General features: G+C 64.4%; 102 protein-coding genes and 1 riboswitch (2 of these 103 cut by a window edge). Of the genes, 78 read left to right on the forward strand and 24 right to left on the reverse strand.

The window, feature by feature from the left end:
• From Q0D52_RS00820 to Q0D52_RS00830, 3 genes are all read right to left on the reverse strand, one after another.
• Nucleotides 1-179, reverse strand: partial view of a riboflavin synthase gene (locus tag Q0D52_RS00820; protein WP_294379545.1) — the start only. It extends 502 nt beyond the left edge of the window; 179 of the gene's 681 nt are visible here — the first part of the coding sequence; its start codon is at nucleotides 177-179; the stop codon falls past the left edge of the window.
• The gene (gene ribD / locus Q0D52_RS00825) at nucleotides 161-1,522 is read right to left on the reverse strand and encodes a bifunctional diaminohydroxyphosphoribosylaminopyrimidine deaminase/5-amino-6-(5-phosphoribosylamino)uracil reductase RibD (protein ID WP_294379547.1); all 1,362 of its coding nucleotides are present in this window, start codon (nucleotides 1,520-1,522) and stop codon (nucleotides 161-163) included. The genes Q0D52_RS00820 and ribD overlap by 19 nt, the downstream gene beginning before the upstream one ends.
• 177 nt (nucleotides 1,523-1,699) lie before the next feature.
• A riboswitch (FMN riboswitch) is annotated at nucleotides 1,700-1,890 on the reverse strand.
• A 172-nt stretch (nucleotides 1,891-2,062) separates the two neighbouring features.
• Nucleotides 2,063-3,403 carry a coproporphyrinogen III oxidase family protein gene (locus Q0D52_RS00830; RefSeq protein WP_294379549.1) on the reverse strand — a complete coding sequence of 447 codons (1,341 nt, stop codon included), beginning with the start codon at nucleotides 3,401-3,403 and terminating at the stop codon, nucleotides 2,063-2,065.
• Nucleotides 3,404-3,662: 259 nt separating this feature from the next.
• On the opposite strand from Q0D52_RS00830, the gene Q0D52_RS00835 reads away from it, so the two are divergent.
• Nucleotides 3,663-5,174: a sodium:alanine symporter family protein gene (locus Q0D52_RS00835; RefSeq protein ID WP_294379551.1), complete on the forward strand. Its 1,512-nt coding sequence runs from the start codon at nucleotides 3,663-3,665 to the stop codon at nucleotides 5,172-5,174.
• A 245-nt stretch (nucleotides 5,175-5,419) separates the two neighbouring features.
• On the opposite strand, the gene Q0D52_RS00840 is transcribed toward Q0D52_RS00835, so the two are convergent.
• Complete coding sequence (locus Q0D52_RS00840) at nucleotides 5,420-6,343, reverse strand: DUF2797 domain-containing protein (protein WP_294379553.1); 924 nt, start codon at nucleotides 6,341-6,343, stop codon at nucleotides 5,420-5,422.
• A gap of 287 nt (nucleotides 6,344-6,630) precedes the next feature.
• On the opposite strand from Q0D52_RS00840, the gene hisZ reads away from it, so the two are divergent.
• From hisZ to Q0D52_RS00905, 13 genes are all read left to right on the forward strand, one after another.
• Nucleotides 6,631-8,343 carry an ATP phosphoribosyltransferase regulatory subunit gene (gene hisZ, locus Q0D52_RS00845; protein ID WP_294379555.1) on the forward strand — a complete coding sequence of 571 codons (1,713 nt, stop codon included), beginning with the start codon at nucleotides 6,631-6,633 and terminating at the stop codon, nucleotides 8,341-8,343.
• 157 nt (nucleotides 8,344-8,500) lie between these two features.
• A complete protein-coding gene (gene hisD, locus Q0D52_RS00850) occupies nucleotides 8,501-9,823 on the forward strand; it encodes a histidinol dehydrogenase (protein WP_294379557.1) in 1,323 nt (440 codons plus the stop codon).
• Entirely contained in the window at nucleotides 9,816-10,880 is a 1,065-nt protein-coding gene (hisC, locus tag Q0D52_RS00855) for a histidinol-phosphate transaminase (RefSeq protein ID WP_294379559.1), read from the forward strand. Before hisD ends, hisC begins: the two co-directional genes overlap by 8 nt.
• A gap of 463 nt (nucleotides 10,881-11,343) precedes the next feature.
• Entirely contained in the window at nucleotides 11,344-11,937 is a 594-nt protein-coding gene (hisB, locus tag Q0D52_RS00860; protein WP_294360808.1) for an imidazoleglycerol-phosphate dehydratase HisB, read from the forward strand.
• A gap of 76 nt (nucleotides 11,938-12,013) precedes the next feature.
• Nucleotides 12,014-12,676 (forward strand): imidazole glycerol phosphate synthase subunit HisH, encoded by a 663-nt coding sequence (gene hisH, locus Q0D52_RS00865; RefSeq protein WP_294379561.1) that lies wholly within the window; start codon nucleotides 12,014-12,016, stop codon nucleotides 12,674-12,676.
• A 9-nt stretch (nucleotides 12,677-12,685) separates the two neighbouring features.
• Nucleotides 12,686-13,429, forward strand: coding sequence for a 1-(5-phosphoribosyl)-5-[(5-phosphoribosylamino)methylideneamino]imidazole-4-carboxamide isomerase (hisA, locus tag Q0D52_RS00870; RefSeq protein ID WP_294379563.1), 744 nt, complete (start codon nucleotides 12,686-12,688; stop codon nucleotides 13,427-13,429).
• A gap of 144 nt (nucleotides 13,430-13,573) precedes the next feature.
• The gene (hisF, locus tag Q0D52_RS00875) at nucleotides 13,574-14,338 is read left to right on the forward strand and encodes an imidazole glycerol phosphate synthase subunit HisF (RefSeq protein ID WP_294379565.1); all 765 of its coding nucleotides are present in this window, start codon (nucleotides 13,574-13,576) and stop codon (nucleotides 14,336-14,338) included.
• A gap of 12 nt (nucleotides 14,339-14,350) precedes the next feature.
• The gene (gene hisI / locus Q0D52_RS00880; RefSeq protein WP_294379567.1) at nucleotides 14,351-14,683 is read left to right on the forward strand and encodes a phosphoribosyl-AMP cyclohydrolase; all 333 of its coding nucleotides are present in this window, start codon (nucleotides 14,351-14,353) and stop codon (nucleotides 14,681-14,683) included.
• A gap of 281 nt (nucleotides 14,684-14,964) precedes the next feature.
• Entirely contained in the window at nucleotides 14,965-15,651 is a 687-nt protein-coding gene (fsa, locus tag Q0D52_RS00885; protein WP_118349845.1) for a fructose-6-phosphate aldolase, read from the forward strand.
• Nucleotides 15,648-17,789, forward strand: a complete 2,142-nt coding sequence (gene rho, locus Q0D52_RS00890) for a transcription termination factor Rho (RefSeq protein ID WP_294379568.1) — start codon at nucleotides 15,648-15,650, stop codon at nucleotides 17,787-17,789. Before fsa ends, rho begins: the two co-directional genes overlap by 4 nt.
• Before the next feature lie 15 nt (nucleotides 17,790-17,804).
• Nucleotides 17,805-19,832, forward strand: a complete 2,028-nt coding sequence (locus Q0D52_RS00895; RefSeq protein WP_294379569.1) for a class I tRNA ligase family protein — start codon at nucleotides 17,805-17,807, stop codon at nucleotides 19,830-19,832.
• Nucleotides 19,833-19,922: 90 nt separating this feature from the next.
• On the forward strand, nucleotides 19,923-20,402 hold the full coding sequence (gene rnhA / locus Q0D52_RS00900; protein ID WP_294360787.1) for a ribonuclease HI: 480 nt from the start codon (nucleotides 19,923-19,925) through the stop codon (nucleotides 20,400-20,402).
• A gap of 201 nt (nucleotides 20,403-20,603) precedes the next feature.
• The gene (locus Q0D52_RS00905) at nucleotides 20,604-21,833 is read left to right on the forward strand and encodes a C40 family peptidase (RefSeq protein ID WP_294379570.1); all 1,230 of its coding nucleotides are present in this window, start codon (nucleotides 20,604-20,606) and stop codon (nucleotides 21,831-21,833) included.
• Nucleotides 21,834-22,145: 312 nt separating this feature from the next.
• Here Q0D52_RS00905 and yihA read toward each other — a convergent pair whose 3' ends face one another.
• Nucleotides 22,146-22,730 (reverse strand): ribosome biogenesis GTP-binding protein YihA/YsxC, encoded by a 585-nt coding sequence (gene yihA / locus Q0D52_RS00910; RefSeq protein ID WP_294360782.1) that lies wholly within the window; start codon nucleotides 22,728-22,730, stop codon nucleotides 22,146-22,148.
• Between the two features lie 246 nt (nucleotides 22,731-22,976).
• Here yihA and Q0D52_RS00915 point away from each other — a divergent pair, with 246 nt between their 5' ends.
• The 45 genes from Q0D52_RS00915 to Q0D52_RS01135 all read left to right on the forward strand — a co-directional run bounded on the left by Q0D52_RS00915 (nucleotide 22,977) and on the right by Q0D52_RS01135 (nucleotide 61,450).
• Nucleotides 22,977-23,228, forward strand: coding sequence for a DUF6110 family protein (locus tag Q0D52_RS00915; RefSeq protein WP_294360779.1), 252 nt, complete (start codon nucleotides 22,977-22,979; stop codon nucleotides 23,226-23,228).
• Between the two features lie 15 nt (nucleotides 23,229-23,243).
• Nucleotides 23,244-25,325, forward strand: coding sequence for a heavy metal translocating P-type ATPase (locus Q0D52_RS00920; protein WP_294379571.1), 2,082 nt, complete (start codon nucleotides 23,244-23,246; stop codon nucleotides 25,323-25,325).
• 248 nt (nucleotides 25,326-25,573) lie between these two features.
• Nucleotides 25,574-26,338: a 30S ribosomal protein S2 gene (gene rpsB / locus Q0D52_RS00925; RefSeq protein ID WP_294379572.1), complete on the forward strand. Its 765-nt coding sequence runs from the start codon at nucleotides 25,574-25,576 to the stop codon at nucleotides 26,336-26,338.
• 121 nt (nucleotides 26,339-26,459) lie between these two features.
• Nucleotides 26,460-27,326: a translation elongation factor Ts gene (tsf, locus tag Q0D52_RS00930; RefSeq protein WP_294379573.1), complete on the forward strand. Its 867-nt coding sequence runs from the start codon at nucleotides 26,460-26,462 to the stop codon at nucleotides 27,324-27,326.
• A 270-nt stretch (nucleotides 27,327-27,596) separates the two neighbouring features.
• The gene (gene murA, locus Q0D52_RS00935; RefSeq protein WP_294379574.1) at nucleotides 27,597-28,883 is read left to right on the forward strand and encodes a UDP-N-acetylglucosamine 1-carboxyvinyltransferase; all 1,287 of its coding nucleotides are present in this window, start codon (nucleotides 27,597-27,599) and stop codon (nucleotides 28,881-28,883) included.
• A gap of 15 nt (nucleotides 28,884-28,898) precedes the next feature.
• Nucleotides 28,899-30,377 (forward strand): LCP family protein, encoded by a 1,479-nt coding sequence (locus tag Q0D52_RS00940; RefSeq protein ID WP_294379575.1) that lies wholly within the window; start codon nucleotides 28,899-28,901, stop codon nucleotides 30,375-30,377.
• Between the two features lie 87 nt (nucleotides 30,378-30,464).
• Nucleotides 30,465-30,698 (forward strand): NifU family protein, encoded by a 234-nt coding sequence (locus tag Q0D52_RS00945; protein WP_114620220.1) that lies wholly within the window; start codon nucleotides 30,465-30,467, stop codon nucleotides 30,696-30,698.
• Nucleotides 30,699-30,742: 44 nt separating this feature from the next.
• The gene (locus Q0D52_RS00950; protein ID WP_294360760.1) at nucleotides 30,743-31,039 is read left to right on the forward strand and encodes a hypothetical protein; all 297 of its coding nucleotides are present in this window, start codon (nucleotides 30,743-30,745) and stop codon (nucleotides 31,037-31,039) included.
• Nucleotides 31,040-31,049: 10 nt separating this feature from the next.
• Nucleotides 31,050-31,274, forward strand: a complete 225-nt coding sequence (locus tag Q0D52_RS00955; RefSeq protein WP_294360757.1) for a hypothetical protein — start codon at nucleotides 31,050-31,052, stop codon at nucleotides 31,272-31,274.
• 45 nt (nucleotides 31,275-31,319) lie between these two features.
• Nucleotides 31,320-32,153, forward strand: coding sequence for a prolipoprotein diacylglyceryl transferase (gene lgt / locus Q0D52_RS00960; protein ID WP_294379576.1), 834 nt, complete (start codon nucleotides 31,320-31,322; stop codon nucleotides 32,151-32,153).
• Between the two features lie 147 nt (nucleotides 32,154-32,300).
• Nucleotides 32,301-32,681, forward strand: coding sequence for a desulfoferrodoxin family protein (locus tag Q0D52_RS00965; RefSeq protein ID WP_294379577.1), 381 nt, complete (start codon nucleotides 32,301-32,303; stop codon nucleotides 32,679-32,681).
• A gap of 421 nt (nucleotides 32,682-33,102) precedes the next feature.
• Nucleotides 33,103-34,071: a phosphate ABC transporter substrate-binding protein gene (locus Q0D52_RS00970; RefSeq protein WP_294379578.1), complete on the forward strand. Its 969-nt coding sequence runs from the start codon at nucleotides 33,103-33,105 to the stop codon at nucleotides 34,069-34,071.
• A gap of 70 nt (nucleotides 34,072-34,141) precedes the next feature.
• Nucleotides 34,142-35,863 (forward strand): phosphate ABC transporter permease subunit PstC, encoded by a 1,722-nt coding sequence (gene pstC / locus Q0D52_RS00975; RefSeq protein WP_294379579.1) that lies wholly within the window; start codon nucleotides 34,142-34,144, stop codon nucleotides 35,861-35,863.
• Nucleotides 35,848-36,615 carry an ATP-binding cassette domain-containing protein gene (locus tag Q0D52_RS00980; RefSeq protein ID WP_294379581.1) on the forward strand — a complete coding sequence of 256 codons (768 nt, stop codon included), beginning with the start codon at nucleotides 35,848-35,850 and terminating at the stop codon, nucleotides 36,613-36,615. Before pstC ends, Q0D52_RS00980 begins: the two co-directional genes overlap by 16 nt.
• A gap of 171 nt (nucleotides 36,616-36,786) precedes the next feature.
• A complete protein-coding gene (gene pyk, locus Q0D52_RS00985) occupies nucleotides 36,787-38,277 on the forward strand; it encodes a pyruvate kinase (protein WP_294379583.1) in 1,491 nt (496 codons plus the stop codon).
• Entirely contained in the window at nucleotides 38,277-39,749 is a 1,473-nt protein-coding gene (rhaB, locus tag Q0D52_RS00990; protein ID WP_294379585.1) for a rhamnulokinase, read from the forward strand. Before pyk ends, rhaB begins: the two co-directional genes overlap by 1 nt.
• 102 nt (nucleotides 39,750-39,851) lie before the next feature.
• Nucleotides 39,852-41,111 carry an L-rhamnose isomerase gene (locus Q0D52_RS00995; protein ID WP_294379587.1) on the forward strand — a complete coding sequence of 420 codons (1,260 nt, stop codon included), beginning with the start codon at nucleotides 39,852-39,854 and terminating at the stop codon, nucleotides 41,109-41,111.
• A gap of 106 nt (nucleotides 41,112-41,217) precedes the next feature.
• On the forward strand, nucleotides 41,218-42,156 hold the full coding sequence (gene rhaD, locus Q0D52_RS01000) for a rhamnulose-1-phosphate aldolase (protein WP_294379589.1): 939 nt from the start codon (nucleotides 41,218-41,220) through the stop codon (nucleotides 42,154-42,156).
• Nucleotides 42,157-42,198: 42 nt separating this feature from the next.
• On the forward strand, nucleotides 42,199-43,566 hold the full coding sequence (locus Q0D52_RS01005; RefSeq protein WP_294379591.1) for an MFS transporter: 1,368 nt from the start codon (nucleotides 42,199-42,201) through the stop codon (nucleotides 43,564-43,566).
• A gap of 229 nt (nucleotides 43,567-43,795) precedes the next feature.
• Complete coding sequence (rhaM, locus tag Q0D52_RS01010) at nucleotides 43,796-44,137, forward strand: L-rhamnose mutarotase (protein ID WP_042432867.1); 342 nt, start codon at nucleotides 43,796-43,798, stop codon at nucleotides 44,135-44,137.
• A 332-nt stretch (nucleotides 44,138-44,469) separates the two neighbouring features.
• On the forward strand, nucleotides 44,470-45,300 hold the full coding sequence (rplB, locus tag Q0D52_RS01015) for a 50S ribosomal protein L2 (RefSeq protein WP_042433633.1): 831 nt from the start codon (nucleotides 44,470-44,472) through the stop codon (nucleotides 45,298-45,300).
• A gap of 22 nt (nucleotides 45,301-45,322) precedes the next feature.
• Complete coding sequence (gene rpsS / locus Q0D52_RS01020) at nucleotides 45,323-45,595, forward strand: 30S ribosomal protein S19 (protein ID WP_281624042.1); 273 nt, start codon at nucleotides 45,323-45,325, stop codon at nucleotides 45,593-45,595.
• A gap of 13 nt (nucleotides 45,596-45,608) precedes the next feature.
• Nucleotides 45,609-45,950: a 50S ribosomal protein L22 gene (gene rplV, locus Q0D52_RS01025; RefSeq protein ID WP_294360684.1), complete on the forward strand. Its 342-nt coding sequence runs from the start codon at nucleotides 45,609-45,611 to the stop codon at nucleotides 45,948-45,950.
• 5 nt (nucleotides 45,951-45,955) lie between these two features.
• Complete coding sequence (rpsC, locus tag Q0D52_RS01030) at nucleotides 45,956-46,669, forward strand: 30S ribosomal protein S3 (protein ID WP_294360679.1); 714 nt, start codon at nucleotides 45,956-45,958, stop codon at nucleotides 46,667-46,669.
• Nucleotides 46,669-47,091: a 50S ribosomal protein L16 gene (rplP, locus tag Q0D52_RS01035; RefSeq protein ID WP_042432877.1), complete on the forward strand. Its 423-nt coding sequence runs from the start codon at nucleotides 46,669-46,671 to the stop codon at nucleotides 47,089-47,091. Before rpsC ends, rplP begins: the two co-directional genes overlap by 1 nt.
• Nucleotides 47,092-47,286, forward strand: a complete 195-nt coding sequence (gene rpmC, locus Q0D52_RS01040; protein WP_009306348.1) for a 50S ribosomal protein L29 — start codon at nucleotides 47,092-47,094, stop codon at nucleotides 47,284-47,286.
• A 16-nt stretch (nucleotides 47,287-47,302) separates the two neighbouring features.
• Complete coding sequence (gene rpsQ, locus Q0D52_RS01045) at nucleotides 47,303-47,563, forward strand: 30S ribosomal protein S17 (RefSeq protein ID WP_294360677.1); 261 nt, start codon at nucleotides 47,303-47,305, stop codon at nucleotides 47,561-47,563.
• A gap of 50 nt (nucleotides 47,564-47,613) precedes the next feature.
• Entirely contained in the window at nucleotides 47,614-47,982 is a 369-nt protein-coding gene (rplN, locus tag Q0D52_RS01050) for a 50S ribosomal protein L14 (RefSeq protein ID WP_042432884.1), read from the forward strand.
• A gap of 24 nt (nucleotides 47,983-48,006) precedes the next feature.
• Entirely contained in the window at nucleotides 48,007-48,321 is a 315-nt protein-coding gene (gene rplX, locus Q0D52_RS01055) for a 50S ribosomal protein L24 (RefSeq protein WP_294360889.1), read from the forward strand.
• A 116-nt stretch (nucleotides 48,322-48,437) separates the two neighbouring features.
• On the forward strand, nucleotides 48,438-48,989 hold the full coding sequence (gene rplE / locus Q0D52_RS01060; protein ID WP_294360674.1) for a 50S ribosomal protein L5: 552 nt from the start codon (nucleotides 48,438-48,440) through the stop codon (nucleotides 48,987-48,989).
• A 99-nt stretch (nucleotides 48,990-49,088) separates the two neighbouring features.
• Nucleotides 49,089-49,274, forward strand: a complete 186-nt coding sequence (locus Q0D52_RS01065) for a type Z 30S ribosomal protein S14 (RefSeq protein ID WP_042432893.1) — start codon at nucleotides 49,089-49,091, stop codon at nucleotides 49,272-49,274.
• A 109-nt stretch (nucleotides 49,275-49,383) separates the two neighbouring features.
• Complete coding sequence (gene rpsH / locus Q0D52_RS01070) at nucleotides 49,384-49,782, forward strand: 30S ribosomal protein S8 (protein WP_042432896.1); 399 nt, start codon at nucleotides 49,384-49,386, stop codon at nucleotides 49,780-49,782.
• Nucleotides 49,783-49,801: 19 nt separating this feature from the next.
• On the forward strand, nucleotides 49,802-50,341 hold the full coding sequence (rplF, locus tag Q0D52_RS01075) for a 50S ribosomal protein L6 (protein WP_294161402.1): 540 nt from the start codon (nucleotides 49,802-49,804) through the stop codon (nucleotides 50,339-50,341).
• Between the two features lie 32 nt (nucleotides 50,342-50,373).
• Nucleotides 50,374-50,742, forward strand: coding sequence for a 50S ribosomal protein L18 (rplR, locus tag Q0D52_RS01080; RefSeq protein ID WP_042432903.1), 369 nt, complete (start codon nucleotides 50,374-50,376; stop codon nucleotides 50,740-50,742).
• A gap of 14 nt (nucleotides 50,743-50,756) precedes the next feature.
• A complete protein-coding gene (gene rpsE / locus Q0D52_RS01085; RefSeq protein ID WP_042432906.1) occupies nucleotides 50,757-51,278 on the forward strand; it encodes a 30S ribosomal protein S5 in 522 nt (173 codons plus the stop codon).
• Between the two features lie 3 nt (nucleotides 51,279-51,281).
• A complete protein-coding gene (gene rpmD / locus Q0D52_RS01090) occupies nucleotides 51,282-51,473 on the forward strand; it encodes a 50S ribosomal protein L30 (protein WP_042432910.1) in 192 nt (63 codons plus the stop codon).
• 161 nt (nucleotides 51,474-51,634) lie between these two features.
• On the forward strand, nucleotides 51,635-52,084 hold the full coding sequence (gene rplO / locus Q0D52_RS01095) for a 50S ribosomal protein L15 (protein ID WP_118349607.1): 450 nt from the start codon (nucleotides 51,635-51,637) through the stop codon (nucleotides 52,082-52,084).
• Nucleotides 52,078-53,358: a preprotein translocase subunit SecY gene (gene secY / locus Q0D52_RS01100; RefSeq protein WP_294360671.1), complete on the forward strand. Its 1,281-nt coding sequence runs from the start codon at nucleotides 52,078-52,080 to the stop codon at nucleotides 53,356-53,358. The genes rplO and secY overlap by 7 nt, the downstream gene beginning before the upstream one ends.
• A 97-nt stretch (nucleotides 53,359-53,455) precedes the next feature.
• Nucleotides 53,456-54,082 carry an adenylate kinase gene (locus Q0D52_RS01105; RefSeq protein ID WP_114620232.1) on the forward strand — a complete coding sequence of 209 codons (627 nt, stop codon included), beginning with the start codon at nucleotides 53,456-53,458 and terminating at the stop codon, nucleotides 54,080-54,082.
• A gap of 85 nt (nucleotides 54,083-54,167) precedes the next feature.
• A complete protein-coding gene (locus tag Q0D52_RS01110; RefSeq protein ID WP_294379593.1) occupies nucleotides 54,168-56,345 on the forward strand; it encodes a hypothetical protein in 2,178 nt (725 codons plus the stop codon).
• Between the two features lie 85 nt (nucleotides 56,346-56,430).
• Nucleotides 56,431-57,156, forward strand: coding sequence for a glucosamine-6-phosphate deaminase (nagB, locus tag Q0D52_RS01115; RefSeq protein ID WP_294379595.1), 726 nt, complete (start codon nucleotides 56,431-56,433; stop codon nucleotides 57,154-57,156).
• 88 nt (nucleotides 57,157-57,244) lie between these two features.
• Entirely contained in the window at nucleotides 57,245-58,387 is a 1,143-nt protein-coding gene (gene nagA, locus Q0D52_RS01120) for an N-acetylglucosamine-6-phosphate deacetylase (protein WP_294379597.1), read from the forward strand.
• Between the two features lie 181 nt (nucleotides 58,388-58,568).
• Entirely contained in the window at nucleotides 58,569-59,513 is a 945-nt protein-coding gene (locus Q0D52_RS01125) for a dihydrodipicolinate synthase family protein (RefSeq protein WP_294360660.1), read from the forward strand.
• A 116-nt stretch (nucleotides 59,514-59,629) separates the two neighbouring features.
• Complete coding sequence (locus tag Q0D52_RS01130) at nucleotides 59,630-60,685, forward strand: ROK family protein (protein ID WP_294379599.1); 1,056 nt, start codon at nucleotides 59,630-59,632, stop codon at nucleotides 60,683-60,685.
• A gap of 84 nt (nucleotides 60,686-60,769) precedes the next feature.
• Nucleotides 60,770-61,450, forward strand: a complete 681-nt coding sequence (locus tag Q0D52_RS01135; protein ID WP_294360656.1) for an N-acetylmannosamine-6-phosphate 2-epimerase — start codon at nucleotides 60,770-60,772, stop codon at nucleotides 61,448-61,450.
• 52 nt (nucleotides 61,451-61,502) lie between these two features.
• Here Q0D52_RS01135 and Q0D52_RS01140 read toward each other — a convergent pair whose 3' ends face one another.
• The 5 genes from Q0D52_RS01140 to Q0D52_RS01160 form a co-directional block, all read right to left on the reverse strand.
• A complete protein-coding gene (locus Q0D52_RS01140) occupies nucleotides 61,503-62,351 on the reverse strand; it encodes an ABC transporter ATP-binding protein (RefSeq protein ID WP_294360654.1) in 849 nt (282 codons plus the stop codon).
• The gene (locus Q0D52_RS01145; RefSeq protein ID WP_042432938.1) at nucleotides 62,351-64,372 is read right to left on the reverse strand and encodes a dipeptide/oligopeptide/nickel ABC transporter permease/ATP-binding protein; all 2,022 of its coding nucleotides are present in this window, start codon (nucleotides 64,370-64,372) and stop codon (nucleotides 62,351-62,353) included. The genes Q0D52_RS01140 and Q0D52_RS01145 overlap by 1 nt, the downstream gene beginning before the upstream one ends.
• 3 nt (nucleotides 64,373-64,375) lie before the next feature.
• The gene (locus tag Q0D52_RS01150) at nucleotides 64,376-65,332 is read right to left on the reverse strand and encodes an ABC transporter permease (protein ID WP_294360649.1); all 957 of its coding nucleotides are present in this window, start codon (nucleotides 65,330-65,332) and stop codon (nucleotides 64,376-64,378) included.
• Nucleotides 65,333-65,474: 142 nt separating this feature from the next.
• Nucleotides 65,475-66,377, reverse strand: a complete 903-nt coding sequence (locus tag Q0D52_RS01155; RefSeq protein WP_294379601.1) for an SGNH/GDSL hydrolase family protein — start codon at nucleotides 66,375-66,377, stop codon at nucleotides 65,475-65,477.
• Between the two features lie 134 nt (nucleotides 66,378-66,511).
• Nucleotides 66,512-68,125 carry an ABC transporter substrate-binding protein gene (locus Q0D52_RS01160; RefSeq protein WP_294379602.1) on the reverse strand — a complete coding sequence of 538 codons (1,614 nt, stop codon included), beginning with the start codon at nucleotides 68,123-68,125 and terminating at the stop codon, nucleotides 66,512-66,514.
• A 422-nt stretch (nucleotides 68,126-68,547) separates the two neighbouring features.
• Here Q0D52_RS01160 and nifJ point away from each other — a divergent pair, with 422 nt between their 5' ends.
• The 4 genes from nifJ to Q0D52_RS01180 all read left to right on the forward strand — a co-directional run bounded on the left by nifJ (nucleotide 68,548) and on the right by Q0D52_RS01180 (nucleotide 79,331).
• Nucleotides 68,548-72,081: a pyruvate:ferredoxin (flavodoxin) oxidoreductase gene (nifJ, locus tag Q0D52_RS01165; RefSeq protein WP_294379605.1), complete on the forward strand. Its 3,534-nt coding sequence runs from the start codon at nucleotides 68,548-68,550 to the stop codon at nucleotides 72,079-72,081.
• Nucleotides 72,082-72,446: 365 nt separating this feature from the next.
• Entirely contained in the window at nucleotides 72,447-75,344 is a 2,898-nt protein-coding gene (locus Q0D52_RS01170) for a PD-(D/E)XK nuclease family protein (protein ID WP_294379607.1), read from the forward strand.
• 2 nt (nucleotides 75,345-75,346) lie between these two features.
• Complete coding sequence (locus Q0D52_RS01175; protein WP_294379610.1) at nucleotides 75,347-78,970, forward strand: exodeoxyribonuclease V subunit beta; 3,624 nt, start codon at nucleotides 75,347-75,349, stop codon at nucleotides 78,968-78,970.
• A 19-nt stretch (nucleotides 78,971-78,989) separates the two neighbouring features.
• Nucleotides 78,990-79,331 carry an ArsC family transcriptional regulator gene (locus Q0D52_RS01180; protein ID WP_294379612.1) on the forward strand — a complete coding sequence of 114 codons (342 nt, stop codon included), beginning with the start codon at nucleotides 78,990-78,992 and terminating at the stop codon, nucleotides 79,329-79,331.
• Between the two features lie 128 nt (nucleotides 79,332-79,459).
• On the opposite strand, the gene Q0D52_RS01185 is transcribed toward Q0D52_RS01180, so the two are convergent.
• The 3 genes from Q0D52_RS01185 to Q0D52_RS01195 all read right to left on the reverse strand — a co-directional run bounded on the left by Q0D52_RS01185 (nucleotide 79,460) and on the right by Q0D52_RS01195 (nucleotide 81,233).
• Complete coding sequence (locus tag Q0D52_RS01185; RefSeq protein WP_294379613.1) at nucleotides 79,460-80,149, reverse strand: phosphatase PAP2 family protein; 690 nt, start codon at nucleotides 80,147-80,149, stop codon at nucleotides 79,460-79,462.
• A gap of 146 nt (nucleotides 80,150-80,295) precedes the next feature.
• Nucleotides 80,296-80,811 carry an NUDIX domain-containing protein gene (locus Q0D52_RS01190; RefSeq protein ID WP_294379616.1) on the reverse strand — a complete coding sequence of 172 codons (516 nt, stop codon included), beginning with the start codon at nucleotides 80,809-80,811 and terminating at the stop codon, nucleotides 80,296-80,298.
• A gap of 110 nt (nucleotides 80,812-80,921) precedes the next feature.
• Nucleotides 80,922-81,233 carry a YbjQ family protein gene (locus Q0D52_RS01195; RefSeq protein WP_294360628.1) on the reverse strand — a complete coding sequence of 104 codons (312 nt, stop codon included), beginning with the start codon at nucleotides 81,231-81,233 and terminating at the stop codon, nucleotides 80,922-80,924.
• Nucleotides 81,234-81,518: 285 nt separating this feature from the next.
• On the opposite strand from Q0D52_RS01195, the gene Q0D52_RS01200 reads away from it, so the two are divergent.
• Nucleotides 81,519-82,340, forward strand: coding sequence for a peptidoglycan recognition family protein (locus Q0D52_RS01200; protein WP_294379618.1), 822 nt, complete (start codon nucleotides 81,519-81,521; stop codon nucleotides 82,338-82,340).
• Between the two features lie 51 nt (nucleotides 82,341-82,391).
• Complete coding sequence (locus tag Q0D52_RS01205) at nucleotides 82,392-83,915, forward strand: YARHG domain-containing protein (protein WP_294379619.1); 1,524 nt, start codon at nucleotides 82,392-82,394, stop codon at nucleotides 83,913-83,915.
• A 90-nt stretch (nucleotides 83,916-84,005) separates the two neighbouring features.
• On the opposite strand, the gene Q0D52_RS01210 is transcribed toward Q0D52_RS01205, so the two are convergent.
• Nucleotides 84,006-84,644 carry a TatD family nuclease-associated radical SAM protein gene (locus tag Q0D52_RS01210; protein WP_294379620.1) on the reverse strand — a complete coding sequence of 213 codons (639 nt, stop codon included), beginning with the start codon at nucleotides 84,642-84,644 and terminating at the stop codon, nucleotides 84,006-84,008.
• Nucleotides 84,645-84,771: 127 nt separating this feature from the next.
• Nucleotides 84,772-85,632 carry a pyridoxamine kinase gene (locus Q0D52_RS01215; protein ID WP_294379622.1) on the reverse strand — a complete coding sequence of 287 codons (861 nt, stop codon included), beginning with the start codon at nucleotides 85,630-85,632 and terminating at the stop codon, nucleotides 84,772-84,774.
• Nucleotides 85,633-86,039: 407 nt separating this feature from the next.
• Between Q0D52_RS01215 and Q0D52_RS01220 the strand changes: the two genes are divergently transcribed.
• A complete protein-coding gene (locus Q0D52_RS01220) occupies nucleotides 86,040-87,482 on the forward strand; it encodes a sodium-dependent transporter (protein ID WP_294379624.1) in 1,443 nt (480 codons plus the stop codon).
• A 98-nt stretch (nucleotides 87,483-87,580) separates the two neighbouring features.
• Here the strand turns inward: Q0D52_RS01220 and Q0D52_RS01225 are convergent, their stop codons facing one another.
• The gene (locus Q0D52_RS01225; protein ID WP_294379626.1) at nucleotides 87,581-88,936 is read right to left on the reverse strand and encodes a hypothetical protein; all 1,356 of its coding nucleotides are present in this window, start codon (nucleotides 88,934-88,936) and stop codon (nucleotides 87,581-87,583) included.
• 254 nt (nucleotides 88,937-89,190) lie between these two features.
• On the opposite strand from Q0D52_RS01225, the gene Q0D52_RS01230 reads away from it, so the two are divergent.
• Nucleotides 89,191-90,102, forward strand: a complete 912-nt coding sequence (locus Q0D52_RS01230) for a LysR family transcriptional regulator (protein ID WP_294379628.1) — start codon at nucleotides 89,191-89,193, stop codon at nucleotides 90,100-90,102.
• A gap of 5 nt (nucleotides 90,103-90,107) precedes the next feature.
• Here the strand turns inward: Q0D52_RS01230 and Q0D52_RS01235 are convergent, their stop codons facing one another.
• From Q0D52_RS01235 to Q0D52_RS01245, 3 genes are all read right to left on the reverse strand, one after another.
• A complete protein-coding gene (locus Q0D52_RS01235) occupies nucleotides 90,108-90,806 on the reverse strand; it encodes a class I SAM-dependent methyltransferase (RefSeq protein ID WP_294379630.1) in 699 nt (232 codons plus the stop codon).
• A 176-nt stretch (nucleotides 90,807-90,982) separates the two neighbouring features.
• Nucleotides 90,983-91,699: a 5'-methylthioadenosine/adenosylhomocysteine nucleosidase gene (locus Q0D52_RS01240; RefSeq protein WP_294379632.1), complete on the reverse strand. Its 717-nt coding sequence runs from the start codon at nucleotides 91,697-91,699 to the stop codon at nucleotides 90,983-90,985.
• A 33-nt stretch (nucleotides 91,700-91,732) separates the two neighbouring features.
• Nucleotides 91,733-92,227, reverse strand: coding sequence for an S-ribosylhomocysteine lyase (locus Q0D52_RS01245; protein ID WP_294379634.1), 495 nt, complete (start codon nucleotides 92,225-92,227; stop codon nucleotides 91,733-91,735).
• 245 nt (nucleotides 92,228-92,472) lie between these two features.
• On the opposite strand from Q0D52_RS01245, the gene Q0D52_RS01250 reads away from it, so the two are divergent.
• The 5 genes from Q0D52_RS01250 to Q0D52_RS01270 all read left to right on the forward strand — a co-directional run bounded on the left by Q0D52_RS01250 (nucleotide 92,473) and on the right by Q0D52_RS01270 (nucleotide 98,436).
• Complete coding sequence (locus Q0D52_RS01250) at nucleotides 92,473-94,428, forward strand: fructose-1,6-bisphosphatase (RefSeq protein ID WP_294379635.1); 1,956 nt, start codon at nucleotides 92,473-92,475, stop codon at nucleotides 94,426-94,428.
• Nucleotides 94,429-94,648: 220 nt separating this feature from the next.
• Nucleotides 94,649-95,698 carry an inorganic phosphate transporter gene (locus Q0D52_RS01255; protein WP_294379637.1) on the forward strand — a complete coding sequence of 350 codons (1,050 nt, stop codon included), beginning with the start codon at nucleotides 94,649-94,651 and terminating at the stop codon, nucleotides 95,696-95,698.
• A gap of 268 nt (nucleotides 95,699-95,966) precedes the next feature.
• Entirely contained in the window at nucleotides 95,967-96,497 is a 531-nt protein-coding gene (locus Q0D52_RS01260; RefSeq protein WP_294379638.1) for a hypothetical protein, read from the forward strand.
• Between the two features lie 147 nt (nucleotides 96,498-96,644).
• Nucleotides 96,645-98,021 (forward strand): chloride channel protein, encoded by a 1,377-nt coding sequence (locus tag Q0D52_RS01265; protein ID WP_294379640.1) that lies wholly within the window; start codon nucleotides 96,645-96,647, stop codon nucleotides 98,019-98,021.
• Entirely contained in the window at nucleotides 98,014-98,436 is a 423-nt protein-coding gene (locus Q0D52_RS01270; RefSeq protein WP_294379642.1) for a potassium channel family protein, read from the forward strand. The genes Q0D52_RS01265 and Q0D52_RS01270 overlap by 8 nt, the downstream gene beginning before the upstream one ends.
• Before the next feature lie 3 nt (nucleotides 98,437-98,439).
• Here Q0D52_RS01270 and Q0D52_RS01275 read toward each other — a convergent pair whose 3' ends face one another.
• Nucleotides 98,440-99,828, reverse strand: a complete 1,389-nt coding sequence (locus Q0D52_RS01275) for a DHA2 family efflux MFS transporter permease subunit (RefSeq protein WP_294379643.1) — start codon at nucleotides 99,826-99,828, stop codon at nucleotides 98,440-98,442.
• A 307-nt stretch (nucleotides 99,829-100,135) separates the two neighbouring features.
• On the opposite strand from Q0D52_RS01275, the gene ung reads away from it, so the two are divergent.
• Nucleotides 100,136-100,867 carry a uracil-DNA glycosylase gene (gene ung, locus Q0D52_RS01280; protein ID WP_294379645.1) on the forward strand — a complete coding sequence of 244 codons (732 nt, stop codon included), beginning with the start codon at nucleotides 100,136-100,138 and terminating at the stop codon, nucleotides 100,865-100,867.
• An 18-nt stretch (nucleotides 100,868-100,885) separates the two neighbouring features.
• Here ung and Q0D52_RS01285 read toward each other — a convergent pair whose 3' ends face one another.
• From Q0D52_RS01285 to Q0D52_RS01295, 3 genes are all read right to left on the reverse strand, one after another.
• Nucleotides 100,886-104,023, reverse strand: coding sequence for an ATP-binding protein (locus tag Q0D52_RS01285; protein ID WP_294379647.1), 3,138 nt, complete (start codon nucleotides 104,021-104,023; stop codon nucleotides 100,886-100,888).
• A 216-nt stretch (nucleotides 104,024-104,239) separates the two neighbouring features.
• The gene (locus Q0D52_RS01290) at nucleotides 104,240-105,358 is read right to left on the reverse strand and encodes a 5-methyltetrahydropteroyltriglutamate--homocysteine S-methyltransferase (RefSeq protein WP_294379649.1); all 1,119 of its coding nucleotides are present in this window, start codon (nucleotides 105,356-105,358) and stop codon (nucleotides 104,240-104,242) included.
• 251 nt (nucleotides 105,359-105,609) lie between these two features.
• Nucleotides 105,610-106,533 (reverse strand): LysR family transcriptional regulator, encoded by a 924-nt coding sequence (locus tag Q0D52_RS01295; protein ID WP_294379650.1) that lies wholly within the window; start codon nucleotides 106,531-106,533, stop codon nucleotides 105,610-105,612.
• Nucleotides 106,534-106,856: 323 nt separating this feature from the next.
• Here Q0D52_RS01295 and Q0D52_RS01300 point away from each other — a divergent pair, with 323 nt between their 5' ends.
• Nucleotides 106,857-107,834, forward strand: coding sequence for a diaminopimelate dehydrogenase (locus Q0D52_RS01300; protein ID WP_294379651.1), 978 nt, complete (start codon nucleotides 106,857-106,859; stop codon nucleotides 107,832-107,834).
• A 227-nt stretch (nucleotides 107,835-108,061) separates the two neighbouring features.
• A complete protein-coding gene (locus tag Q0D52_RS01305) occupies nucleotides 108,062-109,549 on the forward strand; it encodes a nucleobase:cation symporter-2 family protein (protein WP_294379653.1) in 1,488 nt (495 codons plus the stop codon).
• Between the two features lie 210 nt (nucleotides 109,550-109,759).
• Here Q0D52_RS01305 and Q0D52_RS01310 read toward each other — a convergent pair whose 3' ends face one another.
• Nucleotides 109,760-110,401: a nucleotidyltransferase family protein gene (locus Q0D52_RS01310; protein ID WP_294379655.1), complete on the reverse strand. Its 642-nt coding sequence runs from the start codon at nucleotides 110,399-110,401 to the stop codon at nucleotides 109,760-109,762.
• Nucleotides 110,402-110,518: 117 nt separating this feature from the next.
• Here Q0D52_RS01310 and Q0D52_RS01315 point away from each other — a divergent pair, with 117 nt between their 5' ends.
• The 3 genes in view from Q0D52_RS01315 to Q0D52_RS01325 are tightly spaced (each overlapping or abutting the next) and all read left to right on the forward strand, a layout consistent with a single transcriptional unit that may run on beyond the window.
• Entirely contained in the window at nucleotides 110,519-111,319 is an 801-nt protein-coding gene (locus Q0D52_RS01315; RefSeq protein WP_294379658.1) for an FAD binding domain-containing protein, read from the forward strand.
• Nucleotides 111,320-111,793 (forward strand): 2Fe-2S iron-sulfur cluster-binding protein, encoded by a 474-nt coding sequence (locus Q0D52_RS01320; RefSeq protein ID WP_294360574.1) that lies wholly within the window; start codon nucleotides 111,320-111,322, stop codon nucleotides 111,791-111,793.
• Nucleotides 111,786-113,657, forward strand: the 5' portion of a protein-coding gene (locus tag Q0D52_RS01325; RefSeq protein WP_294379660.1) for a molybdopterin cofactor-binding domain-containing protein. Its footprint extends 429 nt past the window's final position; the window shows 1,872 of its 2,301 coding nt (coding positions 1-1,872); the start codon lies at nucleotides 111,786-111,788; its stop codon lies off the right edge, out of view. Before Q0D52_RS01320 ends, Q0D52_RS01325 begins: the two co-directional genes overlap by 8 nt.

The raw sequence follows: 113,657 nt of genomic DNA on the forward strand, positions 1-113,657 counted from the left end.
GCGGCGAAGCCGTTGGGCAGCAGTTCGGTGGCGGTGAGGCACACGCCGTTGACGGCGATGCTGTCGCCTATGCGCGTGCCCTCGAGCACGCGGGACGCCTTGATGGCCAGCCGGCCCGCGCGTCCGGCCGCGGGGACGCTTGTCACGCGTCCCGTCTCCTCTACAATGCCGGTGAACATGATCCGCCTCCTTGCGTCGTGGCCGCCGCGCCGAGCGCATTTCGCGAAGCGGGGGTGTGATCGGCCACGCGGGCCGCGCTCGCTGCCGCGAACGTGATCTTCAGGTCGTCGCCGAGCGCATGAGCCCTCGGGCAGCCCAGCGCCGTGGCTTCGGCCATCTTCGCGGCACCTGCGCCTGCGACGGGTCCTGGCGCATCGGCGCCGCCGACCACCTTCGGGGCGACATAGACCACGACCTCGTCTACCGCACCCTCGTCGAAGAAGGCGCCGTGGATGCCCGACCCGCCCTCGACGAGCAGCGAGTCGATGCCCTTCTCGCCCAGCGCGCGCAGCAGGGGCCGTACCGCAACGCGGCCCACGGCGTCTTGCGGCACGCGCAGCACCTCCACGCCCTGCGCCTGCAGGCGTTGCGCCTTCGTGCCGGCATCGGTTGCGGGGTCGTCCACGTCGGCGCAGGTGGCAACCGCAAGCGGGGCTTCGCCTTGCGCGCATGAGCGCACGAGCGCGCAGTCCTCGGGAATGCGCAGGTGGGAATCGAGCACCACGCGCAGCGGTTGGTTGCCGGGCTCGTCCTGGCGGCGACAGGTGAGCAGCGGATCGTCGGCGAGCACCGTGTTGATGCCCACGGCGATGGCGGCCAGGCGATGACGCAGCTCGTGGGTGTCGCGGCGCGATTCGGGGCCGCTCACCCAGCGTGCATCGCCCGATGCGCAGGCGATCTTGCCGTCGGCGCTCATGGCCCATTTCGCCACCACGTACGGGGTTTTGCGGCTGATGAAGCGGAAGAAGATGGGGTTGAGCTCATCGCATTCGGCGCGTAGCGCGTCCTCGTCCACGCGGATGCCGGCTTCGCGTAGCTGGGCCGACCCCTTGCCCGCAACCAGCGGATTCGGGTCGCGGCTGCCCACCACCACGCGTGCAACGCCGGCGGCGATGAGCGCCTCGGTGCACGGGGGCTGCTTGCCGGTGTGGCAGCACGGCTCGAGCGTCACGTAGGCCGTCGCTCCGCGCGCATGGCCGCGGGCGGGGTCGGCGGCATCGGCGTCGGTGCGCTCCGCTTCCGCCACGCCATCGGCGGCGCGACGTGCGCAGTCTGCAAGCGCGTTGCGCTCTGCGTGCGCCTGCCCGCAGCGTTCGTGCCAGCCTTCGCCGATGATGCGGCCGTCGCGCACGAGCACGCAGCCCACCAGCGGGTTCGGGTTCGTCCAACCCCAACCGCGCCAGGCCAGCTCGATGGCGCGGCGCATGAAGCGGGCCTCGTCGGCGTCGAGCGGGGCCGCCGGTTCGGCGTCCTGCATCCTGGCTGCTGCGTGCTCGCATCGTTGTTCGGGTATGCCTGCCATGGGGCGCCCTTTCTCTTGTGGCCGCCCTGCGGGGTCCAGGCATGAAAAAACGCCCGCAGGGAATCTGCGGGCGTTGATAAGCGACGAATGGGATGCAGTTGGCAAGAAGCGCCGCCATGCATCCGAGGTGCTGCGGAATGCCGCAACAGGCACTGGCCACAGGCCGCGTGCGTTCGTGCTCCTGTTCTTCCATCCGGACTGTAACCGTTGGTCCTGGATTCTCACCAGATCAGCCTGAGCGGGTTGCGGCTGCGGCCATGGGGCCGGCTGCTTGCAACCTGCCAGGGTCGCGGACTTCGCCGTGCCGCTTCTTGCAGCGTCTCGACGTTACCGCCAGTGAGGGATTTCACCTCGCCCTGAACAGATATCTTGCTTGGGAGTATAGGAGTGCCTTCTGCACGCCACAAGGGGACACTTTTCACGATTTGATGCAATTTTCAGATGAGTAGACGCAAAAAATGCCGACAAGCCAGCGTTTCAGCGCGAAAAAAGGCGGCATCTTGCGCGATGCCGCCCATCTAATGCATGGTGAAGCCTGTGCTAGTCGAGGCAGGCGCTGCAGTTCGTCTCATCGCCGAACAGCAGGTTGCGCTCCTCGCCGTCAAGCGCATCGCGCGCCTGATCGCGCAGGTTGTTCATGCCCGAGAGGAACTGACGGTACAGGATGAGCGTCAGGTAGCGCCCCATGGTGGTCAGCGTCAGTTCGTTGCGGGTGTCGGTGGCGAAAGCGCCATGCGCGCGGAAGAACGCCATCTCCGCCGGCAGCAGGCGCTCGATGCTGCAGCCGAACTGCTTTTTGAAGTCGTTCTTGTCCAGGTGCAGCTGGTAGAGATGCAGCAGGAAATAGTAGCGGGCCAGGTCGCGCTTGCTCATGACGCACTTGCCCATGATGGACATGTGACCGGCCTCGATGGCCTCGTTGTACTCGTTCAGGCTGAACGTGTTCACGTACAGCGCGCCGTTAAGGTGCGTGATCGAGCCGCTGCCGATGCCGGGGTATTCGTTGTAGGCCACCTGCAGCTCCTCGGCGTACAGATTGTGGTCATGGGCGCCCTGCTCGTTTAAGCGGTTGAAGGTCCAGATGGTGTCGCGGCTGAAGAAGGGATGCTCGCCGCCGCACAGCACCTCGTCGAGGATCTGGTAGTAGCGGAACTCGCGGTTGTAATCCATCTTGCCCAGCGACTTCTCCATCTTGCGCGTGGTGGCGTTCGAGACGTACAGCGGGCTGAACGTGGTTTGGCGCGCGCCGCAGGTCACGATCTTCTCAAGGTCGTCGAGCAGGATGTCCTCCGTTTGGTTGGGGAAGTTGAAGATCATGTCCACGTTCACGCTGTCGAAGTAGGGCGCTGCCTGCCCGATGCGCTCGAAGATCTCCTCGCCGCTGCCGTACTTCTTGTAGCGGTCCATCTGCTTGAGCAGGTCGTTGTTGAAGCTTTGCACGCCCACGGACAGGCGCTGCACGCGGCCCTTCATCTCGGAAAGCCACGGCTCGGCCAAGTGGTTCGGGTTCGTTTCCACGCCCACTTCCTTGATATGGAAGTTGTCGCGCGCAAGGTCGATGGTCTCGCACAGCTCGTCGAGCAGGATGGTGGGAGTGCCGCCGCCGAAGTACAGCGTCTCGAAATCCCAACCGCGCTCCTTGAGCATCATCATCTCGCGGCGTAGGTTCTTGAAGTACGTGCGCGCGATGTCCTCGTGGAACACGTAGCGGTTGAAGCTGCAATACGGGCACAGGACCTGGCAAAACGGCACGTGCAGGTACAGCATGTACCTGGTGCCCGGCTTGGGGTCGGGAAAGAAGTGCTCGTCGGTGGGCTGAAGGTCGAGATGTCGCTTGGTCATCCCCTTGACAAGATTCGTGAGAAATCGTTCTGAAAGCATGTGCGCCCCTTACGCATCGTTGCCCAGTATTCGGTAAGTGACCATGATAGCCCTTTGAGCGGTTGCGAGTCGGACAAGGTGAAAAAGCACAACGAGGAACACAAACGCTAGGGAATAAAGCGAAGGCGTTGCAGCTTCCAGGAGCCGCGAATGTTACCAATTTGTTTCGAAATGCGGTATAGTGGCGTTTCCGTGAATTCTTGTGCGTTCGCACAAATCCAGGGAATAGGTTCCGTATCGGGAAAAGGGGAAAGCCATCATGGATTTCAACGCATGGCTTGTCGATGTCACGGGTGAGATCGACGGCTTCATGTACACGTACATCTTGCTCATCCTACTGGTCGCAGTGGGCGTGTACTTCACTATCCGCACCAAGGGCGTGCAGATCCGCTTCATCAAGGACATGTTCAAGCAGCTGACCGAGAAGAAGCACGTGCAGGGCGAGCGCTCCATCTCGTCGTTCCAGGCGCTCATGGTTTCCACGGCCAGCCGCGTGGGCACGGGCAACATCGCCGGCGTGGCGACGGCCATCGCCACGGGCGGCCCGGGCGCCGTGTTCTGGATGTGGCTTATGGCGCTGGTGGGCGCGGCGTCGGCCTTCGTCGAGTCCACGCTCGCCCAGATCTGGAAGGTGCGCGGCACCGACGGCGAGTTCCGCGGCGGCCCGGCCTACTATATCCATCAAGCGCTCGGCAGCCGTAAGCTCGGCGTGCTGTTCAGCGTGCTGCTCATCCTGTGCTTCGCGTTCGGCTTCAACGGCCTGCAGGCGTTCAACGCATGCAGCGCGCTTGAGTACTACATCCCCGACTACGCCACCAACGGCGTGGCCGTGGCGGCCGGTTTGGGCCTGGTGGTGTTCACTGCCGGCGTCATCTTCGGCGGCTCGAAGCGCATCAGCGTGATCACGTCCATCATCGTGCCGGTCATGGCCATCGCCTACATCGCCATCGCGCTGTGGACCACCATCGCCAACATCACCTGGCTGCCCGCCGTGTTCGGCCTGATGTTCGAGAGCGCCTTCGACTTCCAGTCCATCTTCGGCGGCTTCGCCGGCTCGGTGGTCATGCTCGGCATCAAGCGCGGCCTGTACTCCAATGAGGCCGGCATGGGCTCGGCGCCTAACGCCGCCGCTACCGCCAGCGTTTCCCACCCGGTCAAGCAGGGCCTCGTGCAAAGCCTGTCGGTCTACATCGACACGCTCGTCATCTGCACCTGCTCGGCCATGATGGTGCTGGTGTTCTACGTACAGGATCCCGCTGCGGCCGAGGGCCTCAACGGCATGCCGCTCGTGCAGATGGCCGTGAACAACTCCGTGGGCCCCGTGGGCATCCACTTCATCACGTTCGCCATCTTCATGTTCGCCTACTCCAGCCTCATCGGCAACTACTTCTACGCCGAGAGCAACTTCCGTTTCATCAAGAACGACTCCAAGGCGGCGCTGATCATCTTCCGTCTGGCGTGCCTGGCGGTCATCTTCTACGGCGCGGTGAACAGCTTCGACCTGGCTTGGAACCTGGCCGACATCTTCATGGGCCTCATGGCCATGATGAACCTCATCGCCATCCTGCTTTTGGGCAAGTGGGCGCTTGCGGCGCTGAAGGACTACTCCGAGCAGCGCGCCGCCGGCAAGGACCCGGTGTTCGTGGCCGACAACGTCCCGGGCATGCCGCAGACCGACTGCTGGCACCTCGACGAGGTGAAGGACTTCGGCGACGGCCCTGTGAAGGAGTACTTCGAGGACGCCATGGACGCCGACGTCAACGAAGCGTAAAGCCAGCGGCTGCTGCTGCGTGCTCGGCCGTTAAGGGGCCGCACGCGAAAGGTGCTGCTCGCGAAGGCTTTTTCGCGTGAGGTAGACTTGCGAACGAAGCGCCGCCCGGAAATCCGGGCGGCGCTTCTTGCGTTTCGGACAGGTGTCGGCCTTGATGCGTCCCCGAGCGCGTCTGCGATGCGCCACCGGGGTGAGTTGACCGCGAAGCTCTGAGGGCTAGCGATGCCGCCAGGTGGGCGGGACTGCTAGAACAGCGAGATTTGCTGGGGCTCGCTGGCGTATTCGCAGGCGATCTCGTCGTCCAGAAACTCGATCTCGTAGGACTCCCAATCTTTGATCGGCGCGATGAAGTTCGTCCCGTCCTGCCAAAACACCAGGTTCGCGCCGATCATGCCCGCGCACACGCCGCCGCACACGTCTGCGAAGCCATCGCCTTCGGGCAGCTGCATGGTGTGCGCATCGGGCGAGGGACCGCCGAAGTAGTAGGGCGAGAGGTCGAGCGCGTCTTCGGGCGCGAAACCCGCTTGCGCCACCGCATCGACGCTTTCGAGCCTGTCGGCAGCCGTGTTCAGCTCGTGGCATGCCGCATCGAAGCTGTAAGCCGCGTCGGCCAGCAGCTTCGCCTTGAGCGACGCCCGCATGGTCTCGGCAACGCCTTCCTGCGCGCACAACGCCGCTTCAAGTGCACGGGCGTCGTCTGCGCAGGTGAAGCGCCCGACAACGCGCGCCGCGCGGGCACCTTGCTCGAGCAGGCGCTCGATACCGCGCGTCTCGCTCGAGATGCCCGCTTTCACATAGCCCGGCGCGAAATACGCCAGGTACACGTAGTGCGGCGTTTGGTTGTACTCGCGCTGTTGCGGCGAGATGTAGCTGCTGAAGTAAAACGACGGGTTGAAGCCGGTCGCCTCGATGCAGGCTGGGCACATATCCTCCTTGCCGTCGGGCAGCAGCTCCGCGTTCAGCGGGCACGTGCTCCGTTCGTGCGTTCGAAGGTCGATGCGGCCGATGCATCGCCGGCGCGGCAGCCTTCGCAGCGAGAACGTGCGTCCGAGCACGGGCACATAGCCGACCGTGCTCTCGTCGGTGTCGTTGATTACAAGGTAGGGCCCATCGATGCTGAAACCGTAGCCGGCAAGGACGACGGTATGGTCTGCGAACAGGTTCGGCATTGCGGTGCTTTCTGTAACGGCGTTCTTGTTTGTTTCGCCCGCGATGCGTTCATCCCGCGTGGCGAGTGGGACCATTATGACGTTTTGCGCATGGAATGAGCCGTTTTCCGGACCGTTTGCCCGCTTCTGCAAAAAATCGGTCAAGTTTCTTGCTTTATCACTCTACTGTGCTAAAGTATCGGACAGCACTTGGGAATACTGCTGCGGAAGCGTCCCGCGCTCGCGGCGATTCCCTCATCTGCAACCGAACACGGGCCGATGCCCGCAACCGCACGATGAAAGGCAGGATGAACCAGATGAACTTTGTGACGCCTTCGGGTTTCCGCGACGTGCTCACCGACGAGGCGGTGCTGCGCGAGCAGGCGGCCCAAGCGGTGCAGGCCAACATGGCCGCCAAGGGCTATCTCCCGGTGGAAACGCCCACGCTCGAGGTGATGGACGTGCTGCAGGCCGGCGGCAGGCTGCCTGGCACCCCGTTCAAGCTTTTCGACGCCCGCGGCGACCTTCTGGCCATGCGCCCCGACGTCACGCTGCAGATCGCCCGCATGTGCGCCACGCGCCTTGCCGGCCAGCCCGGGCCGTTCCGCTTCCGCTACATGCAGCGGGTGTTCCGCGAGGCCGAGGGCCAGACGCGCGCCGAGCCGCGCGAGACCACGCAGATGGGCGTCGAGCTCATCGGCCAGGCAGGCGCGGCGGCCGACGCCGAGGTGGTGGGCCTGCTGGCCGAATCGCTCAAGCTTGCCGGCGTGGCCGACTTCAAGATCGCGCTGGCATCGGTGTCGGTGCTGCGCGCGCTGCTGGCAACCTGCGGCGCCGAGCCGCAGTGGCGCCAGGCGGTGCTCGACGCGTACCATACCTCGAACTTCGTCACGCTCGATGAGCTGACCGCAGGCGAGGGCGCGCAGGGCGTCCCGCCGGTGTTCGCCCAGGCCATCGGCAGGCTCGCCCGCATCCGCGGCGGTCGCGGCGCCATCGCCGAGGTGCGCGAGCTGGTGGCGCCGCTTGGCTGCGAGACGGGCCTCGACGGCCTTGAGCAGGCGTTCGACTTGCTGGAGGACGCGGGCCTGGCGGACAGCATCCAGGTGGACTTCTCCGTCATGAGCAGCTTCGACTACTACACCGGCATCGTGTTCGAGGCCTACGCGCCGGGGCTGGGAAGCCCGCTGGGCAGCGGCGGCCGCTACGACAACACCATCGGGGCATACGGCGAAAGCCGCCCTGCCGCCGGCTTCGCGTTCTTCCTCGAACGCGCTATGGCCGCCGCTACGGCCGCCGATGAGCGTGCCGCATCCGGCACCGGCCAGCGCCCGCTGCGCATCGCCGTGCCGAAAGGCTCGCTCAACGCCGACTCCATCGCGTGCCTGGCGGCGTGCGGCATGGACGTCACGGGGCTGGACAACCCCGGCCGCCAGCTCATCATCCGCAACCCGGGCGTGGAGTACATCATCGTGCGCCCCTCGGATGCCCCGGCGTTCGTGGAGCTCGGCGCGGCCGATTGCGGCATCTGCGGCGAGGATTCGCTCCTCGAGGCGCAGCCTGAAGTGGTGGAGCTGGCCGATCTGAAGTTCGGTGCCTGCCGCTTCGTGGTGGCCGAGCCCGCAGGAGCCGCCGAGCAGACCGCCGAGCATTATCGCCGCCTGGGCTCCATCCGCATCGCCACGAAGTATCCCAACATCACGCGCGCCCATTACGCGAAAACGGGCACCCAGGTCGAGATCGTGAAACTGCACGGAAACATTGAGCTGGCACCATTGACTGGATTGGCCGAGCGCATCGTCGACATCACAGCCACGGGCACCACGTTGCGCGAGAACAACCTGGTCATCGTGGAGGACGTGCTGTCGTCGACGGCCCGTTTCTTCGCCAACGGCGCCTCGCTGCGCACCGATGCGCGCATCGTGGAGCTCGCTGACGCCATGCGCGCCGGCGCCGAAGCGGGCAAGTGGGAGGCCACGGTCATCGCCGGCGGCGTGCAGTCACCCGAGCCAGCAGCGGAATAACGGCTGGTCAGGGCTTCGCGCCCGCAGGCGCCCAGGGGGTCGGGCGCCGCAACGTCAAGGCAGCGGAAACGCCTGCTCGCAGGCGCGGCCGCGACAAGGTATCATCGTGAAAGAGGCCGGAGGGGTCATCCGGCGTGTACATGGAAAGAAGGACAACATGCGTCGCGTCATCCTGAACAAAGGCGAGCAATTCTCCAACAAGCACCTCAAGCGCACGGGCGCGTTCAACGCCCGCGCCATGGAGGCGGCAACGAGCATCATCGAGCAGGTTCGCGAACAGGGCGATACGGCCCTGCGCGAGCTGACCGAGCGCTTCGACGGCGTGGCCATCGAGAACTTCCGCGTGCCGGCAGAGGCCATCGAGGCCGCCGCGGCGAAGGTCGATCCCAAAACCGAGGAGGCGCTCAAGAAGGCCGCCAAGCAGATCCGCGAGTTCCACGAGCGCCAGGTCAAGCAGAGCTGGTTCTCCGTGCGAGAGGACGGCGCCCTGGTCGGTGCGAAGGTCACCCCGCTTGAAAGCGTGGGCATCTACGTGCCCGGCGGCCGCGCGCTGTACCCGTCCACGGTGCTCATGAACGCCCTGCCCGCCGCGGTGGCCGGCGTCGAGCGCATCGTGTGCGTCACGCCGCCCACCAAGGACGGCAGCATCGACCCGGTGGTGCTCGAGGCGTGCCGCCTGGCAGGCGTCACCGAGATCTACACGGTTGGCGGCGCGCAGGCGGTGGCGGCGCTGGCATACGGCACCGAGACCATCGAACCGGTGTGCAAGATTACGGGCCCGGGCAACGCGTTCGTGGCAGCGGCGAAGAAGATCGTCTCCGGCGATGTGGGGATCGACATGATCGCCGGCCCCTCCGAGGTGTGCGTCGTGGCGGATGAGACCGCCGATCCCGCCATGGTGGCCATCGACCTCATGGCCCAGGCCGAGCACGACCCGCTGGCAAGCTGCTACCTGGTCACGTTCGACGAGAGCTACGCTGATAAGGTAGAAGCCGCCATCGAGGGCCACATGAAGGCCTCCACGCGCGCCGAGATCACCACCGCCTCGCTGGCCGATCAGGGCCTCGTGGTCATCTGCGACTCCATGGAGCAGGCCATCCAGTCCGTCAACGTCATCGCCCCCGAGCACCTGGAGCTGCACTTCGACGGCGCGTTCGAGCAGCTCGGCGCCATCCGCAACGCCGGCGCCATCTTCGTGGGCGAGTGGACCCCCGAGGCCGTGGGCGACTACGTGGCCGGCCCCAACCACACGCTTCCCACCGGCGGTACCGCGCGCTACGCCTCGCCGCTTTCCACCGACGAGTTCGTCAAGCACTCCAGCGTCATCCAGTATTCCGCGAAGTCGCTGGCAAACGACGCCGACGCCGTCATCGCCATCGCCCGTCACGAGGGCCTGTGGGCGCATGCCCGCAGCGTCGAGCTGCGCAAGGCGCTCGTGGAGACCGGCGACATCTACGGTTTGGACGGCGCCGATGAATAGCGTCCGCGCATCCGCCCCGCAGCTGGCCGACATCACGCCCTACGACCCGAAGTACCTTCCGGCGCGCGCGTACCTGTCGGCCAACGAGAACCCCTGCGACGTGGAAACGGAGGTTCGCAACGAGATCAAGCGCGAGATCAACAAGGTTGCCTTCAACCGTTATCCCGACCCCTTGGCCAACGAGCTGCGCGACATGATCGCCGAGGCCAACGGCCTTGACCGCGATTGCGTGCTCGTGGGCAACGGCGGCGACGAGCTGCTGTTCGACACGGCGCTGGCTTGGGGCGGGCCGGGGCGCAAGTTCCTCAACATGCCGCCCACGTTCTCGGTATACCGGAACAACGCCGAGCTCACCAACACCGAGGTGGTCGACATCCCGCGCCGCGCCGATTACACCATCGACGAGGAGGCGGTGCTGTCCCGCGTGGCGCGCGGCGACATCGATTACGTCATCGTCACCAGCCCGAACAATCCCACGGGCGACCTGGCCGACGAGCGCTTCATCCTGCGTCTGCTCGACGCAACCGACGCGCTCGTCATGGTCGACGAGGCGTACTTCGAGTTCTCGCGCGGCACGGTGCGCCCCTACCTGGCGCAGCACAAGAACCTCGTCATCCTGCGCACGTTCTCCAAGGCGTTCTCGCTTGCCGGCGTGCGTGTGGGTTATCTGCTGGGAAACCCCGAGGTCATCCGCGAGTTCTTGAAGGTGCGCCAGCCGTATTCGGTGGATGCGGTGTCGCAGGCCATCGCGCGCGTGGTGTTCCGCAACCGCGCGAAGTTCGAGCGCGGCATCATGCAGATCGTCTCGGAGCGCGGGCGCGTGTTCCGCGAGCTCTCGCAGATGCCGGGCGTCACGGCGTACCCTTCGAACGCCAACTACATCCTGTTCCGCACAGAAGGCGCGGGCGAGGTGTGGCAGCAGCTCTACGACCACGGCATCCTCGTGCGCGACTTCAGCCGCGCGCCCATGCTGCAGGATTGCCTGCGCGTCTCCATCGGCAGCCCCCAGGAGAACGACGAGTTCCTAACCGCGCTGCGGGAGATCCTGTCGAAGTAAGGTTCGGGGACGTAGCGCTAACTGTCCGGAGTCGCTGCGTCGGCGCGAGGCCGTGCGGAGTTGATCGCGTCGAGGCGGAGTCGAGGATTCTGTGGCACGCGAGGTCTTGACGGGGCATGGGCGGGGTCGCGGCGCCCTGCGCGCCGTGGAAAAACGAGGCCGCGCACGCCCTGTGGACCGCACTGCGTCTTCTGGGCGGTTTTGCAGAAAATGGGGGCCGATTTGCCCTTCGGTTCCCGTCATCTGGGCGGTTTTCGCGGCGTGATGCCGGCAACGCGCGATAAAACCCCAGGTCAGTTTTGCGGCATCCCGGCAAAACAGGCTTACGCGCCTGCAAAACCGCCCAGAACTTCAATCGGGCGCTAGCGGGCGTGGACGGGCGCCCCGGGACCGGACACCTCGGGGGACGTAGCGCTAACTGTCCGGAATCGCTGCGCACACGACGAAGGAAAGGCGAACAGCAATGAGCGAACGCGTTGCGCATATCTCGCGCACTACGAAGGAAACCGACATCGACCTGTCCGTCGACCTTGACGGCACGGGCGCCACGGACGTGGAGACGGGCATCGGGTTTTTCGACCACATGCTCACCGCGTTCGGGCGTCACGGCCTGTTCGACCTGCAGGTTCGCTGCAAGGGCGACCTTGAGGTGGACGGCCATCACTCGGTGGAGGATACGGGCATCGTCATGGGACAGGCGTTCGCGCAAGCGCTCGGCGACAAGCGCGGCATCCGCCGCTTCGGCGACATCGCCATGCCCATGGACGAGGCGCTCATCATGGCGGCCGTGGACATCTCGGGGCGCGGTCAGCTGTACTGGGACGCCGATGTCCCCGCGGTGATGGTGGGCGCCTTCGATGCCACGTTGGCGAAGGAGTTCTTCATCGCCTTCGCCGCCAACGCCGGCGTAACGCTGCACATCCGCCAGCTGGCCGGCGAGAACACGCATCACGTTATCGAGGGCATGTTCAAGGCGGTGGCGCGCGCCATGCGCCAGGCCTGCGAGCCCGACCCCCGCATGGGCGACGCGCTGCCGTCCACGAAGGGGATGCTGTAAGCCCCCCGTTCGAGCTTCATTCAGGGGCACCGCCCTCATTGACTTTTATTGGACTTGCGAGATGTAAGAGACGCCTATGATCGCTGTTGTTGACTACAAGAAGGGCAATCTGCTGTCCGTCGAGCGCGGTTTGCTCGCGGCGGGCGCCGATGCCCGCATCACCGACGATGCCGCCGAGATAGCCGCCGCCGATGCCATCGTCTTGCCGGGCGTGGGCGCGTTCGCCGACGCCGCGGCAACCATGGACGAGCTCGGCCAGACCGAGGTCATCCGCCGCCGCATCGCGGAGGGGGTGCCGTTTTTGGGCATCTGCCTGGGCGAGCACCTGCTGTTCGAGGAGGGCGTGGAAGGCGCCGGCGCTGACGGCAACCCGCGTGGTCTGGGCGTGCTGCCCGGATGCGTTGGGCGCATGCCGCGCCAGGACGCCGAAGGCCGCGCGTACAAGGTCCCGCACGTGGGCTGGAACACCGTTGATTTTCCCGCCGGCGCGCCGGAGAACCCGCTGTTCGCGGGCGTCCCCTCGGGCACGTACTTCTACTTCACCCATAGCTTCATCGCGCCTGACGGGCCGTTCGCCATCGCACATACCACGCACAGCGTGACGTTCCCGTGCGCCGTGCAGAAGGGCAACGCGTTCGGCGTGCAGTTCCACCCCGAGAAAAGCTCGGACGCCGGCGCGGCCGTGCTGCGCAACTTCGTGGAAATCGCCAAGGCGGCATTGCCCGCCTTGCAAGGTTAGGAGGCCGCCATGTACCTGCTCCCCGCAATCGATATCCTGGGCGGCAAGGCCGTTCGCCTGGCGAAGGGCGATTACAACCAGGTGACCGTGTACAACGACGACCCCGTAGCGCAGGCGCGCGCCTTCGAGCAGGCCGGCGCCCAGTGGGTGCACGTGGTCGATCTGGACGGCGCGCGCAGCGGCGTCCCGGAGAACATCGCCATCGTTGAGCGTATCGTGCGCGAGACGTCGCTTTCCGTCGAGATCGGCGGCGGCATCCGCAGCCTGGAGACGCTCAAGCGCCTGGCGGACGCCGGCGCGGCGCGCATGGTGCTCGGCACCGCGCTCGTCAACGACCCCGAGCTCGCGCGCGCGGCGGTGGCCGCGGTGGGCGGCGACCGCCTGACCGCCGGCATCGACGCGAAGGGCGGGGAAGTGGCTGTCTCCGGTTGGATCGAGGGCTCGGGCGTGGCCGCCGCCGATCTGGCGCGCGCGATGGGCGCCGCCGGGTTCAAGCATATCGTGTACACCGACATCGCGCGCGACGGCATGCAGACCGGCATCGACGTGCAGGCCTACGTCGACATGGCGGACGCGTTCGGCAACCCCGTCATCGCCAGCGGCGGCGTGGCAAGCCTTGCCGACATCGAGCGCCTGGCGCCGGTGGCGGAAAGCATCGAAGGCGTCATCACCGGCCGCGCCGTGTACGAGGGCACGCTCGATGTGGCCGAGGGCGTCGCCCTTTGCGCCAGCCTGACCGCCGCGCGATCCTAATGCCGTAAAGGCGCCGAGCGCCGTTCGTTTAGCGGCGAAGCCGGGCGTTGCGCTCGCCTGCGGCAACGTTCCCCGGCCCCGCAACGCGGCCGCCGGCGCCTTCCCGTCGATTTCCCTTTCCCCGAGCCGTTGAGGAGCAGATATATGTTGGCAAAACGCGTGATCCCCTGCATGGACGTGAAGGACGGCCGTGTGGTGAAGGGGGTCAACTTCGTGAACCTGCGCGATGCGGGCGACCCGATCGAGCTGGCGCAGCGCTACGATGAGCAGCGCGCCGACGAGGTGATCTTCCTTGACATCACCGCCACCAGCGACAAACGCGAGACCACGGTCGACCTTGCAAGCCGCGCCAGCGCGCAGCTGCACCTGCCGTATTGCGTGGGCGGCGGCTTCCGCAGCGTCGCCGACATCCGCCGCATGATAGCCGCCGGCGCCGACAAGGTGTCGGTCAACAGCGCGGCGGTGGACAACCCGCAGCTTATCTCCGACGCCGCCGCGGCGTTCGGCACGCAGGCCATCCTGTGCGCCATCGACGCGAAGCAGGTGGCCGGCAATCCCAACAAGTGGGAGGTCTACGTGCACGGCGGCCGCACCGCAACCGGCATCGACGCCGTGGAATGGGCGGTCGAGGCGGCTCGCCGCGGTGCGGGCGAGATCTTGCTGACCAGCATGGACCGCGACGGCAGCAAGGACGGCTTCGACTGCGCGCTCACTCGTGCAGTGGCGCGCGCGGTGGACATCCCCGTCATCGCAAGCGGCGGCGTGGGCAAGCTCGAGCACTTCGCCGAGGGCATCATCGACGGCGAGGCCGACGCGGTGTTGGCCGCCAGCGTCTTCCACTTCGGCGAGTTCACGGTATCCCAGGTCAAGGAGTACATGCGCAGCCAGGGCATCCCTGTGCGCCTATAGAAAGGATCATCCATGCAAACCGAGCTTCCCGAGCTGAGATACAACGCCGACGGGCTGATCCCGTGCATCGTGCAGGACGCGGAAACGCGCGAGGTGCTCATGATGGCGTGGATGAACACCGAGAGCCTGGCGCTTACGCTCGAGCGCGGCGAGACGGTGTTTTGGAGCCGCAGCCGCCAGGAGCTGTGGCACAAAGGCGCCACCAGCGGCAACACGCAGAAGATCGTCGAGCTCCGCTACGATTGCGACGCCGACACGCTTCTGGCCCTCGTGCATCCGGCGGGCCCCGCGTGCCACACCGGCGCCACCAGCTGCTTCTTCCGCACGCTGGCCGAGTTCGAGTAGGCGCTTCGCTGCCATCGCGCCCTGCTGAAAACCGAACATGCGAAAGCTTGAAGGCCGGGTCATCCCGGCTTTCGCGCGTTTTGCGCGCCATCTCGCCCGGTCGTGCGCTTCGGGTGGTTATCCGCTGCGCCGCGCTTGCGCGCACCCGGCGCCTGCGTTATCCTGCCCCTAGCTTTATTTTCTCGAAGGAAACCCTTCCCATCATCAAGTTCCCGCTTCTTTTCCACGCTCTATCTATGCGCAAAGCGGGTAACAGCCCGTATATATAAGGAGGAATAAGGGTGAAGTTCTTTTTGGACACGGCAGATCTAGCCGAAATCGAAGAAGCCGCTAGCTGGGGCGCGCTGGCAGGCGTCACCACCAACCCGTCGCTGTACGCCAAGATCGGCGGCAAGCTGGATGACTTCCATAATCATATGAAGCGCATCTGCGACATCGTCGGCCCGGACTGCCCGGTTTCCGCCGAATCCGTCGCCATGACGCGCGACGAGATCGTCGCCGACGGCCGCAAGCTGGCCGAGATCGCCCCGAACATCGTGGTGAAGATCCCCACCATGGTCGAGGGCCTGGCCGCCACCCATACGCTGGCCGCCGAGGGCATCCCGGTGAACATGACGCTGTGCTTCAGCGTGCCGCAGGCGCTGCTGGCCGCACGCGCCGGCGCCCGCTACATCAGCCCGTTCATCGGCCGTTTCGATGACATCTCCGAGGACGGCCTCGAGCAGGTCGGCAACATCGTCACCGCCATCAACAACTACGACTTCACGGCCAACACCGCCAACGGCGAGCAGATCGAGATCATCGCCGCCTCCGTGCGCAGCGCCAATCACGTCACGCAGTGCGCGCTCATGGGCGCCGACATCGCCACCGTCCCGTTCGGCGTGCTGAAGAAGATGGTGCAGCATCCGCTGACCGACCGCGGCCTGGATTCCTTCATGAAGGACTGGGAGAAGGTAGCTAACGCATGAGCGACGAGCAGAATGTAGCGGAGGCGCCGCAGGAGGGCGCCTCCGCGGCCGAAGCGGCGCCGGCTGCTCCCAAGCGCCGCCCGGGCCGTCCGCGCAAAAGCGCCGCCTCGTCGGGCAAGGCCTCTTCCGAAGCTTCTCCCGACGTCGCGCCCGCTTCCCCGGCCGATGGGGCCGATAGCGCCCCGAAAACGCCGGCCAGGCGCCGCCCGGGCCGCCCTCGCAAGAAGGCCGCGCCCGCCCAAGAGGCCGAAGCCGCCCCTGCCGCAAAGGCAGCCCCCTCCGCAAGGCCCGCTTCCGCCGCGAAGGCGAAAAAGGCGAAGGAAACCCCCATCGAACCCGAAGCCGCCGCGCCCAAGGCGCAGGCTGCCGAAAGCGCCCAGGCCGCCGAGGTCGTCGCCGGCACGCCGGCAAGACGCCGTCCGGGCCGTTCGCATAAGAAGATCGCCACCGCGCCCGTCGCCGCCCATGCGGCACTCGTGCAGGATGCGTCCGAGAAGCAGCAGGCTCCCGAATCCGCCGAAGCCGCACAGGCGCCCGCCGAGGCGGCCGGTTCCGAGCAGCAGGCGCCCGCCCAGGACATGGCCCCGGGCCGCGCCGCACGCGCCGCGCGCACGCCGCGCAAATCGGTGCGTGCCCAAGGCGCCAACCGCGAAGGCCGCGCCGAGCAGCATGAGGGCCGCGGCAAGTCCGAAGCCCGCGAAGGCGCCGAGCGCTCCGAGGGCCGCAACTCCGGCAACGCCGGCGCGGATCGCCATCAGCGCAACGACCGTAACGGTCGCAAGAACGGCAACGACCGCAACGACCGCCACCAGCGTCACCAGCGCAACAACAACCGTGAGGTAGTCCCCAGCGTCAACAAAGAGGACCTGGCCAAGCTCAAGGTGGCCGAGCTGCGCGCGAAGGCCGCCGAGCTCGATGTCGACGTGGCGGGCTTGAAGAAGGCCGAGCTCATCGACGCCGTATACGATGCGTCCTTGAAGGCCGAGGGCTTCATCGAGGTCGAGGGCGTCCTCGACATCATGCAGGACGGTTACGGCTTCCTGCGCACCAATGGCTATCTGCCCAGCGAGCAGGATTGCTACGTGGGGCTTTCCACCATCCGTCGCAACGGCCTGCGCAAGGGCGACAAGATCACCGGCACCACGCGCCCGGCGCGCCCCAACGAGAAGTACGCGGCAGTGCAGAAGGTGGCCACCGTCAACGGCAAGCCCGTCGAGGAGCTGGGCCGTCGCGTGCGCTTCGGCGACCTCACGCCGGTCTATCCCGATGAGTGCCTGACCATGGAGCATGGTCACTCCACCATCACGGCGCGCGTCATCGACCTGGTCAGCCCCATCGGCAAGGGCCAGCGCGGTCTGATCGTCAGCCCGCCGAAAGCCGGCAAGACCACCATCTTGAAGGACATCGCCGCGGCCATCAGCGCCAACAACCCCGAGGTGCATCTCATGTGCCTTTTGGTAGATGAGCGCCCCGAGGAAGTCACCGACATGCAGCGCTCCATCAAGGGCGAGGTCATCTCCTCCACCTTCGACATGCCCACCGAAAACCACATCCAGGTTTCCGAGCTGGTCATCGAGCGTGCAAAACGCCTGGTGGAGGACGGCAAGGACGTTGTGGTGCTGCTCGACAGCCTCACGCGCCTGGCGCGCGCCTACAACCTGGCGCAGCCCGCATCCGGGCGCATCCTGTCCGGCGGCGTGGATTCCACGGCCTTGTACCCGCCGAAGAAGTTCCTGGGCGCTGCCCGAAACATCGAAGGCGGCGGCAGCCTGACCATCCTCGCCTCGGCGTTGGTGGAAACGGGCTCGAAGATGGACGAGGTCATCTTCGAGGAGTTCAAGGGTACGGGCAACATGGAGCTCAAGCTCGACCGCAACCTGGCCGATCGACGCATCTTCCCGGCCATCGATCCGGTGGCGTCGGGCACGCGCAAGGAGGACCTGCTGCTCGATCCGCAGAAGGCGCCGCTGATCTGGGGAGTACGTCGCATCCTGGCGAACACGAACAACACCGAGCGCGCCATGGACATGCTCATCAAGTCCCTGAAGCGCACCGACGACAACGACGAGTTCCTCAGCCGCACGGCGAAAAAGGCCCAGCACGCCAACGGCAACGCAAACGCAAACCTGGAGTTCTAGGGGAGACACATACACATGGCAACAATGCATGACAACACCGAAACGGTTGCCTGGCCCAAGCGCGCGGTGGTCACGGCCGGCATGCCCTACGGCAACAAGCCGTTGCATTTCGGGCATATCGCCGGCGTGTTCGTGCCCGCCGACTGCTTCGCGCGCTTCCTGCGCGACCGCATCGGCGCGGAGAACGTCCGCTTCATCAGCGGCACGGACTGCTTCGGCTCGCCCATCAACGAGGGCTACCGCAAGCTGGTGGAGGCCGGCGAGTTCGATGGCACCATCGAGGATTACGTGCTGCGCAACCATAACCGTCAGAAGGACACGCTGGAGTCCTACGACATCAGCCTGGACATCTACGAGGGCTCCAACATCGGGCATTCCGGCGAGGTCCATCAGCTCATCAGCGAGGCGTTCATCAAGAAGCTGCACGAGAACGGCTGGCTTCAGAAGCGCGCGACGCTGCAGTTCTACGACCCCGAGGCGGGCACGTTCCTGAACGGCCGTCAGGTGCAGGGCCACTGCCCCGTGCAGGGCTGCAAGTCCGAGCACGCCTATGCCGACGAGTGCGATTTGGGCCACAGCTACGCACCGGAGGACCTTATCGCGCCGAAGTCCTCGCTCACCGGCGTCACGCCCGAGATGCGCCCGGTGGAGAACTGGTACTTCGACCTGCCGGCGTTCAACGCCTTCCTGAAGCAGCACGTGGAGGCGCTCGAGGCCGACCCCGAGGTGCGTCCCATCGTGCCGCAGACCATCAAGGAGTTCCTGGCCCCGCCGGTGGTCTACATCAAAAACGAGCTGTACGACCAGTACCTGGAAATCGCCGACAAGCTTGCGCATCACCAGTACCATGAGGCCGAGAAGGGCAAGCAGTCCTTCGAGATCGAGTTCGACACCATCGACGACCGCGATGCGGCGCGCGACGTGCTTGCCGCGGCGGGCATCCGCTTCCGCACGGGCAAGGCGCTCGTTCCCTTCCGCATCACCGGCAACATCGAGTGGGGCGTGAAGGCGCCGGTCATCGACGGGCTCGAGGGCCTGACGGTGTGGTGCTGGCCCGAAAGCCTGTGGGCTCCCATGAGCTTCACCATGGCCATCAACGACAAGATGGGCCTGCCGCGCGGCAGCTGGCGCGACTTCTGGTGCTCGGAGGACGCGCAGGTCTACCAGTTCATCGGCCAGGACAACCTGTACTTCTACGGCGTGGCCCAGCCGGCGCTCATCGAGGCGCTGCGCCCGGGTGACATCCTTGCGCCCGGCGAGACCGACACGCCCCTGCGCCAGACCAGCCTCATCGCCAACCACCACATCCTGTTGGGCAACAAGAAGGCCTCTTCTTCGGGCTCGGTCAAGCCGCCCACGGCCGACGAGCTGCTCGAGCACTATACCGTCGAGCAGCTGCGCGCCCACTTCCTGGCCCTTGGCCTGGACCAGAAGTCCGTTGGCTTCAAACCCAAGCCCTTCGATCCCGATGAGGCAAAGCGCAACGACCCGCGCGTGGCCGACCCGGTGCTCAAGGAAGGCACGCTGCTCACCAACGTGTTCAACCGCCTGGCCCGCAGCTGCTTCTACGAGGCGCAGAAGAACTTCGAGGGCTGGATGCCGCTCGGCGAGGTGTCGCCCGAGGTGCGCAAGCGCGCGCAGGCATGCATGAACGAGTACGACAGGACCATGCACAAGGCAGAGCTGCACACGGTCATGTCCATCATGGATACGTTCATCCGCTGGGCGAACAAGTACTGGACGGACAACATCCGCACCGCCGAGAAGGAAGGCGACGAGCAGCTGCGCCGTCAGGTGCTCGTGGACTGCTTCTACCTGCTTCGCGTATCCACGCTGCTCATGCATCCCGTGGTGCCGAAGGGCTGCGAGAAGATCGCCGATTACCTCAGCTTCGAGTTCGACGACTTCTTCAGCTGGAACTTCGATTTCGAGGGCATGGACGAGCTGTGCCATGGCTCCGAGCTTGAGGACGGGCGTCATCGCATCCGCGAGCTTCCCCCGCGCTTCGACTTCTTCTCGAAGCACCCCTCGCAGTTCAAGTAGGGTTTCAAAGCACGGCATCCGATCAGGCTGGCCAGCTGCGGCAACGCGGCTGGCCGGCCTTTTCATGGGTGCGGAAAGATTGGTTTGCATATGCATGTTGATTTGTATTCCGACGGCGCCTCGCGGGGCAACCCCGGGCCGGGCGGGTACGGCAGCATCCTGCGCTTCATCGACAGCAAGGGCGGGGTGCACGAGCGGGAGTTCTCGCAGGGGTACCGTTGCACCACGAACAACCGCATGGAGCTGCTCGGCGCCATCGTGGCCCTCGAGGCGCTCAAGCGCCCCTGCCACGTGACGCTGTACTCCGATTCCCAGTATCTGGTGAACGCGTTCAACCAGCATTGGGTGGACGGTTGGCTCAAGCGCGGGTGGAAGAACTCTCAGAAGCAGCCGGTGAAGAACTCCGATCTGTGGAAGCGCATGCTCAAGGCGAAGGAACCTCACGATGTGGAGTTCGTCTGGGTCAAGGGGCATGCCGGTCATGCCGAGAACGAGCGTTGCGACGCGCTGGCAACCTCTGCGGCCGACGACCCGTCGCGCCATAAGGAGGACGTGGGCTTCCGCGGGTAGGTGCTTGCGCAAAGCGTCGTAAGGGACGGGCGGCTGGAGCTGGCGGCGCGGAAACGCGCCGCTTCGCCCCAGCCGCCCGTTCTCCATAAATGCCGGTTGCCTCACCTGGGGGTATGCCCGTTCAGTGCAAAAGGTTCCGCGTTCGTTGCCAGGGTGATACAGTAGCGGGGACGACTTTGAAACCGAGTAGGAGGTTCGTGCATGCAACAGGAAATGAAGCTGCGCCGCCGCATCGCCGGCGGGGCTATGGCTTGCGTCCTGTCTTGCGGGCTCATGGTCCCGCAGCTGGCATTCGCCACCCCTGATTCATCTTCCAAGCAGGCCGAGGCCCAGGCGGTCCTGGCCTCGCTCAACTCCATGCAGTACAAGCTCGATCAGGCGTCCGCCGATTACGGCCAGGCGCTCGAGGAGCAGGCTCAGGCACAGCAATCCGCCGATCAGGCGCAGGAGCGCATCGACCAGATCAACGTCGAGATCGCCGATGTGCAGTCCCGTTTGGGCGATCGCGCGCAAAGCATGTACCGCACGGGCGCCAGCTCATTTTTGGACCTGTTGCTCGGGTCCACGTCGTTCAGCGAGTTCGCCACGAACTGGGATCTTCTGAACAAGGTCAACGATAACGACGCCGAGCTCGTGCAGCGCAACAAGGACCTGCGCACCGAGGCCCAGGAGCAGAAGGCAACCTTCGAAGAGCAGAGCCGCACCGCCGCTGCCAAGGCCTCCGAGGCCAAGCAGATCCAGGACGAGGCCCAGGCCACCGTCAACTCCATGCAGCAAACCTATGACGGCCTTTCTGCCGAGGTTGCCACGCTGGTCGAGGAAGAGCGTGCCGCCCAGGCCGCCGCTGCCGCCGCAACCGCCCAGCAGACCGTCGACCAGTCCGCTGCCCAGGCTACCCAGCGCATGGGCATCGCCGCTGCCACGAACAACAACGCCAATGCCGGCGGCAATGGCGGCAATGGCGGCAACGGCGGCAACGGCGGCGCCGCCGACAATGGCGGCGGCAACACGTGGACCGACAACGGCGGTTCCGACAACGGTGGTGGGACCGACAACGGCGGTTCCGGCAACACGGGCGGTTCCAGCAGTTGGACGCCGTCTTATAACGCCTCCACGGGCAACGCCATCGTCGACCGTGCTTACAGCTGCATCGGCGCACCGTATGTGTGGGGTGGCGTCGGCCCCGACGGCTTCGACTGCTCCGGCTTGGTCAGCTATGCCCTGACCGGCAGCTATTCGCGCTATGGCACCACGTACACGTTCATGGGCATGTCCCAGGTCTCTGACCCGCAGCCCGGCGATATCTGCACCAGCTGGTCGCACTGCGGCATCTACATCGGCGGCGGCCAGATGATCCATGCCCCAACCTTCGGTCAGACGGTGTGCGTCAGCTCCGTGCAGTCCGACATGATCATCGTGCGTCCCTGGTAGCGTTACCGCTCTAGCGGCGCTTCGGCAAGCATGCAAGCCGGCAGCGAAATACCTGCAGCAAACAACAAGCCCCAAGCTGTTCCATCAGCTTGGGGCTTGTTCGCGTTTACGGGGGCGTTGCCGGTTCTGCGGGAAAGGCCGCCCGTGAGTCGGGCTCTGCGAAAGGGGCGCTGGCTAAGGCGCGCCTGTGAACGCCGTCCCCTTGGCAGTGGGGAAGGGGACGGTGTTCATGAAGGGGGCACCGGCAAAGCTATGCCGGCAGGGCGCGCAACCTCGATCGGCGGCGCGTGCCTTCGCTTGCGCGAAGCTAACTTAACCCTCGCAGGCCTGCGTGATGAGCTTGCGCAAGGCGTCGAAGCCGTCGCGCTTCTCGCTGGACGTCACCAGCATGGGCACGTCGTCGGGCAGGGCAAGTTGGCGGCGCAGCACCGCAACCTGCTTGTTCTGCTGGTTGCGGGAGAGCTTGTCGGACTTCGTGAGCACCACAGCGAAGGGAAGCCCCGCCTCCATAAGGAAGTTGATCATGTTCAAGTCGAGCTGCTGCGCTTCGTGGCGAATGTCCACCAGGCTGACCACCAGCGCGAAGTTGCGATCCTGGTTGAAATAGCCCTCGATCAGCTCCGCCCAGCGGCCCTTCTCGGATTTCGCCACGCGCGCGTAGCCGTAGCCGGGCAGGTCGACGAAGCGGGCGCCTTCGGTTGCGAAGAAGTTGATGGTGGACGTCTTGCCGGGCTTCTGCGAGACCTTCGCCAGGCTTTTGCGGCCGAACAGGGCGTTGAGCATGGACGACTTGCCCACGTTCGAACGGCCGGCGAACGCCACTTCCGGAAGCGTCGAGGGCGGCAGCTGCGATGAGATGCCGAACGAGCGCTCGAAGGTTACATTGTTGAAGTTCATACGATGCTCCAAATGGTTCGAAGTTGTGCTTGCATCATGATAGCGTGCTTCGCCGTGCGGATATGCCCACGTCATCGGCCATCCGCAATAATCCCGCATGACGGCAAACGGCGATTTCGAGAATTAAAGTTGACTTTGATTGACAATATGTCACCTGCATCATACTCTTTCGTGCGGAGTAAAAGTTTTTGGGGTCGAACATTGCTGGGTCCACAGCGGTGGACAGCACAAGGAAGGACGAAGATCATGAAACTCAAGAAGCGCGATGGTTGGATGATTGCCGGTGGTTTCGCTCTGGGCACGCTGGGCTTGAAGGCTCTGAGCAGCTCTGCGGCGAAGAAGTGCTACGTGCAGGGCGTTGCCAAGGGCCTGCAGGCAAAGGCCGCCTATCAGGATGTGGTCGAGCAGGCCAAGGCCCAGGTCGACGATATCGTGGCCGAGGCAAGCTACATCAACGAGTCCGCTAAGACCGAGCAGCCCGCGGCCGATGGCGAATAGCGCGAAGACATCGCTATGAAATATCAGATCGCAAATGAGCTTCCGGGCCGTTTGCGCGTGAAGCTGGCGGGCCCTGTCCCGCCAGCGGACTTAGATGCGCTGTATCGCGTGCTGGGCGCATGCCCCGACATCGCGAAGTCAACCGTCTATCCGCGCATCGGCAGCGTTGCCCTGACCTACAACGCCGCACCCGGCGGCCGCGCACGCGTGCTCGAGTATCTGGCGGGCATCGATGCGGCGGCCATCGCCAAGGCCAAGCAGGGGTGCGGCCTCGAGCTTGCCCCGCGTTCGCATTCCCTGCTCATGGACCTGGCGTCGCTGGTGGGCTTCCATTTCATGCGCCGTTGGTTCCTGCCCGCGCCCCTGGCGGCGGCTTGGACGGTGTTCAGCTACCGCAAGTTCCTGTTCGCCGGCCTGAAGTCGCTGGCGGCGGGCCGACTGGACGTGCCCGTGCTCGACGCGGCGGCCATCGGCATCTCGTTCGCGAAGCGCGACCCGCGTACGGCGGCGCTTACCATGCTTCTGCTCAACGTGGGCGAGACGCTTGAGGAGTATACACGCAGCCGCTCGGAAGGCGCGCTCATCAACGCGCTGCTCGACCTGCCCGAAACCGCCCAGCTGGTGGATGGCGACATCGAGGTGCAGGTTCCCTCCAGCTCCTTGCGCGCAGGTCAGCTCATCGCCGTGCGCACCGGCATGCCCGTGTGCGTCGACGGCGCGGTGGTGCGAGGATGCGCCATGGTCAACCAGGCGGCGCTCACCGGCGAGCCGCTGGCCGTCGAGCGCACCGTCGGCGACGACGTGTTCGCCGGCACGGCCGTCGAGGACGGCGAGATCATCGTCGAGGTGAAGGCGAACGAGGGCCAGACGAAGCTGCGCACCATCGTCAACCTGGTCGAGCAGACCGAATCCTTTAAGTCCCGCACGCAATCGCGCATGGAGCGCCTTGCCGACCGCATCGTGCCGTGGAACTTCTTGCTGGCGGGCATCGTGGCGCTGACCACGCGCAGCCTGGTGAAAACGTCGGCGGCCCTTATGGTCGACTATTCCTGTGCACTCAAGCTCACCGGTTCCATCGCCGTGCTGTCGGCCATGAGCCAGTCTGCCCAGGCGGGCTTCACGGTGAAGGGCTCGCAGCACTTCGAGTCCATGGCGCAGGCCGACGTCATCGTGTTCGATAAGACGGGCACGCTCACCGAGGCCGCCCCGCAGGTGGCGCGCGTGCTTTCCCTTGACGGCTGGGACGACGACGAGGTGCTTCGCTTCGCCGCATGCTTGGAGGAGCACTTCCCGCATCCGGTGGCCCGCGCGGTCGTGCGCGCTGCCGCCGAGAAGGGCCTGGAGCACCGTGAGCGCCACGCCGAGGTGGAGTACATCGTGGCACATGGCATAGCAAGCTCGCTTGCCGGCAAGCGCGTGGTCATCGGCTCGGAGCACTTCGTCGTGGAGGACGAGCGGGTTGAGATCTCCGAGGCGCAGAAAGACCTCATCGCGCGGCAGACCGAGGGCCTCTCGCCGCTCTACCTTGCCGTGGACGGCAAGCTCATGGGCGTCATCGGCGTGCAGGATCCGCTCAAGGCCGGCGTTCCCGATGCCGTCGCCGAGCTTCGTCGCCTGGGGCTTTCGCGCGTCATCATGCTCACGGGCGACAACGAGCGCACCGCGGCGCGCATCGCCGCATGCGCCGGCGTATCCGAATTCCACGCCAACCTGCTTCCCGAGGACAAGTACGCTTTCGTCGAGAAGCTCAAGGCGGAAGGCGCGCGCGTGGTCATGGTCGGCGACGGCGTCAACGACGCCCCGGCGCTGGCGCTTGCCGACGTGGGCATCGCCATGGGGCAGGGCACCGCGGTGGCCAAGGAGGTGGCCGACATCACGCTCACGGGCGGCCAGCTCGGCTCCATCGTGGCGCTGCGCCGCATGAGCGAGGGCCTGATGGGCCGCCTGAACGGCAGCTTCAAGGAGGTCATGGTCATCAACTCGACGTTGTTGGCGGCCGGCATCGGCGGCGTCATCTCCCCGCAGATGTCCTCGCTTCTGCACAACGCCTCCACCGTCGCGCTGTCCATGCGCAACGGCAAGCGTTACGACGCATAGGCCATCGGGAGCCCGCAGGTACAGGCCGATAGGTGGTCGTGCGCCTATGGCTCGCGGCCTCGCCCGTCGGCATTTCGTGAAAACATGGACGAAGATCGACGCCCCCGTTGCAAACGCCCGGGGGCGTTGCTATAATCCGAGGGCTGTTTTATCACACATGCGTGTGCGACCCTTCCCGCTAGTGGCCGAAATCGGTTGCGGATGAAAGGGGATGACCGCACGCAGAGGACTAACGAATGGAGAGAGTCATGGCTAAGATCAGCATTCAGACCCTGCTCGACGCAGGCGCGCACTTCGGTCACCAGAAGCGTCGTTGGAACCCCAAGATGAAGCCGTTCATCTTCGGCGCCCGCGGTGACATCTACATCCTGGACCTCAAGCAGTCCCTCATCGGCATGGACCAGGCTTACACCTTCGTCTCCAGCGTCGCCAAGAACGGCGGCTCCGTCCTGTTCGTCGGCACGAAGAAGCAGGCCCAGGAGGCCGTCGCCGACGCCGCCAACCGCTGCGGCATGCCCTACGTCAACGCCCGTTGGCTCGGCGGCATGCTCACCAACTTCGTGACCATCCGCTCCCGCGTCACCCGCATGGAGGAGCTGGAGGCCATGGAGGCCGACGGCCGTATGGCGCTGCTGCCGAAGAAGGAGCAGATCCTGCTGCGCAAGGAGCTGTCCAAGCTGCAGCTCAACCTCAACGGCATCCGCAACATGAAGCGCGTCCCCGACGCCATCTTCGTGATCGACACCAACCGCGAGGAGATCGCCATCCGCGAGGCTCATCGTCTGAACATCCCCGTGGTGGGCACGCTCGACACCAACTGCGATCCCGATGACGTCGAGTACGGCATCCCGGCGAACGACGACGCCATCCGCTCCGTCAAGCTGCTGGCCGACTTCATCGCCGACGCCGTCGTCGCCGGCACCGGCGCTCCCGTTTCCGCTGAGGAAATGGCCGCTCCGGCCGAGGCCGAGGTTGCTCCGGCTGCCGAGGCTGCCGCTCCTGCTGCCGAATAAGCACGGGGCCTAACCCACTGGTGTTTCACGCCGTCGGTCCCCGTAGGGCGGCCGACGGCGTTCGAGGTTATTAACGGCGGCGCTTCCGGCGCCGCCGCAACAAGGATAGAAAGGATCCAACGTGGCTGCTATCACCGCTTCCATGGTCAAGGAACTGCGCGAGATGACCGACGCCGGCATGATGGAGTGCAAGAAGGCGCTCGTCGAGGCCGATGGCGATATGGAGAAGGCCGTCGACGTGCTGCGCACCCGCGGTCTGGCCGCTGCCGCCAAGAAGGCCGGCCGTGCCACCAACGAGGGCACCGTCATGACCGTTCTGGCCGATGATGCCAAGTCCGCCGCCGTCGTCGAGCTGAACTGCGAGACCGACTTCGTGGGCATGAACGAGAAGTTCAAGGCCTACGCCGAGAAGCTTGGCCGCGCCGCTCTGGCTGCCGAGGCCGCCGACGTCGAGGCTCTGCGCGCCTCCACCTTCGAGGGCGAGCCCGTCGAGGACATCCTCACCGACGCCATCCACGTGCTGGGCGAGAACATCCAGCTCCCTCGCGCCACTACCGTCAACGCCGGCGGCATCGCCTCCTACATCCACGGTGGCGGCAAGATCGGCGTTCTGGTGACCTTCGACGTCGAGGGCATCGACCCCGCTTCCGAGGGCTTCCAGGCTTACGGCCGCGACGTTGCCATGCAGGTTGCCGCCGCCTCCCCGGTGTCCGCCAACCGCGAGTCCGTGCCGGCCGAGGTCGTCGAGCATGAGATGGGCATCTACAAGGCTCAGGCTGCCGAGTCCGGCAAGCCCGAGGCCATCCAGGAGAAGATGGCTACCGGCCGTATGGAGAAGTTCTACAAGGAGAACTGCCTCACCGAGCAGGCCTTCGTCAAGAACCCCGACCAGTCCATCAACCAGTACACCGACGAGTGCGCCAAGAACCTGGGCGGCACCATCAAGGTGACCGGCTTCGTGCGCTGGGCTCTGGGCGAGACCGCGTAAGTTACGCTTTTCGCTAAATAGCCGGCGAATCGCTGAACGCTTCGGGTCGCTCCGTCGTCATGCTTTCGCTTTTGCGCTGCGGCATCGCCTGGCGATGCCTTCGGCGCAGGGCGGATACAGGCCGGTGCGGCCCGTTATATGTTCGCGGACATGCTCTCCTTTGCGCCCGCGAATGCGTTGATACGTTTGCTTTCATCGTGAATGCCCGCCTTGCGCGGGCCTTCGCTTTATAATGGGCATTTGCAATCTAGTTCATCCAGGGGGGTTTGCATGTCTGAGAAAGAGATCATCGTCGTCGAGGGCAACAACGTCCTTTCCGGCGAGGTGAAGGTGTCCGGCGCGAAGAACTCGGCCTTGAAGCTCATCGCCGCCTCGCTTTTGGGCCAGGGCGCCTCCACGCTGCACAACGTGCCCCTTATCAGCGACATCGCCGTTATGTCGGAGGTGCTCGAATGCCTCGGCGCCACCATCGAGCGCGACGGCCACACCATGGTCATCGACACCGCCCAGGTAACGTCCCATGAAACGCCCTACGAGCTGGTGTCGAAGATGCGCGCATCCATCAGCGTGCTCGGCCCGCTGGTGGCGCGTTTCGGACAGGCGCGCGTTGCCATGCCCGGAGGCTGCCAGATCGGCGCCCGCAAGATCGATATGCACCTGGTGGGCCTTGAGGCCCTGGGCGTTGAGTTCACCGTCGATCACGGATACCTGAACGCGCATACGCCTAATGGTCTGCACGGCGCCGACGTCACGCTCGAGTTCCCCAGCGTCGGAGCCACGGAGAACTGCCTTATGGCAGCCGTCACCGCCCATGGCACCACCTGCATCGAGAACGCCGCGCGCGAGCCCGAGATCGTCGATCTGGCGAACATGCTCAACGCCATGGGCGGCAAGGTCACCGGCGCGGGTTCGTCCATCATCCAGGTGGAGGGCGTGGCGCTTGAAAGCCTGCACCCTTGCGAGCACACCACGGTGGGCGATCGTATCGAGGCCGGCACCTTCTTGGCGGGCGGCGCGCTCACCGGCGGCCCGGTCACGGTGCGCGGCATCGACCCGTCGTATCTGCACATGGCCATCATGAAGCTGCGCGCTATGGGCTGCTGCGTCGATGCGGGGGATGATTGGATCACCTGCAGCCGCAACCAGCCGCTGCAGCCGACCGACATCCAAACGCTTCCGCACCCGGGTTTCCCCACCGACCTGCAGGCCCAGTTCATGCTGCTGTGCAGCTTGGCCCATGGCACCTCCATGGTCACCGAGAACGTCTTCGAGAACCGTTTCATGTTCGCCAGCGAACTGGCGCGCATGGGCGCCGACATCACCATCGAGGACCATCATGCCCTCGTGCGAGGCGTCAACGATTTGCAGGGCACCGACGTGTCCTCCACCGACCTTCGTGCCGGAGCGGCGCTGGTGTTGGCGGGCATCGTGGCCGAAGGCGAGACCCGCGTGCACAACATCAAGCACATCGACCGCGGTTACGAGGACTATTGCGGCAAGCTCTCCCAGCTTGGCGCAAGCGTGTCGCGTCGCCAGGTTGGCGCGGCGGGCGAATAGCCGAACGGGAGCGCAATGGTCAGGAAACGCAAGGACATCACGCAGATCAACTCCAAGCTCACCTCGCGGCGCATGCGCAGCGCAACCTTGGGCACGCATGTCCCCAAGGTCCGTCCGGCGCACATGAACGCCGATCAAGTGGGCTTCTCCAGCCCGCGTAGGCAGAAGCGCGCACAGCGCGGTTACGTGAGCAACGTCATGCCCAGCGCCCAGGGCCCGCGGAGCCGTACCGGTTACGCCAGGGGCTTGGAATTCTCTCCAGGGGTCAAGCGCCGCACGCTCGTAAAGCGCCTGGGCATCGCCGTGGCGGTTATAGCCGTGTTGGCGGCCGTGGCCTATGGCGTGGGCTCGTTCACCCTTATGGGAAACCTCAACGGCAAGCTGGCGCTCAAAGGCTCCGACGCCGACAAGGCGCTCACCGCCGTGAAATCCGGCGATCCGTTCTATACGCTCGTCGTGGCCGAGCTGGATACGCCCGGTATGCCCAACTCCGCCGACGGCCCCGATGCGCTTGCCTTGGTGCGAACCGATTCCTCGGGCAAAAACGCCTGCATCATCAACATTCCCACCGATGTGCAGGTGTCGCTCAAGGACGGCAAGTATTACCCCATCAGGCAGGCAAGCGTGCGCGAAAGCGATGCCAGCTTGGTCAACGCCGTGGCGAATTTCGCCGACGTGAAGATCTCGCACGTGGTCAAGATCGACGCTGCCGGCCTTGTGCAGCTGGTGAACACGCTCGGCGGCGTTGATGTGGACCTTTCCGAAGAGGTGGACGATCCCAACGCCGGCAGCGTGTACCTGCCCGCAGGCAGCCAGACCCTCACCGGCGAGGGCGCCCTGACGCTGGCGCGCGCCACGAACTTCGAGTCGCCCAGGCAAACCCAGGCGGAAAACCAACGCAAGCTGCTCGAGGCCGTTTCGTTGCGCATGGTGTCGGGAGGCAAGTCCAGCCTGGTCGGCCTGCTTGACCAGCTGCAGGGGGCCTTCGGCACCGACATGGGCTCAAGCGATGCACTCTCCTTGGCCGAAGGTCTCAAAGGCATGAGTGCCGATTCCGTCACGGGCGCTCTGGTTCCCGGCTACGTCACGCAAAGCGATGGCCAGGATGTGTACGCGGTTTCGAACTCCTCGTGGTCCGAGATGATGGACCGCGTCGATTCGGGGCAGGAGCCCGCCGAGCAGACGCAGGCGGCCACCACCGACCCCGGCAGCTTCACCATCACGCTGAAAAACGGCGGCGGCATCACGGGTGCGGCGGCCTCCATGGAATCGACGCTCACCTCGAAGGGGTTCAAGGTTTCGGAGACGGGCAACACCGACACTTCCGTGTACAGCGAAACGCTGGTCATCTACAACTCCAGCGATGCCCAACCGGCCGCGCAGACCGTGCTCAACGCCATGGGCGTAGGGCGCTTGGTCCAGAACACCGGCGCCTACTCGTTCGGCACCGATGTGCTGGTCATTCTGGGCAAGGACTGGAAACCCTCATCGTAACCCCATCCAAACGCCCGATGGCCCCATCGGGCGCTGTGGTAGAATCGCTCATGATGAACATAAGACCGAAAGGCAAAGGAGAACCTCATGGTTGAGAAGACCGATGTTGCAGCAGTGCTCGAGCTCATCCGACCCAGCCTGCAGGCTGACGGCGGCGATGTGAAGCTCGTCGACGTCGACGAGGACGGCGTGGTCACCGTCGAGCTGCAGGGCGCTTGCAAGGGCTGCCCCATGTCCCAGATGACGCTGGCCAACGGCGTCGAGCGCATCCTCAAGGAGCGCGTGCCCGGCGTCACCCGCGTCGTGCCGGCGGTCATGTAAGCGGAAAACAACAGGCAAGCAGGCGGAGAAGGGAAGCGGAAGGCATGAAGTGTTGGGAGTTGCGCGGTTGCTACGAAGATGCCGAGATGAACGGCAGATGCCCGCATAACATTCCCGGCGAGCCGTGCCCTGCCGATTGCCACTTCGCCGCCTGCTTTCGGCCTACGCACGTGGTGTGCACCGATTTCGGCAAGCTGCTCAACCCTAGCCGCGATTTCGACGCGGCGGCCAAGGAGATCTGCCGCTTCTGCGAGTTCTTCCTGGAGCACGGGCCGAGCACGGCCGATCGCGCCGACGAAGGCCCCACCCGTCAGGGCAACCCTAATCGGTTCTTGCTTTAGGCCCGCTTCCGTGAAAACCGTGAACATACACGCCGCATGCCCCAGCTGCGGGTGCGTCACGTTCGATATGGCGCGTTACCGCGCCATCATGGTATTGGGCCCTGAAACGGCCCTGTTCACCCTTGATTGCCCCAAGTGCGACGCGCAGGTTGAGCTGCTGCGCCCCATCCCCGGCCCGCTTCGTGAAGAGGTTAGGGCAAGCGCTCAACAGGTTGGCGCAGGGGGCTTGAACTAAGGTATCCTTTTCTCCGTTCGAATGCTATGGAACGGAGCTTTCCCCATGTTAAACGAAATATATCGCATGCTCGACCCGGTGGCGTTCGCTGTCGGGCCTTTCGTTGTGCGCTGGTACGGCATCGCCTATGTGGCGGGCTTCGTGTGCGCGGCGCTGGTGCTGTGGCGGGTGGCGAAGCGCTGGAAGGTGCGGGTGGATGCGGACAGCCTGCTCACCGTGGTGCTGTGCGCCATCATAGGTGTGATCTTGGGAGGACGCTTGGGCTACGTGCTCGTGTACGGCGATGGCTACTATTTTTCCCATCCTGCCGAGATCTTGGCGTTCAACCATGGCGGCATGAGCTTTCACGGGGGCCTTATCGGCGCGTTGCTCTCGGGAATCGTCGCGGCGCGCTTCACCGGCATCCCGTATCTCACGCTTGCCGATATGGGCTGCATTGCGGCCCCCATCGGCCTGTTCTTCGGCCGCTGCGCCAACTTCGTGAACGGCGAGCTGTGGGGCGCGCCCACCAGCTTGCCGTGGGGCGTGGTGTTCGGCGGCACGGCGGGCGCCATGCCGCGCCACCCCTCGCAGCTCTACGAGGCCCTGCTCGAGGGCGTCGTGCTGTTCTGCGTGCTGTACGTTCTGTCGCGCAAGCAACCTCCGCGCCCGCAGGGGACTTTTTTGGGCGTGTTCCTTATGGGCTATGGCTTGTTCCGCTTCCTCATCGAGTTCGTTCGCCAGCCCGATGCGCAAATCGGCTACCTATGGGGCGGATGGCTGACCATGGGCCAGGTCCTCAGCGTTCCGCTCATGGTGGCGGGGGCGTGCGCCCTTGTTTATGCCGTTCGCACCAAGAAACCGCAAAAAGGGCTTCCAGAAATGATACAAAAAGAGTAACATATAAGACACGCTACAACCGTGCACCGGGAATGTAACGGGTCCGCAAACAACGGTCTGCAAGCCTTCCGTGCACGTAAGGCGTTTCTATACTGGAAGCAACGGCGCCGCAGGGGTTGCCGTTGTAAACCTGAGAGGGGTTTTATCATGGACGTCAAATTCTTCAAGTGCATGCATTGCGGCAACGTGGCCATCAAGGTGTTCGATCAGGGCGTGCCCATGTCCTGCTGCGGCGAGGCCATGGCCGAGCTTACGGCGAACAGCACCGACGGCGCGTTCGAGAAGCACGTGCCGCAGGTTGCGGTCGACGGCGCGAACGTGCGTGTGCAGGTGGGCGAGGTCGCCCATCCCATGACCGAGCCGCACTTCATCACCATGGTGGTGCTGGTCACGGAAAAGGGCTACCAGGTTGCCCCGCTCACGCCCGCCGACGCGCCCGAGGCAACCTTTACCGTCGTCGCCGGCGACGCGCCCGTGAAGGTTTACGAGTACTGCAACCTCCACGGCTTGTGGGTCAAGGAGATCTAGGATCTAGGCAAAACGCACGAAGAGGGAAGGGCCCGCAGCGGTAAGGCTGCGGGCCCTTCCCTCTTCTTGGCGGGGTATGTTTGCGCGCTGGCATTCCGCCGTCCGCATCCTCTCCGTTGCCTGCGGCGACCGGCGCGTATCGCGCTATGCTCCCTAGCTTGGCGAAAGCCGTTGCGCTACGCCTGTGGCATTTCAGCGTTTTGGTCCTTGACACGGCAACGAGGCCCTTCCTGCACTTGAATCATCTATTGCGGTCTGGCAAAGCTGAATTCTGCACAGCTTCGCTCATCGGCGTCTGCTCGTTACGCAACGCCGCGCGGCCGCAAACACCCCTTTCTGCATAGGTAAAGACAAAAAGCGGCGCGCATTTGCCGTGCTGTGCTTTGCCGCGCGGAAAACCAAGGAAAAGGAAAGGAACACTATGAAGAACGAAACCAAGAAGCATCGCTTCCGCGCCGTGGCGGTTGCCGCGCTGGCGCTCACGCTGTGCTGCGGCCTGCTGGCGGGCTGCTCGTCGAACGGCTCCTCGCAAGCCGGCTCGGATAGCTCCGCAACCAAGCAGGCATCCGGCGACTTCCAGTCCAACATCATGTTCTGCGGCTCCACCTCGCTGTATCCCATCATCTCCTCGCTGGCATCCTCGTATACCGACGAGTACGTGAAGTGGAACAAGGTGGATTCCAGCTTCCCGGAGAAGAACATCTCCATCTACGTGGCGCCGGGCGGCTCGGGCGTCGGCGTGAGCGCGCTTGAAGAGGGCACGTGCGACTTCGGCATGGTCGCCCGCACGCTGAAGGATTCCGAGAAGGAGGCCTTGGGCGATTACAAGGAGTACGAGGTTGCCAAGGATGCGCTGACCGTTTCCGTGAACGCCGAGAACCCCCTTGTGTCCACGATGGACGACATGTCCACCGACACCATCCGCAAGATCTTCGCCGGCGAGATCACCACGTGGGACCAGGTGGACGCCTCCCTGCCCGCTGAGCAGATCCAGGTGTACATCCGCGACCTGTCCGGCGGCGCCTACGAGGTGTTCCAGAAGTCCGTTATGGGCGACAGCAAAGTGACCGACTCCGCCACGCAGTCCGCTTCCATGACCGAGCTTGCCACCAACATCGCCAACAACAAGTGGGCCATCGGCTATGCCGGCTTCGGCGCGTACAACAAGGCCAACGCCAACGGTCAGAAGCTGGTCGCCATGAAGGTCGACGGCGTCGAGGCCACCGAGGACAACATCATCTCCGGCGACTACAAGACCCAGCGTCCGGTCATGTTCGTGGGCGTGGGCGAGCCGAGCAGCTCCGAGCAGGCCTTCATCGACTACATCTTCTCCGATGCCGGTATCAAGGTCATCCGCTCCAACGGCTACATCCCGTCGTTCACCGCATAACGAATCGCAGAGTTAGAAGAACATGCGATATGTTCCCTCGATCCGCCCGCACCGTGTGCGGGCGGATCGTTTGCAAACGATCTTGATAACGTTTCTGTGCGTTGCCTGCGCGGCGGCGTTGGCGTGGGTCGTGCTCACCGTGGCGGTGCAGGCGTGGCCCGTGGTCGGCGAAGTGGGCGTTGGGGCGTTTTTGCTCGGCAGCGATTGGATGCCCGTCGATTTTGGCGGGGGCGCGTCGTTCGGCATCGCGAACTGCATCGCCGCCACGCTGCTCACCTCGGCCGTTGCCCTTGCGATGGCGCTGTTCGTCGCCATCGGATGCGCCCTGTTCCTGTCGTGCTCGGCATCTGCGGCGCTGCGCGCCGTGTTATGCGGGGCCATCGATCTTTTGGCCGGCATCCCCTCGGTCGTGTACGGCTTCGTCGGGCTTGAGGTGCTGGTGCCCGCGTTCATAGGAGCGGGCGTGCCTTCGGGCAATTGCATCCTGGCCGCAAGCATCGTGCTGGCCGTCATGGTGCTGCCGTATATGGTGTCCACCATGACCGAGTCGATGGTCGGCGTGCGCGAGCGCTATCTGGAGGCGTCGCTGGCGTTGGGCGTGAGCCGTTGGTGGGGCGTGTACGGCGTGGTCCTGCCGGTTTCGCTGCGGCTCATATGGCCGAGCGCCATGATGGCGTTCGCCCGTGCCATGGGCGAGACCATGGCCGTCATGATGGTGGCGGGCAACGCCAACCTGTTCCCTACGTTGTTGGGCAAGGGCGAGACCATCGCCTCGCTCATCGCGCTTGAGATGGGCACCGCGGCGGCCGGAAGCACGCATATGCACGCGTTGTTCGCTGCAGGGTTCGTGCTGCTCGCCATCGTTTTGGCTGTCGACCTCGCCTGCGTGTGGCTGCAGCGCGTCCTGACGCGCCGCGTCTCGCACACCGCGTTCGCAGGTTCGTGGGTGCTTGGCCGCGCCGGCGGTGCGGTGGTGCGCGTTTGGGCGCTTGCCGCAACGGCCGTCGTGGGCGGCGCCATCGCATTCCTGTTCGGCTACGTGTTCGTCCAGGGCGCAGGCTGCATTTCGTGGGAGTTCATCACGCAAAGCCCGTCCGGCGCCGTGCTCGGCAGCGAAGGCGGCATCTTCCCGGCTATCGCGGGCAGCGCCTGGTTCACCGGGTGCGCGCTCGTCATCGCGGTCCCGTTGGCGGCAAGCGTTGCGGCGTGGCGCGTGTTCCTCTCGCGCCGCATGTGGGCGCAAAACCTCATGGGGCGCATCATGTCCGTGGCGGGCGGCGCGCCGTCCATCGTCATGGGCCTGTTCGCCTATGCCGTGCTGGTGCGCGATGCGGGTCTTGGCCGCTGCGTGCTGGCGGGCGGCGTGGCGCTTGCGCTCATGATCATCCCCTTCATCGAGGTTCGCATGGAGAAGGCGTTTCGCGAGGTTCCCAGCAGCCTGCTCGGCGCCGCGTACGCGCTCGGCTGCTCGAAAACGTATGTGCTGCGCACGCTCGTCCTTCCGTATTGCCGCGGCGAGCTGTTGGGGGCGATCGTGCTCGGCGGGCTGTATGCGCTTGGCGCTGCGGCTCCGCTCATCTTCACCGGCGGCGTTGCCTTCGCGCCCGTGCCGACGGGCATCGACCAGCCTGCCATGTCGCTGCCGCTCCATCTGTATCTCATGTTGGCGCAGGGGACCACCATCCCGCAGGTGTACGCGACGGCGTTCGTGCTCATGGTGTTGGTGCTTGTCTGCAACGTGCTGGTTTCCGGTTACGCATATATAAGGAAAAGGCGGTGGATGCGGTCGTGAGCGACGAGAACATCCTTGAAGTGCGCGGTTTGAGCGCATGGTACGGGAAACGTCAGGTTTTGCGCGATGTGGACCTGGATGCCTCGATAGGTCGGGTAACCGCCATCATCGGCCCATCGGGTTGCGGGAAGTCCACGTTGCTGTCGTGCCTGAACCGCACGCTCGAGCTTGTCCCGAAGACGCGCTGGGCGGGGGAGGTGAAGCTGTCCGGCCAGGATACGGCCGCGCTCGACGCCGACGCCGTGCGCTCGCGCGTGGGCATGGTCATGCAGAAGCCTACGCCGTTCCCGTTCTCGGTGGAGCGCAACATCACGTACGCCCTGCGGTACCGGGGTATCCGCAAGCGCAGCGAGCTTTCGCGCATCGTTCGCGAGCAGCTTTCCGTCGTCGGCCTGCTCGACGAGCTGGAAGGCGACGTCTCACGCAGCGCCTTGGAGCTTTCGGGCGGGCAGCAGCAGCGTTTGTGCATCGCGCGCGCCCTGGCCACGAACCCGGCGGTGCTGCTTCTTGACGAACCGTGCTCGGCGCTCGATGTGGCAAGCAGCGCCCAGGTCGAGGAGGTGCTTACCCGCGTGAGCGCTCAAACGGCGGTTGTGGTGGTCACGCACAATCTGGTGCAGGCGCGCCGCATCGCCGATAGCGTCGTGTGCCTGCAGCAAGGCGAGGTGGCATGGTGCGGCAGCGCCCGCGACCTGTTCGAGAGCCATCGGGAATCCGTGCTCGGGCCTTTGTATGGCGGGGAGCTGCTGTAGCTTACGGCGTTTTGGGCGATGCAACGTTCGCATGATGCTCGCTGCCTTTCCGCTGGAATCTTGCAGTGAGTCTAGCGCAAAAGTGGGGTTTTCCGATTGCCGAGGAATCGCAGCCGTTTAGCGGTATAGTTTTCGTATTTACGAGACGAAACGCAACGGTAAGGTGACTGCATGGCAAAGCGAACGAAGATCGTGTGCACCTTGGGCCCGTCGGTCGATAACGAATCGACGCTCAAGGGTCTCATCAACGCGGGCATGGACATAGCGCGCTTCAATTTCTCGCATGGGACCCATGATGAGCAGCGCGCTCGAATGGACCGCTTGCGCAAGGTGCGGCGGGAGATGGACAGCCCCTGCGCCATCCTTTTGGATACGAAGGGCCCCGAGATCCGCACGGGTCTGCTGTCCGGGCACGAACCTGTGCAGCTGATGGCCGGCAACTCGTTCACGTTCACCGAGGCCGACGTCGAGGGCACCGACCGCGTGGCGTCGCACACCTGCAAGGGCCTGTGGCGCTCGGTGGCTCCGGGCACGGTCATCTTGGTGGATGACGGTTTGATCGAGCTTGCCGTCGACGGCGTCGAGGGCACCGACATCCATTGCACCGTCCAGAACTCCGGCGTCTTAGGCGAGCGCAAGTCCATGAACCTCCCCGGAACCTCGGTGCCGTTGCCGGTTATGACCGATCAAGACCGCGCCGACCTGCTCTTCGGCATCGAGCAGCAGGTCGATTTCGTGGCGGCATCGTTTATCCGCGATGCCGCGGGCGTGCGCGAGATGCGGGCGTTCCTCGACGAGCACGGCGGATCCGACATCATGTTCATCTCCAAGATCGAATGCCACGAGGCTGTTGAGAACATCAACCAGATCATCGAGGCCTCCGACGGCATCATGATCGCGCGCGGCGATCTGGGCGTGGAAGTGCCCGCGCACAAGGTCCCCCATATCCAGAAGGAGATCATCCGCGCGTGCAACCGCGCGTCCAAGCCGGTTATCACGGCAACCCAGATGCTCGACTCCATGATCCGCAACCCGCGTCCCACCCGTGCCGAGGTGGGGGATGTGGCCAACGCCATCTACGACGGCACCGATGCCGTCATGTTGTCGGGCGAGACGGCATGCGGGCGCTATCCGGTGCCTGCCGTGCAGATGATGTCGCGCATCGCCGAGGCCAGCGAGCCGTATCTGTTCGATGAGCGCTTCCCCGACCGCACGCGCGTGCGCGCCCGCGTGGCGCTTGCCGTGGGCATCGCCGCCGTGCAAACCGCCGAGAACATCAACGCATCATGCATCGTGGCGCCCACCATCTCCGGTTATACCGCGCGCCTGGTTTCGAACCTCCGCCCGCGCGTTCCCATCTATGCGGTGACGCCCTTCGAACGCGTCATGCGCCAGCAGCAGATCCATTGGGGAGTCACGCCCATGCTCGCCGACGTGCAAGGCGATATGCAGCACGTCGTGGACAGCGCCCGCAACGCCGTGGTGGCGCGCGGGTGCGTCCGGCCGGGCGATGTGGCCGTGTTTACGGCGGGCGATCGTTCCACCAGCCCCATCGTCTCGTCGGGCGTCGATGGCTCGCCGGACAAGGTGGCGGCCACCAACGTCATGTACGTGGTGCAGATCCGCGGCAAGGGCGAACAAGACGCGGAAGGGGATTGCTGATGGCTAGGCGCTACTACCTCGCAATCGACATCGGGGCCTCAAGCGGACGCCATGTCCTGGGAAGCGTCGTCGACGGAAAGATCGAGCTCGAGGAGGTGCACCGCTTCGATAACGTGCAGGTGCGCCGCCGTGGGCACGATTGCTGGGACATCGACATGATCTGGGAGAACATCCTGATCGGCCTGGAGAAATGCTGCGAAGCCGGCAAGATCCCCGAAACGATCGGCATCGATACCTGGGGCGTGGATTTCGTCTTGGTCGACGCGCAGGGTCGACGCGTCGGCGACGCGGTGGCGTATCGCGATGCCCGCACGAACGACGTCGCTGCCGACGTGGACGCGGGCATCGGGCTAGAGAACCTGTACCGTGCCACGGGCATCCAGCGCCAAACGTTCAACACGGTCTACCAGCTGGCGGCGTTGGTCGCCGAGCATCCCGACGAGCTTGAGGCGGCAGACCGCTTCCTTATGGTGCCCGAATACCTGAACTACCTGCTCACGGGCAACATGGTCAACGAATACACCAACGCCACCACCACGAACCTCGTCAACGCCCGCACGTGCACCTGGGATGCCGCCGCGCTCGAGGCGGCCGGCGCCCCGGCGCGCCTGTTCGGCGACATCGCCATGCCCGGCACGGTGGTGGGCGGGCTCACGCCCGAGGTGCAGCAGCGCGTGGGCTTCGACGCCCAGGTTATGCTGCCCGCCACGCACGACACGGGCTCGGCGTTTCTGGCGGTGCCCGCGCGCGATGCGCAGGCGGTCTACCTCTCAAGCGGCACGTGGAGCCTGCTCGGTGTTGAGCACGAGGGCCCCATCACCTCCGATGCCAGCAGGTATCAGAACTTCACGAACGAGGGCGGCTACTTGAAGCGTTTCCGCTTCCTGAAGAACATCATGGGCCTGTGGATGATCCAATCCATCCGCCGCGAGCTCAACGGCGTCAGCTACGTCGCCGGCAAGGGCGCCGAGCTCAAGCGCGCCGCGAAAGAGGTCGGCTTCGGCGAGCTGGCGGATGCCGCGCGCGCCGAGCAGCAGCTGCATCCCGACGCCCTCGTCCCGCACGTCAACGTCAACGACGACCGCTTCCTGGCTCCCGCGTCCATGATCGAGGAGATCAAGACCGCCTGCTGCGAGACGGGCCAGCCCGTTCCCGACACCGTCGGCGAGCTGATGCGCTGCGTGTACGAGAGCTTGACGGGCTGTTACGCCGATTCCATCAACGAGCTGTCGGCGCTGACCGGCCGCACGTACACCTCCATCAACATCGTCGGCGGCGGATGCCAGGACACCTTCCTCAATGAGCTGACGGCCCGTGCATGCGGCATCCCCGTGTTCGCCGGCCCCATCGAGGGCACCAGCCTGGGAAACCTCATGGTGCAGATGATCGGCAACGGCGTCTTCGCCGACCTCGACGAGGCGCGAGAGGCCATCCGCCGATCGTTCGACGTGGTGGAATATCAGCCCGAATAACCCGTACGCGCAGGGCCGCCGCGCGTCGGCCCTGCGCGTACGAATCGGTTCACCGCCGCATCGCGGCTTGAACATATCCATTCATCCAAGATAGGAGCGCATATGAGCACAGCTTACGAACTGGCACGCGAGGCGTACGCCGCCGAGGGCATCGACACCGAGGCGGTCCTGGCGAAGCTGGCCGGCAAGGCGATCTCCGTCAACTGCTGGCAAGGCGACGACGTCATGGGCTTCGACCAGAAGGACAATGCGGCTTCCGGCGGCATCATGACCACGGGCAACTACCCGGGCCGCGCCCGCACCTTCGAGGAGCTGACGGCCGACTTCGAGAAGGCGTGCAGCCTCATCCCCGGCAAGAAGCGCATCAACCTGCATGCCAGCTATGCCATCTTCATCGACGAGAACCCCTGGGTCGACCGCGACCAGATCGAGTACAAGCACTTCGAGCCGTGGGTGGCTTGGGCTAAGGAGCACGGCTTCGGCATCGACTTCAACCCCACGCTGTTCAGCCATCCCATGGTCAAGGAGGGCCTGACCGTCTCCTCTCCGGACAAGGATGTGCGCGACTTCTGGATCCGTCATTGCATCGCCTGCCGCAAGATCGCCGAGCGCATCGGCGAGGAGCTTGACGACATGGTGCTCAACAACTTCTGGATCCCCGACGGCCTGAAGGACCATCCGGCAGACCGCTACGGCATGCGCGAGCGTCTGCGCGACGCGCTCGACGAGATCTACTCCTTCGACACGCCGCACGTCATCGACGCCATGGAGCAGAAGGTCTTCGGCATCGGCGTGGAAGGCTTCACCACCGGCAACCAGGAGTTCTACGTGTCCTATGCCGCGAAGAAGGGCGGCAACCACGTGGTGCTCATCGACGCCGGCCACTTCAACCCCATGGAGAACATCGCCGACAAGCTCTCCAGCCTGCTGCTGTTCTTCCCGTACGTGCCGCTGCACGTCACCCGCTCCATGCACTGGGATTCCGATCACGTGGTGCTGTTCGAGGACAACATCAAGGAGATCGCCGGCGAGATCGTGCGCTGCCCGGGCGGCTGGGACAAGGTCATCATCGGCCTCGACTTCTTCGACGCGTCCATCAATCGCATCGGCGCTTGGGCGACCGGCACCCGCGCCATGGAGAAGAGCCTGCTGTTCGAGCTGCTGCAGCCTGTCGAGCGCCTCAAGGAGCTGCAGGATACGTATCGCTTCTCCGAGAAGATGATCGTCACCGAGCAGTTCAAGACCATGCCGTTCGGCGCCGTGTGGGACGAGTACTGCCGTCGCGAGGGCGTGCCGACCGATGGCGGGCTGTGGGAGCCCATCAAGGCCTACGAGGATGAGGTGCTCTCCGGTCGCGCATAGGCGATCAGCCCTTACATGCAATGAAAGCAAGCGGCGGGCGAGGATCTGCATCCGAGCCCGCCCGATCCGCGTCGAAGTTCCCGGCGCATCATCGAAAGGCAGGAACATGGGTATTTTGGATAGCGCCCAGGACGTGCTGGGCCGCGGCGCACAGGCCGCGCAGGGCGTGCTCGACAAGGGCGTCACCGTTGCCAAGGGCGCCGTTTCGGGCGTGGCCGTGGAGCAGCAGCCGTTCATGAAGGCGTTCGTGCGCCTGTGCACCGATGGCTGGGACCAGGGTTGGCACGAGCGCAACGGCGGCAACCTGACGTATCGCTTGACCGACGAGCAGGTTGGCGCGTGCCGCCCGTTCTTCTACGACAACCCCTCCAGCTGGGTGTCCATGGGCGTGCAGGCCGATAACCTGCGCGGAGCGTTCTTCGCCACCACGGGCTCGGGCCGCTACATGCGCAACGTGCAGCTCGATCCTGCTGCCAACGTGGGCATCGTGGAGATCAACGACGCCGGCGACGCGTGGCGCATCGTGTGGGGCCTCAAGGACGGCGGCGTCCCCACCAGCGAGTTCCCCACGCATTTCATGAACCACAGCGTCCGCGTGGCGGCCACCGACGGCGCGTGCCGCGTAATCTACCATGCGCATCCGCAGAACGTCATCGCGCTGTCGTTCGTTATGCCGCTGGACGCGCGCACCATCACGCGCGCGCTGTGGAAGGCCATGACCGAGTGCATCGTGGTGTTCCCGAAGGGCGTGGGCGTCGTCCCGTGGATGGTCCCGGGCGGCTCCGAGATCGCGCAGGCCACCTGCGAGCTCATGAAAACCTACGATGCCGCCATCTGGGCGCAGCACGGCCTGTTCGTGTCCGGCCCCGATTTCGACACGGCGTTCGGCCTTATGCATACCATCGAGAAAGCCGCGGCCATCTACGCCGAGGCCCGTATGCTCAACGGCAGCAGCGACGACTTCCTCAACACCATCACCGACGACGGCCTGCGCGCCATCGCCCGCGATTTCAAGCTCGACATCAATGAAAGCTTCCTGGACTAGCGCAGCCGCCGGCCATAGGAACAAGTGAAAGGCAGATCGATCATGGCAATGTCTCAGGAGCGCAAGGGCACCATCGCGGTGTCGTTGACGAACTTCCTGGATTCGGGGTGCATCGTGGCATCGTCGGTGGCGCTGACGGCATGGGCCGCGGCATTCGGCTTCGGCTCGATGTGGACCTCCATCTTGGGCGCCATCGGCGCGAACGCGTTCGGCGCCGCCGTCGGCGCGCTTATCGGCGGTTTTCTGACCGACAAGTACGGGCGCACCATCATCTACCGTTACAACCTGCTGGTGTATGCGATCGGCGTGGCCATCGCCATGTGCGCCATGAACCTGCCCATGGTGGTTGTGGGCGTGGTGCTCTCCGGCCTGTCGGTGGGAGCGGGCGTGCCCGCATCGTGGAGCTACATCTCCGAAACGTCCACGTCCACCAAGCGCGCCGCGAACATCGGCATCAGCCAGTTCGCATGGAGCTGCGGGCCGGCCATCATATTCCTGCTTTCGTTGGCCCTGTCGTTCGTGCTCCCCGGTTTCGCGGCCGATGGCAAGACGCTGCTGCCCGCCGGAACCTACGGCCCCTTCGACGGCTTGCTGTCCACGCGCATCCTTTTCCTGGTGCTGCTCGTGGTGGCGCTCGTCGCGTGGAACCTTCAGCGTCAGCTGCAGGAGTCCAAGGACTGGGCGGAGAAGCAGGCCGAAACGGCCGAGCACGAGTCGTTCGGCCGTATGATGGCCAACGCGCTGAAGAACCCCGTCAACGTCAAGACCATCGTGTTTTTGGTGGCCGTGTACCTGACATGGAACCTGGCGGCGGGCACCAACGGCCAGTTCATGCCGTATCTGTACGCCGCAGCCGGCAACATCGATTCGGTGGGGCAGAGCCTGCTCGGCGTGGTGCAATGGGTGCTCGTGGCGGTCTGCTCGCTGGCGGTGTTCTCCAAGCTGGGCGATAAGGTGCCGCATCGCGTGCTGTTCGGGGTATCGGCGCTGCTGGCGCTTGCCTCGTGGGTGTGCATCGCCATCTTCGGCGCGGCGCTCAACAACGGCACCACCGATTCCATGGGCTGGTGCCTGTGGGCCTACGTCATCCTGTGGGGCGTTTCGGCGGGCTTCTCGGCGCAGTGCTTCTACGCGCTGTGGGGAACCGAGCTGTTCCCGACGCGCTATCGCGGCGGCGCTCAGGGCATCATGTTCTTCCTGGTGCGCGCGGCCCTTGGCATCTGGTCGCTCGTAGGCGTCGGCGCCATCATGGGCGATATCTCCACCAACCCGGCGGGCTTCTTCCCAGCGGCGCTCATCATGTGCGCGGTGCTGGTGGTGTCGCTCGTGGTCGGCGTGGTGTGGTGCCCGGACACGCAGGGCAAGACGCTCGATCAGATCACGGAAGAGCGTTACGGCAAGCTGCAGTAACGTTTTCGCTGCATGCCCGGGCGCGCGCCGCCCGGGCATGCGCGTTTCGCGGCGCATAACGTGCCGGCAGGGAAGGGGCTCGAAGCCTCTCGTCCGTCCCGGCGCCGCCGCAAGCTCGGGCATGCTCGTTTCGCGGCGCGTGCGCGCTGTGCGTGCAAGGGTCGGGAAATCCCCGGATCCGTGCGCGATTGCGTGCCCATATCCTCAACGGTAATGAAAGGAAAAGGCGATGACCGTACGTAAAACCGCCGAAGGCCGCACCATCAGCGGCTTCAAGATGAAGCTGTATCCGGGGTTCGCCGAGGAGTATGAGCGCCGTCACAACGAGCTGTGGCCCGAGATGGCCGATATGCTCCACGAGTACGGCGGACATAATTACAGCATCTTCATCGACGAGGAGACCAACATCCTGTTCGGCTACATCGAGCTCGACGATCCCGAGCGTTACGCGGAATCGGCGGAAACCGAGATCTGCCGGAAGTGGTGGGACTTCATGGCCAGCGTCATGGAGACCAACGCCGACAACTCGCCGGTAAGCGTCGATTTGCCGTGCGCGTTCCACCTGGATTAGCGCGCGGTTCGGCAGTATCGCGGAAATCGTGATAGAGGGAAGCCCGCAAGCCTCTCTCCATATCAATAGGCAAGCGCCCGCAACCTGGCTTGTGTGCAGGTTGTGGGCGCGCTTCGTTCAAGCAGGTTTTCCTTGAAACCGCGCATTCAGGCTCGTATAATATCCAGTTGCGTCTGGTGACTTATGGATACACCCGGGCGCGTGGATTGACGGAGTCGGTGCGTTCGGCCTCAAACGAGCGTGCTTTGGCAATCGCCACATCCACATCTGTAGGAAGGATCTCCGGTGCATGGTGAGGCATGCGAGCGGAAATCCAGATGGAAAGGTTTGAAATGGGAGTCAAACAGTACAGGCCGACTAGCCCCGGTCGTCGCTTCCAGACGGTTTCGGACAAAGCCGAAATCACCTGCGACAAGCCGGAAAAGTCCCTGCTTGCGCCGCTGAACAAGAAGGCGGGTCGCAACAACCACGGTCACATCACCGTCCGTCATCAGGGCGGCGGCGTGAAGCGTCGTTACCGCATCATCGACTTCAAGCGCAACAAGGACGGCGTGCCTGCAAAGGTCGCTACCATCGAGTACGACCCGAACCGCTCCGCTCGTATCGCTCTGCTGCACTACGTTGACGGCGAGAAGCGCTACATCCTTCACCCGAAGGGCCTGAAGGTCGGCGACATGATCGTCAGCGGCACCGATGTGGACATCAAGCCCGGCAACGCCATGCCGCTGTCCTGCATCCCCGTCGGTACGCTCATCCACGCTGTCGAGCTGCAGCCCGGCCGTGGCGCCGCGCTTGCCCGCTCCGCCGGCACGAGCATCCAGCTGATGGGCAAGGAAGGCAAGTACGCCATCCTGCGCATGCCCTCCTCCGAAATGCGCCGCGTGCTGCTCACCTGCCGCGCCACCATCGGCGAGGTCGGTAACGCCGAGCACTCCAACATCACGATCGGCAAGGCCGGCCGTAATCGTTGGCGTGGCATCCGCCCGACGGTTCGCGGTACCGTCATGAACCCTGTGGACCATCCCCACGGCGGTGGCGAAGGCAAGAACAAGACTTCTGGCCGTCACCCTGTCAGCCCCTGGGGCGTTCCGACCAAGGGTCATCGTACGCGCAACCCGAAGAAGGCCTCTAGCCGCCTGATCATTCGCCGTCGCAAGAAGTAGCGCTAAGCGTTAAGGAGTAATAGTGAGCAGAAGTTTGAAGAAGGGTCCTTTCGTTGAGCCTCGCCTTCTTGAGCGCATCGAGAAGATGAACGCGGCCGGCGAAAAGAACGTCATCAAGACCTGGTCCCGTGCCAGCACCATCTTCCCCGAAATGGTGGGCCACACCATCGCGGTGCACGACGGTCGCAAGCACGTGCCGGTTTACGTTACCGAGTCCATGGTCGGCCACAAGCTGGGCGAGTTCGCCCCCACGCGTACCTTCAAGGGTCACGCAGCCGACAAGAAGAAGCGATAAGAAGGGGTGAATCATGGAAGCTAAAGCAATCGCACGTACCGTGCGCATGTCGCCCCGCAAGGCACGCATCGTCGTCGACCTGATCCGCGGCAAGTCCGTCCCGGCTGCCCGTGAGATCTTGATGTTCACCAATCGCGCAGCCGCCGAGGCTGTCGAGAAGACGCTGAACTCCGCTGTGGCAAACGCTGAGTACCAGCATCATGTGCGTCCGGAGACGCTGGTCGTGAAGACCGCCTTCGTCGATGAAGGCCCCACGCTCAAGCGCATCCGTCCCCGCGCCAAGGGTTCCGCTTCGCGCATCCGCAAGCGCACCTGCCACATCACCATCATCGTCGCTCCGCGAGAGGAGGCATAAAGTCTATGGGTCAGAAGGTAAGCCCTACCGGGTTCCGCCTCGGTATCACCGAAGAGTGGCGCAGCCGTTGGTACGCCGACAAGGATTACGCCCAGAACCTGGCAAACGACTTGGCCATTAGGAAGTTCCTGGACAAGCAGCTGGCCCGTGCCGCCGTCTCCAAGGTCGAGATCGAGCGCGCAGGCGACAAGATCAAGGTCATCGTCACCACGGCTCGCCCGGGTGTCGTGATCGGCAAGAAGGGCGCCGAGATCGACGCTCTGCGCAAGAAGCTCGAGAAGGTCGCCAACGGCCCGGTCAACATCGAGGTCGTCGAGGTCAAGCGCCCCGAGCTGGACGCCAACCTCATCGCCCAGTCCGTTGCCGAGCAGCTCGAGGGCCGCGTCGCTTTCCGTCGCGCCATGCGCAAGGCCGTGCAGTCCGCTCGCAAGTCCGGTGCCAAGGGCATCCGCATCCAGTGCGCCGGTCGTCTCGGCGGTGCCGAGATGAGCCGCCGCGAGTGGTACCGCGAGGGTCGCGTGCCGCTGCACACGCTGCGTGCCAAGGTTGACTACGGTTTCTCCACCGCTCGCACGCAGATGGGCGCCATCGGCGTTCAGGTGTGGGTGTACCACGGTGAGGTCCTGCCGGGCCAGAAGGCTCCGCAGCCTCAGCTCGAGGGCAGCTCTCGCCCGAACCGTTCCCGCCGCAACGACCGTAATGATAGGGGGCGCAAGTAATGCTCGTACCTAAGCGTGTTAAGCACCGCAAGGTGCAGCGCGGTTCCATGAAGGGCCGTGCAAAGGGTGGTACCCGTCTGAACCACGGCACCTGGGGCATCCAGGCCCTGGAAGCACACTGGATCACCAACCGTCAGATCGAGGCCGCTCGTATCGCCATGACCCGTTGCATGAAGCGTGGCGGTAAGGTCTGGATCACCATCTTCCCGGACAAGCCGATCACCAAGAAGCCGGCTGAGACCCGCATGGGTTCCGGTAAGGGCAACCCCGAGGCCTGGGTCGCGGTCGTCAAGCCCGGTCGCATCATGTTCGAGATCGACGGCGTCGACGAGGCCACGGCCAAAGAGGCGCTCCGCCTTGCAATCAACAAGTTGCCCATCAAGTGCAAGATTGTGACCAAGGAAACGGAAGGGCAGGAGTAAATGAAAGCAGCAGAGATTCGTGAGCTGTCTGCCGACGATTTGCAGGCCAAACTCAAGGAAGCACGCGCTGAGCTTTTCAACCTGCGCTTCCAGATGGCAACGAGCCAGCTTGACAACACCGCACGCGTGAAGCAGGTCAAGAAGGACATCGCTCGCATCCAGACCGAGATGCGCGCCCGTGAGCTGAGCGCATAAAGGAAGGTTTGATAACATGAGCGAAGAGCGTAATACGCGTAAGGTCCGCCAGGGCATCGTGGTCAGCGCCGTTAACGACAAGACGATCGTCGTCTCCGTCGCCGAGCGCAAGCCGCATCCGGTGTACAAGAAGATGATGACGACCACCAAGAAGTTCCACGCGCATGACGAGAACAACGAGGCTGGCGTCGGCGATACCGTCACCATCATGGAGACCCGTCCGCTGTCCAAGATGAAGCGCTGGCGTCTGGTGGAGATCAACGAAAAGGCGAAATAGCCCTTTCCTCTTATCCCATCAGATTACCGATTGAAAGATAGGTTGAAGCAATGATTCAGATGCAAACCATGCTCGCGGTCGCCGACAACTCCGGCGCTCGCAAGGTGCAGTGCATCAAGGTCCTGGGCGGCTCCAAGCGCCGTTACGCGGGCCTGGGCGACGTGATCATCTGCAGCGTCAAAGAGGCTATGCCCAACGGTGCTGTCAAAAAGGGTGACGTCGTGCGCTGCGTCGTTGTGCGCGTGAAGAAGGAAGTTCGTCGCGCTGACGGCAGCTACATCAAGTTCGACCAGAACGCCGCCGTCCTGATCGACGCCAACGGTGCGCCGCGCGGCACGCGTATCTTCGGGCCCGTCGCCCGCGAGCTGCGCGAGAAGAAGTACATGAAGATCGTGTCCTTGGCACCTGAGACGCTGTAAAGGGGGTTATTCGCAATGAACAGCATGAACATCAAGAAGGGCGACACCGTCCGCGTTCTGTCCGGCAAGGACAAGGGCAAGGAGGGCCAGGTCGTTCGTTCTCTCCCCAGCAAGCAGCGCGTGGTCGTCGAGAAGGTGAACATGGTCAAGAAGGCCATGCGCCCCACTCAGCAGAACCCGCAGGGCGGCATCATGTCCGTCGAGGCTCCCATCCATGTCTCCAACGTCATGGTCGTCTGCCCCGAGTGCAAGCAGCCCACCCGCGTGTCCCACCGCGTGAACGAGGCCGGCAAGAAGGTCCGCGTTTGCAAGAAGTGCGGCAAGGACATCGATAAATAGTTTTGTTGAAGGCGGCCCGCCTTTGCGCGGGCCGCGTTTAGAATATGACCCTGGCCATATAAGACCAGGGACGCAGGGTCGGAAATCCTGCGTTTAATTCATCGAAAGGAAATCGCATGACTGCTCCTCGTCTCAAAGAGAAGTACAAGAACGAGATCGTCAGCAAGCTCAAGTCCGAGCTGGAGATCGCCAACATCAACGACGTTCCGCGTCTCGAGAAGATCGTCGTGAACATGGGCGTTGGCGCCGCCGCCTCCGACCACAAGCTGCTTGATGCCGCCATGAACGACATGCGCATCATCACCGGTCAGCAGCCCTGCATCACCCGCGCCAAGAAGTCCATCGCAGGCTTCCATGTGCGCGAGGGCCAGGCCATCGGCTGCAAGGTCACCCTGCGCGGCGACCGCATGTGGGAGTTCCTGGATCGTCTGCTGGCCGCTGCTCTGCCGCGCGTCCGCGACTTCCGCGGTATCTCCCCGACCAGCTTCGACGGTCGCGGCAACTACACGCTCGGCATCACCGAGCAGCTGATCTTCCCCGAGATCGAGTACGATAAGGTCGACCGCACCCGTGGTATGGACATCACGTTCGTCACCACCGCCGGCAACAACGAGAACGCCTTCGCGCTGCTTTCCGCGCTCGGCTTCCCGTTCAAGGACCGCGACTAACCCTTTTGTTTGACCGTAAGGATGGCCGGCCAGGTCATCCTGCAGGCAGTTTAAAGCCCGCCTTCCGGGCGGGCTTGGAAACAAGAAAGAAGGATTTGCATGGCAAAGAAATCGATGATCGCCAAGAGCGAGCGCGAGCCGAAGTTCTCCACGCGCCAGCACAATCGCTGCACGCGTTGCGGGCGTCCGCGCGCTTACTACCGTAAGTTCGGCCTGTGCCGCGTGTGCCTGCGCGAGCTGGCCAACAAAGGCGAGCTGCCCGGCGTGACCAAGGCTTCCTGGTAGGCCCCAACACAAGGTACGTACGGGTGTGCCACGGTTCAGGCGGGGGTGCTAAGGGCGCCTATCCGAACCGAACCGATCGGCTCATCACGAACCAAAGGAGAAACTTACTATGACCATGACTGACCCTATCGCAGATATGCTTACGCGCGTGCGTAACGCTAACTCTGCCGGCAAGGCTACGGTCTCCATGCCCTCCAGCAAGAAGCTGGTCGAGATCGCCCGCATCATGCAGGAAGAGGGCTATGTGGCCGGCTACGAGGTTGTCGAAGGCGAGCCTCGTGCCACGCTCGAAATCACGCTGAAGTACGGCGAGAAGAAGGCCAAGACCATCCGCGGCATCCGCCGCATCTCCAAGCCGGGTCTGCGCATCTACGCCGGCAAGGACGAGCTGCCCCGCGTTCTGGGCGGCCTCGGCACTGCAATCGTCTCCACGTCCAACGGCGTGATGACCGACCGCGACGCCCGCAAGAAGGGCATCGGCGGCGAGGTTATCGCGTACATCTGGTAGGAAAGGAAGGGATAGGTTTATGTCTCGTATCGGCAAGCAGCCCGTTACCGTTCCTGCCGGCGTCGACGTGAAGATCGACGGCCACATCGTGACGGTCAAGGGCCCCAAGGGCGAGCTCACCCGCGAGTTCAACCCCATGATGACCATCAGCCAGGAAGGCGAGGAGATTATCGTCTCCCGTCCTGATGATTCCCGTGAGGCCAGGAGCCTGCACGGCCTTACCCGCACCCTCATCCACAACATGGTCGAGGGCGTTTCCGCCGGCTACCAGAAGAAGCTGCAGCTGGTCGGCGTCGGCTATCGTGCCGCGCTGAAGGGCAAGGACCTGGAGATGCAGCTGGGCTTCTCGCACCCCGTTCTGATGGAGTGCCCCGAGAACATCACGTTCGAGGTTCCCAGCCAGACCGAGATCGTCGTCTCCGGCATCAGCAAGGAGCAGGTCGGCCAGGTGGCCGCCAACGTCCGCGCATGGCGCAAGCCTGAGCCTTACAAGGGCAAGGGCATCCGCTATGAGGGCGAGCATGTCCGCCGCAAGGTCGGCAAGGCTGGCAAGGACTAAGCGCGCAAGCGTAACTGAACGAAGGGATTACCATGAATAAGCTTCAGAAAAAGCAAGCTGCGCTGGCCCGTCGCCATCGTCGCGTGCGCGGTAAGATCTCCGGCACGCCGGAGCGTCCCCGTCTTTGCGTGACGCGCAGCAACAACAACATCTACGTGCAGTTCGTCGACGACGTTGCGGGCAAGACCCTGTGCGGCGTTTCCACCCTGGGCCCTGATTTCAAGGCCACGGGCAAGAACGGCGCTAACGTCGAGGGCGCTACCGCTCTCGGTGAGATCGCAGGCAAGAAGGCTCAGGAATGCGGCATCACGGAAGTCGTTTTCGATCGTGGTGGCAACCTGTACCATGGGCGCGTCAAGGCTCTGGCCGACGCTGCTCGTGAAGCCGGTCTGAAATTCTAGAAGGGGTTTAGTCTATGGCTCGCAACAAGCAAGAGAACGCCGCAGCTCCCGAGCTCGAAGAGCGCGTCGTTTACATCAACCGCGTGTCCAAGGTCGTCAAGGGTGGTCGCCGCTTCGGTCTGACCGCGCTGGTGGTCGTGGGCGACCGCAACGGCCACGTCGGCATCGGCATGGGCAAGTCCCAGGAAGTGCCTACGGCCATCAAGAAGGGCGTGGAGGACGCAAAGAAGAACATGTTCTCCGTGCCGCTGACCGACGAGAAGACGCTGCCGCATGAGATCATCGGCGAGTTCGGTGCCGGTCGCGTTCTGATCAAGCCCGCTGTTCCCGGTACCGGCGTTATCGCCGGCGGCGCTGCCCGTGCCGTCCTGGAGCTGTCCGGCGTGGAGAACGTCCTGTGCAAGTCTCTGGGCACCGACAACGTCATGAACGTGGTCAAGGCCACGGCCGAGGGTCTGAAGGAAATGCAGTCCCCCGAGTCTGTCGCCGAGCGTCGTGGCATTTCCGTTGCCAAGATCTACGGCTGGAAGGAGTAACCCATGTCTGACGCTAAGAAGACGCTGCGTCTTACGCAGGTGAAAAGCTCCATCGGTTACAAGAAGGATCAGGCTGCAACGCTGAAGGCCTTGGGCCTTGGCAAGATCGGCCGTTCCATCGACCAGGTCGACAATGCCAACATCCGTGGCATGATCTTCAAGGTGAAGCATCTCATCAAGGTGGAGGAGCTGTAAAGTTCCCAGGTGCCACCTTGGCATACTATCCCTCGTAGGGTAGAATTCTCGATTGGCGTGTCGGCTTTCCGGCGCGCCAATCGGCTGTATTGGAAGTTTGCTGGCGGCGAGCTGCCAGCACCGGGCGGGAGCCCGGTAAGCTATCTGCAAGGAGAAACAGAATGGAACTCAAGGACCTCAAGCCCGCAGAGGGCTCTCGTAAGAACCGCAAGCGCGTCGGTCGCGGCCACGCTGCTGGCCAGGGCAAGACCGCCGGCCGTGGTATGAACGGCCAGAAGTCCCGCTCCGGTGGCGGCAAGGGCGCCGGCTTCGAGGGCGGCCAGACCCCGCTGGCCCGTCGTCTGCCGAAGCTGCCCGGCTTCCGCAACATCAACCGCGTCGAGTACCTGCCCGTCAACGTCTCCCGTCTCGAGGAGAAGTTCGAGGCCGGCGACGTCGTCGACGGTGCTTCCCTGAAGGCCAAGGGTATCATCAAGCATGAGGACGCCCTGGTGAAGGTTCTCGGCGATGGCGACATCACCAAGGCCCTGACCATCAAGGTCGACAAGGTTTCTGCCTCCGCTAAGGCGAAGATCGAGGCAGCTGGCGGAAAGGTCGAAGAGCCTTGCTAAGCTCTATCATCGACGCGTTCAAGGTTCCCGAGCTGCGCAAGAAGATCTTGTTCACGCTGGGCATCCTTGCGCTTTATCGATTCGGTTCCTACGTGCCGGTTCCGGGCATCCCGTTCCACGAGTTCGCTGACTCGTTCCAGGATTCGGGCGTGTCCATGACCATGCTGGACCTGTTCACCGGCGGCGCGCTTTCGAACTTCTCGGTATTCTCGCTGGGCATCATGCCCTACATCACCGCATCCATCATCATGCAGCTGATGCAGGGCGTCATCCCGGCGGTGGGCCGTTGGGCGAAGGAAGGCGAGACCGGCAGGCGTCGCATCACCCAGGTCACGCGTTACCTGACGCTGGCCCTGGGCCTGATCAACGCCATCGGCTACCTGCTGCTGTTCAAGTCCCCGCAATACGGCGTGGTGTTCTCTTCCGAGGTGCCCGAGATCCTCACCGATATCCTGGTGGTGTTCACGTTGGTGGCCGGTACCGCGTTCATCATGTGGATGGGCGAGCTCATCACGCAGCGCGGCGTCGGCAACGGCATGTCGCTCATCATCTTCGTGAGTATCGTCAGCCGTGTGCCTTCGGCCATCTTCTCTTCGGTGAACCTGACCACCGACACCGGTATGGGCATCGCCATCACGGTGCTTATCCTGGCCGTGGTGCTTGTGTGCATCCCCGCGATCATCTTCGTGGAGCGCGCACAGCGCCGTATCCCGGTGAATTACGCTAAGCGCGTGCAGGGTCGTAAGATGATGGGCGGTCAGTCCACCTACATTCCCTTGAAGGTGAATGCGGCGGGCGTTATCCCGATCATCTTCGCAAGCTGCCTGATCTATTTCCCGGCTCAGCTTGCGGCTCTGTTCAACGTGGGTTGGTTGACGGCTTTCGCCGATGCCATCTCCACGGGTTGGTTGAACTGGATCCTCACCATCGCGCTGATCGTCTTCTTCGCGTATTTCTACACCTCCATGGTGTTCAATCCCGAGGAGACGGCGGACAATCTGCGTAAGCAGGGCGGCTTCATTCCCGGTGTTCGTCCCGGTTCCGCTACCGTGACCTACATCAAGAACGTGCTGCATCGCGTCACGCTTCCGGGCGGCATCTTCATCGCGGTCATCGCGGTTGTGCCGACCATCATCTTCTACTTTACCGGCAACACGCTTATCCAGGCGTTCGGCGGTACTTCCATCCTGATCATGATCGGCGTTGCGCTCGATACCATGAGCAAGGTTGAAAGCCAGTTGAAGATGCATAACTACGACGGTTTCTTCAAGTAAGGAAACCTTGCAGTTACCGAAGGGAGGGCCCGAGGGCCCTCCCTTTTTGTTATGATGCAAGTGCATTATCTGCATATCTCGAAAGGATTGCTTCACCATGAACATCGTGTTGCTGGGCGCCCCGGGCGCCGGTAAGGGCACGCAGGCTGCCAAGCTGGTCGAGGATTGCGGCCTGTGCCATATCTCCACGGGCGACATCCTTCGCGCTGCCGTTAAGAATCAGACCCCTCTGGGCGTTAAGGCCAAGGGCTTCATGGACGCCGGCGAGCTGGTTCCCGACGACCTGATCATCGATCTGATGAAGGAGCGCATCGAGCAGCCCGATACCGAGAAGGGCGTCATCCTGGACGGCTTCCCGCGTACCACCACGCAGGCTGTGGCTCTTGACACCATGCTTGCCGAGCTTAAGCGCCCGCTGAACGCCGCTCTGCTCATCGACGTCGACTTCGAGGTCATCGTCAAGCGTTTGACCTCTCGTCGTATGTGCAAGGAGTGCGGCCACATCGGTTCCGTCGCCGACGCTGCATGCCCCGCCTGCGGTGGCGAGATGTACCAGCGCGACGACGATAACGAAGCCACGGTTCGCAACCGCCTTGACGTCTACGAGAAGTCCACGGCTCCGCTGATCGACTACTATCGCGGCTGCGACCTGCTCGTGTCCATCGACGGCGACCGCGACGTCGACGTTGTGTACGCTGATGTGAAGCAGGCTCTGGGTCTGTAACATTTGCCGTAAAACGTGCATATTGCTTGAGAGGGAGGGGTGAAACTACCCCTCCCTTTGCTTATCCCGTATAATGGTTCGCCGTATGCCTACCATGAAACAGAACATATCCTACTGGCACCAGCAGCTTATGCTTAAGCATGGCGCTACGGTAAAGCACGTGTTGAAAAGCGCCGTGTTGTTGGTGCTTGCGGCTTTGGTGCTGGAAACGTTCGTGTTCAACTTCAATTACTTCCGCACGGCAGGGTACCACACTACCAATCTGAACAACCGTCTGGCTCTTACGAAGACGCTTGACAACCAGTATCGAGTTACCGAGGTTAATCACGTCATCGAGTTCAAGAACCTCAACTCTGAGGTTCACAACGTGTGGTTGAACTTCGATTATCGGCAACCTGCCCAGCAGCTGAAGGTGAAGATCCAGTTCACCGACGAGGCCCACAGCACGTATTTCGATTCCACCGAGTACACGGTCGGCGTGCCCGAGGTGGATGTCAACACGCTGTGCGATCAAAGCGAGTACATCAATCTGAACACCACGGGGTTGGTTTCCAACCTTAAGATCACCATCACCGGCGAGGACATCAACTACCCGGTGAAGCTCTCAGACGTGTCCATCAACGCTCGGGAACCGTTCCTGTTCAACCAAACGCGCTTCCTGCTCACGCTGGGTATTCTGGCACTTGCATTCATCTTCCGTCCGAAGTCGGCCATCTACCGCATCGGCATCGTTCGCAATCCGCGTAAATCCAAGGCTGCGCTGATCACCGCCGTGGCTATCGAGATCGTGTTGCTCAGCTCCTATTTGTTTATGGGCTCGAACCTGGTAGGCGTTGCTACCAGCACCTACAACTCCGGGTCGTGGGATGGCACCGGTATCGCCAACACGTTCAAAGTCGGCGGTGAGAATGCTCAGCAGTACGCCGAGCTTGCCAAGTCCATGGCTCATGGCCAGTTGTACCTGGAGGAAACCCCTCCGCAATGGCTTCAGGAAATGGACGACCCTTACGACAAGGGCGCCCGCGATGAGCTGCAGAAGGAAACGGGCGAGGAGTACCTCTTCGACGTTGCCTACCACGACGGGCATTACTATGTGTACTTCGGCGTGGTTCCCGTGCTTGTGTTCTACTTGCCGTTCTATTTGCTGACCGGGTCGAATTTCCCGACGGCTATCGGCGTGCTCATAGCCGTCATCATGTTCGTGCTGGGTTGTTCGGCTCTGCTCGACAGGTTCGCGCGCTATCATTTCAAGCGCGTCAGCCTGGGCTTGTACCTGTTGCTGCAGATTCCGCTGGTCATGTGCTGCGGCATCTTGTATCTGCTGAAGTTCCCGACGTTCTATTCGCTTCCCATTTCCATGGGCCTGGCGTTTTCGGTATGGGGCCTGTATCTGTGGATGCGCGGCCGTGCGGCGAAGCGCCCTTGTGGCTGGTACCTGGGCGGAAGCCTGTGCATGGCCCTGGTCGTCGGATGCCGCCCGCAGCTTATCGTGTTGTCGCTGGTGGCGTTCCCCTTATTCTGGCGCAAGTACATCACGAAGCGAACCATCCTCACGCGCAAGGGTGCGATCGAGTTCGCATGCTTGATGGCGCCGTACATTGTGGTTGCGGCGGGGCTGATGCTGTACAACCATGCGCGCTTCGGCAGCTTTACCGATTTCGGCGCGAACTACAACCTGACGGTCAACGACATGACCAAGCGCGGTTGGAACATCGGGCGTTTGGCGCCGGCGCTGTTCGCGTACTTCCTGCAGCCGCCATCTATGACCGGCGTGTTCCCGTTCCTGCAGCCTGCTCCGTTCGAGACCACGTACCTGGGGCAGACCATCAAGGAGGTCACGTTCGGCGGCGTGTTGGCGTGCCTTCCCATCCTGTGGATCCTGCCGTTCTCGCGCCGTATCCTGGCCTTGCGTTTCAAGCAGCGCTCGACGCGCACTATCGCCGGCGTCATCATCGCCTTGCTGTTCGGCGGCGTGGTGGTTGCGCTCATGGATGCGCAGATGGCGGGCATCTTGCAGCGCTACTATGCGGACTTCAGCTTCATGTTCCTGGCGGCATCGGTGCTTCTGGCGTTTATCGTCAACGAGAACCTTAGACCCGGGTTGACGGCCCAGGTGCTGCTCATGAAGGGGCTGTTGGCGCTCGTCTGCATCTCGGTGCTGTACATCTCGCTTATCTGCTTCGTCCCGGAAACCGGATGGTTCTCCGATATCTACCCCTGGTCGTATCAGGACATCATCGAGACGGTGTTGTTCTGGACCTAGGCGGCATTGCGTAGCGGGTAGTCGCTGCGTGCTAGCTCACATTGTCAACCCCGACCGATTTCAACGGCGAAAGAAAGGGCATCACATGCAACTGTTCATCGAGGAGACCTACGAGGATATGAGCCGTCGCGCGGCTGATCTGATCGCTGCGCAGCTGATCGTGGACCCGGCTTCCACGCTGGGCTTGGCAACCGGCTCCACGCCTATCGGGCTGTACGCGGACCTGGTGGAGGACTTCCAGGCCGACTGCATCAGCTTCGAGCAGGTCACCACGTTCAACCTGGACGAGTACCGCGGCCTGTCCCCCGAGCATGACCAGAGCTATCGCTACTTCATGCAGAAGAACCTTTTCGACCATGTCGACATCGACCCCGAGGCCACCAGCGTCCCCGACGGCGCCAACCCCGATGCGGAGGCTGCTTGCGAGTCTTACGAGCTGGCCATCAGCGAGGCCGGCGGCATCGACCTGCAGCTGCTGGGTCTGGGCCACAACGGCCACATCGGCTTCAACGAGCCTTGCGATGAGTTCCCCGTGCGCACTCACGTGGTTGAGCTGACGGAGAGTACCATCAACGCCAACAGCCGCCTGTTCGAGTCCATCGACCAGGTCCCCCGTGAGGCATACACCATGGGCATCGGCACCATCATGAAGGCGCGCGCCATCCTGGTGGTGGCCAGCGGCGTCGATAAGGCGCAGATCGTGCGCGACGCGTTCTTCGGCCCCGTCACCCCGCAGGTTCCCGCGTCGGTGCTGCAGCTGCATCCTAACGTCACCGTCGTGGTGGACGCTGAGGCCGGCTCGCTGCTGTAAGGCGTGTTGTTGCTATAATCGATAACACAACAGAAGGGCTTTCCGCCAAAGCGGGAAGCCCTTCCATATTTGAAAGGAGCATGCGGATATGCGCATTGCAAACGGAAAGGTGTTCGACGGTCAATGCTTCCGCGAGCGCGATGTGGTGGTGGAGGGGCAGGCCTTCTCCCGCATCGAGGCGTCGGGGGCCGCAACGTGCGATGCCGGTGGCGCCGATACGGTGGATGCATCGGGGTGCTATGTGATCCCCGGCTTGATAGACGTGCATTTCCACGGGGCCATGGGCCACGATTTCTGCGATGCATCCGATGAGGGTATCTCCGCCATCGCGGCTTACGAGGCACGCCGTGGCGTGACCTCGATCTGCCCGACTACCATGACGCTTCCCGAGGAGCGGCTGGCACCCATCGTGGCCAGCGTGGCCGCGCACGAAACCGCGGCGGGGGAGGCTGGCATCGTGGGCATCAACATGGAAGGCCCTTACATCGCCCCTGACAAGGTGGGCGCGCAGAACCCCGCGTACGTGCGCAGCGCCTCGATCGAGGAGTTCGAGCGGCTGCAGCAGCTGGCGAAGGGGCTCATCAAGCTTGTGGACGTGGCGCCCGAGCAGCCGGGCAACCTGGAGTTCATCCGCCAGGTATCCCACGATGTGCGTGTGTCCGTCGCCCATACGTGCACCGGTTACGACGATGCGTGCGCAGCCTTCGATGCCGGCGCGCGCCATATGACGCACCTGTTCAACGCCATGCCCGCGCTGCATCACCGAGAGCCCGGCCCCATTGCCGCGGGTGCGGAGCGCAACGACGTCACGGCCGAGATCATCGCCGACGGCGTGCATATCCATCCGGCCATGGTGCGCCTGGCGTTCGCCCTGTTCGGCGACGACCGCATGATCTTGATCAGCGATAGCTTGCGCGCTTGCGGTTTGGGGGATGGTGAATACGAGCTGGGTGGCCAGCAGTTCTTCGTCAAGGGCAACCGTGCCACCATCGCCAACGGCAGCCTGGCGGGCAGCGTCTCCGACGTGATGGCCTGCATGCGCACGGCGGTGCGTTCCATGGGCATCCCGTTGACCAGCGCCGTGAAGGCCGCAACGGTCAACCCGGCCCGCGCCTTGGGCCTTGATGGGAAGCTGGGCGCCATCGCCCCGGGCTACCAGGCCGATGCCGTGGTGCTCGATCGCGACCTGAACATCAAGCACGTGGTGCTTCGGGGAAAGGCGCTTGCGTAGCACCGGGCCGGTGGCTGCGCTGTGCGAATGCGCTGCGCGCCGTTCGGGCAGCGATTCGCGCCGTAAGGCGGTTTCCATCCTTTGTTTGTGAAACGTTGGCCAGCGCGTTGACGAACCGCGAACCCCGATACTATCCTCATTGAAGTTTGCTCAACAGAAAGAAAGAGGCAAGGTACTCATCATGACCGATTCCCCGTTCCACGGCGTAATCCCCCCGGTGGTCATCCCGCTGACCGAGAAGAAGCAGCTTGACCTGGAGGCCTTCGAGCGCTCCATCAACCGTATGATCGACGCCGGCGTCGACGGCTTGTTCTTCCTGGGCTCCTCGGGCGAGGTCGCGTTCCTCACCGATGCCCAGCGTTATCACGTGCTGCAGGAGGCCGTGGCCATCGTGAACCATCGCGTGCCCGTGCTCGCCGGCATCATCGACATGGAAACCCTGCGCGTGGTCGACCAGGCCAAGCGCGCCAAGGGCTATGGCGTCGACGCGCTCGTCGCCACCGCTCCGTTCTACGCTCTGGGCGGCCCGAAGGAGACCGAGCGTCACTTCCGCGCAATCCGCGAGCATACCGACCTGCCGCTGTTCGCCTACGACCTGCCCGTGTGCGTGCACACCAAGCTCGACCCCACCATGCTGGTGCGTCTTGGCAAGGACGGCGTGCTGCAGGGCGTGAAGGACTCCTCCGGCGACGATGTCAGCTTCCGCTGGCTGGTGCTCGAGAACGAGGACGCCGGTCATCCGCTGCAGCTGCTCACCGGTCATGAGGTGTGCGTCGACGGCGCGTACCTGGCCGGCGCCGACGGCAGCGTTCCGGGTCTGGCCAACCTTGATCCGCACAGCTATGTGGAGCAGTGGAAGGCCGCTCAGGCAGGCGACTGGAACCGCGTCAAGGAGATCCAAGACCACCTGGCCCGCCTGATGTTCCTGACCCGCGTGGTCAAGGCCACCGTTGGCTTCGGCGCCGGCGTGGGCGCGTTCAAGACGGCTCTGTGGCAGATGGGCGTGTTCAACACGAACCAGATGCGCGAGCCCGTTCAGCCGCTCGAGGGCGAGGACGTCGCGGCCATCGTCGAGGTCATCAAGAAGGCCGGCCTCATGGACGCGGACGCTCCCATCCGCAAGTAGCTTTTCTTCGCTTTTGCAAGCCGGCGCAGGTTCCATCCGCGCCGGCTTTTTTGTTTGCGGTACCATGGTTAGCACCAGGTGATAAGGTGCTTTTCGAAAAGGGAAGGGTGGGGTGCATGGAATATCCCGCATACGTTGCGGCGCTTGACATCGGCGGCACGAAGATCGCCGGCGCGCTGCTGCGATACGAGCAGATCGACGCTGCCCCTGAAGTCGTGTTCGAGACCCAGGTGCCCACGCAGGCGCAGCGCGGGGGCGGCCCGGTTCTCGTCACCGTGTGCGATGTGGCGAACACGGTGCTTGCCGAGGCGCGTTCGCGCCGCGAGCAGGTGCTCGGCATCGGCGTGTCCACCGCAGGCCGTGTGGACGCGGTCACGGGCGGTATCGCGTACGCTAACGAGATCATGCCCGGGTGGACCGGCCAGCCCATCAAGGAGCGCTTGGAGGAGTCCTGCGAGCTGCCGGTTTCGGTGCTCAACGACGTGCAGTCCCATGGGCTCGGCGAAGCGCGTTGGGGCGCTGCCAGCGGGGCCGATACGTGCATGATGATCGCTGCCGGCACGGGCATCGGCGGTGCCGTGATCGCCCATGGGCGGCTGGTTCGCGGCAACCATGGTTTTGCCGGCGAGATCGGGCATATCGCCTGCTCGCAGGCCGTCGGCATCCCGTGCGTGTGCGGCGGCTCCGGGCATTTGGAGCTGGTGGCATCGGGAAGCGGCATCGAGGCGCGCTATGCCGAGGTCACGGGTAACCACATCGACGGCGCCGAGATCTCCCGCCGTGCAGCCGAAGGCGAGCCTGCGGCGCACAAGGTCATCATGACCGCCGGCATCGCCCTGGGTGAGGCCATTGCGGGTATCACGAACCTGCTCGATCCCGACATGGTGGTAATCGGCGGTTCCGTGCCCAAAGCGGGCACGAAGTGGCGCGCGGCGGTGCAGGAAGGCTTCGAGCGCCAGATCCCGCTGGCGCAGCGCGGCCTGCCCATCCTTGCGGCCGAGCTGGGCGGTCACGCCCCGCTCATCGGCGCTGCCGAGGACCTGCTTGATTACCTGGAGGACGTCGAGGCCCAGCAGGAGCTGGATGAGCTTGACGATGCCCAGGGTTTTGAACCGCTCGACGAGCCGCATGGCTCCCAGGAGCAAATGGATAGGGAAGAGCCGCAGGAGTAGCCTCCATCGGTATATCGCAGCGCCCGGCGCCGTGGATTCGCGGCTACGGGCGCCGCTTGTTTTCGATTATGAAAGGATAGGGAAATGGATCCCATCATCGAGCAATTGCGCGGCAAGGTCATCGTCAGCTGCCAGGCATATATGGGCGAGCCCCTGCGCCACCCCGAGACCATGGCGCAGATGGCCCGTGCGTGCGAGCTGGGCGGCGCCGGCGGCATCCGCTGTCAGGGCCTGTCCGACATCGCGGCTATCAAGGGTCGCACCGAGGTGCCCGTCATCGGCATCTGGAAGGAAGGCCATGAGGGCGTCTACATCACGCCTACGCTGCGTCATGCGCGCGCCTGCGTGATGGCCGGCGCCGATATCGTGGCCATCGACGCTACGGATCGCCCGCGCCCTGACGGTAAGACGCTCGAGGACACGGTGCGCCCGCTGAAGGAGGAAGGCGTGCTCGTGATGGCGGACTGCTCCACCATCGAGGACATCCGCCATGCGTTCGCCATCGGCTGCGACATCGCCTCCACCACGCTTTCGCACCCCGGCGCCGCCATCGATTGCGGTATGGCCGACGGCCCGGATGTCGCGCTGGTTCGCCAGGCGGTGGAAGAGTTCCCCGACAAACCGGTTATCTGCGAGGGCCGCGTGCACACGCCGGCCGATGCGAAGGCGGCTATGGACGCTGGTGCGTGGGCCGTGGTGGTCGGCACCGCCATCACGCATCCCACCAGCATCACCAGCTGGTTCGTGGAGGCTGCTGGCAAGTAGTTCGCGGCATAAAAAACGCCCCGCCGTTTGGCGGGGCGTTTTTTATAGGTTGCTACTTACCCAGGTCGGGATGGAGCAGGGACGGGGCGGCGCCCAGGAGCAGGCGCGTGTAGTCGTCCTTGGGGTTGTTGAAGATCTGCTCGGCGGTGCCGCGCTCAACGGCCTGACCATGGTTCATGACGATGATCTGGTCGGAGATGTAGCGGACCGTCTGGATGTCATGGCTGATGAACACCATGGCAAGGTTGAGCTCCTTCTTCAGATCCATGAGCAGGTTCAGGATCTGGGCGCGCACGGACACGTCGAGGGCCGAGGTGGGCTCATCGGCGATGATGGCATCGGGCTTCAGGGACAGCGCACGGGCGATTGCCACGCGCTGGCGCTGACCGCCGGACATCTGGCCGGGCAGCGCCTCGAGAACGCTGTTGGGAAGGCCGACCATCTCGATGAGCTCGCGCACGCGGGCTTCACGGGACTTCGCGTCGCCGACCTTGTGCACGATCATGGGGTCCATGAGCTGCTCGCGCACGGTCATACGCGCGTTCAGGGCTGTTGCCGGGTCCTGGAACACGACGGAGATGACGCGGCCGATAATCTTACGCTGCGCTGCGGAGCGCTTCGTGACATCGGTGCCCTTGAAGTACACGTGGCCGGACGTGGGGGTCTGCAGACCGCACATGACGTTGGCTGTGGTGGACTTGCCGCAGCCCGATTCGCCTACGATGCCGATGGTCTGGCCCGGCATGAGCTTCAGGGACAGGCCGTTGACGGCGTGGACCTTGTTGGGGTGCAGCAGCGAGCCGGTGCGCGTTTTGAACACCACATGGATATCATCAAGGAAGATGATCGGCGTTTGCTCATCGTTGTTGGCGACGGCGGCATTGTTGGTTGCTTCGGCCATTAGTTCGCACCTCCCGTGAGATAGGGCTTGACGCCGATGCGCTTCAGCTCGCTGTCAGGCAGCTCGGCGTAGTAGTGGTCGGAATTCGCCACGCGCTTGAGCATGGGGCGCACGTTCGACGTCTTGTCCGGGTGGCTGGAGCGCGGACGGAAGCGATCGCCTTCGGGGAAGTCCTTCGGCGAAGGCACCGAGCCGGGAACCTGATGCAGGCGTGCGCCGCCGGCCTCGATGGACAGAACGGAGCCGAGCAGGCCGCGCGTGTACTCGTGGATGGGGTTGGTGAGGATCTCCTTCACCGGGCCCTGCTCCACAACCTGGCCTGCGTACATGACGGTGATGGAGTTGGCGACCTCGGCAACGAGTGCCAGGTCGTGGCTCACGAACACCATGGCGAAGCCAAGCTCGTGCTGCAGCTTGTTCAGCAGGTCGATGACCTGTTTCTGGACCGTCACGTCAAGGGCGGTGGTGGGTTCGTCGGCGATGACCAGCTTGGGGTCGCGCGTCAGGGCCATGGCGATGAGCACGCGCTGACGCTGGCCGCCGGAGAGCTCATGCGGGTAGGAATCGAGCGTGCGCTTCGGATCCAGGCCGACCAGCTCGAGCAGCTCCTCAGCGGTGCGGGTGCCGCCGCGCTTGGTCAGCTGCTTCATCTGGGAGCGGATGAGCATGGAGGGGTTGAGCGAGGACAAGGCGTCCTGGTAGACCATGGCGATCTCGCGGCCGCGCAGCTCGTTCATCTCCTTGTCGGAGAGGTTGAGCAGGTTCTTGCCGTCGTACATGATCTCGCCGGAGATCTCGGCCTTCTTGTCGAGCAGGCCCATGATGGCCAAGCTGGTGATGGACTTGCCGCAGCCGGACTCGCCCACAAGGCCCATGGTCTGGCGCGGGCGCACCACGAAGCTGACGTGGTCGACCACGTTCACGTCGCCATGGCGGGGGAACTTGATGCACAGGTCCTTTACTTCCAGGATGGGCGGCACGTCGGTGCGGGCCTCGAAGCGGTCGGTGCGCGTAAGCTCGGCTTCCTTAAGGGCGGCCAGGCGCTTGTTCAGCATGTCGGCCTGAGCGGCGTAGGCCAGCGTCGGGTCGGCGACCATGCGGTCGGCCTCGCGGTCCTTGTTCAGGTCGTTCTCGTCAACCTTCACGGCGCTCTTCGGCGCGGCGATGGCGTCGGTGATGCCCTCGGAGACGATGTTGAGGCACAGAACGGTCAGCATGATCATGATGCCGGGGAACAGCGCCTGCCACCAACGGCCGGCTAGCACGCCGTTACGGGCGTCGGCCAGGATGTTGCCCCAGGTGGGGGTGGGCTCGGGGATGCCGGCGCTGATGAAGGCCAGGGAGGCCTCGAACACGATGGCGTCGGCCACGAGCACGATGGTGAACACGAGGACGGGGGCCACGCAGTTGCGCACGACGTGCTTCCACAGGATCCACGGGGCGCGGGCGCCGGAGACGACGACTGCGCGGACGTAGTCCTGGTTGTACTCGCTCATGACGTTGGCGCGCACGATACGGGCGATCTGCGGGATGTACAGAAAGCCGATGGCGAAGATGAGCGAGGGCACGGAGTTGCCGAACACCACGATGAAGGTGGCGGCAAGCGCGATGCCGGGGAAGGACATGATGATGTCCAGGATTCGCATGATGACGTTGGCGATGCGCGGACGCACAACGGCGGCGATAGCGCCGATGATGGAGCCCACGACCAGCGCGAAGCCGGTAGCGCCCAGGCCGATGACCAGGGAGTACTTAGCGCCGCACATCAGGCGGGACATAACGTCGCGGCCCTTGTCGTCGGTGCCGAACAGGTGCGCGGAATCAGGCGCGCAGAACGAGGTGAAGATCTCGTAGGGGCTGTAGGGCGCGATGAAGTCGGCCAGAGCGGCCACGACGATGATAGCGATGAGGATGACCAGTGAGATACGCGCGCCGATGGTCATGTTCTTCCAGCGACGGAAGCGGACCTTGCCGGCGCCGTCCTCCATCTTCTTGGTGAGGTCGCCACGAAGTTGAACCATACTCTACACCGTCCTAATTCGCGGATCGATAAGGATGTAGAGCATGTCGACGATGACGTTCACGATGATGAACGTGATGGCGACGACGAGAACGACACCCTGAACCAACATGACGTAATTCGAGGTAACGCCGGAGACGATGGCCATGCCCATGCCCGGAAGCGCGAAGATGACCTCGAGGACCACGGCGCCGCCGATCATGTAGCCGAACTTCAGGCCGAGCACGGTGACGGGCGTGATAAGCGCGTTGCGCAGCACGTTGCGGGCGACGACGGTGCCGTAGGGGATGCCGAAGCCGCGGGCGGTGCGCACGTAATCCTTGTCGAGCTCCTCGACCATGGACGTGCGGATGATGCGCGTCATCTGGCCGGTCAGCGGCACGGCAAGGGCGATGCCGGGCATGGCCATGCGCGCAAGCCATCCGCCGGGATCTTGCGTGAACGCAGGCAGGGCGCCGGATGCCGGCAACAGGTGCAGCGTTGAGGAGAACAACAGGATGAACAGCACCGACAGCCAGAACGACGGCGTGGCGATGCAGGCGATGGAGAAGATACGGATGACCTGGTCCGGCCAGCGGTCGCGATACAGGGCGGACACGACGCCGAGGATGGCGCTGGCAACGATGGCGATGATGAAGCCGAAGAAGCCGAGCTGCAGCGTGATGGGCAGCGCGGTGGCGATGCGAGCGGACACGGACTGGTTCGAGGGACCGAACGTGCCCAGGTCGCCATGGAAGAAGCCGGCCATGTAGTCGCCGTAGCGCACGATCAGCGGATCGTTGAGGCCGTGCTCGACGCGGTAGGCCTCCAACTGGTCGGGTGACGCGTTTTCGCCAAGCGCCGAGAAGGCGGGGTCGATAGGCGAAAGCGACATCAGGAAGAAGACGAGAACGGTGACACCGAACACCATGATGGGCAGCCAAAGCAGGCGATTGCCGATCAGTCGAAGCAGGTTGTTCACTCGATCCCCTCCTTTCTGTAGGCTCATAAGAGCATGCTTACGTTACGTGGTTTGCAATCGTTCAGCCCACGCAGGCTGGCAAACCTTCCACATTATACCGATTTGCAAGATATCTTCGCAGATAAACGGCGAAATAGGATAACTAATCAGCCAACTGCTTCTCGCAGACGTGCCACCAGTTGTTGCCGGTGCCGCGCGCGTATTCGCAGCCGACGCAGGGCTTGGTGCAGAACTCGGCGCTTTTCATCTCGTCGGGGAATAGATCGTGCCCGTCGTAAGGGGTGCGCGGCAGCTCGGGGTCGGCCTGCTCCATGCCGCGGATGAACATGGACGCCATCTGCTTCATGCCCAGCGCGGTGGGGTGGGTTCCGTCGATGGCGTCGTAGTCGTAGCCGAACGCCTGCATGTCCACGAGGTAGCAGCTGTCGGCATCGCCCGCGGCTGCGCGGATGATCTTGTTGTACTCGTCGACGCAGATGCCGCGGAACCAGCGCGGCGACGTGGGGCGATGCGCGCCCTTCACGCGTCCGGGCAGCAGCGTGGAGACCCAGATGCGGGCGCTCGGGTATTGAGCGTGCATGGTGGCCAGCATGCGGCGGAAGGATTCCTCGAAGTTGGCAAGGGTGCCTTCGGGGGCCATGCCCGCCACTTTGCCATGGTCGGGGCACTCTGCCGCAAGCTTCGGCGGTGCGGAAGGCGTTGCCGCGCATATCTGCGCGTACCCCGAGCCCCAGCCATAATCGTTGATGCCGATATGCACGAGAATGTCATCGGGGGTACGCCCGTCGGCCTGCAGATGCTCGATGCGCTCTGGCGAGGCTCCGACGGGGAAGTCGCGGCCCTCCACCACGCAGCCCGACCAGGATGCGTTGGCCAGGAACTGCCCGCCGAAATGATCGATGACCTGGCCCCACCAGGTGTCGTGCGGCGTCTTCACGCCGGTGAGCTCGAGCTGCTCGCCTTCGAAGAACACGCGCCAGCCTTGCGGCAGGATGCCCTCGAAGGAGCTGATGGAGTCTCCGTATACGGAAAACAAACGTGTCATGCGGTGATAACCCCCCTAAATTGAATTGACGTGTTCATGGTATACGCTTCGCGCGCGCATGGGGTCAAGACGCAAAGAAAGCCCACCTCGAAATGAGGCGGGCTTTCCGGTTGCAGCCTATAACCTGGCGGTTATTACTTCAGCTTCGCGTTCTGGAAGTACAGGCCGGTGGTCGGGCTGGGCTCGAAGCCTTCGATGAGGCCGGCCCAGTAGCCGGTGACGACCTTCTTGTGGAACAGCGGGTACAGCGGCACTTCCTCGGAGATGATGTCGAAGCACTTGTTGTACGCTTCCTGGCGCGTGTTGGCATCGGTGGCCTTGCGAGCCTGGTCGAGGTACTCGTTGAACTCCTGGCACTTGCCGTCGCCGGCCTTAGCCCAGCAGGAACGGCCCTGGCACCAGTCGGTGTTCTCGCCGTAGAACCAGGCCAGATGCACGTCGGCGTTCGTGCCGAAGCAGGAGACGTCGCCGGGGGCCAGGAACACGTCGAAGGGCAGGATCTCGTCGGTCTTGGAAGCTGCCATGGTGGGGTAGGGGGCAGCCTGCACGTCGAGCGTGACGTTCATGCCGACGGCCTGCAGGTCCTGCTGGATCTGAGCGGACAGGTCCTTGATCCAGTTGTCGATGACGAGCAGCTTGACCTCGAGGTTCTCCTGGCCGGCCTCCTTGAGCAGGGACTTGGCCTTCTCGGGATCGTACTTGTAGACCGTGGAGGCCTCGTGGTAGGCCGGGTTGTCCTTCGGCAGGTAGGAGGTCAGCGTCTCGGCGTTGCCGCCCAGCTGGTTCTTGATCAGCTTGTCGTAGTCGATGGCGTAGTGGAAGGCCTGACGGACGCGCTTGTCGTTGAAGGGCTCCTTCTGGCAGTTGAACATCAGGAAGCCGATGCCGTAGCTGTCGACGCTGTCGACGGTGACGCCTGCGCCGACCAGCTGGTCGATGTTGGAGAACGGGATGTTCTCGCCGGCGATGGCGGTACCCTCCTGCAGAGCGGTCACGCGAGCGGTGTTGTCAACGCGCACGAGCCACTGCATGGCGTCGGCGGAAGCCGGCTTGGCGCCGTTGTACTTGGGGTTCGGGACGAAGTTCAGCTCGCCGCCGTCCTCGCCGTTGCACTCGCCGAAGGCCCATGCACCGGAGCCGGTCGGCGGGGTGGTCATAGTCTCCTTGGTGATCTCGGCAGCCGGGAACACGCGGCACAGGGACAGGCGCTCTTTGAGCTGCTTGTCGCTGTCGACGAACGGGTAGGCCAGCGTGAAGGACACGGTGGCGTCGTCCTTGGCGGCGACGGTGTCGATGAAGGACAGCATGTCCTTGTAGGTGGCGTTGGCCTTGTTGGCCTCGATGACGGCCACGACGTCGGCGGCGGTCACGGCCTCGCCGTTGGAGAACGTGGCGCCCTCGCGCAGAGCGACCTCGTACTCGGTCTCGGAGACCTTGACGGGCTCGCCGGCGGCCAGGGCGGCGTTGGACTCGCCGGTGAAGTAATCCAGCTCGTAGAGGCCCTCCAGGCAGTGCTGGATAGCGGGCAGCATCAGAGCGGAGCTTGCGCCGATGGGGTTGTAGTTAGCGTTCTTGTAGCTGCAAGCAGCGGTGATCACGCCGCCGGTGTTGGCAGCGGAGCCGCTCGGCTTGCCGCCCTCGGAAGAGGAGCTGCTGCCGCAGCCGCTCAGGGCCAGGCCGGCCGTTGCGGCGGCAACGGCGCTGCCCGCCAGGAAAGTGCGGCGAGACAGAGAATACTGCTGTTCCATGGGATTCCCTCCGTTCATCTGTCGAGGCGGTTTTCGCCCCGAGCCTGCGCATGCGCCTTTCGCGCATGCACTACAGCAAACAGGTTCATTATCCATGAACGGGCCCCGAAAATAAAGCAGCGGTAAAGCTTTTACCCAGTCGTTACGGGGAACTTCCCTTGTGCGCGGGGCGTTTCGGTGAGGCGTTCGGCGGGGTCTCGCCGCGGTGGGCGGTCGCTGAAGCGGGGTGAGCGGCGGTCGGGTCGGTTGCGGCGAGCGGGAGGGGGCTGCCGGCTTCGAGCCGCTTGCCGAGATCATCCGCCCCACGCCTGCTCAGAGTCGATTCGTGGGATTTCAGCGCACCGGTGCTGCTAATATAGGCGCACTGTACGGCCAGACGATGTTTCCGATCGCGCCGATCGGGGATAGCCTTAGGAGAAGAAATGACGAGAGAATTCAAGTCCATGGACGGCAACACCGCCGCAGCGCATGTCTCGTATGCGTTCACGGAGGTGGCCGGTATCTATCCCATCACCCCTTCCAGCCCCATGGCCGACCTGGTCGACCAGTGGTCGGCCGCCGGTAGGGAGAACATCTTCGGCACGAAGGTGAAGGTGTGCGAGATGCAGTCCGAGGGCGGTGCCGCCGGCGCCGTGCACGGCTCGCTGGCCGCCGGTGCCCTGACCACCACCTACACGGCCTCCCAGGGCCTGCTGCTCATGATCCCCAACATGTACAAGATCGCCGCCGAGCAGCTGCCGAGCGTGTTCCACGTTTCGGCCCGTACCGTCTCCACGCATGCGCTGAACATCTTCGGCGACCACTCCGACGTCATGGCCTGCCGCCAGACCGGCTTCGCCATGCTCGCCGAGGGCAACGTCCAGGAGGTCATGGACCTGTCCGCCGTCGCGCACCTGGCCGCCATCAAGGGCCGCGTGCCGTTCCTGAACTTCTTCGATGGCTTCCGCACGTCCCATGAGGTGCAGAAGGTGGCCGTGTGGGATTACGCCGACCTGGCCGAGATGTGCGACTTCGAGGCCGTTAAGGAATTCCGCGACCACGCGCTCAACCCTGAGCGCCCGCGTATGCGCGGCAGCCACGAGAACGGCGACATCTTCTTCCAGAACCGCGAGGCGTGCAACAGCATCTACGACGCGCTGCCGGCCGTGGTGGAAGAGTATATGGATAAGGTCAACGCCAAGCTGGGCACCGACTACAAGCTGTTCAACTACTACGGCGCCCCCGACGCCGAGCGCGTGATCGTCGCCATGGGCAGCATCTGCGACGTGGCCGAGGAGGTCATCGACTACCTGACCGCCCAGGGCGAGAAGGTGGGCCTGGTGAAGGTGCGCCTGTACCGTCCGTTCGTCACCGCCAAGTTCTCCGAGGCTTTGCCGGCTACCTGCAAGAAGCTGGCCGTGCTCGACCGCACCAAGGAGCCCGGCGCCCGCGACCCGCTCTACCTGGATGTCGTGAACGCGCTCATGGTCGAGGGCCGCGAGGGCATCAAGGTCTGCGGCGGCCGTTACGGCCTGGGCAGCAAGGACACGCCGCCCGCGTCCGTGTTCGCCATCTTCACCGAGCTGGCCAAGGACGATCCGCGCGGCGAGTTCACCATCGGCATCGTCGACGACGTCACCGGCCTGTCCCTGCCCGAGGATGAGGCTGCTCCCAACACCGCTGCGGCAGGCACCATCGAGTGCAAGTTCTGGGGTCTGGGCGGCGACGGCACCGTTGGCGCGAACAAGAACTCCGTCAAGATCATCGGCGACCACACTGACAAGTACGTGCAAGCCTACTTCCAGTACGACTCGAAGAAGACTGGCGGCGTGACGATCAGCCACCTGCGCTTCGGTGATTCGCCCATCCGCAGCAGCTACTACATCAACAAGGCCGACTTCGTGGCGTGCCACAACCCCAGCTACATCACGAAGAACTTCCCCATCGTCAACGACGTGAAGCCCGGCGGCGCGTTCCTGATCAACTGCCAGTGGACGCCCGAGGAGCTTGAGCAGCATCTGTCCGCAGAGGCCAAACGCTACATCGCCGCCAACAACGTGCAGCTCTACACCATCAACGCCATCGACCTGGCCGTTGAGCTGGGCATGGGCAAGCGCACGAACACCATCCTGCAGTCCGCGTTCTTCGCGCTGGCCAACATCCTGCCGGCCGAGGATGCGCTGAAGTACATGAAGAACGCCGCCACGAAGTCCTACCTGAAGAAGGGTCAGGATGTCGTTGACATGAACCATCGCGCCATCGACGCCGGTGCCACGGCGTTCGTGAAGGTCGACGTGCCCGCCGCCTGGGTCGACGCCGAGGACAACGCCGAGGTCGAGCACCTCGAGGGTCGTCCCGAGCTGGTCAAGCAGGTTCGCGAGATCATGCAGCCTGTCGGCCGCATGGCCGGCGACTCCCTGCCGGTCTCCGTGTTCGTCGAGCACGCCGACGGCCAGTTCGAGCAGGGCGCTGCCGCCTACGAGAAGCGCGGCGTGTCCGTGTCCGTGGCGAAGTGGGATGCCGAGAAGTGCACCGAGTGCAACAGCTGCTCGTTCGTGTGCCCGCATGCCTGCATCCGCCCGTTCGGCCTGACCGATGAGGAAGCCGCTGCCGGCCCCGAGGCCATGGCCGTGCTGCCCATGAAGGGCAAGCACAAGGAGCTGAAGTACACGCTGGCCATCAGCCCGCTCGACTGCATGGGCTGCGGCGTGTGCGTCAAGGCCTGCCCGGCCGACGCGCTGGCCATGGTCGGCGTCGAGGACGAGATGGCTCAGCAGGACGTGTTCGAGTACTGCGTGAACAAGATCGCCGACAAGCCCGAGATCGAGGGCACCACGCTGCGCGACAGCCAGTTCAAGCAGCCCCTGCTCGAGTTCTCCGGCGCCTGCGCCGGCTGCGCCCAGACGGCTTACGCTCGCCTGATCACCCAGCTCTATGGCGACCATATGTACATCTCCAACGCCACCGGCTGCTCTTCCATCTGGGGCGGTCCGGCTGCCACCAGCCCGTACACGGTCAACAAGCAGGGTCACGGCCCCGCATGGTCCAACAGCCTGTTCGAGGACAACGCCGAGCACGGCATGGGCATGAAGCTCGGCTATGAGGCCGTCAACGGCATGCTCGCCGCCGACGCCGCCATCCTGGTGGAGGCAGGCGCCGCCGCCGAGGCCGCGCAGGCTTGGCTCGACGCTCGCGGCGACAAGGCCGCCAGCCGTCAGACCGCCGACGCCCTGATCGCCGCCCTGCCCGAGGTTGCCGCCGGCGAAGGCGCCGCAGCCGAGGCCGCGCAGCGCATCCTGGACCACAAGGAGTACCTGGCCAAGAAGTCCGTCTGGATCTTCGGCGGCGACGGCTGGGCCTACGACATCGGTTACGGCGGACTCGACCACGTGCTGGCATCCGGCGAGGACGTCAACATCTTCGTGTTCGACACCGAGGTCTACTCCAACACCGGCGGTCAGGCTTCCAAGGCATCCAACATCGGCCAGGTGGCCCAGTTCGCCGCCGCCGGCAAGGACGTCAAGAAGAAGTCGCTCGCCGAGATCGCCATGGCGTACGGCTATGTGTACGTGGCTCAGGTGGCCATGGGCGCCAAGCCGGCTCAGACGCTCAAGGCCATCACCGAGGCCGAGGCGTATCATGGCCCGTCCATCATCATCGCGTACTCCCCGTGCGAGATGCACTCCATCAAGGGCGGCATGAGCAACTGCCAGACCGAGATGAAGAAGGCCGTGGACTGCGGTTACTGGAACCTGTTCCGCTTCAACCCGGCAGCCGATGCCGGCAAGAAGTTCACGCTGGACTGCAAGGAGCCCGCGGGCGGTTATCAGGAGTTCCTCATGAACGAGGCCCGTTACAGCCGTCTGACCCGCGAGTTCCCGGAGCGCGCCGGCGAGCTGTTCGAGCGCAACGAGAAGGCCGCCATCGAGCGTTACGATCACCTGGTGCGCCTGAAGGCCATGTACGACGGCGAATAGTCCGTCTGCCGCGCATGGCGCCGCGTTTCCGCTGGCAAGAGCTTTGCTGCGGGACGTTGGGGCTGCGTTGAGGCTTTCGATCGTGCGATAGATCGGATTTGGAAGGCCGGTCGCCTGAAAGGGCGGCCGGCCTTCTTGCGCGTATGGACGAGGCGGTGCGGGTGGAGCTGCGGAGATGGGGGGGACGACGCCGATATCGCGGACGATCGCCGCGTCGGGCGCGGTTAGCCCTTGCACTCGGGTTGCGGGACTTCGTTGATGTGCGTGGTGGAGATGCGGGCATCGGCTCGATTGGGCGGCGAAACTTCGGGTAAGTCCCATGTATGGGACTGAAGGCGCTAAGGGGGTGCGCTAGAATGTCGGGCATGGATACTTCTATTGCATATGATGTGGTGCTGCTGCCGGATACCGACCGAGCGGTGGCGTATAGGAAAAGGGCCGCTGATGGCGGTTGCTCGCTCATGGGTGTGACGGTTGCCGCATTCGGCGCTTGGGTGCGCGATCTGTGGGAGCTGTACGGCGATGGCCGAGCGTTCGTCTCGCGTCTTGAGCGCGAGGCGCTGTTGCGTGCTGCGTGCGAGCAGGCTGTCGGCGGTGCGAGTGTGTCGGCCGGAGCCGGCGATGCGGGGGCGATCGGCCTTGATCGCGTGGCGGCGGCTTGCGTCGCCGCCGGCGTCGGGCTGCCCGGGTTCGATGCGGCGGTGCGGGATGCGCGGCAGGGCGTGCCGGCGGGCGTCGGCGCGCTTGAAGATGTGACCTGTGCGGAGTTGCCGGTGCTACGGCTGGTCGGGGGATACCTCGAGCAGCTCGAGCAGCTGGGGCTGGTGGAGCCGGGGCGGGCGCTGGCGCTGCTCCCTGAGCTTCTGCCACAGCGCCCGTTGCGCGTGCTGCTGGAGGATGCAGCTCCGCTCACCCCTGGTCAGCAGGCGTTTTTCTCCGCTTGCCCGTGGATGGACGTGGAGGTCCGCGCCGCTTTGGGCGGTCAGGGCCCCGTTCGCGCGCCTAAGGGCGTACAGGTTCGCTTCGCGTTCCCCTCGGGGCAGTATGCGTGGCCTGCGCTGTTGGCCGATATCGTGCGCGATGCCTTTGGCGAGAGTGCGGGCTCGGCGGCGTCGGCAGGCGGCGATGACGGCGGTTCCGACGATGCTGCCGGTGCCGCGGCAGGCCGGTCGGCCGGCACGCAGGCCGCTGCCGTGGTGGTTGCGGCGAAGGACCCGGCGGCGCTGTTCGGGCGCGTGGCGCCGGCACTCGTTCGCCAGGGTCGTGTGGTGGCGCTGCGCGGGCAGCGTCGCTTCGTGGACACCGCGTTCGGCAGGGCCATCTGCTCGCTTCGCCGTTTCCTTGACGAGGGGCGGGCGGGCGGCGTCTCCCATATCCAGGGGTATGGGGATATCGCCGCGACCGACGTGGAGCGTTGGGATCGCGCTGACCTAGCCGATTGGGCGCTGTCGCCGTTCTCCGGGATGACGAAAAAGGCGGCGTTCAAGCTTGATGCCGATATGCGCGCCGACCGCACGGCGCGGCGGTCCGACCTGTGCGCCCGTTTGCGCGGCGATAACCCGATGTTCGCGGCGATGGAGCGGCTTGCCCTGCAGCTTGATGCACGGGCCGCGGGTGAGCTTGAGGCAGCCGTGCGGCGCATGACGAACCGTTCGGGGGCGTGGCGCGCCGAGCAGCTTGCCGCGTTGCGGGCGTTGCAGCGTGCCGCCGATGCCGCCACGTTGGCGGGGTTGGGGGCGGATGCGGCGTTTGACCAGGTGCAACGTTTGAAGGTCGGCGTTTCGCGCATCGTGGCGCCGCGCGGTTGCGACGGCGCGGCCCTTGGGGCGCCCGATGTGCTGATTACCGATCAGAGCACGGCGGCGTCTTTGGGAAGCGGCTCGTGCAAGGTGCTCGTGGCGGCCGATTTGACGAGCGCCGCCTATCCGGCGGCCGATCCCGAGGATGCTTCCCGGGTGCTGCTCGAGCATCTTGGCGTGAAGCGCGCCGATTCGGCGCTTGGTCGCATGCGTCGCGCGTTCTTCGCGCTGGAGCATGTTGCAACGGACCAGCTGATACTCGAACGTTGCCTCAACGATTCGTCCGCCGACCCCACGTACCCTTGCGTGGTGTTGGAGGAGTTCGTGGATTGCTATCGAGCCGACCCCACGGCCACCAAGGACATCAAGAACCCGTATTCGCTTCCCGAGCATTTGCAAGACGGGATGCTGCTGCGCGGCGAGGACGCCTTGTGCGCCAACGATGCGCTTACGACCGAGCCGACGCCCGTGGCGGCATGCATCGAGCCTCCGCTCACGGGCGCGGTGTCGGCCGAGGCGCGCTCGCTTGTGGTGCTTCCGCGCGTGCTGCAGGGAGGGCAGGTGCTTGACGAACCGTGCCTTTCGCCCTCCCAGATCGAAAGCTATCTGGAGTGCCCGTACAAGTGGTTCGCCCAGCGACGTTTGCGCCTGGACGACCTGGACGAGGGGTTCGGGCCGCTTGAAATGGGCGACTTTGCGCACAACGCGCTGCACAGCTTCTATAAGCATCTGTCCGAGGACTTGGGTGAGGCGAAGGTGACGCCGCAGCTGCTCCCGCAGGCGCGAAAGCTCATGGCCGACGTGCTTGCGCGTCATAAGGCGTTGCAGCCGCATCTGCGCCAGTCGGAGAACCGCCTGATCCCCACGTCGCAGGTGGAGCATCGCGAGCTCGCCGAGCTTGAACGCAAGCTGATGGACTACCTGGACTTCGAGGCAGAGCTTCTGCCCACCTTCGCCCCGAAGTATTTGGAGTATGACGTCGCCTGCGGCGGCGCGGTGGATTACGCGGGCTACAAGCTGCTGGGCACGGCCGACCGCATCGATGTGGACGGCGAAGGGCGGTGCGCCATCATCGACTACAAGGGGTCGATCTCCGGGTCGTACGCGCTGGGAGTGCGCGAAGAGGGGCATTTGGGCAAGGTGCAGGCGCTCATCTATGCGCAGGTGGTTCGCCGTACGTTGGGCTTGGAGCCGGTGGGCGCGCTATATGTGTGCTATGGACGGCGCAAGATGATCTCGGGCGCTTACGACGGGCGCGTGATAGAGAACGCTCACTTGCCGAACATGCGCCACAAAGATTGCATGTGCGCCGATAGGCCGTTTTCCGATGTGCTCGACGAAACGGAGGAGGCGGTGGCCGCGGCGCTCGAGCGCATGCTGGCCGGCGACATCCGCCCGCGTCCTGAAACGCCCGAGGCATGCAAGTGGTGCCCGGTCTCATCGTGTTCCGAAAGGAGGGGATAGCCATGGCGTTGACCATCGGCCAGGAAAAATGCGTCAACACGCTGGATGCGCCGTTGGCGGTGAGCGCCGGCGCGGGCAGCGGCAAGACGTTCACGCTGACGCGCCGCATCGTGCACGCGCTGGAAAGCGGGTATTTGAGCGATATCGACCAGGTATTGGCCATCACTTTCACGTCGAAGGCCGCGGGCGAGATCAAATCGCGTGTGAAGGGCGCGCTGCGCGCCGGCGGCATGACCGAGCAGGCGCTGAAAACCGACGAGGCATGGATATCCACCATCCACGGCATGTGCTCGCGCATCCTTCGCGCGCATGCGCTTGAGCTGGGACTGGACCCCGCGTTCAAGGTTGCCGACGAGGCAACGGTGAAAACGCTTCTGGACGCGTCGCTTGAGGAGGTGCTCGGTGGCCGGGACGACCTGGTCACGGTTGCCGAGGGCGTTTCCCCGCAGCGCCTTGATGCGCTGTTCGCGTCGTTCGACGTGCATCCGGCGGGCCCGCGCACGGCATCGGTGGAGGGGATGGTGCGTCAGCTGGTCGAAGCGGCCTCGGCGCATCCCGACGGCATGGCGTCGGTGGCGGCGCCTCCCGAGGCTCCGGGGCCGATCAAGCTGCTGGCGCAGCTGGTGGATACGGCCGAAACCGCATATGCGCTGGCCGACGCCGTCAAGCCCGGCTCCACGCGCGACAAGTTCCTGGCGGCCACGCAGGATGCGCTCGAGGGCGCGCGCGAGCTGATCGGACGCGGCTCCGACGGGCTGACGTACCGGCGGGTGCTTTCGGTCATGAACGGCTTCCCCGTTCCCGGCCGCAACTTCGGCAAGAACACGCCATATGGCGAACAGGCCGCTGAGCTGGCGGAACAGTATTGCGCCATCGCCGCGCAGGCGCGTTGCGGGCTGGTGCAGGAGCAGCTGGTAACCCTGATCGATGTGGCGAAGTCGGTTGCGGACGCGTTCGCGCGCCGCAAGCGCGAGGCGGGGCTGCTGGACAACAACGACCTGCTGTCGTTCGCATCCCGCGCGTTTCGCGACCATCCGGCCATTCAGGCGGCGTACGCCGATCGCTTCAAGTTGGTGATGGTCGACGAGTTCCAGGATACCGACCAGCTGCAGGTGGATATGATCAAGCGCATGGCCGGGGAGGGCTTTTCGCGCATGTGCACCGTCGGTGATGCTCAGCAAAGCATCTACCGGTTCCGCGGCGCGGATGTTTCGGTGTACCGCCGCCATCTGGAGGATGTGCGCCGTCGCAACCCCGAGGGCATCATCGAGCTGCCCGACAACTTCCGCAGCCACGGGGACGTGCTGGCGTTGTGCGACCGGATCTTCGAGCAGCCGCAGGTGTTCGGCGCGGGGTTCATGTCGCTGGCACCGGGACGCGATGAATCCGAGGTGGAGCACCCGTTTCTGCCGGATGGGCCTCGCGTGCAGGTGCAGGTGACCGTGGCCCCGTCGCGCGGCGTGGCGTCCTCGGATGCGGCGGCGATAGCGGCCAGGCGCGTGGCGAAGGCGTTCTCCGAGTTCGCGGCGGCCGGGCACAGGCCGGGCGACATGGTGGTGCTGCTCGGCGGCATGGGCCGTGCGAACGTGTACGCCGAGGCGTTGCGGGCCGAGGGGCTGCCGTGCGTGGTAGCCGGCGGCTCCATCTTCAACCGTGCTCCCGAAGTGGCGCTCATGGTGCGCCTGGCGCAGGCCGTCGCGAACCCAAAATGGACCTCGGCGCTGTTCGAGGTGCTCTCGAGCGAGCTGTTCGCCCTGTCCGCCGATGATTTGCTGGAGCTGTCCACGGGCATGGACGAGGAGCGCGGCATTCCCCGCAGACGGGCCTTCGACCAGGGCTTTCGCCATATCGAGCGCAAGGTTGCGGCGGGGCGCGCGGTCTCGCCGGCGCTTGCGGCGTGCGCAAGCCTGATGCGCCGCGCCTCCGAGCAGGTGGGAAACGCGGCGCTTGCCGACATCATGCAGGGCATCGTGGCCGACTCCGGGTGGCTTGCGCGCCTTGAGGCCGCCGGGCCCGAGGGGCTTGCGCGCCTTGAGGCCGCCGGGCCCGAGGGGCTGGCGCGTGCGGGGAACGTGTACAAGGCCATCCGCATGGCGCGCGATATCGAGGCTGCCGACGGCGTGGGGCCTGCGGGCGTGGCCGAGGAGCTGGCGCTGCGCGTGGAGCTTGCCAAGGAGGCGCCGGGCGCGCTGTCGGCCGAAGGCGGCGATTTCGTCCGCATCATGACCGTCCATGCCAGCAAAGGCCTTGAGTTCCCCATCGTTGCGGTGGCCGAGCTGCGCGACGATGCGGCGCGGTCGCAGGCGCTGGAGTGCTGCTCGATCGAGGGGCGCACCTACGTGTCGCTCGATGGCGGGCACGTGCTCGAGCGCTTGAAGGAGAAGACCTCGTCGCTGGTGTCCAAGAGCGGGTCGTACCAGCCGTTTTGCGAGTTCGATGACGAAGAGCTTGCCGCCATGGTCTCGCGCAGCCAGCTTCCCGCCGACAGGCGCGCGGCCATCAAGCTGCACGAGGAGCGCGGCGAGGCGGCCGAGTCGCGGCGCCTGCTCTATGTTGCGCTCACGCGCGCGAAGGAGGCCCTTGTGGTGTCCATGCGCGGCAAGTCGTCGAAGGCCGACGCCACCGGCTTGTCGAAGAGCTGCTGGGGCGATGTGCAATCGGCGCTGGTGGGCGAGGGCTGCGTGTTCGAGCCGGGCGTGAGCATGTTCGACTTCGGCGGGCAGCGTCCGGCGCGCGTGGAATGCGTGCACCTGACGCCGGAGAGCGTTGAGAAGCTGCTGGGCCGGGCGAACGGTGCTGCGGACGGTTCGGCCGCCGGCGGCACGGCGGGCATGATCGCCGTTCCCGTGGTGGGGCCGTACGAGCCCGAGCGGGGCAGGCCCTATGCGGGCGCGCGGGCGAACATGTTCAGCTATTCCTCCATCGCCGAGGACGCTGCCGGGTTGGCCGACTTCTCCGTGGAAGATGCGGCCGACGATGCCGCCGGCGCTTCCCTGGGCGTGCGGGATGCCGATGCTGCTACGAGCTTGGGAACGGCGTTTCACCGCTTGGCGCAGCTTGCGGCGCTTGCTTGGCGGCCGGGTTGCGCCCTTGAGCGTCCGGATGCCGCGCGCCAGCAGGCGTTGGAGCGTTCGTGCGGGCTTTCCGCCGAGCAGCGCGATCGCTTGGATGGGGCGCTCGATCGTTGGTTCGCCAGCGATATAGCGGCGCGCGCCGGCGCGTGCGAAAGCGTGCGGGCCGAGGCGCCGTTCCTTGTCCGGGTGGGCGGCGCGTGCGATGCGGCTTACCTTGAGGGCGAGATCGACCTTCTGGGATGCGTCGCCGCCGCCGGCACGCGCGAGCAGCCGGCAGGAAGCGCGCTGGTGGTGGACTACAAGACCGGCGGTTCGCCCGCCGAGGATGCCGAGCAGCTGCACGAGAAGCACCTGCTGCAGGCAACGTGCTATGCGTATGCGGTGCTGATGGAAGGATATGCCCAGGTGGAGTGCGTGTTCGTGCGCGTCGAGCAGGACCGCGCCGATGCGCCGGGGCAGCCGCAGACGGTGTCGTATCGTTTTGATGCGGCCGACGCCGACGAGATGGGCCGCGCCCTTGCGCAGGCGTATCATGGGCACGGTCAGCTTTAGGATTTGAAGGGACGTTTGCGTGAACATCCAGATTTTCGGCACGAAGAAAAGCTTCGATACGAAGAAGGCCCAGCGCTACTTCAAGGAGCGCCGCATCAGCTTCCAGCTCATCGACCTGAAGGAAAAGGGCATGAGCAAAGGTGAGCTGCAGTCGGTGACCAACGCCGTCGGCGGTCTTGACAAGCTGATCAACCCCGATGCCAAGGACGCCGATACCGTGGCTTTGCTGCAGTATCTGGCGGCTGATCAGAAGTTCGAGAAGGTGCTCGACAACCAGCAGGTGCTGTGCGAGCCGGTCGTCCGCAACGGCAAGAAGGCCACGGTCGGCTATCAGCCCGATGTGTGGAAGGGCTGGGAGTAGGGCTTTCGGCGCACGTGCTAGTTGTTGCCGGGGATTTATCGGTCGTCGGTATGAAAAAGGGGACCCGGTTGCCATCGTCGGCAGCCGGGTCCCCTTTGCTGTGTGCGCGGGTTCGTTTGGGCTTGCGGTTAGCGCCTTGCGTGCTTTCCGCGCGAGGCTTTGCCGTAGCTGGCGAACGCTATGGCGTGGTAGATGGCCACCAGGGCCGCGCCGAGCAGGATGCCGCCGAGGATGTCGGTGGCCCAGTGAACGCCGGCCATGGCGCGTGCGGCAACGATGCCCACCATGGCAGCCGCGCAGATGATCAGGGCCGCGGTGCGCAAACCCCCTTGGCGGATGCGATGCACGGCCTGGATCATGGCCGTACCGCACATGGTGACGGCAAGCAGCGTGTGCGACGAGGGGAACGACGGCTCGCAAACGCCGTCTTCCAGGATGGGGCGGTTGTTGGGCGAGATGCAGTTGAACAGCACGTATAGCACCAGCATGGCGCCGTAGGTTCCCAGCAGCAGCCAAAGGTCGCGGTCGACCCCGCCGCGGCTTCGGAAGCGGATCAGCTGTTTGCAGCCGACTATGGCGAGCATGAGCGCGCCGGCGGCCGGCACGATGAGCAACGCGTTGGACAGCTTCTCCATAAGGTCGCTCTGTCCGAGGATGGCGCGCGCGTCTAGGTTGAAGGTGGCAAGGCCCACCAAGCTGCCATCGCCGGCGATAGGCTGGCGGTCTACGAACACGAGCGAAACCGTGAGCGCGGCGAACAGCGCAAGGAACACGCCTGCGGCTATGGCGGAGGCGTGCGCGGCGGTGCGGTTGTGCATGAAAACTCCCATCTGGCCTTCGAATGTAAAGAGAAGGTAAGGAGATGGTAAAGCCCAACGCATCCCGCACGGGGCCGACCGCGCGATTTCGAGGAATTCTGCAGAAAGCGAAATGGACGGGAGAAGTTCTGGGCGGGCGTGCCCGTTTAGCCGAGGGTGCAGGCGAACAGGCAGGCGGGGTTGCCTTGGGCGGCGTTTTGCTTGAAGCGTTGCACCAGCTCAAGGCGCGATTGCGTGGACGTCGCCAGCGGTTGGGGAAGGGCGTCCGGGGCAAACCAGCCCACTTCCAGGCTCTCGTCGTCGGCCACGCGGGGCTGCGCGTTGCCGCCTTCGCGGGGTCGGCAGAGAAACAGCAGGTCCATGTACTGGCATTGATCGCCGTTGGCGTAGGTGACCATGTACGGCGATGACTTCACGCTGACCAGGCTTACGGGCTCGATGTCGACGCCTGTTTCCTCAAGGGCCTCCCGCACGCAGGTGTCGGCCGGCTCCTCGGCGGGCTCCACGATGCCGTAGACGAGCGCCCACTGCCCGGTGTCGGCGCGCTTGCCCAGCAGGATGCGGCCCTGGGCGTCCTCCACATAGGCGGTGATGCCGGTGAGCCACAGCGGGTCGTTGCCGATCTTCGCGCGCAGGTTGGTGATGAATTCAGGCGTTGACATGGGGCGTTCCTTCCAGATGCTGCGCTGCCCGCCGGTTGGGCGGGCAGTCGGGATAAGGTGGGTTGGCGGAGCGCCGCGAACGGGCTCCGATATGGTGCTGCGGGCAGCGGTTACACGAACTTCACGGCGGTGCCGTATGCCAGCATCTCGATGGTGCCGGGGTTGATGGAGCCGCTGGAGAAGCGCATGGCCACCACGGCGTCCGCGCCGATGCGCTCGGCCTCGGCGATCATGCGGCTCTCCGCCACGGTGCGGGCCTGGTCGGTCATCTCGGTGTACGACTTGATCTCGCCGCCTACCAGCTCTTTCATGCCGGCCATCATGTCGCGGCCGATATGGCGCGAGGTGACGATGTTGCCGCGTACCAACCCGAGGACTTGGACGTTTTGACCGGGTACCACGTCTGCAGAGGTGACGATCATGGGAGGCTCCTTTGCGTTTGGGGCGGATGCGGCGGTGCGGTGAAGCGCGTTGCCGCGTTGTTGCTGATATTGTAGCGCAGCCCTGTGGTCGTCCTGTGGCCCTGCGCGTTCATCGGCGGGTCGGGTTCGGTTGTGCCGCGGTTTGCGGCGTTCGCCGCTTGCGCGTGCGTTTGGCCAGATAGGGGGCTTGTCGGGGCATGGCGGCGAGCGTATCTTGAACCCGAATGAAAAGTTGCGGTTTGCAGGGAATCGGCCGCGGTTTGCGCCAAGGCAAGGAGGGAACCTATGGCGAAGGGAAGCGTCATCGCATGCAAGATATGCGTTGCGGCGTTTGCGTGCGCGCTGGCGGCCTCTGCCGTGTGCGGCTGCGCTTCGGGCGGCGATAGCCCGCAGGCGCCCGAAGCGCAGGAGCAGGAGCGGTTCGAGAACGTGGCCGACGTGCCGCGCGACGGTTCTGCCGACCAGGAGCTGGCGCAGCCTTCCGAAGGGGAGGCCGCGCAGCAGAAGCAGGCGCAAACGGTCGAGGAGCTGCGTGCGAAGCTTTCCATCGCCGATTTGTCGCAGGAGCAGTTCGTGCATGGGCAAAAGCCTGCCGAATGCCAGAAGTACATCGTGCTCCATGACACCGAGGGCGACAACGATGCCGCATCGGTGGTGAGCTACTGGGCGGGCAACGGCAACCTGGTGGCCGCCCACTTCATCGTGAACAAGGACGGCTCCGTGGCGCAATGTGCGCCGCTCGACGCCATCGTGCATCATGCGGGATACGGCGATACGGGGCATAACGCGCAGTTCGGCGTTGAGAACGAGTCGCGCGACGACAAGCTGGGCACCGTTCCCATCGGCTCGGCCATGGCAGATTACGGCATGAACTCGTACTCGGTGGGCATCGAGATGGTGCACGTGGGCGGTTCCGGCGATTATCCGCAGGCCCAGCTTCAGGCGCTCGATGACCTGATCGCCTGCATCGACGCCTATTACGGGTTCGAAAGCGCTATCATCGACCACAAGGCCTGGCGAACGGGGAATTCGGATACGTCCGAGGAATTCGCCGGCTATCTGAGGAACTATCAGGAAGCACGCACGCACGACGGTACGGCGCGCTAGCTTTCGGCGACGACGCCAAGCGGCGCTTAACTGGAAGGGAAGGGATCTGACATGTTCTGCCCCCATTGCGGAGCCTCGGTCAAAGACGGTGACGCGTTCTGCTCATCGTGCGGCAAGGCTCTAAGCTCGGCGACCAGCGGCAACGCGTCCGCTTCGGGCGCTGCTGCAACCGGTAACGCTTCTTCGAAGAAATCCATCGGCGATATCCCGACCATTTGGGTGGTTGCGGCGATTGTCGCAATAGCTGTGGCGCTGTATTTCCTGTGGCCCGGCGGCGATGACGCCTCAGATGCCGATTCGAGCACCGATCAGACGCCGACGACGACGGTGCAGCAGCCCGCGGCGTCAAGCCAGTCCGCAACCACGTCCTCGGAGCCGAAAAGCCCGCTAACCATGTTCGTGTCGCAGGTGGACAATTCCGCGTATCCGCAGGTCACCCTGTATACGAAGATAGCCGATCAGGCGGGTTCCACGCCTGGCGGCCTTGACGCGTCGCAGTTCACCGTCACGGAAACCGATTCGTCCGGTTCGCAGTATGAGGCGATGGTGGAGCAGGTGGTCCCGCTTGCCGTGGGCGATGCCATGAACATTAACCTGGTGGTCGACCAGAGCGGTTCCATGAGGTCGCGCAGCAAGATGGACAGCGCCAAGATGGCGGCAAGCTCGTTCGTCGACGAGATGGTGAAAACCCAAGGCAACGTGGCAGAGATCACCTCGTTCAACGATTACGTGTACAACCGCCAGCCGTTCACCTCGAGCGCGGCGCTGCTCAACAGCGCCATCGACGCGGTTTCGCCCACCGGCGAGACGGCGCTTTACGACGCGCTGTACTGGGCGCTGCAGCGCACGAACCTGAAGTCGGGCTCGCGCGTGGTCATCGCGTTCACCGATGGCGAGGAGAACAGCAGCCACTACAGCCTGAACGACGTCATCACGCTGTCCCAGCAAACGGGCATCCCCGTTTACATCGTGGGCGTGGGCGGCGATGTGAATCGCAGCTCGCTGCAGTCGCTGGCGTCAAGCTGCAACGGCACGTACTACGATGCGGCGTCGGACGACTTGGCGCAGGCGCTTCGCCAGATCTACCAGTCTATCTACGACGATCAGCGCTCCATGTGCCGCGTGGTGTTCACCTCCACGTGCCCCGGCAGCACGTCCGCCACGCGCACCGTGTTGCTGAGCTGCGCGGATTCGGGCCCGTTCGCAGGGCAGATCTCGCATACGTACGTGCCCGTGACCAGCATCTCCTCCTATGACACCAGCGTGAGCTCGCAGGATTACGTGCTGCCCGGCAGCGCTTCGAAGTACTACTCGCGCTCCGAGTTGGAGAAGATGTCGCTGTGGGAGCTCTACCTTGCGCGCAACGAGATATTCGCGCGCCACGGCCGTGGCTTCAAGAACCAGGACCTGACCGATTACTTCGCCACGAAGCGCTGGTACACGCAGACGTACACGCCCGAGGAGTTCGATGCCATATCCTCCTCGCAGCTCAACGACTACGAGCTGAAGAACGTGCAGACCATGTACGAGATCGAGCAGAGCCGCAATTCCCCGTATCTGGAGACGGCGAAGTAGGCTGGTGCAATCGCCTGAAACCAGGAAGGCCCGCGGTTCGTGCCGCGGGCCTTCTTGCTGTTCGGGTTGTTGTTTGGAACGTGCCAGGCCTTACGAGTTCACCCAGGCGCGGATGCGGTAGCGCACGCCCAGCTCGTCGCAGATGCGTTGGCAAGCGGCTTCATCCTCGTGGCTGATGGTGGTTTCAACGGTGGTCATCACGACGTTGGGCACGTATTTGCGCACTTCACGGGCGAAGTCGAGCATGCCCGGGAACGCCGCGTCGCCGAAGCGGCTGCGCACGATGGCGGCGTACTCGTCGGCGTTGGGGGTGTTCAGGCTGATGGAGACCGTGTCCACGATGCCCTCGAACTCCGGCGCGATATCGCGGCCGCAGATCAGGCTGCCCTGGCCGTTGGTGTTCACGCGCACGGGCAGGTTGTAGCGGCGCTTCACCTCGGCGGCCACGCGCTTGAGCGTGTCGAAGGCGCAGGTGGGCTCGCCGTAGCCGCAGAAGACCACCTCTTCGTAGCGGCTCATGTCCTGTTCGTCGAACGCGGCCATGACTTCCTCGAAGGAGGGCTCATGGTCGAGCCACAGGTTGTTCTCGCCGCCTTCGCCGTCCTGGCCCACACCGTCGGCGGTTTGGCGGATGCAGAAGGTGCAGGCGCAGCTGCAGCGGTTCGTCAGGTTGACGTAGAGCCCGTTGTGCACGGGATATACGATGGTCTCGGCTTTCGTTTTCGCCATGATGAGCTTCTTTCGCTTGAGGTGGGGGGCGAAGGGTGCGGCTCGCCTTCCCGCTTACGTTCAGGGTACGCCTTGTGGTGCGTTTGCTGCAAGGCTTGCGCCTGCGGCCGGTGCGCGGTGCGCGATGCTAGCGCAGGTTGCGCAGCTCCTCCTCGATAGGCAGGCCGTCGGTGCGCGGCAGGTCCATCTCGATGGCGCGCTCGACGCAGGTGCATACGAAATGCGACGCTTTCTCCACCGACTGGTCGAGCGCCACGCCGTTGACCGCGTCGGCGATGAGGATGGCGGAGAACACGTCGCCGGTGCCGGAGCGCTGCCCGCCTAGGCGCGCGGTCTGGATGGTGAAGGGTGCGCGGCCCTGCTCGTAGCATACGTTGGCCACGCGATCTTGGAACTCCACGCCGGTGACCACCACGCGCGCGGGGCCGGTCTGCGATAGCTGCTGGGCGATTTGCGCGGCGTCTTCACAGGTCATGTCCTTGCTGAAGGGCACGCCTGCCAGGATGCACGCTTCGGTGAGGTTCGGGGTGATGATGTCGGCCTTCGCCGTGAGCTCGGCCATGCGTTCGCACATCTCCGGCGTGTAGGTGCCGTAAGGGTGGCCCTCGTCGCCCATGACGGGATCGACCATCACGATGCAGTCGGGGCCGCCGAACTCGTCGATGAACTCGCTGACCACCGCGATCTGCTCCGCCGATCCCAGGAAGCCCGTGCAGATGCCGCGGAACTTCAGGCCGAGCTTGCGCCACTCGCGGATATGCTCGCGCATGTAGGGCGTGAAATCCTGGAAGCTGTAGCTGGGGAAACCCGTGTGGTTGGACAGCACCGAGGTGGGCAGCACGCAGCATTGCACGCCAAGCTGGGAGATGACGGGAAGCTGCACCGCCACCGAACATCGACCGAAGCCGGTGAAGTCGTTGATGAGCGCGATCTTCTTCTGGTTGTTGTGGTTGGGCAGGGCGGTGTCGGCAGGTTCGGTAGTGCTCACGGGGCGTCTTTCCTTGGGATGTTATGTAACGCGCACATTATAAGGGAGTCGCGGGCGGGGCTGTGGCTTGCAGCGCAGAATGCCCGCGGATTCCGTTTTCGCCGGCGCGAAGTTCTGGGCGGTTTGGAAGGCGGTAGTGGCGCGAATTGTGCACGAAGGGGTTGGGCTCTGGGCGGTTTTCGGGGCTTTTCGCGGTGATGAGGCCATGCGAACCGCCCAGAACTCCGGAACCATGGCGAAAACAGGGGCGTTATTCTGCAAAACCACCCAGAAGAGGGTGGGCGGCGGGGTGCGGCGATAGTGGTACTATATGGCGTTGCGCCTGCGCACGCGGGCGCGATGTTTCAGCTTGTTATGGGGCGGTTGCCCAGGGCGGCGGTCCTTTTGCGTTGGGAAAGGGAATGGATATGGCGGAAAACACACCCCAGGCGCCCGCATCGGCGTCGGGCAAGGAAGCGCCGGCTTCGCGCGAACACTTCGCGTCGCGGCTCGGCTTCATCCTGATCAGCGCCGGATGCGCGATCGGATTGGGCAACGTTTGGCGCTTCCCCTACATCACCGGCGAGTACGGCGGAGCGGCGTTCGTGCTGCTGTACCTGGTGTTTCTGGTGATCTTGGGCATGCCCGTCATGGTCATGGAGTTCGCCGTGGGCCGCGCCTCGCAGCGCTCGGCCGCGCAAGCCTTCGATAAGCTGCAGCCGAGCGGGAAGTGGCATTGGTTCTCGTGGTGGGGCTATATCGGCTGCATGATCTTGATGATGTTCTATACCACCGTGTGCGGATGGATGCTGTCGTACGTGCCGCAGATGGCGTCGGGCATGTTCAACGGCGCCGATGCGGCGTTTGCCGGGGCGGCCTTCAACGGCATGCTGGAGAACCCCGCATGGCTGATCGGGTGGATGGTCGTGGCGGTCGTCATCGGTTTTTTGGTGTGCAGCTTGGGCCTGCAAAAGGGCGTCGAGCGCGTCACGAAGGTCATGATGGCCACGCTGTTCGTGGTGATGATCGCGCTGTGCATCCGCGCCGTCACGTTGCCCGGCGCCGCCGAGGGCATCGCGTTTTACCTGGTGCCCGACTTCGGGCGCCTGTTCGCCGACGGATGGTCGACGTTCGGCGACGCGGTGTACGCGGCCATGGGCCAGGCGTTCTTCAGCCTGTCGCTCGGCATCGCGGCCATGGAGATCTTCGGCTCGCGTATCGGACGGCAGCGCAGCCTTACCGGCGAGGCCGTCTCCGTCACCGCGCTGAACACCGTGGTTGCCATCCTGGCGGGCCTGATCATCTTCCCGGCATGTTTCGCCTATGGTGTTTCCCCTGATCAGGGCCCGTCGCTGGTGTTCGTGACGCTGCCGGTGGTGTTCGGGCAGATGCCGCTGGGCAACGTGTGGGGCTGCCTGTTCTTCGTGTTCATGGCGTTCGCGTCGCTGTCCACCGTCATCGCCGTGTTCGAGAACCTGATCAGCTGGTCCATGGACAAGTGGGGAATGATGCGCAGCCGCGCCGTCATCTTCAACGCCGTGCTGGTGCTGGTACTGTCCCTTCCGTGCGCGCTGGGCTTCAACGTGCTGTCGGGTGTCACCATCCCGGCCATCGGCGACATCCAGTCCATCGAGGACTTCATCGTGTCGAACAATATGCTGCCGCTGGGCAGCCTGGCGTTCGTGCTGTTCTGCACCACGCGTCGCGGCTGGGGATGGGAGAGCTTCCTGGCAGAGGCCGATCAGGGCGAGGGCGTGAAGTTCCCGCGCTGGACGCGCCTGTGGTTGAAGTACGGCATTCCGGCGCTGATCGTGGTGATCTTCGTGCTGGGGTATGCGCCGAAGATGGCCATCTGGCTGGGGCTTGCCTAGGGTTGCGCTTGTTCGGGTTGACTGCAAGAATCGGTTGATTATGACGAAGGGGCTCGACGCGTTGGATCGCGTCGAGCCCCTTTTGCATGGTGCGCAGGTTATGCTGTGGGCGCCTGCGGCGGATTGCCGGAGCCGTTTTGCGGAGCGTCGGGCTGCCGGGGAGCAGCTGCAGACGCCGGCGCTGCCGGCGCGGGTGCAGGCGCCGCTGCAGCCGAGACGGGGTTGCCCGCCTGCGGCGTCGGCGCGCCCTCGTTGCGGTTCGTCAATCCCAGGAACGCGTTCTGGATGAGGTAGCCTAGGGCGAACATGAAGCAGGCGGCCGCCAGCGGCTTGCCGATGTAGGGCAGCGCGCACGCCGCGCCCAGGATGGCGCCCATGGCAAGCGCCGCGGGGAAGCGCCCCAGGTTCTTGAATACCAGCTTGCCCAGCGCTGCGGCGGTGAAGCCGCCCGAGACGATGGTGAGCGCGATCAGGGAGAACGTTGCGGCGCCGGCGATGGGCAGCGTGATAACCAGGCAGCATAGGATGATCACCGCCACGGGTGCTGCGATGGCGCCGATGATCCCGGAGGCGACCAGGTAGCCGGTGCGGGTTTTCGCCAGCTTGGCGGCGTTTGCGGTGTGCTTGCGTGCCAGCCACTCGGCTGCCGCCGCGGTCACCAGGCACGCAAGGGCGCCGTAGACCACTCCCAGCAGGGTGCCGGCAGCGTTGAATGCGGGCTCGGCCTTATCGTCTTCCGTGTTGATGGAAAGCTCCAGGGCGCCGTGCTGCGCGCCGGAGGCTATTTCGGGCTGATCGCCGGCGGAGCCGCGTAGGGCACCTTCGATGCGGGCGTTCGGGCCCAGTCGCACGGAGTCGGCGTTGACCACGACGTCGCCGTGGACGGTTCCGTCGATGACGGCGTGCTCGGCGCAGATGTAGAGCGCATCGCATTCGCCGGAGAAGCTCGCATCGCCGGCGGCGATGGCAACCGCCTGCGCCGTGGTGTCGCTCACCGTGGCGTCTTTTGCGGCAAGGGTGATGCTGTGCGCCACATCGGCGCCCCTGATGGCGATGTCCTCGGCTGCTGCGCGGATGCTGCCCGACACGCTGCATGAGCTTACGGCGATGGACTGGCCTGCGGCAAGGATGTCGTTAGGTGCGGCCGTCTTCGTGAACAGCTTGCTTTGGCCGAACCAGACGATGTCGTCTCCCAGCAGGCCGCTCGCATCGTCGGCGACCTGGTCGGCTGACCAGGCGTGGTCGTCGTTTGCGTGATGCGATTCGTCCGCTGCGAACGCCGGCATCGCCGGGGCGATGGCGAGCGTGCCCGCAGTTGCGACGGCTACGGCCGCGCATGCGAGTGCGCCCGGCATGTCCGCGCCGGTTTTCCGGGCATTGCGAGCCCATGCGGCAATGCTCGCGCCAACAAGCACGATAAGCGCGAGCGCCATGAGAAGCGTTATGGCGGTCATGATGTCCTCCTCCGTTTGCGTTTGCGCGACGCAACGGCGGCCCCGGCGTCGCGTGAAAGCCCCTTCGCGTAGCGGCTTTCCCCTTTCCGTCAGTATACTTCCTCGTGCGAGCGCGCATGTAAAGAGAGGGTAAGCCAGATGTGAAGCAAAGCTGCAGCATGCATTCTCGCGCATGTGGGCGTTTGGGGGTTGGTGCGGGGCGTGACGTATACTTGGCTTTCGAAGGTTTCTTTCTTTTCGCCGGAAGGGTTGGCATGAAGATCACGCTGCAGCAGATGCGCTATATGTTGAAGATCGCCGAGACGGGGTCGATGGTGGCGGCGTCGCGCGTGCTGTCGGTTTCGCAGCCCAGCCTGTCCGAGGCGGTGTCGGTCGTTGAGCGCGAACTGGGGTTTTCCCTGTTCACTCGCGGAAACACCGGCGCTACGCCTACGAAGGAGGGCATGGAGTTCCTTGGTCGGGCGCGGCAGGTGGTTCTGCAGATGGATAACCTTGAGCGCCGCTACGGCGGCAACCAGCCCGAGGGCATGCGCTTTGCGGTGTCCTCGCATCACTTCACGTTCGTGGAGCGTGCGTTTTTGGACGTTGCGCAGCAGGTGGGTTCGGGTAGATTCGATCTGGTGCTCAACGAGACGCAGACGCAGCAGATCATCGACGACGTGGCAAGATGCGACAGCGATTTGGGCGTTATGTACCTTTCGCGCGCAAACGAAGGGGCGGTGGGGCGCGTGCTCGACCGCAACAAGCTGGAGTTCTATGAGCTGTTCGAGGCGGTGCCGCACGTGTTTTTGCGCATCGGGCATCCGCTGGCGGGGCGGGAGAGCGTTTCGCTTGACGATTTGTACCCGTATCCGCAGTTGTCGTTCGTACAGGGGGCTTACGAGTCGTCGGCGTTCTCCGAGGAGCCGCTGTGGGCGCCCTCGGCGAAAACGGTGAAGGTCAGCGACCGCGGTTTCGCCACCAGCTTCATGCTGCACTCCGACGCCTATACCGTGACCAGCGGCGTGTATCCGGAGTTTCTGCAGCGCGGTGCCATCACGGCGGTGCCCATACGCTCGGGCGAGCGCATGCACATCGGGTACGTGATGCCGCGCGGCCTGTCGCTCGACGCGATAGGCGAGGCGTTCGTGATCGCAATGAAGCTGTATGCGAAGGTGGAGGGTTAGGCGTTCTACAGCTTCATGCTGGCGGGGACGATGCAGTCGTAGCGCACGGCCTTGCCGTCGATGGAGTAGCTGGGCTTGATGCCGGCCAGGTACGGGCCCTTCGCCGGGCGCTTGATGACCACCTTGCGCGGGCCGCAGGCTATGGCGGAGCGCAGCAACCCCTCCTCGTCAGTGCAGGGCGCCTCCAGGTGGTGCAGCAGCTGGAACTTCTTCTTGACCGCCGCGCTTTTCTGCCGGGCGGGGAACATCGGGTCGAGGTAGACCACGTCGGGCTTGGCCACGTCCATGGACGCGCGTGCGGTGAGCGCCTGTACGCTGTCTCCGCTGGTCAGGCGCATGCGCGCCACGATGGGCGAGAGCTGCGGGTCGGCAGCGGCACGCGCTAGGCCGTCGGCAAGCAGTGCGGCGATGACGGGATCGTGCTCGAAGAGCTGCACGTGGAAGCCGGCCGCCGCCAGCAGCAGCGCGTCCTCCCCGAACCCGGCGGTGGCGTCGATGGCGCGGGGCTGCTCGATGCCTTTGACGCGCGCGGCGCGGACGAGCAGCTCGTGGGAGAGCCTGCCGGGCTTGATGCGCGGCAGCATGCTCGCAAGATCGCAGCGCAGCTCCATGCCTTCGCCCACCAGCGCCAGGCCGCGCTCGTCGCGCACCAAGCTGACGGCGGGATCGTCGATGGTGGGAAGCATGTTGTCATCGAAGGTCATGGGGAAGCGTCCGATCGTCGGGTTCTAGGGGGATTTGGGGTCGCGGGCCTGGGTTGGGGCCGGACCTGCGGGTTCGCGCTACTCGGGTTTTCCGAAGCGCCGCGTGGTTGCCCGGTTGCGGCTTAGGTTCGGGTGTGAGGAGCGCTTGCGTCGCGCGGCACCGACCGTGAGGCTAACTAGCCTTGGCGTTCGAGCATGGCGATGACGAGCGCGGCGCTGTTGCGGGCCGCCTGCGCCTCGAACGTGGGGTAATCGATGGACGAGGATCCGTCGGCCTTATCGGAGATGGCGCGCACGATGGCGCACGGCACGCCGTTGGCCCATGCGACCTGCGCGATGGCCGCGCCTTCCATCTCACAGCACTTCGCGCCGAACGTTTCGACGATGCGCTGCTTTTCGAAGTCGTCGCGCACGAAGCGGTCGCCCGAGGCCACGCGTCCGGTGTGCGTGGTGGCGCCTATCGCCGACGCCGCGGCGACGGCCGATTTCGACAGCGCCGGGCTGCAGGGGAACGCGAGCGTGTCCAGACCAGGCGTCTGACCTGCGGCGTAGCCCAGGTTGCGTACATCCATGATGTGATTGACCGCGTCGGTGGCCACCACGATGTCGCCGATGTTGATGGATGCGTCCAGCGAGCCGGCGATGCCGGTGTTGAGCAGCGCGCTCACGCCGAAGCGGTCGATGAGCACTTGCGCGCACGTGGCGGCGTTCGCCATGCCCACGCCGCACTGCACCACGATGACGGTGGCGTTGCCGATGGTGCCCACGTTGAACTCCATGCCGGCGAGGCGCGTGATCTTCACTGCGCCGGCCTTCGCCATCTCCTCGCGCAACAGCGCGATTTCCACGTCCATGGCGCCGATAATGCCCATGGTGTTGAAGCTCGTAGTCATAAGCTGCTTTCTGATCGGGGAAGGGACGGGCTTTTAGTCGAGCAGGGCGGGGTAGTGCGTGTGGGCCTCGTCGAGCACCTCGAGGGTGTTGGCCATGTAGCGGCGTGCCCACCACTTCGCCTGCACGAGGTCGTTGTCGTGGTAGTTGCCGCACTCCTCGGGCTTGGCGCCGGGGATCTCGCCCTCGAAATCGCGGATGAAGGCGAACATGCGGCGCACGAGGTCGGCCACGTCGGCGGATTCAAGCTCGCCGAAGGCCACCAGGTAGAAGCCGGTGCGGCAGCCCATGGGGCCGAAGTAAATCACGCGGGCAGACCATTCGGCATCGTTGCGCAGGAAGGTGGCGCCGAGATGCTCGATGGCGTGGACGGCGGCGGTGTCCATGACCGGCTCGCGGTTGGGGGCGGTCATGCGCAGGTCGAACGTGGTGGTCGTGCAGCCGGTGGCGGCGTCAGCGTCGCGGCGCGACACGTACACGCCGGGCTCGAGCACGCGGTGATCGACGGAAAAACTTGCAATGCGTTCCATGCTTGCTCCTTGCTATATATAGGTAACGGCAACGCGGTCGCCGTAGGTTCGCAGCGCCTATTGTACCGCCCGCGAGCAATCCACTTCGCCGGTCGGCCGCGCGAACAAGAAAAACTCCGCGCCAGGGGCCGTCGATCGGGGTGCGCCTGCGTTCGGGTTGTGCCGTTTGCCGGTGCGGGTGCGCGGGGGAGGGCTGCGCGCGGTACCATCGTGCCATCAATGTGCGATGACCTGAGGAGGTTTTCATGGAAGCGGATCAGAAGCGCTACTTGGAATTGTTGGCCCGATCTTTCCCCACGCAGGAGCTGGCGGCGGCCGAGATCATCAACCTGAGCGCCATCCTGAACCTCCCGAAGGGCACGGAGTTCTTCTGCTCCGACATCCACGGCGAATCCGAGGCGTTCAGCCACATCCTGCGCAACGGGTCGGGATCCATCCGCCTGAAGGTGGACGAGGCGTTCGGCGATCAGCTGTCCGAGGCCGAGAAGCGCGAGCTGGCCACGCTCATCTACTACCCGCGTGAGAAGGCGAAGCTGATCTTGGCGGGCGTGGAAGACGAGCGCGCCTGGTACGCCACGGTGGTGCCGCGCCTGGTGGCGGTGTGCAAGCGCGCCGCGCGCAAGTACACGGCCAGCCGCGTGCGCAAGGCGCTGCCTGCCGAGTTCGCCTACATCATCGAGGAGCTGATGAACGAGGACAACCACGGCGTGGACAAGGAAGCGTACTATGCCGGCATCCTCGACGCGGCGGTGCGCACCGGTCGCGGCATCGCGTTGATCGAGGCGCTCGCGCAGCTTATCCAGCGCCTGGCCATCAGTCAGCTGCACATCATCGGCGACATCTACGACCGCGGCCCACACCCCGACGTCATCATGGAGACGCTGCAGGCGCAGCGCAAGGTGGACATCCAGTGGGGTAACCACGACATCGTGTGGATGGGCGCGGCCCTTGGGCAGCGCGGCTGCATCGCGCACGTGGTGCGCAACTGCGCCCGTTACGGCAACCTTTCCATTTTGGAAGATGCTTACGGCATCAACATCCTGCCGCTGGCAAGCTTCGCCCTTGACGCGTACCGCGACGACCCGTGCGTGGGCTTCGGCCTGAAGGGCAACCCCGACCTGCCGCCGTCCGAGCTTGAGATGAACGTGAAGATCCAGAAGGCCATGGCCATCATCCAGTTCAAGGTGGAGGCGGCGCTGATCGATGAGTATCCCGAGTTCGGGCTGGAAAGCCGCAAGCTGCTGGACAAGATCGATTACGATGCGGGTACCGTGGTGGTCGACGGCGCGGAATACCCGCTGACCGATCGCGCGTTCCCTACGGTTGACCCGCAAAACCCCTTCGCGCTCACACCGGCCGAGGAAGAGGTGATGTGCCGCCTGGAGGCCGCGTTCACCGGATGCGAGAAACTGCAGCGCCACATGCGCTTCTTCCTGGAAGTGGGCAGCCTGTACAAGATCCGCAACGGCAACCTTATGTTCCATGCCTGCGTGCCGCTCAACGCCGACGGCAGCCTGAAGGAAGTGGACGTGTTCGGGCACCGCTACAAGGGCCGCGCGCTCTACGACGTGATGGAGCGCTACGTGCGCGCCGCGTTCTTCAGCCATGACGCCGAGGAGAGCCGCCGCGGTCGCGACCTTTTGTGGTACCTGTGGCTGGGCGAGGGAAGCCCGCTGTTCGCGAAGAGCAAGATGGCCACCTTCGAGCTGTACCTCATCGCCGACAAGGCCGCGCGCAAGGAGGTGAAGAACCCGTTCTACACGCTTATCGAGGACGAGCGCGTGATCGCGGGCATCTTTGAGGACTTCGGCATGGACCCGGAGACGTCGCATATCGTGTGCGGTCACGTGCCGGTGAAGGTCAAGGACGGCGAGGACCCCGTGAAATGCGGCGGGCGCGTGTTCATGATCGACGGCGGGTTCTCGAGGGCCTACCAGCCCACCACGGGCATTGCCGGTTATACGCTCATCGACAATTCCTACGAGTTCATCCTGGCCGCGCACGAGCCGCTGAAGTCCGCGGAGGCGGCGGTGGTCGAGGAGCTCGACATCCACTCGAGCCGTCGCGTGGTCGAGCGCGTCGAGCACCGCACGCTGGTGGCCGATACCGACGACGGCGCCGACATCCGTCGCCGCGTCGAGGATCTCGAGCAGCTGCTGGAAGCGTATCGGGACGGCCAGATCGCCGAGGGCGGGCGCTAACGCCGGTCCGGGCGCTTGTCGGATTTCGCGGTCGGGGCGCTGCTGCATGGCAGGGCCCCGACCGTTGCGTTTCGGGGCGGCGCGTGTGCGGGTGCGGTGTGGCGCGAAAAAGTTGATGGAAGAAGCCGGGGCTAAGGCATAGCGCTCGCATGGCCGAATGTAGTATTGTTAGGCGTACGTCAAAAAATTGACGCAGCTCTTACGGAGTATGGGGAATTGCATGGCGCTTACGTTTGCTGACTTTCTCGCACAGGCTATGGCTCAGCCTATCCTGTTCGTCATTTTGGTGCTCATCATCGGCGTTACCGCGGTGTCCGGTGCGACTGACGCGCCGAACGCCATCGCGACGGTGGTCTCCACGCGTTGCCTTAAACCGAACACGGCCATCGGCCTGGCGGCGGTGTTCAATTTCGTCGGCTTGGTGGGCATGACGTTCATCTCCACGGCGGTGGCGAAGACCATGTTCGGCATGGTCGACTTCTCGGGAAATACCGACGCCGCCTTGCTTGCCCTGGTGGCGGCCATGATAGGCGCCATAGGTTGGGGCGTCTTCTGCTGGTTCTTCGGTATCCCCTGTTCGAAATCGCACTCCCTTATCGCCGGCATCACCGGCGGCGCGGTGGCTATGAACGGCTGGGCGGGCGTCGTGCCCTCCGAGTGGGTGAAAGTCATCTATGGCATGGTGTTCTCCCTGCTGGCGGGCTTTGCGCTGGGCTGGGTGTTCACGAAGATCATCGAGCGCGTGTTCGAGATGGCCAACCGCCAGGCGGCCAACATCGCCTTCACCGCCATCCAGGACCTGTGCGCGGTGGCGCTGTCGTTTCTGCACGGCGCGCAGGACGGCCAGAAGTTCATGTCCATTGCCATGCTGGGCATCGCGCTTTCCTTCGGCAGCTCCACGCCCGATGCGGGCGGCTTCCCCATGTGGGTCATGATCACGTGCTCGCTGGCCATCTCGGCCGGCACGGTGGTGGGCGGCAAGCGCATCATCAAGTCCGTGGGCATGGACATGGTGAAGTTGGAGAAGTACCAGGGCGTTGCGGCCAACTTCTCCACGGTGTTCACGCTGCTGTTCGCAAGCCTCACCGGCATGCCGGTGTCCACGGGCCACTGCAACACCTCGGCCATCATGGGCGTGGGCGCCAGCCGTTCCATCAAGCGCGTGAACTGGAGTATCGCTAAGAACATGCTGCTGGCATGGGTGATCACGTTCCCTGCATGCGGCCTTATCGGCTTCGTGTTGGCGAAGCTGTTCATGATGCTGGCGTAAGCGGCGCCCGCTGCTTGCCGGCGCTTTCGGGGTTTCGGACTGGATCGATTTTCGAACCGCCTTCCGTCTTTGGGCAACCAGGGACGGAAGGCGGTTTTTTGCTGCCGCGCCCCTTTCCCAACGGGAGGGCAACGGGATGGCGGCGTGCTGTGAACGGGTCGGTTATGGCGCGGAAACGCATGTCGGGCGTGCGCGATTGCGGGCCTTCTGCGCTTCTATACTGCGGCGTCGGGCAAGAGGGCCCGAACGGACGCGATAGGAGCGGCATATGAACGAGAAGCACGTCAAGGGCGCAAAGCGCGCATCGGCGGCGGTTGCGATAGCGGCGACGCTGGCCATAACGGGCGGCGCGCTTGCCGGTTGCAGCGGCGATTCGAACGACGACAACGGCAAGGTGATGGAGGAGACTGCCGTGGTCGAGCAGGGCGGCGATGCCGGTGCGGCAACGAGCGCGGACCCCGTGGCGGTCACCAAGGTGATCCAGGAGGTGACCGACGCTTACGTGGGCCAGACCGATGATGGCGCGACGGTGTACTACGCGCTCACCGACGACGGGACCCAACGTATCCTGGCGTTGCGGGCAGCCGATGGCACCTACGAGTCTTGGGTGGGCAACGCTACCTCGAACGGCGAAGAGATTGCCATCACCGACGCGCCTTCCGGCAACACCATCTCCTTCCGTGTGACCCCGCAGGAAGGCGATTCGGCCCTGATCTACTTGGGCGACAGGGGCCAGGCCGTGGTGGCGCAATGTCCGCTCGAGGTGGTCACGGACGTGGTTGAGGTTGCCGAAGGCTAGGGCGGCTGAGATGCCCCTTGCGGCTTGGGCTTGTCGTGTTGGGGGAGGGTCCTTGGCTTGCCCGGCGGGTCAACGGTTACAATATGGCTGACATATCCGCAACGCTGCGCGCCCGTCCAGCCCGCAGCTTGATGCCAAGGGGTTCTCATGGGCAAGCTTGCCAAGCCGGCGAACCGGCTGCTGTTCGCGCTGTGCGTGCTGATCACGGGCGCCATCGCCGGCGCGTTCGTGTGGGCGTTCTTCTTCTGCATGGATATCGGCCTGGGGCTTTTGTGGGAGAAGTTGCCGCAGATGCTCGGGGCCGCGGCGGGCCAGGAGGTCCCGGCGCTGGCGTCGGGACCGTTCGGCTTCGCCGCGTGGCCGCTGATCGTGTGCCTGATCGGCGGCCTTGCCATCGGGCTGTACGACAAGCACGTCGGCTTCGCCCCTGAGGAATTGAACGTGGTCATGGGCAAGGTGAAGGGCGAAGGGCGCTACCCTTACGACCACCTTGGCAAGCGCTCCCTCTCGGCGCTGCTGCCGTTGCTGTTCGGCGGCAGCGTGGGCCCTGAGGCGGGCCTGACCGGCGTGATCGCCGGTTTGTGCACGTGGGTGGGCGACCGCATGCGCCGCTTCGGCGCCGACTTCCGCGCCATGACCGTAGCCGGCACGCAGGCGGCGTTGACAGCCTTGTTCACCGCCCCGCTCTACGGTTTCGCCGCGCCTCTTGCGGGCACGGCCGACGGTCGCGTGCCGGAAGACGAGGTGGATATCAAGCTGCCGCGCGCCGGCAAGGCGGCGGTGTACCTGTGCGCCGTGGTGGGCGCCCTTGGGGCGTTTTTCGGGCTCGCCGAGCTGATCGGCGGCGGGGGCGGTCTGCCGCGTTTCACGGCGGCCAACGCGGGGCCGCGCGAGCTTGCGTGGTTGGTGCCGCTGGCGCTTGCGGGCACGGCGTGCGGTTGGGTCTACCATGCCTCGGGCGCCGCTACTGGAGCGCTGGCGCGCCGCATGGGCGATAGGCCCGTCGCCAAGGCGCTGCTGGCCGGCCTGGCCCTGGCGCTTTGCGGTATGGCGCTTCCTTACACCATGTTCGCCGGCGAAACGCAGTCTACCCTGCTCATGGCGCGCTGGACCGCCATCCCGGCGGGCGCGTTGGTAGCCACGGGCTTCGTGAAGGCGGCGCTCACCCCCGCGTGCATCAACCTTGGCTGGCGCGGAGGCCACTTCTTCCCGGTCATCTTCTCGGGTATCGCGCTTGGCTATGGCTTTGCCCAGATCAGCGGCGCCGACGCGGTCTTTTGCGTTGCCGCGTGCACCTCGGCGCTTATGGGCGCGGTCATGCGCCAGCCGCTCATGGCGGCGCTTCTGCTGGTCATGTGCTTCCCGCTCAAGGGCGTGATCGTGATGCTGGCCGCGGCCGCCATCGGCGCGGCCATCCCCCTGCCGCAGGCGTTGAGCCCGCAAAAGGCGGAAGACACGCCCGACGGCGCCGAATACGCGTCCGGCCCGGATTCTTCGGACGGGGAAGGGGAGCGCCATGCGTAGGCTGCGCATGCTCGTGGAGATCGAGCGTCAGGCGGGTTTCGGCCCCATCACCTGCCTGTTCGTCGTCGTGTTCCTGCTGTGCTCGCTGGCGGTGTGGCTTGCCGACCCGGTGGCCAATACGTTCGGCGACGGTATGTGGTTCAGCTTCCAGGCCGTTTCCACCATCGGATTCGGCGATGTGACGGCGGCGGGGCCGGTGGCGCGTATCGCCACCGTGTTGCTCAGCGTGGTGAGCATCTTCTACATCGCGCTCATCACCGGCGTGGTGGTCAGCTATTGCAACGCCATGCTGCGGCAGCGCCAGGAGGGTACGCTCGCGCATTTCGCCGAGAATCTGGAGCGGCTCGACGAGATGACGTCCGATGAGCTGGCCGTATTCTGCAAACGGGTGAAGGAATACCGCCGCGGGAAGTAGCGCTCAGCGGCGCTTCCGGTCGCGCACCAACAGCACGGTCAAGACGGTCGCGCAGGCCATGAGCGCCGTCGTGACGCAAAACGCCGCATGATAGCCGGCGAATGCGGTCTGTGCGCCGGTGATTCCCTGCGAGGCGTTCGAGGCTGCCGCGGAGACGGACACCAGCAGGGCCGTGCCGAACGAGCCGGCGATCTGGTTGATGGTGTTGCCGGTGCATTGGGCATGTTGGACGGCGTCGTTGGGAAGCGCGTTGATGGCCCAGGTGTTCACGGGCGCTGAGGCGAATTGGATGCCCACCGCCAAAACGGTGTACACCGCCGTCACCAGCGTGATGGGCGAATCGCCGCACAGGAACGGGAAGCAGGCTGCTCCTACGGCGAAGACGGCGGTGCCTATGAGCGTGGGGCGGCGCACCCCGAGCTTGTCGAACATGCGGCCCGCAAGCAGCGCGGCGAATGCGCCGATGACTGCTCCGGGCAAAAGGGCCATGCCGCTGACGGCGGCGCTGAGGCCGAGCGTGCCTTGGATGTAGAGGGGCATGATGGTTTGAAGGCCGATCAGGCCGGTTTGAATAAGCGCGACGATGATGATCGTGATGCGGTATTGCGGCACTTTCAGGATGTCTAGGCGCAGCATGGGTTCGCCAAGGTGCAGCTGACGCCAAGCGTAGGCCCCCACGAGCACCAGGCCTGCCGCGGTCAGCGCCGCCGTGGCCGCAAGGTTGCTCGAGGAGCTGAAGGAGGAAAGCCCGTACAGCAGGCCGACCAGGCCGAACGTGGACAGCACCACGGAGGGCGCATCGAACTTCGAACGGCTCAGGTTTCCGTAGGGCTGCAAGTCCTTTGCGGCGAAGGCGATGATGCCCGCCGAAAGCGCGGTGACGATGGCGAAGATGGCGCGCCAGCCCACCGTGTCGACGAGCACGCCGGAAAGCGACGGGCCGATGGTGGGCGCGAACCCCACGATAAGGCTGACCACGCCGATGGCCGAGCCACGCCTTTCGCGCGGGATGACCAGCAGCACGACGCTGAACACCATGGGCATGATGAAGCCGGTGGCGCAAGCCTGCATGATGCGGCCCGCGAACAGCGCGGGAAACGCCGGCGCCAGCGCAGCGAGCAGGCTTCCGCAGCTGAACAACGTCATGCCGCCGATGAACAGGCGACGCGTGGTGAAGCGGCCCATCAGGTAGGCCGCAAGCGGGATGACCACGGCTTCGGTGAGCGTATATCCCGAGGTCAGCCACTGGGCGGTGGTGGGACCGATGGCAAGGTCGTCCATGATGGCGGGCAGCGCCGGCGTGAGCAGCGTGGCGTTAAGCACGGTCAGGAATGCGCCCGACAGCAACAGCGCCAGCATCCTCAGCTCATGTTTTGCGATTCCTAAACCCATGCGATCTCCTTGATATCATTCGGCCGTCGGGCGCAGGCAGCGCCGGACGGCCGTCGGTAAAGCGTTCGATAGATGATAATCGAATGGCGAAGCGAGGTGGGCGAGATGCGCTGGGTAACATAGGCTATCGTTGCTGAGCACGAACAAGCTTCGGAATCGCGGGTGCGGAGGCGTTTGGCTTGCCGGGCCTGCGGTACTCGGCGGTTAAGGGCGCACGTCACTTTGGCGTCGCTCCCTGCTTGCATTATCGATGCGCAATCGGAAAAACGCCGCTTGCCGGTGTTTCCCTCTATAAGAAGGAGGCCCTATGGGCTCGAACGAGAACGTGAATGCGTGGCTTGATGCCGCGCCTGTGCAAGTTCGCGAAACCACGCAGGCGCTGTTGTCGCAGGTGGAAGCCATGCGAGATGATCAGACCATTTACCCTCCGCAAGACGACATCCTCAACGCGCTTGCGTTCACCGCGCCTGAGGACGTGCGGGTGGTCATCTTGGGCCAAGACCCGTACCACGGGCCGGGGCAGGCCATGGGGCTGTCGTTTTCCGTGCCCGCGGGCTGCAAGCTGCCCCCCAGCCTTCGCAACATGTACAAAGAAATGGCTGCCGACCTGGGATGCCCCGTGCCCGAGCGCGGGGATTTGACCTCGTGGGCCGCGCAGGGCGTGCTGCTGCTCAACACCACGCTCACGGTGCGCGAGCATGCGGCGGCATCGCATGCCAAGCTTGGCTGGCGGGTGCTCACCGACCACGTGGTGCGCCGTTGCCTGGAGGTGCCGCAGCCGGTGGTGTTCCTGACCTGGGGCAAGCACGCCATCGACTTGGTGGAAGGGGCTTGGAAGGCTGCGGAAGCGGGCCCTGCGGTGGCATCGCTTGCCAACAAGCATGTGCTCAGGAGCACGCACCCTTCGCCGCTTTCAGCCAACCGTGCCACGGCTACGCTGCCAGCGTTCATCGGGTCACGCCCGTATTCCCAGGTCAATCGCATATTGGAGGAAGCGGGCGAACGACCCATCGACTGGCAGAGCGTGTTGGCGGGGTAGGCGGCGCCGTTTTGCGGCCTATCTGCAGAAACGCCCGGCTGCGGTGAGCAGCGCCTGCATATCCAGCGGTTTCGCCAGGTGCGCGTTCATTCCGGCGGCTTTCGACTTCTTGCGATCCTCGTCGAAGGCGTTGGCCGTCATGGCGACGATGGGCACGGTGGATGCATCGGGGTGGTCGAGCGCGCGTATGGCGCGGGTGGCCTCGTAGCCGTCCATGACGGGCATCATCAGGTCCATCAAGATCAGCGAAATCGTGCCCGGCTTCGAGTTGGCGAATATCCGGACGGCATCCTTGCCGTTCCACGCCTTGACCACGGCCGCCCCGGCGGTGTCTAGGTAGAACTCGGCGATCTCCATGTTCAGGTCGTTGTCCTCGACTAGCAGCACGCGTTTGCCGGAAAGGGAGGCCCTGGCTTGCGGGGTGGCCTGCGCGCGTTCGGGGCGCGTCGCTACGCTATCGTTTATCTTGAACGGCAGCGTGAAGGTTATCTCCGTCCCGACATCGGGCGCGCTTTGCACGTTGATGGTCCCGCCCATGGCGTCGATGAGCGTTTTCACGATGGACATGCCCAAGCCGGTACCCTGATAGCGGGTGCGCGCGCCGTTCTGCTCCTGCGTGAACGGTTTGAACAGGTGCTCGGACACGAATTCCTCGCTCATGCCGATGCCGGAGTCGGCGATCTTGAACTCGAGCAGCGCCGTATCGCCGTTGCGCGACAGCTCGGTGATGTAGGTATCCACCCGCCCGCCGGGTTTGTTGTATTTGATGGCGTTGCTGAGCAGGTTGAGTATGATCTGGCGCAGCCGCAGGTCGCTGCCGATAAGCCGGGTATGCTTCACGTCCTTGAGGTGCTGTTCGTGGGAGATGCCGCTTTCCATCATTTGGGCGGAAACGAGTGATTCCGTCTCATCGGTAAGCGCCAGAAGGTCGAACTCGTCCTGCTCGAGCACCGCTTGTCCGGAGCTCAGCTTGTTCATGTCGAGCACGTCGTTGACCAGGTTGAGAAGGTGGTTCGCCGATATCTGGATCTTGTCCAGGCATTGGCGGGTTTTCGCGGGGTCGCCGTCGCTTGCGCCGATGATGTCGAGCATGCCCAAGATCCCGTTGATGGGCGTACGGAAGTCGTGGCTCATGCGGTTCATGAGCTCGGTTTTCGCCTTGCTTTCGAAATCGGCGGTCTGCAATGCCTGCTCAAGGCGGCGTTTCTCCGCCTGTTCCTGCTCGTGGAACGCCGAGGTGTTCTTGATCAGCACGATGCCGCGCACGATGGGGACCTCGTCTTGCGTGTCGGCGCGGTATAGCGAGTCTTGCGACATGAGCACGACCTTTTGCAGCCATTGCAGTTCGTCGTCGGCGCCCGTCTCGCAGAATTCGATGGTCATTTCGTTCGCGCCGCCTTTGAAGCGCGCAAGCAGCTTTTCCGAGGAGTCTGCGAGGCGATAGCTTTCCAGCGTGGGCGCGGTAACGGACTCTGCATGCTTGCGGCAAAAGGCCGTATAAGAGCAGGGAAGATGCAGATCCTGTTCGGCCAAGGTCCAATCGAGCTCGAAGAACACCTGCTCAAGGCGGTCGTTGGTCAGATCGACCGAATATGCCGCCTGCGCCGAATCAAGCAGCGCGTCCACGTAGCCGCTGCTGTTCTCAAGGATGGATTGTCTGAGCTGGTCGTAGTAGCGGGAGAGCTGCTGCTTCTCGCTTGCGGTGCCGTCGGAGAACGGCTCGAGGGCGATCACGAAATGGTGGAGCGCGCCTTCTTCGGTACCATCAAGGTACAGCATGGTGATGCGCCCACGCCACTTGGGGCCTTGCAACACCAATTCGAGAGGATCGCTTTGCGGGGTGAGGCGTTCGCACAGCGTTTCCAGCTGCAGTGCTCGTCGCACGGTGGGACGTTGCTCGACGTCGGCCAACGTGCTTGCGAATTGCTCGACGGCGCCCGAGTAGTTGCCGTTTTCGGCCAAGAACGTGTTCGACGATGCACGCAGGATGCGATACTGATCAAGCTCGGCATCGCAATAGATGCAGTTGGAGAAATGGAAGCCAAGGCTGGAAACCTGCTTCAGGATGCGCTCGTTTTGCCGCTGACGCGCCGCCGCCTCGGCCATCTTCGCGTTGTTCTTGTCTATGTACATGTTCTTGTCGGCCTGGCGGAACAGCTCGCGCATGGTGGGGGATTCGAATTCGCTGGACAGCGCATAGCCGGCGGCATAGCTGATGGGCATATCGGGATGGGCCTGAGAATACTCGTCGGCGTTGCGTTTGAGCTGGTCGAGCAGCGCCGCTGCCTGTGCGGCGTCGGCATCGCGCAGCACCGCCAGGAACTCGTCGCCGCCATAGCGGCCGGTGAAGCACAGGGGGCTTTGCGCCTTCGCCAGCTGCAGCGCGAAAGAGCGGATGTATTCGTCGCCCTTCTCATGCCCGAGGTTGTTGTTGATGATGCGCAGGTTGTTCAGGTCGAACACGAACACGGCCAAGGGGTTTTCGGGGCCGATGGGCTCGGCTTGCGACAAGATCTCCTCGCATTTGTTCTTGTTGGGAAGCCCTGTCGCCTCGTCGAGGTACACCTTGCGTTGCAGCTGCCTGTTCAAGGCCGCGGTGCGCAGGGCGCGGGCGAGTTCGATGGCGAACAGCGCCAGAAGGCCCGCGATATCGGCTATGACGATGCTCTCCAGGTGGTCGAGCGCAGTGGCCTTTTCCTGTGAGTATTCCTCCGCCAGTCCGGTGGCTTCGTCGCAGAGTTCGAAGAAGTCCTCGCTTTTCGCGATGATGTCGGTGTCTTGGTAGCCGGTTTCGCGCACGAGCTCGATTTCGGTGCAAAGGTCGGCGAAACGGTCGGCTAGTTCGGTCATCTTCGCCTGGTATGCGTCGTCGTCAAGGCGCACCAGGTCCAGGTCATCGCTTCCGTAGCGCAGGCCGTCGATGTAGGATTCCACGGCTTCGATCATCTTGTCCTGCGCTAGCCCCGCATCCTCCATCTTCACGATGCGCTGCGTGGTGCCGCGCACCAAGCCGGCGTAGTTCACCACGCGCGCGGTGCCTTGGATGTCGGCCACCAGCGACATGATGTCGAAGAATAGGAAGATGAGCACGACGGTGAGCGCCGTCATGAGGACGCGCGAGATCCGGCTGCTTTTGCTGGCGGTATGCTTGTTCATCCCAAGCCTTTGCGATGTGGGGAAGCTGATATGAATCAACAGCGATTCTACCATGGGGTTGCTTCGATTAGGCCGTTGCGCAGGTGCATAAAAGTCAGGGCGTTGCCATTTCCAGAGTCAGCGTCTCTTCAGGCACCATCGCACGTCAAAGCAGATCGGGCCCGGAACCGTTGTCCGGGCCCGATCCATCGGGTTTAGGTTGCGAACGCTGGCGGCTTATTCGCCCCAGACGCGCTCGGCGATGCGGCGCACCAGCGCGATCTTGGCCCATTGGTCATCCTCGGTGAGCACGTTGCCCTCCTCGGTGGAGGAGAAACCGCACTGCGTGGACAGGCGCAGCTGCTCGAGCGACACGTATTGCGCCGCCTCGTGGATGCGCGCGATCACGTCGTCCTCGTTCTCCAGCTCGGGGAACTTGGACGTGACCAGGCCCAATACCACTTTCTGGTCGCGGATGTGCGCAAGCGGGGCGAAATCGCCGGAGCGGTCGGAGTCGTACTCCAGAAAGAAGCCGTCGTAGTTCGCGCCGCCGAACAGCACCTCGGCCACCGGCTCGTAGCCGCCCGAAGAGAACCACGTGGAGCGGAAGTTGCCGCGGCAGATGTGCGTGGTGATGGTCATGTCGGCGGGCTTTGCCTCAAGGATGCGGTTGATCGCGTCCACGTAGCTCTTCGCCACCTGGTCGACGTCGATGCCCTCGGCGGCGTACGCCTCGCGCTTGGCCGGATCGCAGAACTCGCCCCAGCTGGTGTCGTCGAACTGCAGGTAGCGGCAGCCCAGGTCGTAGAAGGCGCGCACGGCGTCGCGGTACACCTCCACGATGTCGTCGAAGAGCACCGACTCGTCGGCATAGCGCTCGATGGGGCGGTACGTGGCCTTGCCGCGCACGCAGGGGATGAGGTGCAGCATGGAGGGCGCGGGGATGGTCAGCTTCACGGGATAGTCGCCGGCGATGTCGCGCAGCTTGGCGAAATGGGCCAGGAACGGGTGGTCGCCGAAGGCGATCTTGTCGCGGAACACCAGCTGAGCGCCCTTGGGCTTGGGGCCCTTGAACTCGACCGACCACGTTTCGGCGTCGACGTGCTCGACGTTTTGCAGGCCCTCCAGGAAGTCGAGGTGCCACATGGCGCGGCGAAACTCGCCGTCGGTGACGGCCTTGAGGCCTGCTTGCTTCTCCTTCTCCACCAGGTTTGCGATGGCGGCGTCCTCGGCGGCGGTCAGCTGCTCGCGCGTGATGGTGCCGGCGGCGAAATCGGCGCGCGCCTGCTTGAGCGCCTCGGGGCGCAGGAAGCTGCCGACGATGTCATATGCGTAGGGAGGGTTGGTGATGGCCATGGGTGCGTCCTTTCATCGCTTGTGTTGCGAGGGAAAGGATGCCACAGGCCTGTGTGATAGAAAACTATCGGTTTGGTAGGGATATACATAGCTAAAAGGAATGGATGTGCGGGGGGCGCCGCGCGGGCGGCGCGCGGTGTCGGGTGCCGGCGGGCGAGGCGCTTCATGCCCTGTGGCGCGCCGCCCGCCGACATCCGCGCCGTTTCGTGCTTGCGCCGCGCGTCGAAAGGCTCGCGCGAGGGCGGGCGCTTTTATTCGCCGGCTTCGCGCTGGTATTCGTTCACGTATTCCTGCAGCAGCTGCAGGTAGCGCTCGGCCACCGAGGACAGCGGGCGGTCGGCGCGTTTGACGTATCCCAGCTCCATATGCTCGGGGCTTTCAAGCGGGATGGACACGATCTGGCTGCCGTTGAGATCCTCGGAAAGGATGCCGCTTGAGATGGTGTAGCCGTCAAGGCCGATGATCAGGTTGAACAGCGTCGCGCGGTCGGTCACCACGATGCTCTTGTCCACCGCTTCGGCGATGTGCAGCTCCTCGGCGTAGTACAGCGAGTTGCGGATACCCTGGTCGTAGCTCAGGCGCGGGTAGGGCGCCAGGTCGGCAAGGGTTGCGCGCTCAAGGCGCGCCAGCGGGCTGTTGCGGCTGACGAACACGTGCGGCTTCGCGCGGAACAGCGGCACGAAGTGCAGGTTGGCCGACTTCACCACGTTCGAGATGACGCTTTCGTTGAAGTCGCAGCGGTACAACACGCCCAGCTCGCTGCGCTGCACCCGCACGTCGTCGATGATGCCGGCCGTGGATGTCTCGCGTAGCGAGAACTCGTAGCGGCTGCGGTCGTATTCACGCACGAGCGAGACGAACGCGTTCACCACGAAGGCGTAATGCTGGGTGGAGATGCCGAACACGCGGCGGATGCGGTCGGTGCCCTTGTATTCGCCTTCCAGAAGGTCGGCCTGCTCGATGACCTGGCGGGCGCGCGAGAGGAAGCGCATGCCCTCCTCGGTGGGGACGACGCCGGTGCGCGAGCGCGTGAAGATGGTGATGTCCATCTCGCGTTCAAGCTCCGAGACCGCCTTGGAAAGGCTGGGCTGCGCGACGAAGAGCTTCTCCGCCGCCGCGGTGAGCGACCCGGATTCGGCGACCTGGATAACGTATCTGAGCTGTTGAAGTTTCATGGGCCGTATTCTAGCAGGAAGGGAAGGGACCCGGTAGGATATCGCCGGATCGGTTCACGTGGCGAACGCGCCGCGGCGGTGTTGCGCGGGGATCGGCTGCGGTGTTGCGCGGGGTATCGCCGTTGCGCTGCGAGCGGGCTTCGCCGTCGTGCCGCGCGCGGGCTTGCTGTCGTGTCGCGAGCGGCTTTGCTGTCGTTTCCCTATACGCTTGGTATGCGGAAATTGCGCGGCGCTTGCGGGTTCGGCGCGCGATACGCGTATCATGGAAGCGTTTTTGAAGCTCTAACGCGGCCCCGTGCCGCCGCATTGGGAAAGGAAGCGAAATGACTCGCATCGGCATTTTGGGATACGGAAACCTGGGACGTGGCGTTGAGCTGGCTATTCGCCAGAACGACGACATGGAGCTGGCGGCGGTGTACACGCGTCGCGACCCCGCAAGCGTGAGCATCGCCACCGAGGGCGTGCCCGTTCGTTCCGTGGCCGATCTTGAGACCGGCGACGAGGACATCGACGTGCTCATCCTGTGCGGCGGCAGCGCCACCGACCTGCCCGAGCAGACGCCGAAGTACGCGGCGCTGTACAACGTGGTGGACTCGTTCGACACGCATGCCAACATCCCCGCGCACTTCGCGAACGTCGACGCGGCGGCCTGCAACGCCGGCACCTGCGCGCTCATCTCCTGCGGTTGGGATCCGGGCCTGTTCTCGCTGAACCGCCTGTACGCCAACTGCATCCTGCCGCAGGGTGCGGACTACACCTTCTGGGGCCGCGGCGTTTCCCAGGGACACTCCGACGCGCTGCGCCGCATCCCCGGCGTGGCCGATGCGCGCCAGTACACCATCCCCGTGCCCGCCGCGCTCGAGGCGGTGCGCGCCGGCGGCAACCCGCAGCTGACCACGCGTCAGAAGCACACCCGCGAGTGCTGGGTGGTGCTCGAGGAGGGCGCAGATGCCCAGGCGGTGGAGAAGCAGATCGTCGAGATGCCGAACTACTTCGACGAATACGACGTCACGGTGAACTTCATTAGCCAGGAAGAGCTTGATTGCGACCACGCAGGGCTGCCGCACGGCGGGTTCGTCATCCGTACGGGCACCACGGCCGGCGGCAACGATTGCCGCATCGAGTACTCGCTCGACCTGGGCTCCAACCCCGAGTTCACCGCTTGCGTGCTGGTGTCCTACGCCCGCGCCGTCGCGCGCCTGGCAACTGAGGGCGCAACCGGCTGCAAGACCGTCTTCGACATCGCGCCCGCCTACCTCTCGCCCGTAAGCGGCGAGGAGCTGCGTGCTCACATGCTGTAAGGGCGGCGCGGCGAAGGGGCCGGGCGCGTGCCCTCGCTTCTGCGACCAAGGCTGCTATTCATGATGTTTGCGGTCGTCCCGTAACCGGGGCGGCCGCTTTGCGTTCAGGGTCGCCATGGGCGTGCCTGAAAATGTCACGTACGTGTAAATTTCTTCATGCCTTCTTCAAAAAGATGCGCCAGGGTGCTATTTTTTTGAAGTTTCCGTCCTTTAGAAGGGGGATGTGCATGGTAGATGAGAAACCGGAGGCGGTAGAGCAGGTTCAGGAGAAGGACAGCTCGGCTGCCGGTTCGGAGGAAACCTCCGGTAACGCAAGGTCGCTCGGCGTTTTCTCGTTCGAGGGCGACATGTCGCTGGCGCAGGCAATTCCGCTGGGCCTGCAGCACGTGCTGGCAATGTTCGTGGGCAACTTGACGCCGCTTTTGATCGTCACGGGTGCGTGCGGCCTGGCGGGCGCGGAGTTCGCCGACGTGCAGCTGGCGCTGCTGCAAAACGCCATGTGGATCGCCGGCGTGGTCACCTTGGTGCAGCTGTTCGGCATCGGACCGATCGGCGGCAGGGTGCCCATCATCATGGGCACGTCCTCGGGCTTCATCGGCGTGTTCAACTCCGTGGCGGCATCCATGGGCGGCGGCTTGGTGGCCTACGGCGCCATCATGGGCGCGTCGATCATCGGCGGCCTGTTCGAGGCCGTGCTGGGCTTTTTCCTCAAGCCCCTGCGCCGGTTCTTCCCGGCCGTGGTCACGGGCACGGTGGTGCTCTCCATCGGCTTGAGCCTGATCAGCGTCGGCGTGAACACCTTCGGCGGCGGTACCTCCGCCAAGGACTTCGGCTCGTTTGAGAACCTGTGCCTGGCGCTTATCGTGCTGGTGGTCATTTTGGCGGTCAAGCACGCGACCACCGGGTTTTTGAGCGCATCCTCCATTCTGGTCGGCATCATCGTCGGCTATATCGTGGCGGGCATCATGGGCATGGTCCTGCCCACCACCGGTGTCGACGCGAACGGCGTCGAATATACGAAGGCGTGGGTTTTGAACTGGGATAAGGTGGCCGCGGCGGCGTGGTTCGCCGTGCCCAACCTGCTACCCGTGGCGCCCGTGTTCGACATGCGCGCCATCGCCCCCGTGCTCGTGATGTTCGTGGTCACCGCCGTCGAGACCGTCGGCGACATCTCCGGCGTCACGCAGGGCGGCATGAACCGCGAGGCCACCGACAAGGAGCTTTCCGGCGGCGTGATCTGCGACGGCATGGGTTCCACCGCAGCGGCCCTGTTTGGCGTGCTGCCGAACACCTCGTTCAGTCAGAACGTCGGCCTGGTCACCATGACGAAGATGGTCAACCGCAAGGCCCTGGCCTGCGGCGCGGTGTTCCTGATATTGTGCGGTTTGTGCCCGAAGCTGGGCGCGGTGGTCTCCATCATGCCGCAGTCCGTTTTGGGCGGCGCGGCCGTCATCATGTTCGCCTCCATCGTGGTCAGCGGCATTCAGCTGATCACGCGTGAGCCTTTGACCCCGCGCAACCTGAGCATCGTGTCGGTGGCCTTGGGCCTGGGTTACGGCATCGGCGCCAACCCGGCCGTCCTGGCAGGCGCTCCCCAGATGGTCAGCCTTATCTTCGGCGGCTCCGGCATCGTTGCCGCGGCGGCTGTGGCCATCATCTTGAACATCGTGCTCCCCAAGGATAAGGAAATCACCCAAAGCGACGCAGACGTATAGCCTTTCGCGACGCCTATATGATGAGAATGCCCGGTAGGTCTGCGTGACCTGCCGGGCATTTTTGGCTTTCAGGGGCTTTTGCGGATGGGTGAGCCCTGTCCTGCGGTGTCGTGCAGCTTAGCGGGCGGCGTGTTGGCGCGCCTGATGGCTTGCTCCGTCGTGTTGTGCGGTTTTGCGGCATGCGCGTGGCACGCCTGATGGTCCGTTTGGCTACCCGATCGGGTTTTGGCCGCTCATGGCGGCATTTCGCCATTTCCTCATATGCGCCTGCAGCATCTCCAGGTCCTGCACGGTGTCCACGTCGAACAGCTCCCATTCGCTAGCGGCTTCAACGCAACGCACGCGCTGCGCATGCGCTTTCGCCACGAAGCCGCCGCCCTTGCCGGGCGGGAGTGCGCGCAACTCGTCGAACGCCCAGGCGGGGAACAGCACAGGCGCGCCCGGCGTGCCTTGGAAGCTGACGCGCCAGATGAGCTCGGGGTGCGCTTCGGTGCCGCGAAGCAGAGCGGCAAGGGTGTTCGCGCTGATGAGCGGCTGGTCCGCCTGGATGAACGTGACCGTATCGCACCCGCCCATGACCTGCATTCCCAGACGCACGGTGTCGCTTCTGAGCGGTTCGTTGTGCATGACGGTCTCCACGCTCAAGCTGCGGCACAGCTGCGCCACGTCCTTGTGACGCGTGACCGCCACGCGTTTCGCGAACAGGCTATCGGTGGCACGGATCGCGTGGGCGATAAGCGGTTCGCCGTCAAGGTCCGCCATGAGCTTGTTCGACCCGAAGCGCGTGCCCAGGCCCGATGCCATGATGATGCAACCGTGTACGGCGTTCGGGGTTTCAACGGGGCTGGTCATGGTCGGTTCGCCTTTGCAGATTCGATGGTCGGTCGGTCGGGTTCGGTGTGCGGGGCTTTCGAAGGATTCCCTGGCCACAGTATAATATGTACGTTTCTATAAACCTCAAGCAACGGGGTGTGCATCATTATTACCTTTCAGAAATATGAGCGCCCGCAAAGCCTGCAGGAGGCTTGGGAGCTGAACCAGAAGAAGCGCAATCGCGTGGTGGCGGGCATGATGTGGCTGAAGATGGGCAACCATTCCTTCGGCACCGCCATCGACCTGTGCGATCTGGGCTTGGACGTCATCGAGGAGACCGACGAGGAGTTCCGCATCGGAGCCATGGTTACCCTGCGCCAGATGGAAACCCATGCCGGCCTTGACGCCTATTCCTGCGGCGCCATCAAGGCGGCGTTCCAAGACATCGTGGGCGTGCAGTTCCGCAACGGCGCTACGCTCGGCGGAAGCCTGTGGCGTCGCATGGGCTTCTCCGACATCGTCACGGCGTTTCTTGCCATGGACAGCTACGTCGAGCTGCATGAAGGCGGCATCGTGCCCCTGGAGCGTTTCGTGAGCATGCCCTACGACAAGGACATCCTGGTGCGCCTTATCGTCAAGAAGCGCCCCGGCGCCTTCGCGTACCAGGCCGTGCGCAAGCAGCGCACAGACCTTCCCACGCTCAATTGCATGGCGGCGAAGTTGGGCGACGAATATCGCGTGGTGGTGGGCGCGCGCCCGGGTCGTGCCGTGCTTTTGCGCGACGACCAGGGCATCCTTGCCGATGGCATCAACGAGGCAAGCGCCGCGGCCTTCGCCGAGCACGTGGCGGGAAGCATCCGCGTTTCCGGGAACATGTGGGGCAGCGCCGAGTACCGCCGCGCGCTCGCGCCCGTGCTCGTGCGTCGCGCCCTGCTGGCGTTAGGGGAGGTGCGCTAGATGGAGGTCAAAATCAAGCTGAACGGCAAAACGGTGGCCGACGACATCCCCGCCGACATGCTGCTCATCGATTTCGTGCGCGCCCACGGGTGCAAAAGCGTCAAGCGCGGCTGCGAGACGTCGGCGTGCGGCCTGTGCACGGTGATGCTCGACGACGTGCCCGTGCTGTCCTGCTCCACGCTGGCCGCCCGCGCCGACGGCCGCAGCGTCTGCACGCTGGAAGGTCTGCAGGACGAGGCGTCGGAGTTCGTGGGCTTCATCGCCGACCAGGGCGCCGAGCAGTGCGGTTTCTGCAACCCCGGCTTCGTGATGAACACCATCGCGCTGCTGCGCGAGAACCCCGATCCCACCGATGACGAGATCCTGGCGTACCTGAGCGGCAATCTGTGCCGTTGCTCGGGCTACGTGGGGCAGCTGCGCGGCATCCGCGCCTTCCTGGACGAAAAGCATGGCAAGGAGGTCGAGCGTGGATAGGCCCGAATACCGTTCCGTGGGCAAATCGGTCCGCAAGAAGGACTCGATGCAGCTTCTGCTGGGCAAACCCGTCTATACCGAGGACATCGCGCCCGATGCGCTGGTGGTCAAGCTTCTGCGAAGCCCCCACGCCAACGCTATGGTGAAGACCATCGACACGTCGAAGGCCAAGAAGGTGCCCGGCATGGTGGACGTGTATACCTGGGAGGACGTGCCCGACCAGCGCTTCTCCAACGCCGGGCAGACCTACCCTGAAACCAGCCCGTACGACCGCCTGATCATCGATCGGCACGTGCGCTTCGTGGGCGACGTGGTGGCCATCGTGGCGGCCGAGACCGAGAAGGCGGCCCAAACGGCCCTTTCGCGCATCAAGGTTGAATACGACGTGCTGGAACCCGTCCTGGATTTCCGCACCGCGAAGGACAATCCCGTGCTGGTGCACCCCGAGGACAACTGGCATATGCTGTGCGACCTGGGCGGTGACAACACGCGCAACCTGGTGGGCACCACATCCGACGCCGGCGGCGACATCGAGGCCGTGCTGGCCGATTGCGACGTGGTGCTGGAGCGCACCTACCATACGAAGGCCTATAACCAGGCCATGATGGAGACGTTCCGCACGTTCACCCAGCTGGACCGTTACGGCAGGCTGCATGTGATCTCGTCCACGCAGATCGTCTACCATGTTCGCCGCATCCTCTCGCATGCGCTCGGCATCCCGAAGAGCCGCATCCGTGTGGAGAAGCCGCGCATCGGCGGCGGCTTCGGCGCGAAACAGACCGCGGTGTGCGAGGTGTACCCCGCGTTCGTCACCATGAAGACGGGGCGTCCGGCCCTGTGCGTGTTCTCGCGCAAGGAATCGCAAACCTGCGGGTCACCGCGCCATGAGATGGAGATCAAGATTCGCCTGGGTGCGAACAACGACGGCCGCATCCGCGCGCTCGGGGTGACCACGCTGTCGAACTCGGGCGCCTACGGCGAGCACGGTTGGGCCACGGTCGGCCTGACAGGGCACAAGTCCATCCCGCTGTACACCGGCTCCCTTGAGGCGTTCAAGTTCGACGCCAACGTGGTGTATACGAACATGCAGCCGTCGGGCGCGTACCGCGGCTTCGGCGCCACGCAGGGCCAGTTCGCCGTGGAAACCGCCGTCAACGAGCTGGCGGCGAAGCTGGGCCGCGACCCGGTTGAGCTGCGCGAGCAGAACATGGTGCGCGAGGGCATGCCCATGCCCGCCTACTTCGGCGAGATGGCCAACGCCTGCGCCCTGGACCGCTGCATGCAGCACTGCAGCGACATGTTCGGCTGGAAGGAGAAGTTCCCCGTACGCGACATGGGCAACGGCAAGGTGCGCGCCGCCGGCGTTGCCATGTCCATGCAGGGTTCGGGCATCTCCGGCATCGACGTGGGCTCGGTCACCGTCAAGCTCAACGACGACGGGGGATACATGCTGCTTATCGCCGCGGCAGACATGGGCACGGGCTGCGACACCATTCTGGCCCAGATGGTCGCCGAGCACATGGAATGTCCGGTGGAGGCCGTGAACGTGTTCGGCGCCGACACCGATGCGTCCCCGTACGATTCAGGTTCCTACGCTTCTTCCACCACCTATGTCACGGGCATGGCGGTGGAGAAGGCGTGCACGCAGCTCAAGGAGCGCCTGTGCGCTATCGCCGCCGAGGCGCTCGGCTGCGATGCGGCCGAGCTGCGCTTCGAGGGCGGATGCGTGCGCCACGACGCCACGGGGCGCACGGTCTCGCTGTCCGAGATCGCCGCGAAAAGCCAGTGCAACTGCCGTCTTGCCCCGGAGGCCACTGCGCAGCATTCCTCGCCGGTGTCCCCGCCGCCGTACATGGTGGGCATG

This window comes from uncultured Senegalimassilia sp. (genome assembly GCF_934630535.1).
Lineage (GTDB): Bacteria > Actinomycetota > Coriobacteriia > Coriobacteriales > Eggerthellaceae > Senegalimassilia.

Excerpts from the sequence above, each read along its gene's own strand:
- ribD (WP_294379547.1), bottom strand. The coding sequence starts at position 1,522 with ATGGCAGGCATACCCGAACAACGATGCGAGCACGCAGCAGCCAGGATG.
- Q0D52_RS00830 (WP_294379549.1), bottom strand. The coding sequence starts at position 3,403 with ATGCTTTCAGAACGATTTCTCACGAATCTTGTCAAGGGGATGACCAAG.
- Q0D52_RS00835 (WP_294379551.1), top strand. The coding sequence starts at position 3,663 with ATGGATTTCAACGCATGGCTTGTCGATGTCACGGGTGAGATCGACGGC.
- Q0D52_RS00840 (WP_294379553.1), bottom strand. The coding sequence starts at position 6,343 with ATGCCGAACCTGTTCGCAGACCATACCGTCGTCCTTGCCGGCTACGGT.
- hisZ (WP_294379555.1), top strand. The coding sequence starts at position 6,631 with ATGAACCAGATGAACTTTGTGACGCCTTCGGGTTTCCGCGACGTGCTC.
- hisD (WP_294379557.1), top strand. The coding sequence starts at position 8,501 with ATGCGTCGCGTCATCCTGAACAAAGGCGAGCAATTCTCCAACAAGCAC.
- hisC (WP_294379559.1), top strand. The coding sequence starts at position 9,816 with ATGAATAGCGTCCGCGCATCCGCCCCGCAGCTGGCCGACATCACGCCC.
- hisB (WP_294360808.1), top strand. The coding sequence starts at position 11,344 with ATGAGCGAACGCGTTGCGCATATCTCGCGCACTACGAAGGAAACCGAC.
- hisH (WP_294379561.1), top strand. The coding sequence starts at position 12,014 with ATGATCGCTGTTGTTGACTACAAGAAGGGCAATCTGCTGTCCGTCGAG.
- hisA (WP_294379563.1), top strand. The coding sequence starts at position 12,686 with ATGTACCTGCTCCCCGCAATCGATATCCTGGGCGGCAAGGCCGTTCGC.
- hisF (WP_294379565.1), top strand. The coding sequence starts at position 13,574 with ATGTTGGCAAAACGCGTGATCCCCTGCATGGACGTGAAGGACGGCCGT.
- hisI (WP_294379567.1), top strand. The coding sequence starts at position 14,351 with ATGCAAACCGAGCTTCCCGAGCTGAGATACAACGCCGACGGGCTGATC.
- rho (WP_294379568.1), top strand. The coding sequence starts at position 15,648 with ATGAGCGACGAGCAGAATGTAGCGGAGGCGCCGCAGGAGGGCGCCTCC.
- Q0D52_RS00895 (WP_294379569.1), top strand. The coding sequence starts at position 17,805 with ATGGCAACAATGCATGACAACACCGAAACGGTTGCCTGGCCCAAGCGC.
- rnhA (WP_294360787.1), top strand. The coding sequence starts at position 19,923 with ATGCATGTTGATTTGTATTCCGACGGCGCCTCGCGGGGCAACCCCGGG.
- Q0D52_RS00905 (WP_294379570.1), top strand. The coding sequence starts at position 20,604 with ATGCAACAGGAAATGAAGCTGCGCCGCCGCATCGCCGGCGGGGCTATG.
- yihA (WP_294360782.1), bottom strand. The coding sequence starts at position 22,730 with ATGAACTTCAACAATGTAACCTTCGAGCGCTCGTTCGGCATCTCATCG.
- Q0D52_RS00915 (WP_294360779.1), top strand. The coding sequence starts at position 22,977 with ATGAAACTCAAGAAGCGCGATGGTTGGATGATTGCCGGTGGTTTCGCT.
- Q0D52_RS00920 (WP_294379571.1), top strand. The coding sequence starts at position 23,244 with ATGAAATATCAGATCGCAAATGAGCTTCCGGGCCGTTTGCGCGTGAAG.
- rpsB (WP_294379572.1), top strand. The coding sequence starts at position 25,574 with ATGGCTAAGATCAGCATTCAGACCCTGCTCGACGCAGGCGCGCACTTC.
- murA (WP_294379574.1), top strand. The coding sequence starts at position 27,597 with ATGTCTGAGAAAGAGATCATCGTCGTCGAGGGCAACAACGTCCTTTCC.
- Q0D52_RS00940 (WP_294379575.1), top strand. The coding sequence starts at position 28,899 with ATGGTCAGGAAACGCAAGGACATCACGCAGATCAACTCCAAGCTCACC.
- Q0D52_RS00945 (WP_114620220.1), top strand. The coding sequence starts at position 30,465 with ATGGTTGAGAAGACCGATGTTGCAGCAGTGCTCGAGCTCATCCGACCC.
- Q0D52_RS00950 (WP_294360760.1), top strand. The coding sequence starts at position 30,743 with ATGAAGTGTTGGGAGTTGCGCGGTTGCTACGAAGATGCCGAGATGAAC.
- lgt (WP_294379576.1), top strand. The coding sequence starts at position 31,320 with ATGTTAAACGAAATATATCGCATGCTCGACCCGGTGGCGTTCGCTGTC.
- Q0D52_RS00965 (WP_294379577.1), top strand. The coding sequence starts at position 32,301 with ATGGACGTCAAATTCTTCAAGTGCATGCATTGCGGCAACGTGGCCATC.
- Q0D52_RS00970 (WP_294379578.1), top strand. The coding sequence starts at position 33,103 with ATGAAGAACGAAACCAAGAAGCATCGCTTCCGCGCCGTGGCGGTTGCC.
- pyk (WP_294379583.1), top strand. The coding sequence starts at position 36,787 with ATGGCAAAGCGAACGAAGATCGTGTGCACCTTGGGCCCGTCGGTCGAT.
- rhaB (WP_294379585.1), top strand. The coding sequence starts at position 38,277 with ATGGCTAGGCGCTACTACCTCGCAATCGACATCGGGGCCTCAAGCGGA.
- Q0D52_RS00995 (WP_294379587.1), top strand. The coding sequence starts at position 39,852 with ATGAGCACAGCTTACGAACTGGCACGCGAGGCGTACGCCGCCGAGGGC.
- rhaD (WP_294379589.1), top strand. The coding sequence starts at position 41,218 with ATGGGTATTTTGGATAGCGCCCAGGACGTGCTGGGCCGCGGCGCACAG.
- Q0D52_RS01005 (WP_294379591.1), top strand. The coding sequence starts at position 42,199 with ATGGCAATGTCTCAGGAGCGCAAGGGCACCATCGCGGTGTCGTTGACG.
- rhaM (WP_042432867.1), top strand. The coding sequence starts at position 43,796 with ATGACCGTACGTAAAACCGCCGAAGGCCGCACCATCAGCGGCTTCAAG.
- rplB (WP_042433633.1), top strand. The coding sequence starts at position 44,470 with ATGGGAGTCAAACAGTACAGGCCGACTAGCCCCGGTCGTCGCTTCCAG.
- rplV (WP_294360684.1), top strand. The coding sequence starts at position 45,609 with ATGGAAGCTAAAGCAATCGCACGTACCGTGCGCATGTCGCCCCGCAAG.
- rpsC (WP_294360679.1), top strand. The coding sequence starts at position 45,956 with ATGGGTCAGAAGGTAAGCCCTACCGGGTTCCGCCTCGGTATCACCGAA.
- rplP (WP_042432877.1), top strand. The coding sequence starts at position 46,669 with ATGCTCGTACCTAAGCGTGTTAAGCACCGCAAGGTGCAGCGCGGTTCC.
- rpmC (WP_009306348.1), top strand. The coding sequence starts at position 47,092 with ATGAAAGCAGCAGAGATTCGTGAGCTGTCTGCCGACGATTTGCAGGCC.
- rpsQ (WP_294360677.1), top strand. The coding sequence starts at position 47,303 with ATGAGCGAAGAGCGTAATACGCGTAAGGTCCGCCAGGGCATCGTGGTC.
- rplN (WP_042432884.1), top strand. The coding sequence starts at position 47,614 with ATGATTCAGATGCAAACCATGCTCGCGGTCGCCGACAACTCCGGCGCT.
- rplX (WP_294360889.1), top strand. The coding sequence starts at position 48,007 with ATGAACATCAAGAAGGGCGACACCGTCCGCGTTCTGTCCGGCAAGGAC.
- rplE (WP_294360674.1), top strand. The coding sequence starts at position 48,438 with ATGACTGCTCCTCGTCTCAAAGAGAAGTACAAGAACGAGATCGTCAGC.
- Q0D52_RS01065 (WP_042432893.1), top strand. The coding sequence starts at position 49,089 with ATGGCAAAGAAATCGATGATCGCCAAGAGCGAGCGCGAGCCGAAGTTC.
- rpsH (WP_042432896.1), top strand. The coding sequence starts at position 49,384 with ATGACCATGACTGACCCTATCGCAGATATGCTTACGCGCGTGCGTAAC.
- rplF (WP_294161402.1), top strand. The coding sequence starts at position 49,802 with ATGTCTCGTATCGGCAAGCAGCCCGTTACCGTTCCTGCCGGCGTCGAC.
- rplR (WP_042432903.1), top strand. The coding sequence starts at position 50,374 with ATGAATAAGCTTCAGAAAAAGCAAGCTGCGCTGGCCCGTCGCCATCGT.
- rpsE (WP_042432906.1), top strand. The coding sequence starts at position 50,757 with ATGGCTCGCAACAAGCAAGAGAACGCCGCAGCTCCCGAGCTCGAAGAG.
- rpmD (WP_042432910.1), top strand. The coding sequence starts at position 51,282 with ATGTCTGACGCTAAGAAGACGCTGCGTCTTACGCAGGTGAAAAGCTCC.
- rplO (WP_118349607.1), top strand. The coding sequence starts at position 51,635 with ATGGAACTCAAGGACCTCAAGCCCGCAGAGGGCTCTCGTAAGAACCGC.
- Q0D52_RS01105 (WP_114620232.1), top strand. The coding sequence starts at position 53,456 with ATGAACATCGTGTTGCTGGGCGCCCCGGGCGCCGGTAAGGGCACGCAG.
- Q0D52_RS01110 (WP_294379593.1), top strand. The coding sequence starts at position 54,168 with ATGCCTACCATGAAACAGAACATATCCTACTGGCACCAGCAGCTTATG.
- nagB (WP_294379595.1), top strand. The coding sequence starts at position 56,431 with ATGCAACTGTTCATCGAGGAGACCTACGAGGATATGAGCCGTCGCGCG.
- nagA (WP_294379597.1), top strand. The coding sequence starts at position 57,245 with ATGCGCATTGCAAACGGAAAGGTGTTCGACGGTCAATGCTTCCGCGAG.
- Q0D52_RS01125 (WP_294360660.1), top strand. The coding sequence starts at position 58,569 with ATGACCGATTCCCCGTTCCACGGCGTAATCCCCCCGGTGGTCATCCCG.
- Q0D52_RS01130 (WP_294379599.1), top strand. The coding sequence starts at position 59,630 with ATGGAATATCCCGCATACGTTGCGGCGCTTGACATCGGCGGCACGAAG.
- Q0D52_RS01135 (WP_294360656.1), top strand. The coding sequence starts at position 60,770 with ATGGATCCCATCATCGAGCAATTGCGCGGCAAGGTCATCGTCAGCTGC.
- Q0D52_RS01140 (WP_294360654.1), bottom strand. The coding sequence starts at position 62,351 with ATGGCCGAAGCAACCAACAATGCCGCCGTCGCCAACAACGATGAGCAA.
- Q0D52_RS01145 (WP_042432938.1), bottom strand. The coding sequence starts at position 64,372 with ATGGTTCAACTTCGTGGCGACCTCACCAAGAAGATGGAGGACGGCGCC.
- Q0D52_RS01155 (WP_294379601.1), bottom strand. The coding sequence starts at position 66,377 with ATGACACGTTTGTTTTCCGTATACGGAGACTCCATCAGCTCCTTCGAG.
- Q0D52_RS01160 (WP_294379602.1), bottom strand. The coding sequence starts at position 68,125 with ATGGAACAGCAGTATTCTCTGTCTCGCCGCACTTTCCTGGCGGGCAGC.
- nifJ (WP_294379605.1), top strand. The coding sequence starts at position 68,548 with ATGACGAGAGAATTCAAGTCCATGGACGGCAACACCGCCGCAGCGCAT.
- Q0D52_RS01170 (WP_294379607.1), top strand. The coding sequence starts at position 72,447 with ATGGATACTTCTATTGCATATGATGTGGTGCTGCTGCCGGATACCGAC.
- Q0D52_RS01175 (WP_294379610.1), top strand. The coding sequence starts at position 75,347 with ATGGCGTTGACCATCGGCCAGGAAAAATGCGTCAACACGCTGGATGCG.
- Q0D52_RS01185 (WP_294379613.1), bottom strand. The coding sequence starts at position 80,149 with ATGCACAACCGCACCGCCGCGCACGCCTCCGCCATAGCCGCAGGCGTG.
- Q0D52_RS01190 (WP_294379616.1), bottom strand. The coding sequence starts at position 80,811 with ATGTCAACGCCTGAATTCATCACCAACCTGCGCGCGAAGATCGGCAAC.
- Q0D52_RS01195 (WP_294360628.1), bottom strand. The coding sequence starts at position 81,233 with ATGATCGTCACCTCTGCAGACGTGGTACCCGGTCAAAACGTCCAAGTC.
- Q0D52_RS01200 (WP_294379618.1), top strand. The coding sequence starts at position 81,519 with ATGGCGAAGGGAAGCGTCATCGCATGCAAGATATGCGTTGCGGCGTTT.
- Q0D52_RS01205 (WP_294379619.1), top strand. The coding sequence starts at position 82,392 with ATGTTCTGCCCCCATTGCGGAGCCTCGGTCAAAGACGGTGACGCGTTC.
- Q0D52_RS01210 (WP_294379620.1), bottom strand. The coding sequence starts at position 84,644 with ATGGCGAAAACGAAAGCCGAGACCATCGTATATCCCGTGCACAACGGG.
- Q0D52_RS01220 (WP_294379624.1), top strand. The coding sequence starts at position 86,040 with ATGGCGGAAAACACACCCCAGGCGCCCGCATCGGCGTCGGGCAAGGAA.
- Q0D52_RS01225 (WP_294379626.1), bottom strand. The coding sequence starts at position 88,936 with ATGACCGCCATAACGCTTCTCATGGCGCTCGCGCTTATCGTGCTTGTT.
- Q0D52_RS01230 (WP_294379628.1), top strand. The coding sequence starts at position 89,191 with ATGAAGATCACGCTGCAGCAGATGCGCTATATGTTGAAGATCGCCGAG.
- Q0D52_RS01235 (WP_294379630.1), bottom strand. The coding sequence starts at position 90,806 with ATGACCTTCGATGACAACATGCTTCCCACCATCGACGATCCCGCCGTC.
- Q0D52_RS01240 (WP_294379632.1), bottom strand. The coding sequence starts at position 91,699 with ATGACTACGAGCTTCAACACCATGGGCATTATCGGCGCCATGGACGTG.
- Q0D52_RS01245 (WP_294379634.1), bottom strand. The coding sequence starts at position 92,227 with ATGGAACGCATTGCAAGTTTTTCCGTCGATCACCGCGTGCTCGAGCCC.
- Q0D52_RS01250 (WP_294379635.1), top strand. The coding sequence starts at position 92,473 with ATGGAAGCGGATCAGAAGCGCTACTTGGAATTGTTGGCCCGATCTTTC.
- Q0D52_RS01255 (WP_294379637.1), top strand. The coding sequence starts at position 94,649 with ATGGCGCTTACGTTTGCTGACTTTCTCGCACAGGCTATGGCTCAGCCT.
- Q0D52_RS01260 (WP_294379638.1), top strand. The coding sequence starts at position 95,967 with ATGAACGAGAAGCACGTCAAGGGCGCAAAGCGCGCATCGGCGGCGGTT.
- Q0D52_RS01265 (WP_294379640.1), top strand. The coding sequence starts at position 96,645 with ATGGGCAAGCTTGCCAAGCCGGCGAACCGGCTGCTGTTCGCGCTGTGC.
- Q0D52_RS01270 (WP_294379642.1), top strand. The coding sequence starts at position 98,014 with ATGCGTAGGCTGCGCATGCTCGTGGAGATCGAGCGTCAGGCGGGTTTC.
- Q0D52_RS01275 (WP_294379643.1), bottom strand. The coding sequence starts at position 99,828 with ATGGGTTTAGGAATCGCAAAACATGAGCTGAGGATGCTGGCGCTGTTG.
- ung (WP_294379645.1), top strand. The coding sequence starts at position 100,136 with ATGGGCTCGAACGAGAACGTGAATGCGTGGCTTGATGCCGCGCCTGTG.
- Q0D52_RS01285 (WP_294379647.1), bottom strand. The coding sequence starts at position 104,023 with ATGAACAAGCATACCGCCAGCAAAAGCAGCCGGATCTCGCGCGTCCTC.
- Q0D52_RS01290 (WP_294379649.1), bottom strand. The coding sequence starts at position 105,358 with ATGGCCATCACCAACCCTCCCTACGCATATGACATCGTCGGCAGCTTC.
- Q0D52_RS01295 (WP_294379650.1), bottom strand. The coding sequence starts at position 106,533 with ATGAAACTTCAACAGCTCAGATACGTTATCCAGGTCGCCGAATCCGGG.
- Q0D52_RS01300 (WP_294379651.1), top strand. The coding sequence starts at position 106,857 with ATGACTCGCATCGGCATTTTGGGATACGGAAACCTGGGACGTGGCGTT.
- Q0D52_RS01305 (WP_294379653.1), top strand. The coding sequence starts at position 108,062 with ATGGTAGATGAGAAACCGGAGGCGGTAGAGCAGGTTCAGGAGAAGGAC.
- Q0D52_RS01310 (WP_294379655.1), bottom strand. The coding sequence starts at position 110,401 with ATGACCAGCCCCGTTGAAACCCCGAACGCCGTACACGGTTGCATCATC.
- Q0D52_RS01320 (WP_294360574.1), top strand. The coding sequence starts at position 111,320 with ATGGAGGTCAAAATCAAGCTGAACGGCAAAACGGTGGCCGACGACATC.